The organism is Corynebacterium breve, from assembly GCF_030252165.1.
Classification (GTDB): domain Bacteria; phylum Actinomycetota; class Actinomycetes; order Mycobacteriales; family Mycobacteriaceae; genus Corynebacterium; species Corynebacterium breve.
This window is the reverse complement of sequence record NZ_CP126969.1, coordinates 2,295,258-2,410,600: the sequence shown is the minus strand read 5'-3', so window position 1 is coordinate 2,410,600 and position 115,343 is coordinate 2,295,258. Positions and strand designations below refer to the sequence as shown.

Annotated in this window: 92 protein-coding genes, 3 pseudogenes and 1 other annotated feature (2 of these 96 cut by a window edge); of the genes and pseudogenes, 39 read left to right on the top strand and 56 right to left on the bottom strand. The window is 58.4% G+C overall.

What is annotated here, in order from left to right; all coding sequences use genetic code 11:
* The 3 genes from recF to dnaA form a co-directional block, all read right to left on the bottom strand.
* Positions 1-12 carry the 5' end (the start) of a DNA replication/repair protein RecF gene (gene recF / locus QP027_RS11530; RefSeq protein WP_284824972.1) on the bottom strand. It extends 1,191 nt beyond the left edge of the window, so 12 of the gene's 1,203 nt are visible here — the first part of the coding sequence; the start codon lies at positions 10-12; the stop codon falls past the left edge of the window.
* Between the two features lie 57 nt (positions 13-69).
* Positions 70-1,260 (bottom strand): DNA polymerase III subunit beta, encoded by a 1,191-nt coding sequence (dnaN, locus tag QP027_RS11525; protein ID WP_284824970.1) that lies wholly within the window; start codon positions 1,258-1,260, stop codon positions 70-72.
* A gap of 578 nt (positions 1,261-1,838) precedes the next feature.
* Entirely contained in the window at positions 1,839-3,515 is a 1,677-nt protein-coding gene (gene dnaA, locus QP027_RS11520; RefSeq protein WP_432418594.1) for a chromosomal replication initiator protein DnaA, read from the bottom strand.
* A gap of 880 nt (positions 3,516-4,395) precedes the next feature.
* On the opposite strand from dnaA, the gene rpmH reads away from it, so the two are divergent.
* From rpmH to QP027_RS11475, 9 genes are all read left to right on the top strand, one after another.
* The gene (rpmH, locus tag QP027_RS11515; RefSeq protein ID WP_284824968.1) at positions 4,396-4,533 is read left to right on the top strand and encodes a 50S ribosomal protein L34; all 138 of its coding nucleotides are present in this window, start codon (positions 4,396-4,398) and stop codon (positions 4,531-4,533) included.
* Positions 4,534-4,887, top strand: a complete 354-nt coding sequence (gene rnpA, locus QP027_RS11510; RefSeq protein ID WP_284824966.1) for a ribonuclease P protein component — start codon at positions 4,534-4,536, stop codon at positions 4,885-4,887.
* A 5-nt stretch (positions 4,888-4,892) separates the two neighbouring features.
* Positions 4,893-5,174, top strand: coding sequence for a membrane protein insertion efficiency factor YidD (gene yidD, locus QP027_RS11505; protein ID WP_284824964.1), 282 nt, complete (start codon positions 4,893-4,895; stop codon positions 5,172-5,174).
* A 40-nt stretch (positions 5,175-5,214) separates the two neighbouring features.
* Positions 5,215-6,198, top strand: coding sequence for a membrane protein insertase YidC (gene yidC / locus QP027_RS11500; RefSeq protein WP_284824963.1), 984 nt, complete (start codon positions 5,215-5,217; stop codon positions 6,196-6,198).
* Positions 6,199-6,339: 141 nt separating this feature from the next.
* Positions 6,340-6,972 (top strand): 16S rRNA (guanine(527)-N(7))-methyltransferase RsmG, encoded by a 633-nt coding sequence (rsmG, locus tag QP027_RS11495; RefSeq protein ID WP_284824961.1) that lies wholly within the window; start codon positions 6,340-6,342, stop codon positions 6,970-6,972.
* A 105-nt stretch (positions 6,973-7,077) separates the two neighbouring features.
* Positions 7,078-8,061, top strand: a complete 984-nt coding sequence (locus QP027_RS11490) for a ParA family protein (protein ID WP_284827049.1) — start codon at positions 7,078-7,080, stop codon at positions 8,059-8,061.
* Entirely contained in the window at positions 8,062-9,144 is a 1,083-nt protein-coding gene (locus QP027_RS11485; RefSeq protein ID WP_284824959.1) for a ParB/RepB/Spo0J family partition protein, read from the top strand. It abuts the gene before it with no gap.
* Between the two features lie 18 nt (positions 9,145-9,162).
* A complete protein-coding gene (locus QP027_RS11480) occupies positions 9,163-9,810 on the top strand; it encodes a hypothetical protein (protein ID WP_284824958.1) in 648 nt (215 codons plus the stop codon).
* Positions 9,811-9,889: 79 nt separating this feature from the next.
* A complete protein-coding gene (locus QP027_RS11475; RefSeq protein WP_284824957.1) occupies positions 9,890-11,404 on the top strand; it encodes an RNA-binding domain-containing protein in 1,515 nt (504 codons plus the stop codon).
* 14 nt (positions 11,405-11,418) lie between these two features.
* Here the strand turns inward: QP027_RS11475 and QP027_RS11470 are convergent, their stop codons facing one another.
* From QP027_RS11470 to QP027_RS11440, 7 genes are all read right to left on the bottom strand, one after another.
* The gene (locus tag QP027_RS11470) at positions 11,419-12,600 is read right to left on the bottom strand and encodes an N-acetylmuramoyl-L-alanine amidase (protein ID WP_284824954.1); all 1,182 of its coding nucleotides are present in this window, start codon (positions 12,598-12,600) and stop codon (positions 11,419-11,421) included.
* Between the two features lie 109 nt (positions 12,601-12,709).
* Entirely contained in the window at positions 12,710-13,033 is a 324-nt protein-coding gene (gene trxA, locus QP027_RS11465; protein WP_284827047.1) for a thioredoxin, read from the bottom strand.
* A gap of 72 nt (positions 13,034-13,105) precedes the next feature.
* The gene (gene trxB, locus QP027_RS11460) at positions 13,106-14,032 is read right to left on the bottom strand and encodes a thioredoxin-disulfide reductase (RefSeq protein ID WP_284824952.1); all 927 of its coding nucleotides are present in this window, start codon (positions 14,030-14,032) and stop codon (positions 13,106-13,108) included.
* Positions 14,033-14,123: 91 nt separating this feature from the next.
* Positions 14,124-14,828 (bottom strand): sigma-70 family RNA polymerase sigma factor, encoded by a 705-nt coding sequence (locus QP027_RS11455; protein WP_349293168.1) that lies wholly within the window; start codon positions 14,826-14,828, stop codon positions 14,124-14,126.
* Between the two features lie 36 nt (positions 14,829-14,864).
* Positions 14,865-18,347 (bottom strand): lipid II flippase MurJ, encoded by a 3,483-nt coding sequence (locus QP027_RS11450; RefSeq protein ID WP_284824950.1) that lies wholly within the window; start codon positions 18,345-18,347, stop codon positions 14,865-14,867.
* A gap of 35 nt (positions 18,348-18,382) precedes the next feature.
* Entirely contained in the window at positions 18,383-20,989 is a 2,607-nt protein-coding gene (locus QP027_RS11445; RefSeq protein WP_284824949.1) for a hypothetical protein, read from the bottom strand.
* Positions 20,986-21,939, bottom strand: a complete 954-nt coding sequence (locus QP027_RS11440) for an NUDIX hydrolase (protein ID WP_284824948.1) — start codon at positions 21,937-21,939, stop codon at positions 20,986-20,988. The genes QP027_RS11445 and QP027_RS11440 overlap by 4 nt, the downstream gene beginning before the upstream one ends.
* Before the next feature lie 129 nt (positions 21,940-22,068).
* Between QP027_RS11440 and QP027_RS11435 the strand changes: the two genes are divergently transcribed.
* The 4 genes from QP027_RS11435 to QP027_RS11420 are packed head-to-tail and all read left to right on the top strand — an operon-like array spanning position 22,069 to position 25,173.
* On the top strand, positions 22,069-23,493 hold the full coding sequence (locus tag QP027_RS11435) for a CCA tRNA nucleotidyltransferase (RefSeq protein ID WP_284827044.1): 1,425 nt from the start codon (positions 22,069-22,071) through the stop codon (positions 23,491-23,493).
* Positions 23,486-24,094: a YqgE/AlgH family protein gene (locus tag QP027_RS11430; RefSeq protein ID WP_284824947.1), complete on the top strand. Its 609-nt coding sequence runs from the start codon at positions 23,486-23,488 to the stop codon at positions 24,092-24,094. Before QP027_RS11435 ends, QP027_RS11430 begins: the two co-directional genes overlap by 8 nt.
* Entirely contained in the window at positions 24,095-24,823 is a 729-nt protein-coding gene (locus QP027_RS11425) for an AzlC family ABC transporter permease (RefSeq protein ID WP_284824945.1), read from the top strand.
* Positions 24,820-25,173 (top strand): branched-chain amino acid transporter permease, encoded by a 354-nt coding sequence (locus tag QP027_RS11420; protein ID WP_284824943.1) that lies wholly within the window; start codon positions 24,820-24,822, stop codon positions 25,171-25,173. Before QP027_RS11425 ends, QP027_RS11420 begins: the two co-directional genes overlap by 4 nt.
* A gap of 19 nt (positions 25,174-25,192) precedes the next feature.
* Here the strand turns inward: QP027_RS11420 and QP027_RS11415 are convergent, their stop codons facing one another.
* Both QP027_RS11415 and QP027_RS11410 read right to left on the bottom strand, forming a co-directional pair.
* Positions 25,193-25,507, bottom strand: a complete 315-nt coding sequence (locus tag QP027_RS11415; RefSeq protein WP_284824941.1) for a hypothetical protein — start codon at positions 25,505-25,507, stop codon at positions 25,193-25,195.
* Positions 25,508-25,512: 5 nt separating this feature from the next.
* Positions 25,513-26,499 carry a bile acid:sodium symporter family protein gene (locus tag QP027_RS11410; protein WP_284824940.1) on the bottom strand — a complete coding sequence of 329 codons (987 nt, stop codon included), beginning with the start codon at positions 26,497-26,499 and terminating at the stop codon, positions 25,513-25,515.
* Between the two features lie 39 nt (positions 26,500-26,538).
* Here QP027_RS11410 and QP027_RS11405 point away from each other — a divergent pair, with 39 nt between their 5' ends.
* The gene (locus tag QP027_RS11405; protein ID WP_284824937.1) at positions 26,539-27,624 is read left to right on the top strand and encodes an NADH:flavin oxidoreductase/NADH oxidase; all 1,086 of its coding nucleotides are present in this window, start codon (positions 26,539-26,541) and stop codon (positions 27,622-27,624) included.
* Between the two features lie 119 nt (positions 27,625-27,743).
* On the opposite strand, the gene QP027_RS11400 is transcribed toward QP027_RS11405, so the two are convergent.
* The 13 genes and pseudogenes from QP027_RS11400 to QP027_RS11340 all read right to left on the bottom strand — a co-directional run bounded on the left by QP027_RS11400 (position 27,744) and on the right by QP027_RS11340 (position 40,737).
* Positions 27,744-28,088, bottom strand: a complete 345-nt coding sequence (locus QP027_RS11400; protein ID WP_284827042.1) for a Rieske (2Fe-2S) protein — start codon at positions 28,086-28,088, stop codon at positions 27,744-27,746.
* A 40-nt stretch (positions 28,089-28,128) separates the two neighbouring features.
* Positions 28,129-29,718: a hypothetical protein gene (locus tag QP027_RS11395; protein WP_284824935.1), complete on the bottom strand. Its 1,590-nt coding sequence runs from the start codon at positions 29,716-29,718 to the stop codon at positions 28,129-28,131.
* Positions 29,715-30,589: pseudogene (locus tag QP027_RS11390) on the bottom strand (ABC transporter ATP-binding protein). Before QP027_RS11390 ends, QP027_RS11395 begins: the two are co-directional and overlap by 4 nt.
* Positions 30,586-31,398, bottom strand: coding sequence for a MerR family transcriptional regulator (locus QP027_RS11385; protein WP_284824933.1), 813 nt, complete (start codon positions 31,396-31,398; stop codon positions 30,586-30,588). The pseudogene QP027_RS11390 and the gene QP027_RS11385 overlap by 4 nt, the downstream one beginning before the upstream one ends.
* A 52-nt stretch (positions 31,399-31,450) precedes the next feature.
* Entirely contained in the window at positions 31,451-31,990 is a 540-nt protein-coding gene (locus QP027_RS11380; RefSeq protein WP_284824931.1) for a hypothetical protein, read from the bottom strand.
* An 84-nt stretch (positions 31,991-32,074) separates the two neighbouring features.
* Positions 32,075-32,917 carry a tryptophan synthase subunit alpha gene (gene trpA, locus QP027_RS11375; RefSeq protein ID WP_284824929.1) on the bottom strand — a complete coding sequence of 281 codons (843 nt, stop codon included), beginning with the start codon at positions 32,915-32,917 and terminating at the stop codon, positions 32,075-32,077.
* A 3-nt stretch (positions 32,918-32,920) separates the two neighbouring features.
* Complete coding sequence (gene trpB, locus QP027_RS11370; protein ID WP_284824927.1) at positions 32,921-34,162, bottom strand: tryptophan synthase subunit beta; 1,242 nt, start codon at positions 34,160-34,162, stop codon at positions 32,921-32,923.
* 18 nt (positions 34,163-34,180) lie between these two features.
* A complete protein-coding gene (trpCF, locus tag QP027_RS11365; protein ID WP_284824925.1) occupies positions 34,181-35,602 on the bottom strand; it encodes a bifunctional indole-3-glycerol-phosphate synthase TrpC/phosphoribosylanthranilate isomerase TrpF in 1,422 nt (473 codons plus the stop codon).
* Positions 35,595-36,622, bottom strand: a pseudogene (trpD, locus tag QP027_RS11360) (anthranilate phosphoribosyltransferase). Before trpD ends, trpCF begins: the two are co-directional and overlap by 8 nt.
* Positions 36,623-36,627: 5 nt before the next feature.
* On the bottom strand, positions 36,628-37,263 hold the full coding sequence (locus QP027_RS11355) for an anthranilate synthase component II (RefSeq protein ID WP_284824923.1): 636 nt from the start codon (positions 37,261-37,263) through the stop codon (positions 36,628-36,630).
* Complete coding sequence (locus QP027_RS11350) at positions 37,260-38,825, bottom strand: anthranilate synthase component 1 (protein WP_284824921.1); 1,566 nt, start codon at positions 38,823-38,825, stop codon at positions 37,260-37,262. Before QP027_RS11350 ends, QP027_RS11355 begins: the two co-directional genes overlap by 4 nt.
* Positions 38,826-39,114: 289 nt before the next feature.
* Positions 39,115-39,573 carry an SdpI family protein gene (locus QP027_RS11345; protein WP_284824919.1) on the bottom strand — a complete coding sequence of 153 codons (459 nt, stop codon included), beginning with the start codon at positions 39,571-39,573 and terminating at the stop codon, positions 39,115-39,117.
* A 45-nt stretch (positions 39,574-39,618) separates the two neighbouring features.
* Entirely contained in the window at positions 39,619-40,737 is a 1,119-nt protein-coding gene (locus QP027_RS11340; RefSeq protein ID WP_284824917.1) for an ABC transporter ATP-binding protein, read from the bottom strand.
* A gap of 222 nt (positions 40,738-40,959) precedes the next feature.
* On the opposite strand from QP027_RS11340, the gene QP027_RS11335 reads away from it, so the two are divergent.
* The 3 genes from QP027_RS11335 (at position 40,960) to QP027_RS11325 (ending at position 44,904) form a co-directional block, all read left to right on the top strand.
* Complete coding sequence (locus tag QP027_RS11335; RefSeq protein ID WP_284824915.1) at positions 40,960-42,237, top strand: dicarboxylate/amino acid:cation symporter; 1,278 nt, start codon at positions 40,960-40,962, stop codon at positions 42,235-42,237.
* 371 nt (positions 42,238-42,608) lie between these two features.
* On the top strand, positions 42,609-44,510 hold the full coding sequence (locus QP027_RS11330; protein ID WP_284824913.1) for a purple acid phosphatase family protein: 1,902 nt from the start codon (positions 42,609-42,611) through the stop codon (positions 44,508-44,510).
* A 73-nt stretch (positions 44,511-44,583) separates the two neighbouring features.
* The gene (locus QP027_RS11325) at positions 44,584-44,904 is read left to right on the top strand and encodes a Rieske (2Fe-2S) protein (protein WP_284824911.1); all 321 of its coding nucleotides are present in this window, start codon (positions 44,584-44,586) and stop codon (positions 44,902-44,904) included.
* Here the strand turns inward: QP027_RS11325 and QP027_RS11320 are convergent.
* The 4 genes from QP027_RS11320 to QP027_RS11305 all read right to left on the bottom strand — a co-directional run bounded on the left by QP027_RS11320 (position 44,888) and on the right by QP027_RS11305 (position 49,341).
* Positions 44,888-45,676, bottom strand: a complete 789-nt coding sequence (locus QP027_RS11320) for a metallophosphoesterase family protein (RefSeq protein WP_284824909.1) — start codon at positions 45,674-45,676, stop codon at positions 44,888-44,890. The two genes, QP027_RS11325 and QP027_RS11320, sit on opposite strands and share 17 nt — an antisense overlap.
* Positions 45,677-45,835: 159 nt before the next feature.
* Positions 45,836-46,702, bottom strand: coding sequence for a MaoC family dehydratase (locus QP027_RS11315; RefSeq protein ID WP_284824907.1), 867 nt, complete (start codon positions 46,700-46,702; stop codon positions 45,836-45,838).
* A 6-nt stretch (positions 46,703-46,708) separates the two neighbouring features.
* On the bottom strand, positions 46,709-48,094 hold the full coding sequence (locus tag QP027_RS11310) for a 3-oxoacyl-ACP reductase (RefSeq protein ID WP_284824905.1): 1,386 nt from the start codon (positions 48,092-48,094) through the stop codon (positions 46,709-46,711).
* Complete coding sequence (locus tag QP027_RS11305; RefSeq protein WP_284824903.1) at positions 48,091-49,341, bottom strand: acetyl-CoA C-acetyltransferase; 1,251 nt, start codon at positions 49,339-49,341, stop codon at positions 48,091-48,093. Before QP027_RS11305 ends, QP027_RS11310 begins: the two co-directional genes overlap by 4 nt.
* A gap of 87 nt (positions 49,342-49,428) precedes the next feature.
* Here QP027_RS11305 and QP027_RS11300 point away from each other — a divergent pair, with 87 nt between their 5' ends.
* Positions 49,429-50,055, top strand: coding sequence for a TetR/AcrR family transcriptional regulator (locus QP027_RS11300; RefSeq protein WP_284824901.1), 627 nt, complete (start codon positions 49,429-49,431; stop codon positions 50,053-50,055).
* Positions 50,056-50,077: 22 nt separating this feature from the next.
* Positions 50,078-51,979, top strand: a complete 1,902-nt coding sequence (locus QP027_RS11295; RefSeq protein WP_284824899.1) for an acyl-CoA dehydrogenase family protein — start codon at positions 50,078-50,080, stop codon at positions 51,977-51,979.
* A 66-nt stretch (positions 51,980-52,045) separates the two neighbouring features.
* Here the strand turns inward: QP027_RS11295 and QP027_RS11290 are convergent, their stop codons facing one another.
* Positions 52,046-52,450, bottom strand: coding sequence for a YbaN family protein (locus QP027_RS11290; protein WP_284824897.1), 405 nt, complete (start codon positions 52,448-52,450; stop codon positions 52,046-52,048).
* Between the two features lie 74 nt (positions 52,451-52,524).
* Here QP027_RS11290 and QP027_RS11285 point away from each other — a divergent pair, with 74 nt between their 5' ends.
* The 3 genes from QP027_RS11285 to QP027_RS11275 all read left to right on the top strand — a co-directional run bounded on the left by QP027_RS11285 (position 52,525) and on the right by QP027_RS11275 (position 53,796).
* Entirely contained in the window at positions 52,525-52,869 is a 345-nt protein-coding gene (locus QP027_RS11285) for a hypothetical protein (RefSeq protein WP_284824895.1), read from the top strand.
* A 70-nt stretch (positions 52,870-52,939) separates the two neighbouring features.
* On the top strand, positions 52,940-53,140 hold the full coding sequence (locus tag QP027_RS11280) for a DUF4177 domain-containing protein (protein ID WP_284824893.1): 201 nt from the start codon (positions 52,940-52,942) through the stop codon (positions 53,138-53,140).
* A gap of 89 nt (positions 53,141-53,229) precedes the next feature.
* Positions 53,230-53,796 (top strand): hypothetical protein, encoded by a 567-nt coding sequence (locus QP027_RS11275; protein ID WP_284824891.1) that lies wholly within the window; start codon positions 53,230-53,232, stop codon positions 53,794-53,796.
* Between the two features lie 575 nt (positions 53,797-54,371).
* On the opposite strand, the gene QP027_RS11270 is transcribed toward QP027_RS11275, so the two are convergent.
* From QP027_RS11270 to QP027_RS11235, 8 genes are all read right to left on the bottom strand, one after another.
* Positions 54,372-54,575: a cold-shock protein gene (locus QP027_RS11270; RefSeq protein WP_284824890.1), complete on the bottom strand. Its 204-nt coding sequence runs from the start codon at positions 54,573-54,575 to the stop codon at positions 54,372-54,374.
* Positions 54,576-55,163: 588 nt separating this feature from the next.
* On the bottom strand, positions 55,164-57,212 hold the full coding sequence (locus QP027_RS11265; RefSeq protein WP_284824888.1) for a DEAD/DEAH box helicase: 2,049 nt from the start codon (positions 57,210-57,212) through the stop codon (positions 55,164-55,166).
* 48 nt (positions 57,213-57,260) lie between these two features.
* The gene (brxD, locus tag QP027_RS11260) at positions 57,261-58,544 is read right to left on the bottom strand and encodes a BREX system ATP-binding protein BrxD (protein ID WP_284824886.1); all 1,284 of its coding nucleotides are present in this window, start codon (positions 58,542-58,544) and stop codon (positions 57,261-57,263) included.
* On the bottom strand, positions 58,544-61,252 hold the full coding sequence (gene pglZ / locus QP027_RS11255) for a BREX-2 system phosphatase PglZ (protein WP_284824884.1): 2,709 nt from the start codon (positions 61,250-61,252) through the stop codon (positions 58,544-58,546). The genes brxD and pglZ overlap by 1 nt, the downstream gene beginning before the upstream one ends.
* Positions 61,253-61,255: 3 nt before the next feature.
* The gene (locus tag QP027_RS11250; protein WP_284824882.1) at positions 61,256-65,074 is read right to left on the bottom strand and encodes a DUF6079 family protein; all 3,819 of its coding nucleotides are present in this window, start codon (positions 65,072-65,074) and stop codon (positions 61,256-61,258) included.
* A gap of 2 nt (positions 65,075-65,076) precedes the next feature.
* Positions 65,077-68,664 carry a BREX-2 system adenine-specific DNA-methyltransferase PglX gene (gene pglX / locus QP027_RS11245; protein WP_284824880.1) on the bottom strand — a complete coding sequence of 1,196 codons (3,588 nt, stop codon included), beginning with the start codon at positions 68,662-68,664 and terminating at the stop codon, positions 65,077-65,079.
* 6 nt (positions 68,665-68,670) lie between these two features.
* Entirely contained in the window at positions 68,671-70,497 is a 1,827-nt protein-coding gene (locus QP027_RS11240) for a hypothetical protein (RefSeq protein WP_284824878.1), read from the bottom strand.
* Entirely contained in the window at positions 70,443-72,734 is a 2,292-nt protein-coding gene (locus QP027_RS11235; protein WP_284824876.1) for a protein kinase domain-containing protein, read from the bottom strand. Before QP027_RS11235 ends, QP027_RS11240 begins: the two co-directional genes overlap by 55 nt.
* A gap of 68 nt (positions 72,735-72,802) precedes the next feature.
* Between QP027_RS11235 and QP027_RS11230 the strand changes: the two genes are divergently transcribed.
* The 3 genes from QP027_RS11230 to QP027_RS11225 all read left to right on the top strand — a co-directional run bounded on the left by QP027_RS11230 (position 72,803) and on the right by QP027_RS11225 (position 74,141).
* Complete coding sequence (locus QP027_RS11230) at positions 72,803-73,000, top strand: hypothetical protein (protein ID WP_284824875.1); 198 nt, start codon at positions 72,803-72,805, stop codon at positions 72,998-73,000.
* Positions 73,001-73,339: 339 nt separating this feature from the next.
* Positions 73,340-73,621, top strand: coding sequence for a DDE-type integrase/transposase/recombinase (locus QP027_RS12370; RefSeq protein ID WP_432418634.1), 282 nt, complete (start codon positions 73,340-73,342; stop codon positions 73,619-73,621).
* 373 nt (positions 73,622-73,994) lie between these two features.
* Positions 73,995-74,141, top strand: a complete 147-nt coding sequence (locus QP027_RS11225; RefSeq protein ID WP_284824873.1) for a hypothetical protein — start codon at positions 73,995-73,997, stop codon at positions 74,139-74,141.
* A gap of 7 nt (positions 74,142-74,148) precedes the next feature.
* On the opposite strand, the gene QP027_RS11220 is transcribed toward QP027_RS11225, so the two are convergent.
* Positions 74,149-75,876: an ATP-binding protein gene (locus QP027_RS11220; RefSeq protein ID WP_284824872.1), complete on the bottom strand. Its 1,728-nt coding sequence runs from the start codon at positions 75,874-75,876 to the stop codon at positions 74,149-74,151.
* 153 nt (positions 75,877-76,029) lie between these two features.
* The gene (locus tag QP027_RS11215) at positions 76,030-76,233 is read right to left on the bottom strand and encodes a cold-shock protein (RefSeq protein ID WP_284824870.1); all 204 of its coding nucleotides are present in this window, start codon (positions 76,231-76,233) and stop codon (positions 76,030-76,032) included.
* A 459-nt stretch (positions 76,234-76,692) separates the two neighbouring features.
* Between QP027_RS11215 and QP027_RS11210 the strand changes: the two genes are divergently transcribed.
* The 3 genes and pseudogenes from QP027_RS11210 to leuS all read left to right on the top strand — a co-directional run bounded on the left by QP027_RS11210 (position 76,693) and on the right by leuS (position 81,452).
* Positions 76,693-77,957, top strand: a protein-coding gene (locus tag QP027_RS11210; protein ID WP_284824868.1) for an IS3 family transposase whose coding sequence is annotated in 2 segments (ribosomal slippage) — positions 76,693-76,984 and positions 76,984-77,957 — 1,266 coding nt in all. Because the reading frame shifts where the segments join, the coding sequence is not laid out codon by codon here.
* Positions 76,983-77,114, top strand: a sequence feature (AL1L pseudoknot). Its footprint overlaps the gene before it by 132 nt.
* Positions 77,958-78,244: 287 nt before the next feature.
* Positions 78,245-78,400 (top strand): annotated as a pseudogene (locus QP027_RS12320) (type IIL restriction-modification enzyme MmeI); the annotation flags it as partial.
* A gap of 208 nt (positions 78,401-78,608) precedes the next feature.
* The gene (leuS, locus tag QP027_RS11205; RefSeq protein ID WP_284824866.1) at positions 78,609-81,452 is read left to right on the top strand and encodes a leucine--tRNA ligase; all 2,844 of its coding nucleotides are present in this window, start codon (positions 78,609-78,611) and stop codon (positions 81,450-81,452) included.
* 37 nt (positions 81,453-81,489) lie between these two features.
* On the opposite strand, the gene QP027_RS11200 is transcribed toward leuS, so the two are convergent.
* The 3 genes from QP027_RS11200 to QP027_RS11190 all read right to left on the bottom strand — a co-directional run bounded on the left by QP027_RS11200 (position 81,490) and on the right by QP027_RS11190 (position 84,413).
* Positions 81,490-82,449, bottom strand: coding sequence for a trimeric intracellular cation channel family protein (locus QP027_RS11200; protein ID WP_284824864.1), 960 nt, complete (start codon positions 82,447-82,449; stop codon positions 81,490-81,492).
* Positions 82,450-82,769: 320 nt separating this feature from the next.
* Complete coding sequence (locus QP027_RS11195; protein WP_284824861.1) at positions 82,770-83,462, bottom strand: hypothetical protein; 693 nt, start codon at positions 83,460-83,462, stop codon at positions 82,770-82,772.
* Positions 83,463-83,465: 3 nt separating this feature from the next.
* Positions 83,466-84,413, bottom strand: coding sequence for an acrylyl-CoA reductase family protein (locus tag QP027_RS11190; RefSeq protein ID WP_284824860.1), 948 nt, complete (start codon positions 84,411-84,413; stop codon positions 83,466-83,468).
* A gap of 92 nt (positions 84,414-84,505) precedes the next feature.
* Here QP027_RS11190 and QP027_RS11185 point away from each other — a divergent pair, with 92 nt between their 5' ends.
* The 3 genes from QP027_RS11185 to QP027_RS11175 are packed head-to-tail and all read left to right on the top strand — an operon-like array spanning position 84,506 to position 85,747.
* On the top strand, positions 84,506-85,009 hold the full coding sequence (locus tag QP027_RS11185; RefSeq protein WP_284827041.1) for a VanZ family protein: 504 nt from the start codon (positions 84,506-84,508) through the stop codon (positions 85,007-85,009).
* Between the two features lie 52 nt (positions 85,010-85,061).
* A complete protein-coding gene (locus QP027_RS11180; RefSeq protein WP_284824858.1) occupies positions 85,062-85,427 on the top strand; it encodes a YidH family protein in 366 nt (121 codons plus the stop codon).
* Positions 85,424-85,747, top strand: coding sequence for a DUF202 domain-containing protein (locus tag QP027_RS11175; protein WP_284824856.1), 324 nt, complete (start codon positions 85,424-85,426; stop codon positions 85,745-85,747). The genes QP027_RS11180 and QP027_RS11175 overlap by 4 nt, the downstream gene beginning before the upstream one ends.
* On the opposite strand, the gene QP027_RS11170 is transcribed toward QP027_RS11175, so the two are convergent.
* Positions 85,721-87,016 (bottom strand): IS1096 element passenger TnpR family protein, encoded by a 1,296-nt coding sequence (locus QP027_RS11170; RefSeq protein ID WP_284824854.1) that lies wholly within the window; start codon positions 87,014-87,016, stop codon positions 85,721-85,723. The genes QP027_RS11175 and QP027_RS11170 overlap by 27 nt on opposite strands.
* A 157-nt stretch (positions 87,017-87,173) precedes the next feature.
* Here QP027_RS11170 and QP027_RS11165 point away from each other — a divergent pair, with 157 nt between their 5' ends.
* Complete coding sequence (locus QP027_RS11165; protein WP_284824853.1) at positions 87,174-88,682, top strand: gluconokinase; 1,509 nt, start codon at positions 87,174-87,176, stop codon at positions 88,680-88,682.
* Here QP027_RS11165 and QP027_RS11160 read toward each other — a convergent pair.
* Together QP027_RS11160 and QP027_RS11155 are read right to left on the bottom strand one after the other, a co-directional pair.
* A complete protein-coding gene (locus tag QP027_RS11160) occupies positions 88,679-90,145 on the bottom strand; it encodes a 3-oxoacid CoA-transferase (protein ID WP_284824851.1) in 1,467 nt (488 codons plus the stop codon). The genes QP027_RS11165 and QP027_RS11160 overlap by 4 nt on opposite strands.
* A 159-nt stretch (positions 90,146-90,304) precedes the next feature.
* On the bottom strand, positions 90,305-90,883 hold the full coding sequence (locus tag QP027_RS11155) for a TetR/AcrR family transcriptional regulator (protein ID WP_284824850.1): 579 nt from the start codon (positions 90,881-90,883) through the stop codon (positions 90,305-90,307).
* A 93-nt stretch (positions 90,884-90,976) separates the two neighbouring features.
* Here QP027_RS11155 and QP027_RS11150 point away from each other — a divergent pair, with 93 nt between their 5' ends.
* On the top strand, positions 90,977-92,155 hold the full coding sequence (locus QP027_RS11150; RefSeq protein WP_284824848.1) for an acyl-CoA dehydrogenase family protein: 1,179 nt from the start codon (positions 90,977-90,979) through the stop codon (positions 92,153-92,155).
* A gap of 125 nt (positions 92,156-92,280) precedes the next feature.
* On the opposite strand, the gene QP027_RS11145 is transcribed toward QP027_RS11150, so the two are convergent.
* Together QP027_RS11145 and QP027_RS11140 are read right to left on the bottom strand one after the other, a co-directional pair.
* Positions 92,281-94,476 (bottom strand): 3-hydroxyacyl-CoA dehydrogenase/enoyl-CoA hydratase family protein, encoded by a 2,196-nt coding sequence (locus tag QP027_RS11145; RefSeq protein WP_284824847.1) that lies wholly within the window; start codon positions 94,474-94,476, stop codon positions 92,281-92,283.
* Positions 94,477-94,484: 8 nt separating this feature from the next.
* On the bottom strand, positions 94,485-95,666 hold the full coding sequence (locus tag QP027_RS11140; RefSeq protein ID WP_284824845.1) for an acetyl-CoA C-acyltransferase: 1,182 nt from the start codon (positions 95,664-95,666) through the stop codon (positions 94,485-94,487).
* Between the two features lie 256 nt (positions 95,667-95,922).
* Here QP027_RS11140 and QP027_RS11135 point away from each other — a divergent pair, with 256 nt between their 5' ends.
* The 6 genes from QP027_RS11135 (at position 95,923) to QP027_RS11110 (ending at position 101,258) form a co-directional block, all read left to right on the top strand.
* Positions 95,923-97,368: a tryptophanase gene (locus tag QP027_RS11135; RefSeq protein WP_284824844.1), complete on the top strand. Its 1,446-nt coding sequence runs from the start codon at positions 95,923-95,925 to the stop codon at positions 97,366-97,368.
* Between the two features lie 99 nt (positions 97,369-97,467).
* Complete coding sequence (locus tag QP027_RS11130; protein ID WP_284824842.1) at positions 97,468-97,683, top strand: hypothetical protein; 216 nt, start codon at positions 97,468-97,470, stop codon at positions 97,681-97,683.
* Positions 97,684-98,406, top strand: coding sequence for a hypothetical protein (locus tag QP027_RS11125; protein WP_284824841.1), 723 nt, complete (start codon positions 97,684-97,686; stop codon positions 98,404-98,406). It begins immediately after the preceding gene.
* 51 nt (positions 98,407-98,457) lie between these two features.
* Positions 98,458-99,261: a 3-methyl-2-oxobutanoate hydroxymethyltransferase gene (gene panB, locus QP027_RS11120; RefSeq protein ID WP_284824840.1), complete on the top strand. Its 804-nt coding sequence runs from the start codon at positions 98,458-98,460 to the stop codon at positions 99,259-99,261.
* Between the two features lie 2 nt (positions 99,262-99,263).
* Complete coding sequence (gene panC, locus QP027_RS11115; RefSeq protein WP_284824838.1) at positions 99,264-100,118, top strand: pantoate--beta-alanine ligase; 855 nt, start codon at positions 99,264-99,266, stop codon at positions 100,116-100,118.
* Between the two features lie 72 nt (positions 100,119-100,190).
* The gene (locus QP027_RS11110; RefSeq protein WP_284824836.1) at positions 100,191-101,258 is read left to right on the top strand and encodes a soluble NSF attachment family protein; all 1,068 of its coding nucleotides are present in this window, start codon (positions 100,191-100,193) and stop codon (positions 101,256-101,258) included.
* On the opposite strand, the gene QP027_RS11105 is transcribed toward QP027_RS11110, so the two are convergent.
* From QP027_RS11105 to QP027_RS11070, 8 genes are all read right to left on the bottom strand, one after another.
* The gene (locus tag QP027_RS11105) at positions 101,251-101,733 is read right to left on the bottom strand and encodes a hypothetical protein (RefSeq protein ID WP_284824834.1); all 483 of its coding nucleotides are present in this window, start codon (positions 101,731-101,733) and stop codon (positions 101,251-101,253) included. The two genes, QP027_RS11110 and QP027_RS11105, sit on opposite strands and share 8 nt — an antisense overlap.
* 8 nt (positions 101,734-101,741) lie before the next feature.
* Positions 101,742-102,746: a hypothetical protein gene (locus QP027_RS11100; protein WP_284824832.1), complete on the bottom strand. Its 1,005-nt coding sequence runs from the start codon at positions 102,744-102,746 to the stop codon at positions 101,742-101,744.
* Positions 102,747-102,749: 3 nt separating this feature from the next.
* A complete protein-coding gene (locus QP027_RS11095) occupies positions 102,750-103,715 on the bottom strand; it encodes a hypothetical protein (RefSeq protein WP_284824830.1) in 966 nt (321 codons plus the stop codon).
* A 33-nt stretch (positions 103,716-103,748) separates the two neighbouring features.
* Positions 103,749-105,278: a GAP1-N2 domain-containing protein gene (locus tag QP027_RS11090; protein WP_284827039.1), complete on the bottom strand. Its 1,530-nt coding sequence runs from the start codon at positions 105,276-105,278 to the stop codon at positions 103,749-103,751.
* Entirely contained in the window at positions 105,278-107,440 is a 2,163-nt protein-coding gene (locus QP027_RS11085; protein WP_284824829.1) for a SaeA-related protein, read from the bottom strand. Before QP027_RS11085 ends, QP027_RS11090 begins: the two co-directional genes overlap by 1 nt.
* Before the next feature lie 17 nt (positions 107,441-107,457).
* Positions 107,458-110,208, bottom strand: a complete 2,751-nt coding sequence (locus tag QP027_RS11080; RefSeq protein ID WP_284824828.1) for a hypothetical protein — start codon at positions 110,206-110,208, stop codon at positions 107,458-107,460.
* On the bottom strand, positions 110,208-113,840 hold the full coding sequence (locus QP027_RS11075) for a tubulin-like doman-containing protein (RefSeq protein WP_284824826.1): 3,633 nt from the start codon (positions 113,838-113,840) through the stop codon (positions 110,208-110,210). Before QP027_RS11075 ends, QP027_RS11080 begins: the two co-directional genes overlap by 1 nt.
* A 64-nt stretch (positions 113,841-113,904) precedes the next feature.
* Positions 113,905-115,343 carry the 3' portion of a vWA domain-containing protein gene (locus QP027_RS11070; protein WP_284824825.1) on the bottom strand. The gene runs 1,222 nt beyond the window's last position, so 1,439 of the gene's 2,661 nt are visible here — the last part of the coding sequence; its start codon lies off the right edge, out of view; the stop codon is at positions 113,905-113,907.

Here is a 115,343-nt window from a genome sequence, read left to right as displayed (position 1 = left end):
TCGCAAATACACCGCACGTCACGCCCTTTCTCACACCTACTTTCTTGATCGATCTGGGAACATCCACCTTTAGCCTGGAAGGCGAACTGGCATCAAGAGATAAGTGAAATCGGTCGCTGGGGTTGGGAAACTTCCGTCGGCTTCTGCCTCAGGGATGTCCTCTGGCTCTGGGATCATGATGGCTGGGCGAGACGGCTCAGTGAAGCCGAAGACAACACGCTCGGTACGGATGACGCTGAGGCCGTCCTTGAGGTAGCCGGAGTTAAAAGCGATGGTGAGCTCGTCTGCACCGGTGAATGCGCATTGCAAAGTTTCGCTCGCTTCACCGGAATCTGCGCCGGAGGCATACAAAGTGACCTGTCCAGGTTGAAATTCCATCCGCAGCTGCGCGTTGCGGTCAGCGACCAGGCTGACGCGGCGGATTGCCTCGAGCAGCGGCGCGATCGGAACGGTAGCAATCGACGTATGGGTCTTCGGCAACAGCGGCTGGATGTTCGGGAAGTCAGCATCCAGCATGCGCGTCGTCGTCTCGCGGTTTGAAGAGTGCAGACCAAAAAGGCCTTCGCCGCCGACGTTATCGCCGGTACCTACAGCAATCTCGATCGGATCTTCGAGGTGAGAATCCAAGGTGCGGGCGTTGTCTTGCAAAGTCTTCGCCGGAATCAACAGGTTCGCAGTGACATCCGGCGACACCGGATCCCACTCAAGTGTGCGCAGTGCCAGGCGGAAGCGGTCCGTAGCTGCGAGCTGAACGTGAGAACCGCTCACTTCCATGTGCACGCCGGTCAGCATCGGCAGTGTGTCATCCTTACCCGCTGCGGAGGCCACCTGGGTGACAGCCGCGACAAAAAGCGATGGGCTAATCGTGCCGGTGACCTCAGGCAATGTTGGAAGTTGCGGGTAATCATCCAACGGCATCAAGGGAAGTTCGAAGCGAGCAGAGCCGCCTTGGAGCAGCAGTCGGGTTCCATCGACTACGGAAACTTCAACAGGCTTGGCTGGCATATTCGCCACGATGTCCGCCATGAGCTTGCCGGCTACAGCGATGCGACCTGGCTGATCAACTTCGGCAGCGATGCGGACTCGCGATGACACTTCGTAGTCAAAGCCTGCGAATTCCAAACCGTTGTCGTCGGCTGTAATCACGACCGCGCGAAGGATCGGCTGGGTGTTTTTTGTCGGCAAGGATCGGGCAACCCAGGCGACAGCGTCAGACAGATCGTCTTTGTGCACGCGAAATGACACGTTGTTGTCGTCCATAGTTGCTTTCTTGCTCCTTGCAATCTGAAACGGGCAGGTTCTCCTGGGCGTGGCAGGAATTCGGTTGCCCAGAAATAACAATTTACGTCGCTCACCACTCTATGCCGGAACAAGTCATTTTGTCATTTGCCCTTGCGTGTTGATCCGTTGGTCAGATCAGCTTGGCCGCGAAGTTTCCCCACATCCTTCTTCTACAAGGATTATTTATAGTAAAAGATTTGGTAACTACAATAGGTCCTGTGCAACTTGTGGATAGGGGTGCATCGTTCGAGGTTGCCACGGCAATTTAGGGTGTGATTTTGCTTGTGGATGAATTGTGGATAAATCGAGAGATCTGTGGATAACTTGGCACTTGCTTGATTCTTCCCCATTTTCTTCGCGAGTATCCACCGGTTCCTAACAGCCAAAACGTAGTTATCCACAGGATGAGCCCGCACGTGATCTAAGTAACTTTGTGACCAAATTCATTAAGTTACATAGACGTAATTACACAGGTGTGGATAAACCTGTGGAAGATGTGAATAACCCCCGCACACCACGAAGTGAGCAGGGGTTTTACGAAACTGAGCGAGCAGAAACTACACGCGACCGCGGTTCTTGATGTTTTGGGTCAACTCCTGGATTTCGTCGTAGGTGTCGCGCTTTTCGGTCATTTCTTTACGAATCTTGCGTTCTGCGTACATCACGGTGGTGTGGTCCTTCCCGCCGAATTCGTCGCCAATCTTGGGCAGTGACAAGTCGGTCAGCTCGCGGCACAAATACATCGCAATCTGGCGTGCGTGTGCTACAGCGCGGGTTTTTCCGGCGCCCGTCAGCGTATCGACGGAAATATCAAAGTAGTCCGCAGCCGCTTCCTTGATAGTCGCTGCGTTGATCTCGACCGCTCCCCCATCGGGAAGAATGTCACGCAAGGCGATTTGTGCGACATCGAGAGTGATCGGCTCGTTGATCAGGGATGAATACGCAGACACCCTAATAAGTGCGCCTTCAAGCTCGCGGATCGACGACTCGAATTGCGATGCGATCAGCTCTAATACTGCGTGATCTACCTGAGTTCCGTCGGCCGAAGCCTTCTTCATCAAAATTGCGATGCGAGTTTCAAGATCGGGCGGCTGGACGTCGGTAATAAGGCCACCCTCGAAGCGCGTGCGAAGGCGATCTTCCAGAGTTGTTAGCTGGCGCGGCGGTCGGTCGGACGACAAGATTATTTGTTTATTCGACTGGTGCAAGGAGTTGAACGTGTGGAAGAACTCTTCCTGGGTACCTTCTTTGCCTTCCAAGAACTGGATGTCATCGACCATCAAGATGTCGAGATTGCGGTAGCGACGCTTAAATGACTCCTGTCGGTCGTCTCGCACTGAGTTGATGTAATCGTTGGTGAATTCCTCACTGGAGACATATTTGATCCGAAGTCCAGGTTGGAGAACCTGCGCATAGTTTCCAGCGGCATGGAGAAGGTGAGTCTTACCAAGGCCGGATCCGCCCCAAATGAAGAGCGGATTGTAGGCGCGGGCAGGGTTTTCTGCGACTGCGACGGCGGCGCCATTGGCAAAACGATTAGAAGAGCCGATAACGAAGTTTTCAAAGGTGTACTTCGGATTCAGGCTCGCTTCGCGGTCGGGATCGTGTGCAGGTTTTTCGCGCGGAAGCCGTTGGCGTTCAACCACTGGGTGAGAAAAATCCTGCCGACGTGGTTCCTGCGTCTCAGCCTGCAGTTGAGCAAGTTCGTCGATGCCAATTGGGAAGGTCTGGCCTACCTCAGGTTGCACGGGGCGACTATAAGTGGCAGTCCAGTTTGATGGCGCGTTATACGCCTGGGTATCTGCGAACTGCTGCGTAACTTGAGGTGGTTGCGTCGGGAGTGGTGGAAACTGTGGGTCCAGTTGTGGATGATCCTCAACAGACTGTGGCTCTGCGGGTGCAGAATAAGTGTGATTTTGCTGAGGTTCTGGTGCTTGGGGAGTCTCAGGTGCACGCACAGAAACGGCAAGGGTGCAAGGGCGCCCAAGGTGGCGCGACAGCACCGAAGTGATGTGCGGGCCGATGTTGTTCTCAATAACAGATTTCGCCGCGGCATGGGGTGCATTTAGCACGACGTAACCGTCAACGATCATTACCGGCTGTACTAGCTGCAGGTATGCGCGTTCCTGGTGGGTAAACGTTGGGACGTCCGAATTCGGACGCTCAGATAGTTCGAGCAACTCGTCGACGACCATGCGCCACGTTGCTTCGACCTGGGTGTGTTGCTCTGCCACTGCTACCTCGTTGTCCGCCCTTTTTCATTTTCTGTGTGAATGCAAAGTTGTATTTATTTCTGGCTGAAAACCATAGGAAAATATCACCACTCCGACAGGTTCCCGGCCATAAATCTATACAGCTTGAAACGTGTTGTTCACTTGTAATTCACATCCCGTGTTGACCAATTTTGGCGGTCTACCACTGTTTTCACAATGTTGTCCACACCTGTGGATAACTTTACTGCACCAGTTCTCCACAGCCTAGTCGACGACCTGTGGATAACACTACCCCGCCCAAAAATACGCTTTGAGCTGGGTATTTCCGATCCTGAGAAACTAAGTCTCAACACTTGATTGAGCGTTATCCACAGTTTCGGTTTTCCACACGGTGTGGTTTGTGTGTCATTTCTTCATTGTTACTCGGTTGATGATCAAGGTGTCTAGGCGAAAGATCGCTCCCCCGTGAAATTAACTTTCCGCGTAATTAAATAAGGAAAGTCGACGTATATACTTCCGCAGTACACTCCGGCGATTTGCCCGCTGAACTGCACAAAAACACATCTTTGTAATTTCGGGGGTACCCGGATCTGGAAGTGAAAACCTTTAGCGTGTCGATTTGTCTACCGACCCCACACTCACGTAGCCTGGGATGGTCTATCACGCTCGTCTGCGCTCGTCGGAGACACAGCGTGTGTGGGAGCACTATCAGCACAGTCCACCGGGCCGCATCTAGCGAGTCAGTGCAGATAATGCATGCGACCGACGGAGAACCAGTTCGCTCTTCGAAACGCGCACCTCACGCTTAATTTTTCAATCCCGGACGGTCAAAAACCCGGGAGGTAGTTCGTCGTGTTCGGCGAGTTACCGCTGGCCGTCGCATAATTTCAAGGAGTTCACCGTGTCGAAGCGGACATTCCAGCCTAACAACCGTCGTCGTTCCCGTAAGCACGGCTTCCGCACCCGTATGCGTACTCGTGCAGGACGCGCTATCGTCTCCGCACGTCGCCGCAAGGGCCGTGCAAAAGTCACTGCTTAAGTGCTGCCCACAGCTCATAAGCTCGCATCGTCTGGTGATTTTCGCTGGACGATGAAAACTGGCACACGTGCCGGTAGCCGCACCCTCGTGGTGTATCACGCAGCCCGCACCGAACCCGTCATTACTGGCGGTCCTCGGTTCGGGCTGATTGTGTCTAAAGCCGTCGGCAATGCAGTGATTCGTCATCGCACCTCCCGCCGGCTTCGTCACCTGTGCATGGGACTCGTCGATAAGCTTGATCCTGCAACTGACATTGTCATTCGTGCGCTGCCTGGATCGGGCGTTGCTACAAGTGCAGAGCTTAACGACGACCTCACCGCCGCACTAGGCAAAGCGCAGCGGAAAACGAGGTAACACCGATGGGTGACTTTCACCACTACAACACAGAGGGCCAGGCGATCCCTGAGCCGCGAGGTGTTGGTTCCCAGGCTCTTGTTTACCTGGTGAGGCTGTACCAAAAGTACATCTCACCGCTTAAGATGTATTCGACTTGCCGTTTTGAGCCCACCTGTAGTGCGTATGCGCTGGAGTCGGTGTCTCGCCACGGCGCGTTGCGCGGTAGCCTTTTAGCCATTACGCGTCTTGCAAAATGTGGGCCGTGGCATCCGGGTGGGTTCGACCCCGTCCCGCGAAGCGAGTAATTGACCCCCACCCGACCAACTTGAGGAGTTACGACACCAAGTGCTGAACTTCATCTATTGGCCAATTTCGGCCGTGCTCTGGTTCTGGCACAAAATCTTTGGTTTTGTGTTCGGCGAAGGTGCAGGTATCACCTGGATCTTGGCCATCATGTTCCTGACGTTCACCATCCGTATCTTGCTGGTCAAGCCGACCGTGAACCAAATGCGTTCCGGCCGCAAGATGCAGGAACTCCAGCCGCAAATGCAGGAGATCCGGGCAAAATACAAAAACGACCAGGCCAAGATGGCCGAGGAGACCCAGAAGCTCTACAAAGAAGCCAAGATGAACCCGTTGGCCAGCTGTGTTGCGCCGCTGGTCCAGATGCCGGTGTTCTTCGGTCTCTTCCACGTTCTGCGTTCCTTCAACCGCACGGGTACGGGTGCCGGTCAGTTGGGCCTGACTGTTGAGCAGAACCGCAATACCGCCAACTACATCTTTAACCCGTCTGAGGTGCAGTCCTTCCTAGACGCAACCATCTTCGGGGTTCCGATCTCGGCATTCATTTCGATGCCGGCGGACATGATGGATGCGTACACCACGAACTTTGAACGGTGGCAGGTTGTCGCCGTTGCGGTGCCGCTGATTCTGACTATTGCCCTGTTCACGCACTTCAACGCTCGCCTGTCCTTGAGCCGGCAGAAGAAGCGTCGTGATTCCGGCAAGACCGCTGCTCCAACCGGCGACAACGCTGAGATGATGGAAATGCAGATGAACATGATGAACAAGATGATGCTCTGGTTCCTGCCAGGCATGATCCTGTTCACCGGCTTCCTGTGGCACATCGGTCTGCTGTTCTACATGTTTGCAAACAACATCTGGACCTTTGTGCAAAACGTCATCGTTTTCCGGAAGATGGACGAAGAGGAAGCGGCCGAAGAGGCGGCGAAGAAAGAAGCCAAGCGCACTACGGCTCCACAGGTGGGTTCGCGCAAGGTAGACAAGCGCACCAAGAAGCAGCGCAAGCAAGGCCAGCAAGGCAATTAAATGCCACGTTGAGAGCGCAGGTAAACCGCCTTCCCCGGCAAGTTTGTATCGGGGAAGGCGGTTTATTGTTTACTCAGTCACTTAGCTATTGTGGAAGAGAAGTAAATCCCCAGCCCTTCCCACGCTAAGGAGTACACAGCCGTGTCAGCTGAGTTTGAAATCGCCCCCGAGGTTGCAGCGAAAGTATTTGGCGATCGCCTCGACATTGCTCAGGCCTACCACGATTCATTGGCCACAACTGCCGCGGAGCGTGGTTTCATTGGTCCGAAGGAAGTTAGCCGACTTTGGAGCCGGCACATTCTAAACTGTGCAGTGATCTCTGAGGCTTTCGACGAGGGAATCACTATCGCTGATATCGGATCGGGAGCTGGCCTTCCGGGCGTTCCACTGGCGATCGCTCGTCCAGATTTGCAGATCACGCTCATCGAGCCGCTGCTGAAGCGCTCCGTGTACTTGGGTGAAATCAAGGACGAACTCGGCTTGGACAACGTCACCGTAATTCGTGGTCGGGCAGAGGACCAGTCGCGTGGCACGTTCGACGCCGTTACCTCGCGAGCGGTAGCTCCACTGGGCAAACTGGCCCGCTGGTCGCTGCCATTGGCCAACAAGGGTGGCGCGATGGTGGCGATGAAGGGCTCGTCGGTAAGTGAAGAACTGGAACGCGACCGCAACGACATCAAAAAGGCTGGGGGTGGCGAAGGTGAAATTTTCACCGTTGGGGCCGACCTTCTTGCAGAACCAACGACGTTGATTCGCATTCCTCGGGTGCGCTAAACACGTGTCGTGGCGACACACTAAGGTGGTAGAAGATTCCCTTTAATTTTGAAGGGGCAGGACGAGTGGAAACGAGGGCAAGCCACATCCATGGATGACAATAATCTGGATGAACAGCAGTGGGATGACACCCCAATTGCTGCCGCAGCCCGACGCGCGGCCCAGGTGTCCACGGGCTCGCTGTCGTTGCCTAAGCCCGACGCACCGCGCACAATTACTATCGCAAACCAAAAAGGTGGCGTGGGCAAGACGACAACGTCTGTGAATATGGCGGCGTCCCTGGCGTACCACGGCCTGAAGGTGTTGGTCATCGACCTAGATCCGCAGGGCAATGCGTCTACTGCGCTCGGTGTGGAGCATCGTACGGGAACTTTGTCGAGCTATGAAGTACTCATCGGCGAGGTCTCAGCGGCTGAAGCCGTGCAGCAATCGCCAGCAAACGAAAACCTATTCTGCATTCCGGCGACCATTGACCTGGCAGGTGCGGAGATCGAGCTGGTGAGCTTGGTGCGGCGTGAGTATCGCTTAGCGGATGCGTTGCACCAAGAGTTCTTGGAAGAAGCCGGCTTTGACTATGTGTTTGTTGATTGTCCTCCATCACTTGGCCTGTTGACGATCAATGCAATGACCGCGGTCAACGAAGTCATGATCCCGATCCAGTGCGAGTACTACGCCCTAGAGGGCGTGGGCCAGCTGCTAGGTAACATCACCATGATTCGCCAGCACCTGAACACGCAGCTGCATATTTCGGCGATCATCCTCACTATGTATGACGGACGAACCAAGCTGTCGCAGCAAGTTGTCGACGAGGTGAGTAACCAGTTTGGTGATGTGGTGTTAAACAACGTCATCCCGCGGTCGGTCAAGGTTTCCGAGGCGCCAGGTTTCGGGCAGACCGTGATCGATTATGACCCGGGCTCTCGGGGCGCTTTGGCGTATTTGGATGCGGCCAAGGAGCTGGCAACACGTGGGGATTACCAGCCGCACGAATCGACAGGGCCCATTGGCGTGAGCCCCGATATTGCGGCACAACTAAATGGCCCGGCTGACGAGGCCGATGCGGTTGATGAGGAGAGTGTGGAGGAATAAATGGCGAAGGAACCTACTCGAAAAGGTGGACTTGGACGCGGTCTCGCCGCGCTCATCCCATCGGGCGCTGACCAGCCAGGCGCGGCCAGCGGTCTTGGTGATGGCGCTGCCGATCTCATCCTGGGCGGCGAGAAGGGCGCTCGTGCAAAGCAGGTCAAGGGCGCGCCTACGATCCCTGGGGCCCCCATCGTATCCACGCCGAAGCCAGCAGCGACGCCACAGCCTTCTCGCGTTCCTGCAGATGCATCGCCTAAGCAGGACGAGGCCGTGACGTCGTTCGGAGCGACCTACCGCGAAATTCCGATTGACCAGATCGTTCCAAACCCCAAGCAGCCTCGTACCGTGTTTGGCGAGGAAGAACTTGCCGAGTTAGTTCACTCGATCCGCGAGTTTGGCCTGTTGCAGCCGATCGTTGTCAGGCCAGACGGCGACCGCTTCGAACTGATCATGGGTGAACGCCGCTGGCGCGCATCGTCCAAGGCAGGCTTAGCGACGATCCCTGCGATCGTGCGAGAGACTTCCGACAGTGACATGCTCCGCGATGCACTGTTGGAAAACATCCATCGCGTGCAGCTGAACCCGTTAGAAGAAGCCGCGGCATACCAGCAGCTCTTGGAAGAGTTCGACGTCACTCAGGAGGAGCTCGCCGAGCGACTGGGCCGCTCCCGCCCGGTAATTACAAACATGATCCGTCTTCTCAAGCTTCCTGTGAGCGTCCAGCGCCGCGTGGCAGTGGGTGTGCTCTCCGCAGGTCACGCCCGTGCGCTTCTGGGCATCAAGCTTGGCGACGAGGCCACCGAGATGCTTGCTGACCGCGTTGTAGCGGAGGGCCTCAGCGTCCGCGCGACGGAAGAGGCAGTCACTCTGCTGAATAAGAGCGGCGAGGTCCCAGAGAAAAAGCGTCGCGATCCGGCACCTCAACCAGAGTTTTTGTCACACGCGGCTGAGAAACTCGCCGATTCCTGGGACACCAAGGTGAGCGTCTCGATGGGTAGGCGCAAAGGCAAGATTGTCGTAGAATTCAGCGACAAAGATGATTTCGAACGCATCATGTCTTTGATTGAAGGAAACAACCAGAACTAAGGGTGGTCACTCGTGGCGATGGGCAAAGCGACGGTCTGTCCCGTTGACTATGACTCTATTCCACGAGTTCATCGCCTATGCGCCTCCTCGACTTTTTGGGAGCTTGACCCACTAGTCGAGGACTTTTCTGCTGTTCAACCGGAAGTGGATAAGGAAGCCTGGCTGACCACCCAGTGTTTTCATCAAGGTTTTTGCGGATTCAACATCGTGGAGCGTGGAACTGACCACCGTGCATTTGCCACTGTGTTGTTTTGCCCGGCGTTGGAGGCCCCCGGGGCTTTGCGCATGCCCACCGCGCCCGTTTCTTCGGACGCCTATCTACTCACCAGCGTGCACATCGATCCGGTGGCAGCGCACCGTGGGTGGGAAGCCGTGCTGCTCGATGCTTCGATTATGGCGTTGACAGAGCGGGGTGTCCCGGCGATCGAAGCCTTTGGGTTCCGGGCAGAGTCGGGAGATGCGGCGTCAGGCTATGTACAGGGGCTCGTCGATAAGGCAGCGAAGATCGGGCTGGCCGAGGCTGACACCCTAGAAGGTGCCGGATTTAAGGTGATTGAAGATCATCCGGTGATTCCGCGACTTCGATTGAAGCTACCGCCAGAGCACGGACTTCTTACAGCTCGAGAGATTGAACAGCTTTTGAGCGAAGTCCCCGCTAGAGTGTAAAACCATTCACGCGATTGTATTATTACCATTGATGTAATTTTGATTGAATAAACTCTAGCGAGGGAATACCGTATCCATCATGCACAGCGACGAAATCACACGCCTCATTTCCCAGGGTCAAGGCCTGAAAGTCGCGTTCGCTCGACGGACTTCCCCCGCTTATATCAACGAACGCGCAGTGATTGAAAGTCTCACCTGCCTTGCCAATGGAGAGGGCGGGACGTTATGCATCGGCGTCGACCAGGATGGAACTGTCAGCGGTTGCTATCCATTTCATTCGAACGAAACGGACCCTCACGCGCTTGAGTCGATGATCAAAAGGCACACCTCTCCCCCGCTGGCCTCACACGTTGATGTAGTTCAGATTGATGGCGAAGAGGTGGTTGCCATCACCGTGGAACCGTCCTTGACCCCGGTTGCCACCCGCTGGGGTGTGTACCGCGCGCGTCGATTGAATACCCAAGGCATCGCCGAGTGCCACGGCATGGACCCGACCTATTTGTTCACCCGCTACCGCGACGCCAATGGAATCGACTGGGCGCGCATCCCAGCCACCGGCGCAACGGAAGACGACCTCGACCCCGCCGCCTTCGACGCATGGCGGGAACTCATCGCCGCGAGTGATGGAGATCCAGTCCTGGCCGAGCTTTCCGACGATGACCTCGTCCGCGCGCTCGGTCTGCGCGACGACTCCATCGAGCCCATCACCCTGGGCGCAGTGCTGTTGTTCGGAACCCCAGATGCGATTGCACGCCACCTCCCCTACCACCGAATTGTCTTTGTCGAGGTGGGGACGATGCGCCGCACACTCCGCTCGTCGGCGGCGCTAGCTATCTTCCTCAACGACCTGCACAAACAGAGCGAAAAACTAGGGGTCCCTGTGAAGGAGCTGGTAGTCAATGCTGTCACACACCGCGACTACTTTCTCCCTCAGGCGATCTATGTATCCACCGACGACAAACGCACCAGCGTCACCAGCCCGGGTGGTTTCCCTCGTGGCGTCACCGGCGACAAGGCGTGTTCCTCCACGGCCACCTATGCTCCCCGCAGCCTCGTGCTCTCCACCGCGATCTCGCGTAGTGGCATCGCAACGGGCGCCGGTCTGGGACTGATGAAGGTCACCACCGAGCAACTCCAGGCGGGCCACCCCGCCCCGACTTTCCAGGGGACGCATGATCAGGCTGTGACAGTCACCGTTTCGCACACGCTTGTCGACGACCAGCTGCCCCATATCATCGCATCCAGTCCGGAGCCTCTGAGCTTGGACGCCTTGCACATTGTGCACTACTTCCACACGCACCCCGAGGCGAGCGATGAAGAGGCAGCCACCGCAACGCAACTGTCAGTGTCTGAAGTGCTGGCAGTGTGCCAAAGGTGGCCGGTGTTTCGTCGACAAGCAGCGGGCGTAGATGATTCGCCGGAGGCCCGAGTTGTCCAATTTATCGCTGGCCAGGGCGAGGCGACCAGCGGTGATGTCGCGACGGCGATGCAGGTCAGTCAGCAACGCGCGTATCGGCTGCTGAAAAAGCTGGTGGACCAGGGCAGGTTAGAAAAAACAGGGCAGACGAGAACCACGCGGTACCGTCTGCCCTGATCAGGCGCGCAAATTTAGGCCTGTTCTAGCTTAAGCAACTCGGCAAAGTTGTAGGTGCCGGTTGGTTGGTCGTCCTGGCCGAGCAGGTAGAGACGCTTGACAGATACGACGATGGCTTCTGCGATCGCGTCGCGCTGCTGAGGATCGGTGAGGATCTGCACGTCGTCAGGGTTGGTCACGTAACCCAAGACGACCTCGACCGACGGCATGCGGGTGAGGCGCAAAACGTCCCAGGTGCGGCCGTGGTTGTAGCAGTTGTTGAGGTCAGTGCGAGCGACGATCTCGCGCTGGATAAACCCAGAGAGAGTCTCGCCAGTCATCGAAGAAGCACCTGTTTCGGAACCGAAGTAGAAGGTGGCTACGCCGTTGGCCTTCTCGTTGTCGTAGCGGTCCAGGTGCAAGGAGATGACAGCGTCGGCGTCGAAAGCGTTGGCAATCTCGGCGCGATCCTTTGCGGAAGGGTTGTCCATGCGCGGGCGGGAGATGATCGTTTCCATTCCGGCGGCGATCATGCGACCCTCGATGCGGGTGGCTAGGTCCCAGAGGATGTCTTCCTCGGTGATTGCACCATAAGGTCCGTGGACAGTTTCGCCCTTTTCGTTTCCACCCAAGGCTGGGTCGATGACAACGCGCTTACCGGCGAGCATCGGACCGGCTTGGCGCACGTTTTCACGCTCGCGGATGGCTTGGGTTGAACCACCAGTGATGCGACGGCCCAAGAGGCTTAGCGCGCGTAGTGTATCGGGGCCACACACGCCGTCGTCCTGCAGACCGTAGTTGAGCTGGTAATTCTTTAGTGCTTCGTAGGTCTGCTGGCCGAAGTGACCGTCGACCTTGTGAGAGTAAAATCCGAGCTCTTGGAGCTGGCGCTGCAATTGGCTGACGTCATCGCCGACCAAGACTTGGTTCGGCTCGTAGGACAGCACACGTGCGCCGAGGGTGTATGAGGCCTCGCGCAGCTCACGTAGTGTTACATCATCGATCGAACCCGAAGGGACGATGCCACGAGATTGCTGAAATGCCTTGAGCACCTCGGACAGATCCTCGTCGAAATACTTTTCTTCGTTGGAGAAGCTACGGTTTTTCCAGTCTCCGACATCACCTGAAAATCCAGGGAGTAAACCGAGACGTGCCATCGTCGAGCGGACTTCGGCAACGCGTGCGCTGGAATCTCCAACGTGGAGAATTCGAGTCACAGTGCTCCTTTCCTGCGTAATGTCTGGTGTACTACGCGTAGGCGAAACTATTGGTTACTCAACGTTCCGATTTTCACCTTATCTTAAGGCTTGTCGTTCAGATTACCAGTTAAAGCTGCGCGCTAATCTTGTCTACGATTTCAGCCTTGGGTCGCAGGCCGACAAACTCATCGACCTTCTCGCCGTTTTTGAAGATTAATACGGTAGGAATCGACATGACCTGGAACATGGCTCCGAGGGCGCGCTCCTGGTCCACGTTGACCTTCGCGATGGTGACCTTGTCTCCCATCTCACCTGCGATTTCATCTAGTAGCGGCGTCAACTTCTTGCACGGCCCGCACCATTCGGCCCAGAAGTCAACGACGACAGGCTTGTCGGAATCGACCACGGTTGACTTGAAGGTTGCTTGGGTGACATCGATAGGATTGCTCATCATTTTTCCTCAAATTAGAAAGTTTTCATCTTGCCAACGGTTGCCAACAAGACACGACAACTCAGTGAATGTTTAGAGTGATTCCAAGTACTGTTCTGCATCCAAAGCGGCACGGCAGCCGGAGCCGGCTGCGGTGATCGCCTGCTGGTAATGATCATCTACCAAGTCGCCACACGCGAAGACACCAGGAAGGTTTGTACGGGTAGAAGGGTCTTGGACCTTCACGTAGCCAGCGTCGTTTGTTTCCACCTGACCTTCGAGGAATCCCGAGCGTGGGTCGTGGCCGATGGCGACGAACATTGCGGTGGCATCGAGCTCTGAGGTTTCGCCCGTTACGACGTTTTTCAGACGCAGTCCAGCGACCTTGCCCTCACCCTCGATCACCTCTTCGACCACAGTGTTGGTGATGATGTCGATCTTGTCGTTGTTCTTGACGCGATCCAGCATGATCTGGGAAGCACGGAACTCATCGCGGCGGTGAATCAGTGTGACCTTGGAGCCAAAGCGGCTGAGGAAGGTCGCCTCTTCCATCGCGGAGTCTCCACCGCCGACCACGGAAATGTGCTGCTCCTTGAAGAAGAAGCCGTCGCAGGTCGCGCAGGTGGAAACGCCACGGCCTGTGAGCTTTTCCTCGCCAGGGATGCCTAGGTGGCGCGGCGCCGCACCGGTGGCAAGGATGACGGAGCGTGCTTGGAGCTCTTCATCGCCGACCCAGACCTTCTTCACTTCGCCGGTGAGGTCAACGCGGTCTACCAGTTCGCCGCGCAGTTCTGCGCCAAACTTCTCCGCCTGTGCACGCATCGCCATCATCAGGTCGGGGCCCATGATGCCGTCTTCGAAACCCGGGAAGTTTTCAACGGTGGTGGTGTTCATCAATTCGCCACCGTATTCGTAGCCTTCGAACACCAGCGGATTCAGGTTCGCGCGGGCCGTGTATAGCGCTGCGGTATAACCGGCAGGACCGGAACCGACAACAATAACCTCGCGGATTTCAGACATAACGGAAAGACTCCTTGGATCAAGTGGAAAACGTCATGGCGTTTATCAGCGCCATTCTACTTCGTTGTTTCCAACGTTGACCTTCCAACATTCATTCCGTGTCCCGAATGTGACCCTTCAGCGCCGTCCGAGCGCGATTGCGGCGCGATTTCACTGTTCCGGGACGCACCCCCATCTCTTGTGCGGCTTTTTCAACGGTGAGGCCGGCGACGTCGAGAAGCAAGATGGCCCTGCGCTGGGTCTCCGGTAGGCGGCCGAGCACCTGGCGCAGCATGATTTGCCGCTCGACTGAGGCCGTGGGGTCATGAGCGAGGAGCGGATTGCTGTCGGGATTAACTTTGTCGGCATCATCCAAGCTCAAATAACTCATGCGGCGCTTGTGTTTGATGTAGTCGTGCCCGGAGTTCATCACCAGACGGTGTAGCCACGTGGAAAGGCTGGCTTCGTTGCGAAAGCCGTGGAGGTTGCGAGAGGCCTTAAACAGCGCATCTTGCAGGATGTCCTGGGCATCATGCTCGTTGTCCGCGTAGCGACGAGCCACGTAGGTCAGGCGCAGCCGATGCCGCTCTACGATTTCGTCGAAAGCTCGAGAGCTGCCTGCGTTGTAGGCGCGCACCAACTGCTTATCCGTGGCGCGCGCCAACACGTCATGCGTGGCCCCCAACTCTTGTGGTGCGGCGACCATATTTCCCCCGATTCTCGTGTTCCCCCGAACAACGATGATGAAATGATCACCTTCATTATTGGCTAACAATGCGAAAACCCACCGGTACCGCGTGCGTACTGTAATGGGCACGTCGGCATTGACCGGCGGGTGGGCAAGGACTAGCTGCTAGTTATCCAGCGGGATGCCGATGAGATTCACCTCTGAAATAGTCACCAGTGGTTCACGGTTGGCGGGCAGCTCGGAGATCCAGATCACCACGCCGTGGACCTCCGGATTGCCCTCAATTTCTAGGGTGTTGCGTGCGGTGCGCAGGGTGCCATCGCGAAGCAGATCGAGCTCCTCCAAAGGAGTAGTCTCAGCATCGGTTGGGCGATCATTGGGCAGGCCGTAGATTGCATAGCGTGCCCCGGGTGTCTCCGTGTTAATCGCAACGTGCTGCAGCTCGATCTGCTCTTGTGCAGTGACGACGACACCAATGCCCGGCTTGGTGCCCAGGCCGTTGGGGTACTCGTCGCTGGACCAGGAGGTATCCGGGTTGCCGTCGATCAGGTTGGCCACCTGGTCCGGATTGTCGGCTCCGGCGTCTTGGCCTGGAGCTTGCCAGACGCGAGACGAGGCCAGATCGACGATGATCGGCAGTGGCCTGCCCAGTGCCTCGCCCTCTTCGCCTTCGACAGCTTCGTGCGCCACCGGTGCCTCTGGGTCGCTCGCACCGACGACGCTGACTAGGTAGGTCGTCAGCGCGGCGATCAGGACGACGACGGCGATGGCCGCACCGACGATCGCAAGGAATCCCGGCGCGGAGTAGCCACGAGAGCCGAAGCCGGAGACGTGGTCTGGGTTCGGCGTCTCGTCGATGATCACCGGAATCGATTCGGTGTCCGGGCCGTGGCTGTCCGTGGCAGCCTCGTCGACAAGCGGAACGCCACCTGCAAGGATGTTGAGGTCGGCAGCTAATTCGCGGTACTGATCCGCCGTGGGGTTGGTGTTGTCGGGATTCTTCAGGTCGTCGGCAAGCGTGCGCGCCCGCTTGGCGATCTGCGGGAGTTCTTGGGCTCCTGCGTCGTCACCGGTAGCGGAGGTCAAAAGCTCCAGTGCCGATGCCAGCGACGACAGGTCTGTCTCACTGTTGGCGTTCGGCAAAACGGCCGGGAACGCCAGCATGACATTGCCCTCGGTGGACACGCGCAAGCGGTTTCGGTTGTCCAGGCCGAGCGAGATGCCACGGTCGAGGGCGCAGGCCATGACGTCGGAAAGCGGTGCGATGCCATTGGCCACGGCTTCTGGGTGGAGAGTTTCGCCGGATTCGGCGACGGCCTTGACAGACGAGCCTGGGATCCAGTCGGCAACGATCAGGCAGCCGGACCTGTAGGACAGCACGGAGATGTTTGGTGCGATCGCTGGGTGGTTCAAATCGCGCAGGACGCGGGTTTGGCGCGCGATCTGAGCCGACTTCCGCGCGGCCTCATCGGGCGTGACAGGTGCCATTGGCGCCTGGCCTTGCGTGTCGACGAACGTCAGAGCCACTTCCCTGCCCGTCGCGATTTCGCGGGCGTGCCAGAACTGGGCCCCGGCGACCGATCCGTGCTCGGCCAACAGACGGAACTTGCCGTCGGACACAGGAGCACCGGGCACTAGGCGCGGCCCGCGGACGACACCAGCAGACATTGGCGGTGGGATCGGTGACGAGTTAAAGGAATCGGCTAGGAGGAACTGCTGCGACATCGCGCGTGGGTCGGTTTCGCCGACCTCGATGGCCTTGTCCTCGTTCGGGCGGATGAAGCGTCCGAGACCCGGGATGCGGGAGAATACTCGACCCAGGTTTTGCACCTCAGGCAGTCCGGAGCGGGAGAGGACGATGCCGGTGACGATGAGGAAGATTACGCCTTCGATGGCCAGTTCCACGAGCAACCCGATGGAGTCGCGCATGCCCAGCGACGTTGCGATCGTGGTCGGTGCCAGCGGCGTCAGGCGCACGATGAAGCGACCGAGAAGGGCCACCGCGATACCGACGATGCCGGAGGCCAAGGCCCACAGCGTGGTGCGCAAGATCGTGTGGAACTGCAGGCTGCCGAGCTTGCGACGCAGCAAGAACGCGCCAATCATCGCACCGGCGACAAAGCCGAAACCGTTGGCGGCACCAAGGAGCACCACCACGTTTTGGGTCGATGACGCCACAAGCGGTGCTAACGACGAGAGCACGACCTTGGTTAGCGTGATGCCCGCGATGATGAATGTGGGGGTCCAGGCCTCTTCACGCGCGTAGAACACGCGCAAGTGCAGCATGACTAGCGCGTAAGGGATAAGCGTGAAGGCGGAGAAGCTAATGGTCAGACCCAGGATGCGTGACTCGGCACCGGTGAATGCGCCGTAGCCGAACAAGGCGTTGCCGATGTCTGGGCCCAGGGCTGTCATGAATACGATGATCGGGACCAGCGCGATAAAGGTCAGTTTGGTAGCCAGGGTGAGGTCTCGGACCACGGCCTTGTCGTCGCCGTCTGCGGCGTTGTGCGAAAGGCGTGGCATGATCGCCGTCAGCAGCGTCACGCCGATGATTCCATACGGTACCTGCAGCAGCTGCCAGTGCTGCTGGTAAATGGCGTAGGCGGATTCGTCGGCGGCGGTAGCGATGCGCGAGGTGATCACGTAGCCCAGCTGGGAGATCGCCACGTAGGCGATAATCGCCACGGCCATGCCACCGAATTCCTTCAAGCGATCGTCGATGCCCCACTGCGGGCGCAGATCGATTTTCAAGCGCTTGAGCGAAGGCAGCATGATCAAACACTGGACAACAACACCCAGGGTGGTGCCTAAGCCGAGCAAGAGGACGTGGGGGTCTGCAACTGACGACGGTGCCGCCGGGTTAAGCGACCCAGGCACCAAACGGTAGGTTGCCAAGACGGAAATCGAAATGACGTTGTTGGCCACCGGTGCCCACGCGCCTGGGCGGAACACTCCTTTGGTGTTGCAGATCGCCATGAACAAGGAGAACATGCCGTAGAAGAAGATCTGCGGAAGGAGCAGGTAGGCAAAAGACGTGGTTTGTACGGAGTTCGTCTTGGCGTCTTCCTCCATCATGATGCCCACGAGCCACGGTGCGGCCACCACTGCGATCACAGTGACACCCAGCATGAGCGTCAGCGTGAGCGTGAATAGCTGGCGGATGAACCGCGCGCCACGATCCGCGTCTTCCTTCTCCGCGCGCACGAGCACTGGCACCACGAGCGCTGTGAGGACGGAGCCGAGCACGATCTCGGTGATCATGTTCGGCAGCGTGTTCGCCAGGTTGAAGGCGGAGGCAATAGCGCCACCGAGCATCGAGGTGATCATCACCGTGCGGATGAAGCCGGTGATGCGCGACAGCAGCGTCGCAATCGCCATCGAACCCGTTGAGCGCACGACATCCTCGTTGGAGGCGACTTCGCTGGTCTCGGGCGGGGTGGGGACTTCGTCGACAAGCGTCGCACCGGAAGGACTGGTGGTCAGCATCGAGCGGTCTTCCACCGGCTCCGCAACCGGTGCGGGTGCCTTGCGCGGGACAGGTACGGGTGCCGGCGGCGTTGGTGTCACGATGCGGCGGCGTTGCCCCAGCGGGCGCTGAGGGTCCTGTGGTTGTGGGGTGTGGGAATCCACGAATCGTCCAATCATCAGGGGAAACTTGCAACTAATACGTGTGGCAATCCCTACCTGTCAGGTGGTCGGTCGAGCGCGTTGGAGCTCGGTGCCTGGGGCGAGTCATCGCGCATTGCTTCACGACGATTCCGCCCGCGCATTTTACCCGTGCGAAACAGCACCGCTAGAACGAGAAAGACGGCCAGCGCTCCGCCAACGACTAATGCGCCGACCTCGCCGGCTGCAGTTTGCACCGAAATGTTCACCGGATGCGAAATCGGCTGGCCATTTGGGGTGGCAAGGTAAAGCTTGAGATCGGTGCGTTCGCGATCGTCCGGCAGCGTGGCCGTCATCTGGATCGTGATGGAGCCGCGCGCAGGGATCCGCATCGTTTCCGGCGTGTGCAGCTCGGTACCATCAGGAGCTTCGTACAGGATCGTCGCATCCACCGGCAGCGGAAGGCCGTTTTCCGCAACGATCAGCAGAGGCGACGACGGCGAAGTCCGCGTGTACACGTTGCCCGGTGGGATGAGCGAGATGGCGGCGCGCAGCTCGTTGAGAGTATCGCGTGTGGAGTTGAGTACCTCGCTGGAATGGCTCGCGACGTCGTTGTAGGTGTCGGCGGAGCGTCGTCCGTTGAGCGAGAGTGCAGTGATTAGGTCGCGTCGCAGCGGAAGCGAGAACCCGTACCTAGTCAGTGCGATGGAGGGATCTGGGGCGAGCAGCGATGTCAGGTCATCGGCGTAGCGCGCTTGCTGGCCAGCACTGAGCACCTCCGAATCGGAAAACACAGTCGGATCCGAGAACGGCGTGCCCAGCTCGCCTGCAGTAGTTGCGGTCACGTCGGCGGGCAGCGTGATGTAATCGGCAAGTGACAACGGCTCGGCGGAGTTGTCGTCGAAAAGCGTGCCGACGACCGACAGGATCTCCTCTGCGGTGCCTGCCTCCCATGTGCTCGGCGGGTTGATCATGACCGGTTGTCCGGCGGTCTCGCCCGGCGCGGTGGTCGACTCCCCGACCGCGAGGCGCACAGCGCTTGCTGCGGTGATATCGCGGGCGGCGGTGGAATCTAGCGCATAGTCATATCGGAAACCCGGGTTGGAGTAGCCCGTGGTGATGGGATGATCGCCGGTGGCGGCCAGGGTGGATGCGAGTGAGTCTTGAAAAGTCACGGCCGTAAGGCCAGGTCCGATATTGGCAAAACGCTGCCCTTGCGTGTCGTCCGTCGGAGCTACTTGGCCCAGGGTGTTGGAGGACACAAGGATGTGGACCGGTTCGGCAGGCGTTGGCGCAGCCGCCATCTGTGGGCTTGGAGCCCCCGTACGTTCGAGATTGGTTTCCTGCGCTTTTTGCCCAGCCGTGGTGCCATTGGCGTTCGGTTCGACTCCTATTGGGTGTTGCTGCTCCCATGCGGCGGAGAGGCCACCCTTCGTGGTTGCGCCCGAGACAGATCGATCGGCCCAGCCCATCGCTGGGGCGGTGTCAGCGGTGACGTACCCGCTCGGAGGGATCACCACGTTGGACATTGATTCGGCGCCCAGAATTTGTTCCAGGGTGTACTGGCCTCGGCTGATCGATTCGCGCATCAACCAGGGCGCCCCAGTGCGCGCCACTCCATTGACATCGGCGTTCGACCACGGCAAAGCAACAGTGCAGCCGGATTGTGCGGCGCTTTGTACCTTCTCTAGCCATGCAGCAGCATCCTGCTCGCCCGATCCAGGGGCGGACTCGATGTCAGAATCGTTTTCTGTCCACGAGTCGCGCAGTCGCTGTGGCTTCCGCACCACGGATTCGCGGGCCTTTGCCACAGAGTAGCCCTTCGTCATCCGTTCGACGGTGTCAATGAGCGCCGGGTCCAGCGCCAAACACGTCGACTGGGTGATCGCCTCGCCGCTGGTGCCAGTGGTCGCGTCCAGGTAAGTGTCGATCAATTCGTCGAGGCGGCCGCCATCTTCGAGCTCACCGGCCAGCGATTCAGTCGACAACATCAGCGGCGGACGCTCCGGGGCTTCCCCTGTCTCGCCTGGCAGGATATCGGTCTGCGCGGTGATCGGATAGAGCATGGTCACTTGAGGTGCCTGCTGTTCGGCCGGCGCATCATTCTCCGCAGCAAGGTGGAAGCGCTCGGAGTCCAAGTGCTCGCCGTTGCTGCCCGCCAGCACAAACATCCACGGGTACACAGCCGGCGCTGGCATCGTGATCGCGCCGGGCTGGGTGACATCAGTAGGGACGGTCACCTCGACGTTGTAGGTCTCCCCTGCCTTAATCCGCTTGTCGACGACAACCTGGTCCCCCACCTCTGTGTATTCATGAGGTTCCGCCACCGCTGCGACGCGAGAGTCCGCCACAGATGCGGAGATCGGGCCACGACGTGGCGTAATGGTTAGTCCATCGACGTCTTTCTTGGAGTCGTTCTTGATCGCCAGGGTGGCCTTGAAGTCGTCGCCCTCGGTGATGGCGGAGGGGGCGTCGATAAGCGACACGGTGATTTTCTGCTGCCCATCGTCAGGGCGGATTGCCGTGTTGACCCACTGGTCGTGGATCGTCGGATTTGTCGGGTCGGTGGGAACCGGGAGCGCAGCGGCGGGAAACGAGGAAGCCCCAGCTAGACCGGCGATCGCAAGGCTGGCTGCAGCGACACGTCTCCACTGGCGTCGCAGCGGGGTCTGCCCGGTCACCGCGGGGTTGCCCTTCCGGCCTCGTGTTCCTTTCTGGCCAGTTCCGGCATGTGATCAAGCGCTTGGCGAGCCAACTTGCGCTCGTCGGCGTACGCCAGGTGCTCAATGAGCTCATCGACCGGAACCCATGTAACTTCGGTGACCTCTGGGTCTTCGTCGTTAAGCACTCCGTCTACGTAGCGCAAGAGGTTGTGATGCACGGTTTTGTGAATACGCACGTTATCGGACACAAACCAGTAATCGATCACGCCGAGGGAGTAGAAAGCCTCCCCGTAGATACCGGTTTCTTCCCAGACCTCGCGCTCTGCTGTTTGCCACTGATGCTCGCCCGGTTCCACGTGGCCCTTGGGCATCGACCAGAGGAGGCGGCCCCGACGGTCGAGGCGGCCGATCAATGCGACATAGATACGCGAGAGGTCCACCGAACCGTCCGCTGCGACGGCCTCGGCCATTCCGGAGACGACCAAACCGCCTGCGCTGGTCTCGTCGCGAGTTTCCATGCGAGAGCTGGCCTGCTGCTGGCGACGTTGCTGTGGGCTGTTCGCTGGGCGGCGATTCCGGTTGCTATTGCGCTGGCTGCCGCCACGTTTGCGGTTGGATTGAGCGGATTTTTGCCCTGACTTCTGTCCGGATTTTTGCGAGCTCTCAGTGCCTTGAGCCTGGGGTGCTGTTGCCCCGGCTGCTCCGGTGGACTTGCGCCGGCGGCGGCGCCGAGATCGCTTCTGGGTTCCCTCGCCCGATGCGGGCTTTCCCGAGTTCGGCTCCGCTGACTGCTTCTTGTTTTGGTTAGACTCCTGGTTTCCGCCCTGCGCATTGCCCTGATTTGAGGCAGGACGGCGCCCGCGACGGCGCTTCTTGCGCGGTCGCTGCGCTTGGTTATCGCCCGAGGTGGGACGATCGCCGCCAGAGCCCGATGTGCTTTGGGTCTGGGGCCGAGAGTTATCAGTCATCCTTACTGATCGTATCGGTATGTGAGACGTTTGTGGTATTTTGACGAGCTATTTGGCCCCCCAGGTAAGGTGAGAGCGGTGAGCATCAACTTTTTGAATCATGAGCAGTTCGTTGACATCGAGGCGCGCATGGCCCAGGCGAGCGCGTCGATCGATAGTCTCGGCGGTCTGCTGGAATCTTTGGTGCGCAAGTTTCACGACGAGGGCGAGTCCCTCTATTTGGTCGGTGGCCCTGTCCGCGACGCATTTCTTGGACGCCTTGGCAACGACCTCGACTTCACTACCTCCGCCCGACCCGACGTTGTCTACCGCATTCTTGAAGAATGGGGCGAAACCGTTTGGGATATGGGTATCGAGTTTGGCACGGTATCCACCGTGAAGGCCGGTCAACAGATCGAGATCACGACGTTTCGTGCGGACCTCTACGACGGCGTCACCCGCAACCCAGAGGTCACATTCGGCGACACCCTTGTAGGCGACCTCGTGCGACGCGATTTTGCATGCAATGCCATCGCAGTCGAGTTCTTGCTTATCGACGACCAACTGAGCACCACGCTCCACGACCCGGTCAATGGGCTAAAGGACCTTTTCAATGGTGTGCTGGACACTCCCCAATCCCCTGAGGTGAGCTTCCGCGACGATCCGCTGCGGATGCTACGGGCCGCGCGTTTTGTCTCCCAGTTGGGTTTCTCCGTGGCACCTCGCGTGCGCCAGGCCATGACGGATATGGCCGGCGAGATCCAGCGCATCACTGTCGAGCGCATCCAGGCCGAGTTGGACAAACTCATGCTTGGCGACGCCCCCTGGGATGGCATCGATCTGCTCGTCGAAACTGGCATCGCTGATTATGTTCTGCCGGAAGTCTCCGCACTGCGCATGACCGAGGACGAGCACATGCAGCACAAGGACGTCTACCGTCACTCGCTGACAGTGTTGAAGCAGGCCGTGGAGAAGGAAGACGAAGGCCCCGATTTGGTGCTGCGCTGGGCGGCGCTTCTGCACGACATCGGTAAGCCAGACACGCGCGCGAAGAAGGAAAGCGGCGGAGTTTCCTTCCACCACCATGAGGTGGTTGGCGCCAAGCTGGCTCGGAAGCGCTTGCGTGCCCTGAAGTACCCGAAGAGCACTACGCAAGACATCGGCCAGCTGGTGTACCTACATATGCGTTTCCACGGTTTCGGCGAGGGGCAATGGACGGATTCGGCTGTTCGTCGCTACGTAAATGATGCCGGTGAGTTGCTGCCGAAGTTGCACAAGCTCGTGCGCGCCGACTCCACCACGCGGAACCCGAAAAAGGCCGCGCGTCTACAACGCACCTACGACCACCTGGAAGATCGCATCGCTGAGATCGCCGAGAAGGAAGACTTGGCCAGCGTGCGCCCCGACCTAGACGGCAACGAGATCATGCAGATTCTAGATTTGAAGCCCGGGCCGGACGTAGGTCGCGCCTGGGGATTTATGAAGGAGTTGCGCCTGGAGCGTGGCCCCTTGGAACGCGATGAGGCGATCGCAGAGTTGCGCGCCTGGTGGGAAAGTGAGAATCGCCATGAGTGAGTACTTCTACGGTGACCGACTGTTTACGGCTCTGGAGCGCGAGGAGCCGGCCGCGGGCATGTTGCTTGTTGCTGCCCCTGGGATGTTCTCGCCGGAGTTCGCGCGCTCCATCGTGCTGATCGTTGAGCATAACGAGTCGTACACCTTCGGCGTGGTGCTTACGGAGCGCAGCGAGATCGCCGTATACAACGTGCTGCCCGAGTGGTTGCCCGCCGTGGCCAAACCGCAGGCGCTGTACGTCGGAGGTCCCGTAAGCCCGCAGTCGGTTGTCGGCGTGGGTGTGACCAAGCCCGACGTAATAATCGAGGAACACGAGCCGTTCACTCGCCTGGCCAACCGGCTAGTCCATGTAGATCTGCGGGTGCAGCCGCACGAGGTCACTGAGCTGCTCGACGGCATGCGCATGTTCGCCGGATATGCCGAGTGGGCACCGGGTCAGCTGCAGGATGAGATCGAACGGGGCGATTGGTACGTGGCCCCTGCCCTGCCGGGCGATGTGATCGCGCCGGGCAGTGCCGATCTGTGGGGAGATGTGATGCGGCGTCAGCCAATGCCTTTGCCGCTGTTCTCCACCTTTCCGGTATCAATCGAGGATAACTAAATGGGTGTTTCACGTGAAACATCGAACGAAATCAAGGCAGGCATCCATGAGACTTGGGCGGTCGGCCTCGGCCTGATCCCCCTCGGCCTCGCGTTCGGTCTGCTCATGACGCAGACCGGATTCGCTTGGTGGTGGACCCCCATCATCTCAATCCTCATTTTTGCGGGTTCAGCCGAATTCCTTTCGATCACCCTCATCATGCAAGGCGTCGGCCCCCTTTCGGCGGCCTTTACCGGGCTGATGGTCAACTTCCGCCACATCTTTTACGGGCTCACATTCCCCCGCCATACCATTAACTCCCGCCTGGGGCGTGCGTACTCTACCTACGGGCTTATCGACGAGGCCTATGCCATCGCGTCTGCGCGCGACCCCAAGGAGCCCATTACCGGTACACGCCTGCTGACAATCCAGATCTTTTGCCAGCTTCTCTGGGTGATCCCGGGAATTATCGGCGCATTGGCCGGCGAGGTGCTTCCGTCCGACCTCAAGGGCATGGATTTCGCGCTGACGGCTTTGTTCGTCGTCTTGGCGTGGGAGAGCTTTAAGAACAACAAGGACTACTCACTGCCAATTTTCGCAGCCGTGTTGACGGTTGTTGGCGGGCTGCTCTTCCCTAGTTCAATGCTGGTATTCGCGCTGACGGCATACTTTGTTCTGCTGATTATCCGCTACTTGTCGCCACGGTTGGATAGCGCATTGACCTGGCGCCGAGCGGAGGATGCAATATGATTCTCGCTTCAGCCGGTTTGCCCGAAGGTGTCACTGTAGGCGGCGTCTTCGCGGTCGTCTTGCCGATCGCGCTTGTGACGCTGCTTCTGCGCGCGTTCCCCTTCTGGTTCTTGAAACTACTTAAGGGAAGTCCGTTCGTCGGCCTACTCGGGTTGATGATGCCTGTGGGCGTCATGGTGGTGCTTGTAATCTACACGCTCTTTAGCCAAGTAGACGCCCCTGGTGGCCTGGTGGCCTCCCTGCTGGGCGTGGCTGTCACCTTGCTGCTCCATTGGTGGAAGCGCGATTCTGGACTGTCAATCCTGGGCGGCACAATTTTCTACATGATTCTTGTGAACTTAGTGTTCTAGTGTCTTGTACCCCGGCCGGCTAGAGCTCTGGGAATTTAGCCCTTGTCTCGGCCCACAATCCCTCGAACTCGTCGGCGGTGAGATGGACTGCCTCGATGCCCTCGAACTGGTCGTAGGTGTCTGGGTGAGGCACTTGCTCCAAAGGCTGGTTCGCTTGACCGACCAAGCGCCCTGCAGCAAATGCACCCATAATCGTTTCGTCTGGCGCGAGCTCAATCATCCGAATCAAGGTGCAGGATTGGGCGTTGAGTTCCACAAGCTCGGCGACGGTGATCAGTGTGCCGGCGCCCGGAACGGTCAGTGTGGTGCGAACATAATGTTTCACGTGAAACAACCTTTCTACGCGTGTGCAGCTTCCGCTGCTTCTGCTTCGCGTCCGTAGCGGGCAGCGAGCCAGGAGCAGATCATCAGCTGAACCTGGTGGTAAATCATCAGCGGCAGGATCAAAAGACCAAGGCTAGCCCCTCCGAAAATCACCGAGGCCATTGGGAGGCCAGTAGCCAGAGATTTCTTCGATCCACAGAACTCGATGGCGATGACATCCGCGCGCGGGAACCCAGCCTTGGCCGAGATAAACCGGGTAAGCCACAGCATGAACGCCACCAGCGCCGCCGAAAAGACGATGAGGAAAACGATCTCGCACACCTTCACCGAGGTCCACACGCCAGCTACCATGCCCGCCGAAAACGCCGAATACACCACCATGGTGATTGACCCACGGTCCACAAGCTTGGTCGCCTTGTGTGCCGCCGCCCCCGCCACCCACGGCACAATCTTGCGCGCGATCTGACCTAAGACAAATGGCAGCAACAGCAAAACAGCGATGTCGATGAACACCTGGGTATCCACACTCACGCCATCTCCGGCGCCCATCACGAGCATCACCAGAAGCGGGGTGAGAAATACTCCGGCCAAATTCGACACACTCGCCGCCACAATTGCCCCGGACACGTTGCCCCTAGCTATCGACGTAAACGCCACCGACGACTGCACCGTCGATGGCACAAGTGTCAGATACAAAATTCCTTGGTACAGCTCGTGCGAAATCACCGCGGTCAACGGATACAAAAGCAGCCCGACGATGGGATAGGCCACGAAGGTAAAGCCCAGGATTGTCAGGTGCAACTTCCAATTAGTCAACCCTCGCAGCGCTTCGGTCGTCGACAAGCGAGCGCCATAAAGGAAAAAGAGAAATGCGATAGCAATGTTGGTGGCAAGAGCAAACCATTCGGCGAATTGTCCACGTGCCGGAACGATGATGGCCACGATGACAGCCATGATAATGAGCACGATCAACGGATCGGGCTTTTTCAATCGGGAGAGCATGCAGCACAGTCTACGTTTTCGCATACTAGGGTGGAACCCATGACGACAATCAAACTTGCACAACCCATGACACTTCGGGAACTCACGGTGCGCAACCGCGCATGGGTACCGCCAATGTGTCAGTACCACGTCTTCGCGCAGGACGGCGTGCCGGAGGACTGGCACCTAGTCCACTACGGGGCGCTAGTCGCAGGGGGCTTCGGTCTGATTATCGCCGAGTCCACTGCCGTCGTGCCAGAGGGCCGCATCTCCCCGATGTGTACCGGTCTGTGGAACGACGAGCAGACCCAAGCATGGAAGCGCATCGTCGACTTTGTCCACTCCGAAGGCGGTGCCATGGGCGTGCAGCTGAACCATGCGGGACGCAAGGCATCCACTGTCCCACTGCGCCCGGGCTTGGGGCGTGGCACTGTTCCCGAGGACGAGGGAGGTTGGCAGACCGTTGCCCCCTCCCCGATTGCTGCGGATGGCCAAGACGTGCCCCGCGAGCTCACCCTCGAAGAGGTACAGGCGATCCCAGGACAGTTTGCCGCTGCGGCTCGCCGGGCAGTCGAGGCCGGCTTTGACACCGTGGAGCTCCACGCGGCGCACGGCTACCTGCTTCACCAGTTCCTCTCCCCTGTGACTAACAAGCGTGACGACGATTATGGCGGTGCATTCGAGGGTCGAACTCGTTTGCTGCTTGAGGTCGTTGATGCAGTGCGCGCGGAACTTCCCGCCGGCGTGCCTTTGTTGGTTCGCCTGTCGGCTACTGACTGGTTGCCTGAGGGCGAGGGTTGGGACGTGGAGCAGTCGGTGCGCTTGGCTGAGTTGCTGCTCGAGCGTGGTGTCGACCTGATGGACATCTCCACCGGTGGCAACGTGGCCGCGAAGATCCCGGTGGGGCCCGGATATCAGGTGCAGTTTGCCGACGCAGTGCGAAAGACCGGAATGCCGACCGCTGCGGTGGGCCTGATTACCGACGCGCCGCAGGCTGAGCAGGTGCTAGCCGACGGTGCGGCCGATGCGGTGTTGATCGGGCGCGCTGCGCTGCGCAATCCTGGTTGGGCGACCAACGCGCTGCACGAGTTGGGCGTGGATTCCGCTGATTTGCCGATGGCTGGGTCGTATTTCCGCGCCTGGTAGGTGTGGGTTTGGTCGAACCCGAATTGCAGATCCCGAACGCCCTGGATGGTGGCAAGGTGCTACCAGTTCTATCCAGGGCGTTCGGGGTTTGTCGTTCGGAATGTAGCGGGACGGCCGAGTTACTTCGCTGAAACGGTGTCGCCTTCTACGGTTGCTTCAGCCGGATACATCGGATCGCGAGCTGGGCCTTCTATCACCGAGCCGTCTACGATGCTGAACACCGAGTGGTGCGCTGGGCAGACCACGGTGTCGCCGTCGACCCCGGTGATCTTGCTGTGCTGGTGCGGGCAGTCCGAGGAGTAGGCCACGAATTCGCCTTCGGTTGGCTGGGCGATGATGAACTTGTCCAACACTACAGCGGATCCAACGGGGACTTCGGTCTTTGCTACTTCTTCGGACGGGGCCTCGCCGCAGGCAGCGAGGAAAGCACCGGCAAACGTGGTCGCGGTGCCGAGGAGGAACATTCGTCGTGAGCAAGTCATAGTCTAATTATGCCCCACTGAGCTAGCGGATTTCCCGACGTTGGGCACTAATCAGGCCCGCGATGTTGAGCACAAAGCCGATCGTCAACATCAGAGCCGGGATCCACCACTCGTCGGTACCGGGCGTCTGTGGGTGGCCTAAGGGCGAGAGATCGATGAGCCACTCCGGCAGCTGGAGGATTTCGCCCATTAGTGTGACAGCCGCCGAAAATGCCAGCGGCGCCCAGGCCCATTGGGTGCCAAGTGGAGCAATGCCTACGATGGCTACGGCGATGCCGGTTAACAACACCGCGGGGGCCAATAGCGACCAAGAGGCCTGAGCAAGAGACGTGTAGTCCTCTCCCAGAGTGGAGTCTTGGGTATATAGACCAAAGGCACCTGCGGAGTGCATTACCGCGACCATCACGACCAGCGATGCATTTGCTACCACGGCAGTTGCCCCAAGCGGTACCCAACGACGCAATCCGGTGGAGCGCTGGAGATCAGCCGTCCGGGTGAGTTCCTCTCGTCGATAAGCGGTCACCTGTTGGATGCCTGCCGCCGCGATCGTGATGGTGACCATTTGGCAGATGTAGGCGATGAATGCCTCGAACGCGTCGGTGCCGCCGAGGAGGTCGCGGAAGACTTCGCCGGTGGTGTCGTCGCCGCCGACGAGCTCTGCGATGTCACCCGAAAGGGCCAGCAGGATCGCAGACGTGATCGCGATGATGACAAGCCAGGCCACCAATCCCCCGCGGGTGAGTCGCCAACGCAGGTGCAAGGGTCCGTGAACGGGTTTCGAGCGCGGTGCCCTGTGCGGCAGCCGTGCGATGCCGGTTGCGTATTCGCGGTGACGTTCCAGGGCGCCCGTGATGAGCATCAGGCCAAGGCAGATCCCGGCGGCGATGGCTGCGTTGCCAAAGTTGTCGTCGGTAAAAGCGCTGATGAGTTCGCGCCAGCCGAGCGGGCTGAACCAGTTGAGCCAGGAAATATCCTGGGTGTCCGCAATAATTCGTATTCCATAGGAAATCGCAACCGTCATGAGGGCGGTTTTCCCGAGTGCCGCGCCGTCGCTGATGAAGCCCAATACTAGCTGGGCGAGGAGCATTGACCCCGTGATGGCCAGGAATTGGGTGAGGCCGAATGCGATGGAGCCTTTGGTGGTGATTTCGTCGATATGAGTTTGGAGCGCGATGAGGATGCCGGTGGAGCCGAGCCCGACGATGAACGCGGAAATGATCCCCGTGAGTGTGGCGGCTGCCCAGGGGGCCATGCGCGGTGTGCCTGTCGAGCGGATGAGTTCGGCGATGGCGGTGTATTCGCGTCGGCGGTGGATGTCCACGATCAGCAGCACAACCATGATGGAGCCGAGTAGCCCGACCCACATGGCAGCCTCCCACGTCGTCATTTGTCCGACCGTGCCCGGTTCTCTGATCAGACCGTAGATAGCCCGGGTGCCCGTGTTGTTCTGCATGCCTTGGACAACGCCTTGGCGCTCATCGAGAGTTGGATAGTAGTCGAAGTATGCAAGAGGGAAGACGAGCACAATAGCGAGCAACGGGACAATCCAGGCCAGAAGAAAGCCCCGCTTCAGCCGCAGGTTGAATGTGGTCAGGGTCCAAACCGATTTCATTGTGCTGCACCCTTTTCGTAGTGGCGCATAAAGATCTCCTCGAGGCTCGCAGGCTGTGTCGTAATGTCGGTAGCTCCTGCCGCCAACAGTTCGCGAAGCGTATCCGGCACCGCCTCCCTCTCCACCGTCAGCGTTGTCATCCCTTGCTTGTCGACGACCCCCCTCTCCCCGAATGTTTCACGTGAAACATTGGCGCTAACCGTATGGGACGACAGGTGACGTAATTGACGAATTGATCCGCTCTCACCACCTGTCCCAATTTAATCACTGTGACATAATCGCAAAGCTTCTCCACTTCACTCATGATGTGGCTCGACAAAAGTACCGAAACGCCGTTCGAATTCTCGCGCTCCACCTGTTCCACGAATACCGCTTCCATGAGTGGATCGAGTCCGGCAGTGGGCTCGTCGAGGATGAGTACCTCCGCACCAAACGACATTGCGGCGACAAGACTCACTTTGCGACGATTGCCCGTGGAGTAGTCCCGGGTCTTCTTCCTGGGGTCGAGATCGAACGCATCGATGAGTTCCGCTTCCCTCCTTTTGTCGGAGGGAATGCCACGTATTGACTCTAGGGCCCGCAGTGTCTCGAATCCAGTAAGCGTCGGCCACAGGGCAACATCGCCAGGAACATCCCCGATTCGCTTGAGAACTTCTGGGTGCTTCCGCGGGTCGTGGCCCAGAACCCGGACCTCGCCTCGAGAGGGGTGTAGCAATCCGAGCAGTGTCCTGATCGTCGTTGATTTACCTGACCCGTTCGGACCAAGAAATCCGTGAATGGTGCCCTGCTTCACGCTGAGATCGAACCCATCTAGCGCGGTGAAGGAACCAAACTTCTTCACAACATCGTTGACTTCAAGGACGGGATTCATGCTTCTGCCTTTTCCGATGTTTCACGTGAAACATCTTTAGTGGTGTGGGAGTCCATGTGCTCAAGAAAGCGCTGAATACACATGCGATGATGTGGGTGAGGAAACACCGAGAACAGCAATTTACTCAGCCCAGGTATGCGCAACATCCGCGCAACGGCCAGACTCCATTCAGTTGGTGACAGGCCCCAACTGTGATCAAATGTGTCGTGGTACCGCTCAAGGCCAGTTGAAATTAACGCTTCCGCTTCCGACTCAGATACCTGCGGGAGCTCGGCGAAAAGGGCATAGAGATCGGCTGTCGCTTCGAGCCGCGCTACTGACATGTTGGATAACCACCCTTCCAAAACCAAGCCCAAGCTCGGGATTCCGACGACGACTTCTGCTGCGCGGCGCTCCATGTCCACCAAAGGATGAATTGAATCATCAGTGCGGGCGTACACCTGACGATAGAATTCGTCGAGGCGCGGGCTCCGGTTGACACGAAACTCCGCGGGGTCGGTGTTTGCACGTATCGTTGCTAACCGCTGCTTCTGAAGCTGCAACTCCGTGATACGAGCGTCGATCTCCGCTTCGGCTGCTGCACACTGGGCTTCGAGGTTGCCGGATGATTCGTCGAGAATCTCTTTTATGGCGGTCAAAGCGATGCCGGACTCGGCGAGTGCACGGATTCTAACCAAGCGTACGGCGTGGTCGAGGTCGTAGTCGCGCACTCCCCGATTCGTCGGTACGGGCAGTAGCCCTATGTGGTGATAGTGGCGAATCGCCCAGACTGTGGTGCCCGTGAGATCCGCAAGTTCTTTGATTTTCATGGTCTCCACTTAACTCTGTGACGTAGCGTCACAGTCAAGCGTAGACCGAAAACTACTTCAAAGAATCGGCGAAGCTAGCTAGCACGCTCTTCCAATGAGTCTTCATCTCGTCGCGAGCGTCGTCGTCGGGAAGCTTGTCGTGCTGCGTGGCCAGCTTTGTCTTGGCGACACCTTTGGCGCTGCCATCATTGCACACCACGTTCACTCTCGTGCCATCGGAGAAGTTCGCCCGCCAGTACCGCCACTTCTCTGTGGCGCTTGACGACGACTCCCCTTGCAGCGGGGAAGGAAGAGCCTCAGGTGTGTCCGCCATGTAGGCCACAAACTTCTCGAAGACCTCGGTCCACTCCCCCGGGATCGTCTTCGATGCGTTGGCGTTGAAGTCGCCGGTGCAAGTCTGGCCGAGGGCTCGCCTTCCGATCTTGCGCTCGACCTCAACGGCGATGCTTTGCGCCCACCACGCGCTTGCCCCGTTTTCCTCGGCGATGCGTGCCATCTCTTTATGGGGAATGTCGGACAGCGATCCCTGCTGGCCGATGATCTCCATCCAGGCCTCAAGATTCTTCCCGGTGGCTTTCTCAAACTTGTCCATGACAGCAATTATGCCGGAACGTGAAAGGAGCCGATGTTTCACGTGAAACATCGGCTCTTATGGGATCATGTGGTCGTCGCCAAGCTAGCGTTTAGTCGCTGCCTTCATCGACTGCACATACTCGGTCAGTTCCGCCTTGAGGGCGTCCATGTCGGTGACGCGGCCAGGCTCTGGGTGGGAGCCCTCGACGTACTTGTTGACGATCTTGGTGATAGCCGAGCCGGTAATCGCACCCGTAGCGCCAGAGTCGAGCACCTCAGCCACGTGCTCGGGCGTGGAGATGCCAAAGCCGACCAAGACCGGTGCACCGCCGAGCGCTGCAGCCTCGGTGACGACGTCGGCAAGCCCGAGTGGCTCGGCGACGGTTTCAGTACCAGTTACACCGTCGCGGGACACCGCGTAAATGTATCCCTTGGAATGAGCAGCGACACCCGCCAGCGTCTCTTTGGACGCCTGCGCAGGAGCAATGAAGATCGGGTTCACACCATGCTTCTCAGCTGCGTCGGTGAACAGCTTAGATTCCCGGACAGGAACATCTGGGAGCAGGATTGAATCGGCACCAGCTTCGTGGAACTCTTTGTAGAAGCTATCCACGCCGCGCACGTAAGGCACGTTGGAGTAGATCAACATCCCAATTGGAAGGTCCGGGTACTTCTCGCGCAAGACGCGGACCTGGTCGATCGCCTTATCCACGGTGGCGCCACCATCGAGCGCGCGGGTGTGAGAGATCTGAATCGTCGGACCGTCGGCGATTGGGTCTGTAAACGGAACACCGAGCTCGACTGCGTCAGCGCCCGCATCGACAACAGCAGAGACGATCTCGATAGCCTCCTCCGGGCTTGGATCGGAGAGCATGATGAACGGAACGAAGGCTCCCTCGCCCTTTTCCTTGAGCTCGACGAAAGCCCTATCGTAACGATTTGTCATGGCTTAGTCCTCCTTTAGGACGTAGTCAGGGTTGTCCTCCAAGGTCCGGCGGACGTGGTCTACGTCCTTGTCGCCACGGCCGGACAGGGAAACGAGGATCTTGATGTCCTCGCCATTCGCCTCGGCCTCTGCGGCGCGCTTCAGCGCATATGCAAAGGCGTGGGAGGACTCGAGGGCTGGGATGATGCCTTCACGACGAGACAACATCTGGAATGCCTCCAAAGCCTCCTGGTCGGTAACTGGAACGTACTGTGCACGGCCGGTCTGCGCCAGGTGCGCATGCTGCGGGCCTACGGCCGGGTAATCCAACCCAGCGGAGATGGAGTAGGATTCCTCGATCTGACCGTCGGCGTTGCGCATGAGGTAGGACTTGGTGCCATGAAGGATGCCGACGTGGCCCGCCGCAATCGCCGCGCCGTGCTTGCCGGAATTCATGCCCTCGCCCCCTGGCTCGGTACCGACAAGTTCCACGCCTTCGTCATCGATGAACTCGGCGAACATGCCAATCGCGTTCGATCCGCCACCCACGGCGGCGACGACGACATCCGGGAGGCCGCCGGTGCGCTCGAGCATTTGCGCCTTCGCCTCTTCGGAGATCACGCGGTGGAACTCGCGCACGATGGTCGGGAATGGGTGTGGGCCCGCCGCGGTACCAAGCAAGTAGTGGGTGTCGTGGAAGGTGGCGCTCCAGTCGCGCAGCGCTTCGTTCACTGCGTCCTTCAAGGTGCCGGCTCCGGAGTCGACTCCGACTACCTTGGCACCCATTAGCTCCATGCGGTAGACGTTTGGCTGCTGACGCGCCATGTCTTTCTTGCCCATGTAGATGACGCACTCCATGTCCAGAAGCGCGCAGACAAGGGCGGTTGCGGTGCCGTGCTGGCCCGCGCCGGTTTCCGCGATGATGCGGTGCTTGCCCATCTTCTTTGCCAGCAGGGCTTGGCCGATCACCTGGTTGGTCTTGTGAGCACCGCCGTGAACCAGATCTTCGCGCTTGAGAAAGATTCGCGCGTGCTTCTTGCCGTCGGGGAGGTTGAGGCACTCGGTTAGCGGGGTCGGGCGACCGAGGTAGTCGCGCAGGATGGCGCGGTACTCAGTCATGAACTCTTCATCATTCCACGCATCGACGAAGGCCTGCTCCAGCTGATCGAGCGCAGGGATAAGGGACTCGGGGACGAACTGTCCGCCAAATTCACCGAAATAGGCGGGGAGAATGGTGCTGCCGCCGTCACGAGATAGATCGGTCATGTGTGACATCCTTGCAAGTTAGTAAGAGAAAGTGCGAATAGTAGAGAATGCTTCACGGATCGCTCCGGCATCTTTGCGACCTGCCCACACCCCTGCTGCTGTTGGGTACTCCAGGCCGGAGTTGAGATCAACGCCTGCGCAGCCGACGCTCAGTGCTTCCGAAAGATTATCAGTGTTCAAGCCTCCTGCGAGCAGAGCGTGCTGTTTCACAGATTCAGGGACGGTGGCCCAGTCAAACTGGGTGCCCGATCCGCCAGCGTTGGCGTCGAGCACGAGGCGATCGGTGTCGTCGATAAGCGCTTCCGCGACTGCCGCCCCGTCGGATTCCGTCATGGACACCGCGCGCCAGACTTTGACGTCCTCCCCTACCTCGGAGCGGACCTGTGCGATCAGGGCGCGCTCGGAGTCGATGGAACCCTGATAGGGTGCATGGATCTGGACTGCCCCGATACCCGGCTGAACAAGCTCAGCCCAGCCCGTGGTGCGGCGAGAGACGGCAACGTAGGACAAGCCGGGTTCGCTTGCGATGATTTTGGCGGATGTTTCACGTGAAACATTGCGCGGGCTCGCCTCCTCGAATACGAGGCCGCCGAAAACCGCACCGGAGGCTTTGGCGACCTGAGCTGCCGAAGGCTCGGTAAGCCCGCACACTTTGTTCGGGCCGTAGACCAGCTCGCGCGCAGCACGATCGATGTCGGGCTGACTGGTCAACTGTGAGCCGACGAGGAATGCGTTGGAATGCCCACCGAGGCGACGGACGGTCTCCGAGTCGCGTATACCCGACTCAGAGACGACGACAGCTTCATCGGGCAACAAGGCAGCAAGCCGCGCCGAACGATCCAAGTCAATCGACAGATCATGCAGATTGCGGTGGTTGATACCGTAGATCTTGGCACCTAGAGCGATCGCACGAGCGACCTCTTCCTCGTCGATCACCTCGGTCAAAACGTCCATGCCAAAACGCGCGGCTTCGTCGGCAAGCGCGGTGTACTGATCGTCGTCAAGCACGCTGAGCATCAGCAAAACCGCGTCGGCGCCGAAATAACGCGCGGCGTGGATCTGCACCGGATCGATGATGAAGTCCTTGCACAGCACCGGCAGGTGGGTCTCCGAGGCGACGGTCGCGAGGTGGTTGTAGTCTCCCCCGAACCGATCCGGCTCGCACAAGACAGAAATCCCGGCGGCGTAGCGCGAATAGATCCGTGCGATGGCACCTGGCTCGTAGTGTTCGCGGATCATGCCGAGCGAAGGCGACGACGATTTGCACTCCATGATGAAGTTGTTCGCGCCCTTGCCGCCCCGCGCGAGAGAATCGTACAGGGAGCGCTCGGACTGCGGAAGCTTGTCGACGACAACGTGGCCGATACGCGCCCCAATTTCGTCAATGTGACTTTTTCGACCTTGGACGATCCCCTCTAGAACCGTGGGTAGTTTAGACACCGTAGTTCGCCTCCTCGTGCTTGTGCAACCATGCCTTCACGGTACCGTCCGCCAACATTCCGAGCGCCTTGTCTACGCCGTCCTTGATGGACTCGCTGATACCAGCGAGGTAGAACATCGCGCCACCAGATGCCGCAACGGCATCGCGGTGCGCCGCTGGTCCCTCCCCGCGAACGTCGCGCGCATCGCCGCCGCGTTTTCTTCACCATTGCCTCCGCGAAGGTCCTCAAGGGTGTGGGTGCTCAGGCCGAGCTCCTCTGGCGTGATGGTGTAGTGGCTAATCTCGCCCCGAGCGTCTAGCTCCCACACCAGGGACGGGCCGTGCACGGCGATCTCATCAGTGCCAGAGCCATGGACTACGAGCGCGCGGGTGCGACCAAGTTCGCGCATGGTCTCGATAATGATCTGGCCCTGATCTGGGTTGGCAATGCCCATGAGCTGGAACTCCGGGTGCGCAGGCGATAGAAGCGGACCCATCGTGTTGAACAAGGTGGAGACACCCAGCGCCTTGCGCACTGGCTGCACAAAAGCCACTGCCGGGTTGTAAGCCGGGGCAAATAGGAACGTGAAGTTGGAGGCCTCGAACTGGCGCACGGCGCGGTCTGGGTCCAGATCGAGCGGGATGTTCAGGTTTTCCAGCACGTCCGCCGACCCAGATTTGGACGAAACTGATCGGTTGCCGTGCTTGACCATCTTCACGCCACCTGCGGACGCCAGAAGTGACGCTGCAGTGGTGATGTTGATGGTGTTGGCACCGTCGCCGCCAGTACCAGCGGTGTCCATGAGGCCCTCGCCGGTGATGGGGAAAGGACGCCCCGCGTTGAGGAACGCCTTGGCAGCACCGGCAACATCAGCGAAAGTTTCGCCGCGAGTGCGCACCGTAGCCAGTAATGCGGCGATGTGGACGTCGTCGTAATCACCGATGGTCAAAGGAGTGAAGGCCTCGATGGCCTCCTCCAAGGTTGGGTTTTGGTTGTCTAGGAATCGCTTCAGAATTTCGAGGGAATTGTCGCTTGCCACTTGGGTTAGCCTTTCTTAAGTACGTTCAATAGTTGGTCAACACAACGGTTGAGGATTACAGGTCCTTGGGGGGTCAATACCGACTCGGGGTGAAACTGCAGGCCAATGGCGTTTCCATCAGTAGTTTCGGCGGCCATGACCACGGGGCCGATCTCCGATTCGATGGTCGCGAGCGAACGCATGCCCGCAGGAACGTCAGTGGCGCCGAGCGAGTGATACCGCGCCACAGGGACCGCTCGTCCGACGATCTCCGGGGTTTCCGGTCCCGTGTCCACTGCCAAGTCGGCGAAGACGGGGTGGGAAACGCCGTCGTCGGTAAGCATCATGGCCTCTGAAGTGCCGTGCACGGGTCCGCAGGGGCGCACCTTCCCACCGAAATGCTCGATCAGTGCCTGGAATCCGAGACAGATGCCCAGAATCGGGATGCGACGCTGAATTGCCGTGGCGATCAGATCCATCATGCACCCTGAGTCGCGCGGGTAACCGGGGCCCGGCGAGAGGATGATCAGCGAAGGATCGGCGGCCAGCACAGTCTCCACCGAAACGCTGTTGCGGAAGACTGTGTAGTCGTAGCCGTGAAGCGCATCGACAAGGTTATAAACAAAGGAATCCTGGTTATCCAGCAATACGATGCGGCTCATCGGACTACCTCCAGCTGTGCGTCGGCGGCCAAGGCGAGCGCATGCAGCACGGCGTAGGCCTTATGTAGGGTTTCGTCTGCCTCGGATTGCGGGTTGGAGTCGCGGACAACGCCCGCACCTGCCTGCACCGCCGCTACGCCATTAGCGACGAACGCCGAGCGGATAATGATGCAGTTGTCCATATCGCCGTTGCCCCGCAGGTAGCCCACAGCTCCGCCGTAGGAACCGCGACGGTGCTTCTCCACCCCGCGCAGGAGTGCGGTCGCACGCAGCTTCGGCGCGCCCGTGAGCGTGCCCATATTCATGCAGGCGCGGTAGGCGTCGAGGGCATCGAGGTCGTCGGCAAGCGTGGCCGTGACACGTGAAACAAGGTGCATGACCCGCGAGTAGCGATCCACCTGCAGCAGGTCCTCGACTTTGCGTGTGCCAGGCACGGCCACGCGGGCCATGTCGTTGCGTGCAAGGTCTACCAGCATGGTGTGCTCGGCGATCTCTTTGGCGTCGGTGCGCAGCTCCAGCTCCATACGGATATCGAGCTCATCATTGACCGTGCCGTCGGCGTTCAGGCCACGCGGGCGCGTGCCCGCGATCGGGTACAGCTGCACCTGCCTGCTTTCCGACGAGAACTTGAGGTTCGATTCCGGCGAGGCACCGAAAAGCTCATACGGCTTGCCCGCACGGTCGAGACCACGCACGTAGAACATGTACGGCGACGGGTTGGTCTCACGCAGGTGGCGGTAGGCGGCAAACGCATCGAGGCATTCCGCAGTAAAGGTGCGCGCCGGGACCACTTGGTAGATGTCGCCGTTGTAGATGTTGCCCTTTAGCGCCTCAACCTGCGCGCGGAATTCCGCATCGGGGATATCCGCGGTGACAGTCAGTACCGAGGACGGATTCTCGGTGGTCTCGTATGCGTGCTCATCGTCCGGTTGGGCGGCATCGATACGGGCGGCGTAGTCGTCGACAAGCTCGGAGAGGCCGAGGGACCCGGTGGCATCGACGGCGCTCAAGTGCGCGGTCTGGGTCTGGTGGTCGATGGTGAGCACGACCTCGGCTAGCACAAACTGGTAGTCGGGGTAGCTATTGGCGGATTCTGCAACCTCCGGGAGCGTTTCGAACGTCTCCAAGTAATCGAAAGCCATGCCTCCGCCCAGCATCGGCAGCTCGGCATCTTGATAACCGGCGTCGCGCGTCAATTTGCGCAAAACCTCGGCGGAGCTGGTCGCGGTGAGCCGTTCGCGCTCATCGGCGGCGTCGGAATCAGGAAAGGTATAGGTGCGGGGCGCGGTGCGGAAGTCGGCCAACTGCTCGTCCAGGCGTGCGGCGAAAATTTCGCCTGACGCGGTCAGCGGCTCCACAGTGACGGTCGGGCCGTTGCACGTCACGCGTAACGACGAAACGATGATCGCAACGGACTGCAAACCCGAACGGGTCGTGATATCTGCGGACTCCAGCAACACGGAATCGGTTGCTTGCGTCCCGCCGATATGGGCGAACAGGTTGGAGGCGTTGGCGTGATAGCGCACGTCGCGGCGGTACACGGTGGGCGTGAAGTTAGCCATGGTCTCCTCCCCTAGCAAAAGGTGTGGTCATCAGCACTCTCGATTTCTTGTGCGCGTCTTCGCGTTCTTGGCTTCGAGGGTATTTGCTGGGAAGTGCCAGTAAAAAAGACCCGCGTCGCTTCGAATTCGAAGCCGGCGGGTCCGGTTATTTTTGGTAGATCAATCAGGTGGCCCGCCTACGCGCGCCACCACCACTGCATTCCCTTAAGCGGGGAGTGAGAAATCTTGATCACGGAACAAACAATAAGTCTAGTTGTCCGTATGCGCAAGCCTTGCAGTGATATTTATTCTATTTTTCGGAGGATTGGTCGTTGTCGTCCGCCTTGGAAGCGGCCTTGCGCAGGGCTCCCAGATCCACCTGCGGGGCGGGTTCTTGCTGTTCGGGCTGGTTTTCAGCCGCAGAGCGCGCCTTGTCGATCAGAATCGCAGCGCGTGCACCAAAGTTTCCACCCACGGAGAGGAAAACGATCGCCAAAATCACCGCGAGGGCGGGCGCGATCCACACCCAGCCGGACGCGATGAACGCAAACGCAGCCCCAAACAAGAGCGCCACTGCGGAGAACAGCCAGAACGGGCCCACGACCTTGTGGGCCTGGTTCCACGTGGACTTATCCTTGCGCACTTCAGGTATGCGCAGTCCGATGACATTATTGCCTGGAAGCTTGCCCGCGGTGGCCATGATGGCCGGGATAAGCAAGCCGATGCCGAGCACGATCAAGATGATGCCGACGATGAGATTAGCGGTCATACCTGCTCATCCTAATGCCGGTGCTGCTCAGCCCACGAACCGGCTTCAGCCGAGTCGCTCGCCCGTCGCCGGAGAGAACGTATGCAGCCCGCCCTCGCGCACGCGAACATGGACGACCTCGCCTGCTGCCGGCGCAAGGTGTGGTTCCGCGCGCAGCACGATCTGGGAGGCGACTTGGTTCTCCCCGACACCGCGCCACTGCGCTCCCGCAAGGTGGCCGTACAGATAGGAATCAGAGCCGAGTTCCTCCACGAAGTCGATCTCCACTGGGATCGTATGCTCCTCTGTCTCTCCCACCAGCTCAATCGACTCCGGCCGGAACCCGATGATGATCTCGCCTTGGTCTTCGGGGGTGAGTTGTTGAGCGGCCGAATCGTCGATAAGCACCGAAGCGGGCCCTAGCTTGGCGACGACACCGTCGACGTCGAAGCGCCCTAGGTTCATTGCGGGCGAGCCGATGAACCCAGCGACGAAGACGTTGTTCGGGTGGTTATAAAGCTCGCGCGGGCTGCCGACCTGCTGCAATACACCGAAGTTAAGCACCGCGATGCGGTCGCCCATCGTAAGGGCCTCGGTTTGGTCGTGCGTGACATACAAGGTGGTCACGCCCATCTCGCGTTGCAGGTGAGCGATTTGGGTACGGGTTTGGACGCGGAGTTTTGCGTCGAGGTTGGAAAGTGGCTCGTCCATGAGGAACACCTGCGGGCGGCGGACGATGGCGCGGCCCATGGCGACGCGCTGGCGTTGACCACCTGAGAGGGCCTTGGGCTTGCGGTCGAGGTACTCGGTGAGATCGAGGGTGCGGGCGGCTTCTTCGACGCGCTCGTTGATCTCGGCCTTATCCATGCCGGCGAGTTTCAGGGCGAATCCCATGTTGTCGCGCACCGACATGTGTGGGTAGAGCGCGTAGTTCTGGAACACCATGGCGATGTCGCGTTCTTTTGGTTCCGCGCGGGTGACATCCTTGTCTCCGATGAGGATGCGGCCTTCGTTGGTCTCTTCGAGTCCCGCGAGCATGCGCAGTGCTGTGGACTTGCCGGAGCCGGAAGGTCCGACAAGCACCAAGAACTCTCCGTCTGCGATCTCCAAGTTGAGTTTGTCCACGCTTGGTGAATCTGCGCCCGGGTAGATGCGGGTGGCGTTGTCAAAAGTAACGCTAGTCATTATGTGTTCCTCCATCGGCAGGTACGTGCCGAACGATCCGTAGTGGGGATGATTGTGCAACCACGCTAACACTTCTCGTGGGGGGCTGCGGGTGACTTATTCCACATGAGTTATGCCACTGACGGTTAGGTCAAATGGGTAGTTGTGGGCGAAAATGAACAAGTTGGGCGTTTCGAAGCCCATGAAAGTTCCTGTCTCCCGTACCCGTGAAAGCATTTTCCAATGAACTTCAAAGTCATCGCGAACTCGCTGCTTTTCAAAGTAGTGCTTGCGATCATTCTCGGTATCGTGTGCAGCCTCTTTTTCCCAGTGTGGCTCGCGCGCGTATTCGTAACCTTTAACGGCCTCTTCGGCAACTTCTTGGGCTTTTTCGTCCCAGTGCTGATCTTCGCCCTGATCACCCCGGCGATCGCTGGCTTGGGCCGCGGCGCCGGCAAATGGCTCGGCATCACCACCGGTGTGGCTTACGGCTCTACTATCATTTCCGGCCTGATCGCCTACGGCCTGTCCGTGGCGCTCTACCCTTCCATGCTTGCTGGACAAGAGCTCATGACCAACGTTGACGATATTGACGAAGGCGCCCTGGCACCGTACTTCAACGTGGAAATCGCTCCACCGTTTGAAGTGATGACCGCTCTTGTCCTTGCATTCTGCGTGGGCCTAGCGATGACCGTGGTCAAGTCCAATACTCTCTACGCTGCATCCCGCGATCTTGAGCGCGTCATCATGAAGGTCATCGAAGTCTTCGTGATCCCGCTGCTGCCGATCTTCATCTTCGGTATCTTCCTCAACCTTGGCATGAACGACAACCTTGGTTCCGTCATGATGGCGTTTGGCAAGGTGCTTGTGCTGGCTGTTGTCATGACGCTGGTCTACCTGCTGATTCAGTACATTATCGCAGGAGCAATCGCTGGAAAGAATCCATTCGTCGCGCTGAAGAACATGTCTCCTGCCTACTTCACCGCCCTGGGAACTTCTTCCTCCGCAGCGACGATTCCAGTCACGCTACGCTCCGCGAAGCGCAACGGTGTCGACGATAATGTCGCAGGTTTTGTAATCCCACTGTGTGCGACGATCCACCTCGCTGGCTCCATGATGAAGCTGACGCTGTACGCGTTCGCCATCATCTTCATGACCAACATGGATGTGTCTGTCGGCCTGGCTATCGGCTTCATCCTAATGCTGGGCATCACCATGATCGCGGCACCTGGTGTCCCAGGTGGTGCCGTTATGGCTGCTACTGGTCTACTTGCTTCCATGCTTGGTTTCGACGAGAGCATGGTCGCACTGATGATCGCAGCGTACATCGTCATCGACTCCTTCGGTACCGCAGCGAACGTCACCGGCGACGGCGCGATCGCAATGATCATCAACAAGTTCGCCGCTGGGCAGATCGACGCAGTTCGCGACGAAGATATGAGCGACGATTTGATGTACTCCACCAAGTCGGATTCGATCGACCAGTCCCGTAGCTCGATGGGATCTACTGCTGTCGAATAAACGCTCATGTTTCACGTGAAACATTGAAAGTTCACGTCGCTTGAACCGCTTCCCGTTACTGGGGAGCGGTTTTTCGTCTGAGCGATTCCACGTCGTTTTGCTGCTTAGTCCTGCAGGAAAGCTGTCAAAAAATCCTGTTGAGGCGCACGGTGGCGCTTCCGCTTTTGCGGGCGCGCATTGGAGTAGGTACAAGGCGCGGTGCCCATTACCTGGCCAGATAATGCTCAACTCGTCAAGGTGGGACATGTCTGGTTGGCCAAGAGTTCATGTTGTGTGGACAACAGGTTTACCGAAAATTAGGAGTTTCATGTGAATGTGAAGAATGTATCTTGCACATACATCAAGCTTTACTGATTCAAAAGGAAACTCTCGTGTCTAATTGGTCTAAGAAAACCAAGATGATCGCGGCATTAACTGCATCCGCGCTCATGTTTACCGGCCTTCAAGCACCGTCCCATGCGGACACCAGCGTGCAGGCGCAAAGCTCCATGTCCAGCAGCTCCGATCTCTTCGGATCTTCCACTTGGGGTTCCAGCTGGGACGCTACGCCGGAAACAACTAGTCCTGAAGTACCGGCTGAAGAAATTGATCCTGTCTACGGCGAAAAGAACGGCATGGACCTGATCGAACTGCAGGACACCAAGCCTGAGGTCGCTCCGGTACCTGTAAACAACCAGCCGAACCGAATCGCGATGAACCTTCCAGAGGACCCGACTACCGCGATGTCCTTCAACTGGTTCACAACCGACGCTATCGCGGACTCCGTCGTTCTGGTTTCCACGAACGAAAACATGTCCGGCGCAGTTGAGTTCACAGCGGAGACCACAGAGATCGTTTCTGAATACGCTGAGCGCGACGCAGACGGTTACTACATTTACGCTGACGTGACGAAAGACGAAAAGGGCAATTTCATCGTCGACGAAAACGGTGAGCCAGAAGAAGTTCTCGGGTACTTCACTGATGAACAAATCACCCGTGAGAACTCCCAGTGGACCGCACAGGGCAGCGGCCTGGCATACCTCGGTCTGCAGGAGGTTGTCGAGCATTCGCACAAGGTAACTGCGGACGGCCTAGAAGCGGACACTCAATACTACTTCCAGCTGGGCTCCCCCACAGAGGGTCTCTCTGAAGTCGGCTCTTTCCGCACCGCAAGCGAAGAGGCTGATGGTGTTCAGTTCATCCACTACACCGACACACAGAACGCCTACTGGAACGCCAACGTTAACAACGAAGCAGCGTACGGCGCGGACACTTTGGAAAAGGCTCTTGAAGTTGCGCCAGAGGCAGACTTCGCCGTGCACACCGGTGACTTCGTCGAGATCGCTCAGGTTGAAGACGAGTGGGTGGACAACTTGGATATGTCTCGCGAATCGAACATGAACTTGCCACACGCTTATACGCCGGGTAACCACGATGAGTACGGATTGCGTTACACCAACGAGCTTGATCTCACAGCGTTTAATGACCACACCAACGTTCCTGTCACCAACGACAAGATCAATGGCGGTTCTTACTACTCGTTCGACCACTCTGGTGCTCACTTCGTTGTTCTGAACACCAACGACAATAAGAAGTCCGAGGACAACCCAGATGGTGGCGCCATCGGTACTGAGCAAATGGAGTGGGCCAAGCAGGACATTGCAGAGGCTCGCGAAAACGGTGCCGACTGGATTGTTCTCGCGTACCACAAGCCTGTGTACTCCGCTTCATACCATGCTTTGCAGGACTCGGACGTGCAGGTAACTCGCGAGGAGTTCGTCAAGATCGCTGACGAACTTGGCGTCGATGTTGTGCTTCAGGGCCATGATCATAACCTGACCCGTACTAAGTCTCTTGTCTACACCCCGCACAACTTCTCTTACGGCGAAGTTGAGGAGACTGAGAAGACGATCATCGATGGGGTTGAGTACCACGTGAACCCAGAGGGTGTCACCTACGTCATCCCGAACACCTCGGGCACCAAGACCTACGACGCGATCTACCAGAAGGGGGCGGATCACGTGGCTAAGGTTCGACCACGTTTGAACTGGATGACACCGGAAAACATCAACCACTGGAACAGCCTGTTCGATATTGCTGAGCAGCCAGAGAAGTCCCCGAAGTTCGAGCATAAGCACGACAACTACCGCCAGTCTGAGCAGCAAACCTTCGCGGTCTACACAGTTGACGAAGATACTTTCAAGATCGAGTTCTACATGGTTGAAGGTGATCTGCACGGTGGCGAAGAGCGCACCGTCACTCTTCGCGACGCTTACGGCATCGCAAAGCAGTAAGAATTCCAAACATATGCACTAGGGCTGGGAGGTTTCCCAGCCCTGCAGCCTTTTCTGGACTAAAGTCAGGGCCATGATCTTTGCTGCCAAGGTAAATGACATCGAATCCGGCCGTGCCGTAAAAGTCGCAGGCACCGCAGGCGACATCGCAGTATTTCGCGACACCACAGGCGACTTCTTTGCCGTCGACGACAAGTGCGCTCATCTTGGCGCGTCACTTTCCCAAGGCACCTGCGCCGATGGAGTCGTCGAGTGCTGGCTCCACCACGGTCTGTACTCCCTCTCCACCGGTGAGCGGGTTAAGTACCCCGCCTCAGGGTTCCTGCACACCTACGACATCGAAGTGCGCGACGACGAAATCTGGGTCAACCCCGAACCTAATCAACCCGCATAACAGGAAAAGGCCACGGCCGCTTCGGCCCCGGCGGATGCTTCTCAAACGGGTACCCGAGCGACACATCAACGTGGCTTACCCCATCCACCCTGGTCTCCAGCGGAATGTGCAAATGTCCGTGGATCACCATCCGCGCGTGGTACTTCACCGCCCAATCCCTGGTCAACTCGGTGCCACACCAGAGCGCGATGTCCGGTTCCCACAGTCTGTGCGTCGGCTCAACCACCAACGGCCAGTGGTTCACCAGCACGGTTTCCCCTTTGACCGCATTGAGGCGATCCACCGAGTATTCAACTCTTTCCGCACACCACCTCTCGATGTCAACATAAGGCGCGATCGCAAATTCGTCGTCAAGCACTACCGTGGCCTGCGCCACCGCCTGTTTTGCCGTAAGCCCCAGCGGGCGGAACGAGTAGTCGTAGAGCGTAAACAGTGGGCAGATCGTGGTGTTACCGAAAACCGGGAACGGATCCTCGGGCGTGACCACCCCAATCGCGCGTAGCGCCCCAACCAGCGCCCGGTACCGCGCCTTGCCATTTATGCGCTCTGACCTGCGGTTAAACAGCTCGTGATTGCCGGGCACCCAGATCACTTTGGCAAACCGCCGCGTGAGAGGTTCCAGTGCGCGCGTGACATCGGGGATACGCTCGGCGACGTCGCCGGCCACAATCAGCCAGTCCCCAGGGTCTTGTGGCATGAGCTTATCGACGATCGCCTGGTTCTCCGGGAACGTCACATGCAGATCGCTCGTGGCCCACAAGGTGCGCGTCATAGTTGGCTAGTCTAGTTCAACCTCGGTGGCTGGCGCTCACGGCTGAGGCCGCCTCTCCGCGAAGGCGAATCCCACAAGGCGAATCGGAAAAGGCGAAGTTCGCCAATTCGCCCTGTAGGCGCGGGCCGACACCGCTGCAACGGCACAGACGACCAACACTTACACCGGTCGGCCCATCTCGCGCTCCGACAGCGGGCGGATATGCCCAGCTAAGTGCATCTTTCCATCATCGCTCACAACGCCGTACCGCTCACCATCGCGGAGAAAGTGCACCGTAGAAGGCAGCGCAACCGGCTTGGAGAACTGCACGCGCGTCTCGTAGGCATCGGGTAAGTGGTCCTCCTGCGCGGCGAGCGCCCAGGCGTGGGTCCACATGCCGTGGGCGATGGCAGATTTGAACCCGAACATCTTCGCCGAGGCCGCCGAGAGGTGGATTGGGTTGTAGTCGCCGGATACTTTGGCGTACTTGCGTCCCAAATCGGCCCCAAGCTGGCGAGAACTAGCAGCCTCCACTACGGGGAGCTCCTCCTGCTCGACTTTATGTGGTTGACCAGGCACTTCATATCCAGGAATGAGGTAATCGGAACGGCCGGCCCACACCAGTTCCTTGTCCACCATGATGGTTCCGTTCATGGTCACAATGGTGCCCCTCCGATGCGGGTACAGCTGCCCTACCTGCACACACAGGAACAACTCTTCGTCGATACGCACGGGGCGGAACTGACGCATCTGGTTGGCCACGTGCACTGTGCCCAGGATGGGAAACGGCCAGTCGCGGCCACCCATGATTTCGGTTTGCAGCGGGAAGGTTTGCACATGCAGCCATGTCGACGGCACAAACTCGCTTCGCGAGAAGCCGCAGATGTCCTGGTAGGTGGCGAGCTTCGCCAAATCCTGCTGGAAGTCTGTCGTGATGGCACCCTCTACGGGCGCCCCCGACCAAGCAGGTTTGCGGCTGGCGGTTGGTCGCAGAGCCGTGGCGAAAAACTTCGCCTGACCCGCTATCTTCTTCAACTTGCTAGACATAGCATCCTACTTCCCCACCAGGTTTTGTCCGCACACCCGGATGGTTTGTCCGGTGACACCACCCGAAGCCGGTCGCGCAAGGTACGCGATGGTTTCGGCGACGTCGACAGGGCGGCCACCCTGGCTCAGGCTATTGACGCGTCGGAAGATCTCGCGGTTGATGTATGGGATCTCGGCGGTCATGTCAGTCTCGATGAATCCGGGCGCGACAGCGTTGGCCGTGATCCCGTGACCCGCGAGTTCGTCGGCAAGCGATTCGGTGTAGCCGATCACACCTGCTTTACTCGCGGCGTAGTTGGTTTGTCCTTTGTTTCCGGCAATTCCGCTTGTCGACGACACGCCGATGATTCGGCCCCCGCCGTTAAACCCGCCGGCAAGATCGCCTGTCAGAAGATCCTCGTTGATGGCCATTTCGGCCTTGAGGTTGATGTCGATGACTTGCTTCCACATCACTTCATCCAGGTTGGCGAGCATTTTGTCGCGGGTGATGCCTGCATTGTGGATGATGGCCCACAGGTTGGCGCCGTCGCCGTGGACGGACCGGATATGTTTGGTGATCGTCGCCGCGGCACCCGGAGACGTGATGTCCAGTTGGAGCGCGGATCCACCGATCTCCACGGCGACCCGCGCCAACGACTCCCCTGCCGCGGGCAGGTCAACGACGACAACCGTCGCGCCGTCGTGGGCGAAGGTACGCGCGATGGCCTCCCCGATCCCGCGGGCGGCGCCGGTGACGACGACCACGCGATCCTCGAAAGGCCGGGACTCATCGGCAATGTCAACCGCCGCAGGCCCGACGACCCACGTCTGACCGGAGACAAACGCGGAGCGTCCGCTGATCAGGAAGTTCATGGTGGAAGCCAGATCGACAGGCGCAACATCCGGGCGAACACGGATGAGATTGGCTGTGGAGCCAGCGCGGAGTTCCTTGGCTACGGTTCGCATGAGCCCATCGAGAGCCTCAGCGACGGCGCGCGCCTCATGATCCACAGCATCCGCCGGGTGTGGGCCAACAAGGATGACGCGGCCGGATTTCTCCAAGTCACGCATGCCGGGACGCAGCACGGCGCGGATCTTTTCCAGGTCGTCGAGGCGGGTCATATCGGTGGCATCGATGACGATCGCGCCGGGGTTGTTGTCATAAGAAATGACTCGTTGCTTGCCCTTGTCGTCGACGGTGCGGGTGGAGGGATCGTCGAGAAGCGGGGCGATGCCGGATAGACCGACGTGTTGGAGTGTGCGCTGCGCAAGTGTCGACGAGCCGGCGGCGAGCACGATCTTGCCGGCGGGCAGGACATCGCCGCGACGTAGTTTCGGTGGTTCTTTGAGTCCCAGCTGCTTGGTGGCTAGGCGGCCGGGGCCCGAGGTCAGGATGGATTCGAGGATGTTCATGATACTGCCTCCAAGATTGCGACGACTCCCTGCCCACCTGCGGCACAGATCGACACCATGCCGCGGGTGCCTGGGCCTTTTTCGTGCAGGCGCTTGGCCAGGCTTGCGACGATACGTGCACCGGTGGCGGCGAACGGGTGACCTGCGGCGAGCGACGAGCCGTCGGGGTTGATGCGTTCAGTTGGGATGGTGATGCCTTGCGCTTCGAGGGCCTTCAGGTGACTTAAGACTGTGCCGGCGAAGGCCTCGTGGAACTCGAAGATCTCAAAGTCCTGCGGGGTCAGTCCGTTGCGTTCGAGCAGCTCAGGGATGGCGTAGGCCGGTGCCATGAGCAGGCCGTCGGTGCGCGGATTACCTTCGACGAAGTCAACCGCTGCGACCTGCGCGTCGACGAAGCGAGCCAGTGGCTGCCAGCCACGGGCGCGGGCGGTGTCCTCTTCGGCGAGAAGAACCGTGGCAGCGCCGTCGGTCAGTGCGGTCGAGTTACCGGCGGTCATGGTGTTGCCGAAGACTGGTTTGAGGCTGGCGAGCTTCTCCAGAGTTGTTTCCGGGCGAAGAACGTTATCCCTGGTCAAGCCATTGAAAGGGGTGACTAGGTCGTCGAAGAAGCCACTGTCCCAGGCTTTGGCTAGGCGCTGATGGCTGTTGTACGCGACCTCGTCCTGGGCCTCGCGGCTAATGCCCCACGCCTCGGTGGTGACGGCCTGCGAGGCACCCATGGACTTGCCGGTGCGTGGCTCGCCCGACGAAGGCGGGCTAGGCACCAGGTGTTGCGGGCGGAGCTTAGCCAGCGCCTTGAATTTGCCCTGCGTGGTGCGTTCGCGGCTGAGCTGCAGCAGCACCTTGCGCAGCCCTTCGGACACGGCGATGGGGGCGTCGGAGGTGGAGTCCACTCCCCCGGCGATTGCGGTGGTGGCCTGGCCGAGGCGGATCTTGTTTGAAAGGTAGATCACTGCCTCCAAGCTGGTTGCGCAGGCTTGGGTCAGGTCGACGGCTGGGGTGTGAGGGTCAAGCGCGGTGCCTAGGACGGATTCGCGGGTGAGGTTGAAGTCTTTAGAATGCTTCATCACCGCGCCGGCTGCGACTTCGTCGATTTTTTCGCCGGCGAGTCCGTAGCGTGCAACAAGTCCGTCAAGTGCGGCTGTGAGCAGTTGCTGGGTCGACGCAGCGGCGTATGCGGTCCCGGACTTAGCGAAGGGGGTTCGGTTTCCCCCAACGATCACGGGGTTCCTTAGGGTGTCTGACATGGTGTTTCCTTTTCGCAATGAGGGTTTACATAAGGTTTATGTGATCTAGACTACACTATACCGAAAGTTTCTGATACCCTGAGTTTCATGAAAAGTACCGCAGCCCACAAAGATGGTCGCTCCACTCGCTGGGAAAAACACCGCAAAGCGAAGAAGGAGCAGCTCCTTACGGATACCGTGCGCGCCATTCGCAAGTACGGCGCCGGCGTGCGCATGGAAGAAATCGCTGAGGTAGCGGGCACATCCAAGGCCGTCTACTACCGGCATTTCACCGATCGCGCCGGGTTATGGTCCGGTGTTGTCGCCCGCACGGTCAACTACATCTACCGCAACCTGCCACTGGAGCCGAGCCCGGGCACACCACTTCCCCAGCTGGTTACCGACCTCGCCGACACGTACCTGACCTTGGTCGATCGCGATCCCGAGATCTACGCCTTTGTCACCACCACTCCCGATGCCGCCATCGCTACTGCGGACAGCGACCCGGTGGTCACCTTGACGGCACAGATCGCCGAACGGCTCGCACAACTTTTGGAACAGCACGGTTTCGACGACAGTGCCGACATCACAGCTCAAGCCATCGTCGGCGCGATCTGGGCGACTACTGATCGATGGATCGTTACCGGACGCAGAAAACCCAAGGAGGACATCATTTCCACGCTGAACGAGATTTTCACCCCATACCTGTCCCAACACTCTCAACGGAAAACTTAGAACCACGAACAAGGAGACCACCATGTCTATGCACGGACCAGCCCTGCGCAACGCCCTCGACGGCGAGTACCACCAGATCAAGCAACACTTCCGCACGGCATTGACCCCGGATATCGTTGTCCGCCCCCACGATCAAACGATGGCGGAAGCTCGCCAGTGGGCGCTCGATAGCCTGTACAAGCTTTCCGAAATTGGCTACAGCAAGGTAGGCATCCCAGAAGGCTTTGGCGACGACCAACCATTGTCCTACTCCATCGCCGCCTTTGAGGTACTCGCAATGGGCGACCTCTCCCTCACCGTGAAAAGTGGCGTGCAACAGGGCCTGTTCGGCGGTGCCATCATGAATCTAGGTAACGACGAACAGAAACAGAAGTGGATGCCCGGTGTGCTCAACATGGAGGTCCCCGGCTGCTACGGCATGACCGAGCTAGGACGTGGCTCCGATGTACAGAGTCTAGAAACCACGATCACCTACATCCCCGACGCAGACGAGTTCGAAATCCACACCCCCAACGAGGATGCCCGCAAGGCATATATCGGCAACGCCGCCGAGCACGGCCAGTTGGCTGCGATCTTCGGCAAACTCATGGTCGGCGGCGAAGACCACGGTGTGCACTGCATCATCGTGCCCATTCGCGACGAGTCCGGCAACGCACTCGCTGGCGTCACTCTGGGCGATCACGGCTTGAAGGGCGGCTTGCTGGGCGTGGATAACGGAACAATCGCCTTTGATCACGTGCGTGTTCCGCGCGGAAACTTGCTGAACCGCTATGGCACAGTTGACGACGACGGCAACTACCACTCCCCGATTGAGCACCCCGGCAAGCGTTTCTACACCACCTTGTCCACCTTGGTCCGCGGTCGCATTTCCGTCGGCGGAGCAGCATCGTCCGCGGCACGACGAGGACTTACCATTGCCGCACGCCACGCATTGAGTCGAACTCAATTCTCTAAAACCACCGGCGAACCAGTGACCATCATGGAGTACCAGGCGCACCAAAAGAAGCTCATGCCGGCGCTTGCCCAGGCCTACGCCTTCGGATTTGCCCAAAACCGTCTCACCAGGCACTTCCAGGAAGTCCGCGACGGTGCCGACGAGAAAACCACCCGCGAGCTCGAGTCCCGCGCCGCCGGACTCAAGGCCGTGCAAACCCGCTGGGCCAACGACACCCTGCAGATGTGTCGCGAAGCCTGCGGCGGATATGGTTACATGTCCGAAAACGGTCTGACCACATTGCGTGGGGATGCCGACGTCTTCGCCACCTTCGAAGGCGACAACACCGTGCTTTTCCAATTGGTCGGTCGCGCGCTGCTCGCCGAGTTTCAATCGAGCTGGAAAGACTTAGATATGTTGGAAGCTGCACGCCGTTCTGCATCACTCGTCGGCAATCGCCTCATTGAACGTACCACCGCCCCGTCCACCATCGATCGCCTGATCACGCTGGCACAACGCAAAAAGGGCGACGAGGTACTGCTTGCTCGCGGCTGGCAGGTGGAAATGCTGGAGTTTCGTGAAAAACGCATCGTCGAAGCTCTAGGCATGCGCATGCGTGACGTGCTGAAACTGCCTAAAGAGGAACAATTCGAAGGCTTCAACGCATGCCAGAACCACTTGATCGCCGCAGCGAAGGCGCACATGGACCGCATCGTCCTCGAGGCGTTCATCGACGGCATCAGCGAAACCCCCGAAGGCCCCGCCCGCGACCTGTTGATCAAGCTTTGCGACCTCTACGCGCTCACCACCATCCGCGGGCACCGCGCATGGTTCCTGGAGCGCGGCCAGTTCGATGGCGCCCGCTCCCGCACGCTCACCGCCATCGTGGAGCGATTGAGCAAGGAGCTCACCGACAACGTCGAGGACATCGTCGAAGGCCTGGGTGTTCCCGAGGAGTGGCTGAACTCGAAGATCGCCGAGCGCCCATAGCTATCCGCTTATCGACGACCACCTGGGCTGGTCTATCCCCCGGGGTCAACTGTCTCCAGGAATGGTTCACCTCAGCGCGTCATCCTCCACGGCACCCACCACTACCGGAGTCTTCTGTGGCCGCGGTGCCAGGGTGACAATGTGAATCGTGACCCCCACGGCGATAAGCGGCAGGATGATCCACGTGATGGTCTTCCCGATCAGCCACGCCGAAACCAGAATGCCCACCCACAGCAATGCCAGCGTGCGCACTTTGTGCCCCAGAGTCATGGTGCCGTTGTAGTAGTTGGCGATGTACGTACCGAACACACGATGGTTCACCAGATATGTGTGAAGCCGCGTGGAGCTGCGGGCAAAGCAATAGGTACTCAGCAGCAGAAACGGCGTGGTCGGCAGGATCGGCAACACAATCCCCAATGCGCCGAGGGCCAGCGAGAGGATGCCCACGGCAATCAGGAACGGTCGCAACATACCCGCCACTATACAACTAAAGTTTGAGCCAACGCCGGTCGCAGCCTTAGCGCCGGACGATTATCGTAGGGGCCATGACCAAGCCCTATGAAGTGGACTACGCCTGGCTAGCAACTGACGCTCCGGGTAATGACGGCTCATCGGCCACAGTGCGCATGACCGTCACTGGAGATAGCGCGCGCCAAGGCGTGATGACCTGGTTCGACGATCTCCCGATGGATGATCTCCGCGTACGCGGCCGCGACGGATGGATGGTCAAAGAAATCCAGTGGAATGAAACCAAGGTCATCGTCGACATCACCTCGGGCGGTCAGCACGTTGCCGACGGGATCGCCGCCGGTACAACCGAGGCCTTTGAAATTCTCGAGCCCCTTGGGCTAGATCTCACCTGGGAGCAGCTCCCCCGCGACTCGATCTAGGGCTTACTGAACGCGACTCAATAGATTTCGCAGCCAGTCCGAACCAACGCCGCGAGGTATCCTGGGATGCATGGACAATCACCCAGAATACAAAGTCGTCGAAGTGCGCGAGGGCCTAGTCGGCGACAAAATCAACGCGAAAAAACTGGAAAAGATCCTCAACGATCACGCCAAGGACGGCTGGAAGTACAAATCAATGACCTCCGCCAGTGTCAAAGGGCGGATTGGACCAGGCGGAACCGACGGGCTTATCATCGTCTTTGAAAAATAATTGCTTATCGACGAGTCTCGGGACACCAACTCGACTAGATTATAGGTTGACGCGTTAAGTAGTAAATATTTTCCTGTAGAAAGCTTGTCATGAAACGTCTGCTGTCCCTCGCTACGGCCGTACTTCTTTCAGCGGGGCTGTATGCGTGTACGCCTGCAAAGTCGTTTCATATCCAGCCTGAGCTGACGACACCGAGCACCACGTCCTCTGCACCCACGATCGCCGAAAAGCTGTACAAGAAGGGCGACCTCATCGAGGTGCCCTGTTCTGAGACGGATGACAACACATGCATGACGGTTCGGCTTGTCGATATTGATCCCAATGCGCGATGCGTGACTCCGGACGGTATAGCAGCGCCCCGGTTCGTCTCTTTGCACTTGAATGCCACGATGCCCCAGTCCGCAGACTCGACATTCGTCTCCCCTTTTGATTCGAACCCTTGGATGGAGTCAACTGCAGGACAACTTGGGCCGGCGGTTGAATCGATTGATTGCCAGGGCGGGGAAAACATTGTTCAACTCATGAAAGAGTTTCCTGGAAAGTCCGTCGAAGGCCACGCGTTCATTGCCGTCCCGGTGAATTCCGATGCTGTCTTGTTCAGAATCAGCACAAACGAGTACGTCAAGATTGACATTTCTGCTCCTGCGGACAAATGAAGCACCGAACAATTCGTCCATCTGAGGGATCCTTATCTGTTGCGACGGTGCCTTGGTTTTCCAGGGGGAAGAAACTGTTGCGGACGAACGCCCATCGCATAGAGCGCGGCAACGGTTGGGAAGCCCGTTTTGTGGTCGACGACGTTTGTCCGAACTAGAAGCTCGTCATGATCCCTGGTTGTGTGCGTTGACTAACTAGGTACAGTTCTTCCTGTTCACCGAGCTTGTAGTCCCCTTCTCCGGACCGAGTCAAGGCCGGGCCAAATTCTCCAACACGAAACGGGCGTAAGTCTGAGGGCTGCGGGGGAATGACACATGCAACCGCATCTTTCCCATTAATGGACTCGATTTCTACTGCTCCGAGTTGAACTGCACGATGGATTCGCTCGCGAGCTTTTGCAGCTGCTCCCGCGGCGAGTCCTGGAAGTACATTGCAATGTATATTGCACTGCAATGAATTGAAACGAAAATGCAATGTACTTTGAAATGTATCTTGCGAGTAGTCGCCTTCGCTGTCGAACGAAAAGACCGCCACACCAAATGGTGTAGCGGTTAGTTCTTGGTAGCGGGTTAGCTTAGATAGCTAGGACCTGCTGTGCCTGTGGGCCCTTGGCGCTTTCGCCGATCTCGAATTCGACCTGCTGGCCTTCTTTCAGGTTGCGGTAACCGCCACCCTGGATTTCGGAGAAGTGAACGAACACGTCTTCGGTTCCGTCGTTAGGAGCGATGAAGCCGAAGCCCTTGTCGCCGTTGAACCATTTCACAGTACCCTGTGTCATAAAAATACCTTTGTTTCTTTGAGGTGTTACTACGAGCAGAAGCATGATTAACTTCTACTGCGAGTCGTTTGAACTCCACGACTTTCAAAAACCTCTGCAACAGTGTGCTTAAAGCTTTTCAAACCGGAGCCCGCGTAAAAATTACCTGCGAGCGAATAAACCAATAAACACTGTGCAATAAAACCGCGACTGATGACCAGTGTGTCACAGATCTGGTGGTTTGGCTAGTGGCGGAGAGAAATCTGCGTAGAAACCGCAGGCTAAACTTCCTTTTACGGCGAGGAAAAGCACACTAAGGGTGATCATTGCACTTTAAAGCAATGCGTTTAAATCCGAGGATGACTTTTCCGTTAGTGCCTGGGGTAGATGTTGGTTTCACGGTTGGCACCGAGTCCCTCGGCGTGAGAGGTAGTGAGACACTTCTGCGTACTCCTAGACTTCAGACTGCGTTTGTCATGAGGTATGGGTATGGAATGGTTGGGCATTGTGCCATTGAACATGTTGAAGTGTCCTGGGGTTTGTTCCTAGGCATTTGCCTTGATTTCTATTACTTCTTGCTGTGAACCCAACTCGTCCCGACAATAGGACCTACTCCGTGACCAACCGGCGCCCCATTGTATGCGCCGCCCATGACATCGGCAACGCCGCGGAGAATTTCAACCCTCGCAGAGCATCAATACTGACCGATGGCAAGGGCCGCTCAGGAACGGGGATCTTTTCCCACTCCGAAACCCGCGCCTGCGCCTCAGCAGGCTGGACACCAGGTAGCAAACGTACCGACGCGTGATTCACCCGCTGCGAAGGATCTGCAAGCTGCGGGCCCAGCCCAGCACCAAAGGCTGCGATATAGGCACTGTTGTTCGCCCCTCCTGCCCAGGTGAACCATTCGAAGCCTTCGTCGGTTTCGACAAACACTGGTCCGGTCTCTGAAACTGTAGGACGGAAGTAGGCTCGTACGGAGGCTAGCGCCTCGGTTGCTCTTCCGGTTAGTGTGACCCCGTCTGGAACAACGCCTAACACGACGGATCTCATTCCTTGCGCGACTGCTTCACCGAAAGTTGGGCCGAGGAAGCCCCATTTTGCAATTCCTTTTTGTTCCGCAGGCTCGACATAGACGCGGCGGCGGCGCCAGTCGATGTTGTTGACCAGCCAATTACGTCCAGCCAGCGCTAGGACTAGAACGGCATTGTCCTCGGTGGCAGCTAAAATCCGATCTTCCACTGTCCCGATTTCCCTGCGCCCTTCATACACTGTGAAGATAGGGCTCGTCGAGAAGGCCGACAACAGTTCCATGAAATGCCGCCTGCCAAAGTTTGCCTCCGCGTTCTCTCCAATAAAGGCGTACGGGCCATCGACCTCCAGGAAACCCTCGTTGACCAAATAGTCCAAGATCTGGTCTGCATCCATTTCGAGGGAGACCTCGGACATCAGCGGTGTTGAGGCCCACAGAGTAGGCCAGTCATTCCTAATTATTGCCCCTCGATGTAGAGCTGCTGCGAGAAACTGCTGCACAGCCAAATGACGAGGCGCGGGTGGCGGGGTCACCGGCTCGACATAACCAGTTGACCATGCTGAGAGCATTCCAAGTGTTGCCAGTAGCTCGTCATCATCGGTAGCAATGAACAAGCAGTTACGGGTTGACCCAGAGCGGCGACCGGTGCGGCCCAGTCGTTGGAGGAAGGACGAAACGGTGCGCGGGGTCCCGATTTGAATGACTCTGTCGAGGTCGCCAACGTCAATACCAAGTTCGAGGGTTGAGGTGGCCACGATGAAGCAGTTGCGCGCTTCGGCAAAGGCTTGTTCGGAGCGTTTCCTTTCGCCGGCGCTTAACGACGAATGTGATAAGAATACAGTTTGTTTCTTTTCGCGGAGAGCTGCAGCAAGCTCCTCTGCTCGGCGGCGCGAATCGACGAAAACGAGTCTCTTCTCGCCCGCGTGGAGCAGCGACAACAGCTTTGCCACTTTGTTGAGGTCCTCGACGTAGTCAACGATGAGGTCAGCGGGGGCTGGCGTGCCTCCGATCGTCATGCCGGGAGCTATCACTGAGCCCACCCTGTTGGTGTGGCCGCCTTGCAACCAGTCCAGAAGGGTCTCGGGGTTTCCGACGGTTGCGGACATGCCGATGCGCTGCAGGGGCCTACCAACAGACGCTTCCAAGCGAGACAAGACGGCTGAGAGGTGCCAGCCTCGATCGTCGCCGGCGAAGGCATGGACCTCGTCGATGATCACAGCGTTTAGTCCGTGAAAGAGTTCGCTGTCGTCAACCCCGCGAGACACCATCATGGATTCCAGCGATTCTGGAGTAGTGAGAAGGATGTCGGGTCGTTCACGCACAATCCGTTTACGTTCGGACTGTCCGATATCGCCATGCCAGACGGCCACGCTGCGCCCAAGCCACGCTGCGTATTTTGAAAGGCGGGGGGCCAGGTTGTTTAGCAGGGCTTTCAAAGGGCACACGTAGATCACTGAGACTCCAGTCCACTCCTCTTGAGCCATACGAGTGAGAATAGGAAATGATGCTGCCTCAGTCTTTCCTCCTGCGGTCGGTGCCAGCAAAATAGCGTCCTCACCTGCGATGAGGGGTTCGACGGTGGCTTCTTGCAGAGGTCTCAGCCCTGGCCAACCCAGCGTGGACACGATGTGATGTTGGAGTACAGGGTGGAGGGAGTAGTAGCCAGCCATTGTCTAAAGCTCGATCTCGTCTGGGTCCACCTTGGGCACAACGCTTCCTTGAGCTGCAGCGCGCTCCGCATCTGAGAGGCTACCTTCAGGGATGGTGAAGGTGTAGTCTCGGCGCGGATCGAAATCTGGGTGTAGGTCAACCCGGTCCATAACGTCAATGAGGGTGCGGAGAAACTGGCGTGGCGCGATTCCTACGTGCCCACCCAACTCCCCAGCAACCATCGAGGCGAGATCGCCGACAAGGACATCGTCGACAACTTCGGCTACGCGGCTCGAATCTTCTGCATAGAGGTTGCGTACCCGGAATCCAACTTCCTTCAGCCGGTCCAAGTTGAAGGATCGAAGCCGAATTTGGGGCAGTCGAGGGTTATCCCAGCGTGGATTTCCACTGAAGTCAACACTGATTCGGGAATCTAACGGCGGCAGCCGTTTAATGCCCTCATTGCCCTCGAAGAATCCGGTTGTCCCTGTGATCAGAAGGTACATTCCGGGATACTGCCCACTATCGAGTTCGTCAATCCATTGGCGAAGGGCATTGAGTGCCTTTTCCCGGGTGTCGGAGCGCATCCGTTGGAGAGTCTCCACCTCGTCAAGCACAAGGATCAAGCCTTTGTGTCCGGAGCCACGCAGAACTTCAAGTAAGCCGCGGAAAAACCCCATTGCGGTGAAGTGGTCCAGCTCGGATTTCACGCCTGCCTTGCGTTTGATCGATGCCGCTACGGTGCGTTGTCCACCCAACCAGGCAGCCAATCCGTCTGCAGTAACCACATCATCTTCCTCAACCGCAGTGCGGTACCCTCGCAATGCTAAGGGGAACACTGGCGCAGCGGTCGCTACCGCATCTAATCGATCTTCCATCAGGTTTTCGGCATTCGCGCCAGATTCAGCTGCATCCATTTCGACCTGGTAGAGCCAGGCATCCAGCACGTTGCGGAAGGCCTGCCGAGGAAACGATGACGTCCTGAGTTCTTCTGTCGCTCGCCGGTACACCGTTTCTAGTTTGTGTAGCGGGGTTTCTAACTCGGAGATTTGAATCTCAGCGACCGCAAAACCGCGGCCTAACGCCAGCTGCTCAATCCACCGGGACGCGAAGGTTTTACCGGAGCCGTACTCGCCGCGGATGGCCTTAAACACGGCCCCACCGGCCTCAACACGTCCGAGCTCATCCTGGATGGTGTCTTCAAGGTGGTTTAGACCAACAGCCAGCTGATCAAGGCCTTCAGAGGGCACGGTTCCTCGTCGTAAAGCGTCGATGATGGCCGAGCGGCGGGCAGGGGAGAGCGACATTAGTTCCACTCTTTGATGCCAAACTGTTCGCATAACAGCTTAGCGTTGAGAACAATGTCATTGCCGTCGATGTACAAGACCTCTACGCCGTCCATGTTAACAACCTGTTGCAACTTGGATAAAGTGCCGCGGGCGATGACGTTCTTCATGCCGAAACGCTCGCGGAATGTGGCAACTGGCATGCGCCCGACGTGATCAGCAATGGCGAAAAGCATCTCACCGGCCTTATCGGGAGTGACACCAGAAACACTTTGAGTTCGCGCGCGGAAGTATTTGTCTTTAATAAGTGAGCGTGCCCACGGTGTAATCGGCCCATTCGCAGTACCAAAATCAAGGGCTTGCTGATTAGCGGGGACACTCTTACTGGCCGTATTCTGCGTCGGCGCAGGAGACGTAGTCGTGCCAGTGCGCGAGTCAGAAAGTATTGATCCTGGCTCTGGAATAGCCCACCACACAGGCACCTCAAGGTCATAGGAGACGGTGTGGTCTTCCAGTGCGTCGGAACGCGTGAGTAGCACGATGGGGACTACCAGCTCCTCCAGAGCAAGGCCACCGTGATAGCCCGCCTTTTTGGAGGTGTAGCGCACATCTTCATCGACGCCGAGGATGGCTTCGCCACCGGGGGCTAGGACGCGATTTCCACGAACAAACACCTCTCCCTCATTCGCTGTGTCACCGGTGGTGTCGCGCCAGCGGGCGGACTTCACGCTGCTTTCCACATTGGTCAGGTCGGCAGTGTGCCGCTCAACGATGTGGCCGTGGTCTGACACTAGTACTACTTCACGGCCTGCCTCAGCAGCCTCGTGCAGCAACGATGTGAGCCGGAATATCGAATCGATGGTCCAGATGCGAGACATGGGCTTGTCCTTGTCAAGGGCGTCGTCAATTGTGTTGAGTACCACTCCGACTAAGGGACGCTCGGATACATCTCGTACCGCTTCAACCACAGTGTCAAATGCCCCATCTACAGCGTCCTTATGGAAAAGCTCCGCACGCTGTGCACGGACCTCACTTCGCACGTTTGCGGAAAACCACGCTGTAAAGTTCTTCTTCTCATCGTGTTGGGTGCCAGCCACCAGAGCACCGGAGAGCAGACTGGTACGGGAAAACGTAGTCACCGTCGGCAACGTGGCCACGGCGGTGCGTAGCGCGCCACTATCTGGGTGAGCTACCTGCCACAGCCGCTGTTGGGTGATGTGCGAAACGATATCGTTGGCCGCCGCAGCGTTCATACCATCGAGAACGACGACCAACACCGGCCGCGACGCAGTGACCAGTGGCTTTACTATGGCTCCGAGTACGTCTTCTACACCCAAGACACCACCTGGGATGGGTGCCGTTGCGACTGCCGTGGACAGCGTCGCGGCCGCCTGGCGGTTCAGCGTTGCGCGCTGCTCCCGGCCATCTTCGGCGATTGCCCTCGTCACGTCGGTCAGCGCAGGGCGATTGCCACCGTCCCACGCGTGATTGACTGCCGAATCGAACCAGCTAAGCTCATCGCGGTAGCTCTCGAGGTAACCGGCCACGTCCCGCGGTTGTTCGCCAAAGCCACGCTTGGCATGGATCAGCAACCGCAGTGCAGCTTCGCTGGCTTGGCGGTCCCGGTCATCCAAGGTGGCGTTAACATGCCGCGTGAGCTGCTGATACCGGCTCAGCACCGAATCCATACCCTGGCCTATACGGGCATCATCGAGGCCGGAAGCCACGTAATCCGCCAGCAACCGATATGCGCCTGGGCACATTGTTGAACCGATGAGTATCCGAGGATTGTCAAAAGCACCTTCAGTCGTCGCTGTTCTCTCTGCTTCCGTTACGGCACGTTGCGCTGCGACATTGTGGCGGGCGAGCTTGGATGCTACGTCACACGCCGCGTCTGCCCACCTTTCCAAATCTTTTGTGGCGGGTGTACTGGTCAAGCCAACTAGGTGGCGGAAGTTCACGGCGTCCGATTGTTCCGCAACGCCGAACTGCCCGGCACGCACTACCATTTCCGCGATCAGCCCGAATTCTACGAGTCGTGAAGGGCCCTGCTGGGTAAGCAGTGTGGCCACCAGCGTTGCAGCATCACCTAAGTCACGCTGAAGCTGCGACATCGCAGCCTCGCGCACCGCTTCGCTTAAGGTATGCGCAGCGTATGCCCACACCGCTGACGCGCCATCAGTGAGGCTCCATGACAATATGTCACGGATGCTCGTAGGATACGCGCCACCTATCAGAGAGCGGATGATCTGCCGGTTGACGTGTTGGTGATCCAGCAGTCCGGCACCTGCGGCCTCCACTGGAGGTGCGCTTTCCCTGGTGAGAAAGGTAATTATCCCTTGAATATCGCGTGTATCCTCAACGATTCCACGTCGTTGGCGGGTTGCACTGAAAAGCTGTCGCAGACGAGAGGATCCATCCACCCGAATAATGTTGCGACGGGTTAAGGCATCGGCGACATCAAGCGGTACTTGATCATCACGCAAGGGCGTAACGACGATCGATGCGTAGTTCTGTTCACGCTTTTCAGCGAAATCTTTCACGAAGTAGCGCAGTGCTAAAGGAGTTGCAGCGTACCGAACATGCACGGTTTTACTCTCGGGACCGAGCTGCTCCCCAACCCCTGGGTCCTCGCTGGAGTGAACCAACACCAGCGGGTGAGTATGGCCTTTCCCGATGAAGTCCTGGGCGATTTTCCTCAGATCGCCTGCAGAGATGGTGGCGTTCATGGTTTAGTCCCCCAGCCACTCCACAATGATGCGGTACTTTCCTGTCCGCTTTCCTAATTCATTCTTGACCTGAGTCAGGGCATCGTCGATGCCGGTGGCACCCTCAGACGGGAACACACGGCGGTTTGAGTCCTCCACAACGAAATCCTGCTTCGGCCCCGGGCCTGGCGGCGGAGTTTCAACCGGGTCTGGATTTGGACGTGCATTCACATGTCCCCGGATCCACTCGTCCAGTCCAGCTTTGAACTTACGCACCGTAGTGGCAATTGGGACAGCCATCTCATGCTGCCCAACACCGAGAGCCAGCGCCGCAATGATCTGCTGTGCCGTCTCATCCTTGTCCCGTGCTCCGAGCAGCATGCTGAATTGGGATGCTAACATGCCCTGCAGCAACTCGCCAACCTGCTCACGCACTTCGCTCACACTGGTCAGCGCCATCATTGTTTCTTGGCGGGTTGCGCCCCAGTTGCTTTCTCCCTGTTCTTTGACTGTGCCGAGCACTTCTACCATCCCCAGGGCGTTGAGCCGTTGGTTGTGTAGTGCAGAGAGTAAGTCATTGAGTTTGTCATTCAAGGCCACACGGTTCGACGACCCACCCGCCTGCATCTTGATAGTAAGCTGGTTCAGTTCAACCGCCAATCCTTGGATGGGACCACGATACTCCTCGACAAACTCGTTCACCTTCTCCAGGAAGGTGGCCAAGTTAGCGCCCGTACGGTGCTTCGGGTGATCCTTTCCAGAGAGCAATGCAAACATCTCTAGCGCGTTGTCCCACTGCTGCTGATCCGGCAGCTTCACCGGGCGCAGCTCCACAGACTTCTTAATCTCGCCGATTGAAGGTGGGTGCGGCATCTGGATGTCAGACTGGTACCAAGACCGGTTCTTCAGCGCAGCCCATGCGCCTACGAAAAAATTAATCACGTCATTGGTGAGGCCACGGTTCAGGCTTAGTTTGCGGATGGCCTCTTGAATCGGTTGGACACCCAGGTCACCGTCAACATTGAACCCGTCGGTGCGCAGTGCCTGGTCGATGTCCGACAACACGCTTTGCGCTGTATCCGCGGTGAAGATCACGTGTGTCTCATACACATCGGCTAAATGCAGTGGGTTCAAGATGGCACGGACGATACGCCGGTCCTCACGTGGGATCTCCACACGACCATCTGGGCTTATCACGGCTTCGCGCAGTAGGTTCAAGACTTTGTTGAAGTCACTTGTCCTGATCACCGTGTTTACATCGAACTTCGGGTGGTCCGGGTAGCGCTGTTCGAAGGCCTTCTCTATAAGTCGGTTCACGGCCTCGTGCATATCGGAACCAATCGGCTTGCTCACCGTTATGGCGGGGTCGAGGCTCTTCACTGGCTCTTGATCCACCCCGAAGTCCGCTCCAGCACTAACCCCGTAGGCGACACGGATCTGCCTGCCCAACTCTTCGGAGAGATTATGTTTGTAATCCTTCAGGGTAGATTCCACTGCTTGGACCTGATCTTGGGGAATACGCTGAGTGTTGTCTCTAAGGCCGGTCGGAGTAGTCACGTATTCTGCAATGACCAAGTCACCGAGTTTGCGCATCTGCTGGCTGTCAAAGAACTGTGGCAACCAGGCTACGGTGAAGCGGTCACGGCTGCCGTCAGCAATGAGGGCATCGATTCGGCGGTGGTCTTCGGCAACGGTGTGGCCCTCCTGATCGAACGGATAATCCACCACGATGCGCAAAGCGTCATAACCACTGGGCCGGAAGGAATCGTCCGGCATGTCCTTGGGGTCACGCACGTTGCCGAAGATGACTTCGACGTTCCGGGATGTACCCCGCCAGGTAAACGGACGCAGATAGGCTTGGTCCATGCCCTGGCTGGTACCGCTTACGCCGAATGCCTCCATCAAGTCAGTACGGATGCGCTCCTTGCGCTTTGCCGGGGTGTCGTGGGAGCGCGCTGAGTCCAGTACTTCCTTCCACGGCACGTCGTTGAGGACCAGGCTAATCTGAGGGTCGTTGGAACCCTTCTCCACCTGGATTTCTGGCAGGTCGGTGGCCCAACGCTGCACTGTTTGCAGGACTTGGCCTACAGTGTCAGACTCGAATAGCGTGGCCATCGTGCCATGATTCAGGTTGGCTAGCCGGCGCGCGGTGAGGTTTTTCAGAGACGCCACTTGGGGTGCTAGGGCGGAAAGCACCAGGGTCTTACCCAATCGGATATCAGCCAACGTGGAGCGATCTAACTCCTCGTCCGTTGTCTTCGGGTCTAAGTTGTGGTTGGCCAGGATGGTTGGCCGCATGCGCGTGTTCCAAAACTCACGGCCCTCGGCGAAACGCTGGGAAGCGGAGTCGTTTGTACTGTCTGAACCCGTGACAAGGAAGTTGAAAGCATCTCCCACGGGAATCACGTTGCCGATTGTTCCTGTGCTGCGCTTGGCGATGAGCAGGTTTTCCATAACCTTGAGCGCCGTTCTCTCACGCTGCATTACGGAGGACAGGTTGATAAGCGTATCGACGAGCGCTGGTGAGAACGGGTAGGTCAGCTTGAACTGCTCCATTGTGGAGGCAGATTCTTCAACACCGAGGTTCTCTCCGTTGAGCAACACCTGGATCACGTCTGGCTTCAATTGCAAGTCAGAAAAGGCAGTATCGAGTTGCTGTTCTGCCAGTGCGTTCTTGGGTTCTAAGAGTCGCTTGTGGGCGATTTCTGGGAGGTTACTGTTGCCCAGGTGAATCTTGTTGAATCGACCTTCTTGGTGGGCGAACGCTTGCTTGCGCATGGACTGATCGGAACCTGCGGCCTCAGTCGTTGCAGCCCACGCAGCCAGGTTTTTCTGGCGGGCAATAAATGAAACTAGTGGGATCTGAAGCTTTCCGGCCTCGCTTTCCACGAACAGCGTAAGCTTCTGCGATTCATCCAAGAATTGTTCGGATGATGGCGTCATAAACATCAGCCACAGGATCAGCTCATCGAGGTACAACACAACCGCGTCATAGCCCAAACCAGCCGCGTGGTCTGTGATCCGCTTCAAGCCCTCAGCCAGAGGAACCCAGTTGGAGCCACTCGAGTGAGAGGTGAACAACGTAGCACTCAAGGCGGTCGAGAGTTCTTGGCGTTTCGCAAGGTCATCAGTACGCACAGCAGCCTCGAAGGAAACAGCATCCCATTTCCCTGCGCCACCAACAGCTCCCCCGGTTACTCGATTAGCGAAGCTCCCAATGTCAAAGCCACCCGTGGCCCCTGCATCATCCCCAACCGATACACTAGAGTCATCCCGGTTCAGCGCTGCAAAGAACGCCGCATCCCCCATTGTCTCCCGCAGGTTCTGTGCGTCACGGAACAGCTCGGCATCGGAATGCAAAGCAGGTAGCGCCACACCGGGGTGAAACTTTTCCATCTGTTTGATGTAGGACCCGAAGACGGTGCCCTCAATCGTCGTTGACCCCAAAAAGTGGAACGTGAGCTGAAGGTAGTTCTTCTTTACAAGGTCCTCGTTGCTCACGATGAGGTCTTGCAGTTCCCGGACGGCCCGTGCCTCTGGGTAATTGGCCAGGATGGCGTACAGGACTGCCATGAAGTGGGACTTACCAGAGCCGAAGGAGCCGTCCAGGTAGGTGCCCTGGTTGTTGCCGGTGTCCAGCGCGTTGCGCACATACCCGAGTGCCTGCTTCAAGTTGGCTGCGATGGAATCTGTGACCACGTACGTGTCCAGAGTCTGCTGGATCCGTTCCGGTGCGACGGATTGGGACAACTTGAGAACGAAGGTGTCGCCTTGCGTTTCGGGAATAGTGAAGACTTCTTCGAACTTGGGCGCGGAGTTGCTGCCGGGAAGCGTGAAAGCCATCGTTACTTCTCCTTCTCCTTCTTCTTTGTCGCGCGTCGGCGGGTCTTCTGGTCTGGCACGTATTGGTGCAGATCTTCCACAGCGATGCCGCACCTGTCCGCACCACCGTGGAGCAGTTTGGTCAGGTAGTCACCCATGCGCTCGCCCATATCCGGATCGATGTCATTATGCCATTGCATGATCCAGGGTAGTTCCTGCTGCAGCCCGTTCAGGATGCCTCCCAGTACCTCAACTGGAGCGTCTTCTTCCAACCGGTCATCAAACAGCAGGTAGATTGCTAGGCCTTGTTGGAGGTGGTTCCAGCCTGCCCAGCCGATCATGAGCGTCGGGTCATCAGCAGGTGAGGTGCCCGGGTACGCAATAAACCTCTCCTTGGGCACGTCCAGTTTGCCGCGGTGCGCCCATACGTCCGGATACATGTCTGCCGATCTGTAGTTCGGCGGTACCTCCACGTCCTCGCTTGCGCGGGTGCCTGCGTCTTCTTCGCGTTGTTGCTGCCAGGTGCGCTCCCATGCAGCACGCTTGCGCAGGCCACCCTTTTTGTAACGGTGCTCCTTCAGGTAGGGAACCGCTTGGCCTTTCAGCAGGTCGGTGAGCATCTGCAGCGTGGTTGCGTCGCGCTTGCTGTGCCACAGGCGCAGCACGTCCACGAATCCTTGGAAGTCCACTCGCCCTTCCACTTGCCCGGCAAGCTCACCGATGGTGCGTGGGCGCGGCATTCCGTCGGTACGGAACCACAGTGCTGGGGTTTCCAATTTGTCCAGGAGCCAGTCACGCAGCGCTGCGGTGACTTTCTCGTCCCAGGTATCTGATGCCCAGCGGCGTTTGTATTCGGGGCGTTCCAGCAGGTCGATAAACTTGTCGCTTTCCATAAGTTCCAGACGCTTGACGACGACCTCCTGATACCCCTCGTCCCAACTGCGAGGCACCTCTGTGATGGGTGCCGAGTGATGGCGCTCAAACCACGCAGTCTCTTTTTCCCCATCGCTTGCTTCGATGTTGCGAGCGAGCCGGATCTCAAAGGCCCGCTGGCCCAGCGCGATCCCATCTACGTTACCGACTGGCATTGCCAGGTTTTCTTCGGTGAGGCCGTAGAGGTGGTAGACAGCCCAGTCGAGTTCTTCCTGTTCAGCGATCATGAGATGACGGATCCGTGTGTACTCCTCATGCGCCTTATTGATCAGCTCCTGCGCTGGGGCCTCCTTCTGGAACAGGTTATCAGGCTCCCAGGAGTCTAACTCCTGTGCCAGCGTATCGATGCGCCGTGCACGCTCGGTCACGTTGCCATCAGGCAGGGGGAACCGCTTCAGCGTGGTTCCCGTGAACTCGAAGAATTCGTCAAAAAGCTCATGACGAGACTCCTGATTTACACCGCCGATTCCTTTTCCATGGCTGTTTTGTTTCAACCAGAACGCAGCCACCGACGAATTCAGCACCCCAAGCAGCTCTAGGTGGTCGTCCTCCGTCGCATGCTCGGGCAACTTGATCACCGGTGCCGACTGTTTAAACACCTTTCCGCCACGATCGAGAACGAAATGGTTGTGTGTGGCCACGAAGGCGAATGCGATTCCCAGATTCGTTACGAACCGTTTCCTATAGAACTCCGCGAGATCGATCCAGCGCATCCGCCGCTCTTCAGGGGTTTGACCAAAAAGTCTTCGCGAACGCAACACTGGTCGCCAAGTCCAAAGGTCCTGTTTGAGATTGGGATCAGGTTCGACATCCATCGCAGTTCGAAGATCATACGGAAAAACGGTGCAACTGTCGGATTGAAGCCTATAATCTCGTACACCTTGGCCAATTACCAACGGAATGTGCTGGTCCAACCTACTCGTTTTAAAAGAGAAGCGCGGTCGATAAAAATAAGCATCGGCACCACTGGAAACCGTCCTGCCGATCTCGTTAGTCAGGTCTCCAATCTCTGACTTTCGTGCAACATCGATAGAGTGCGAGAGTTCGGGTGCAGCGCCACCTTCAAGGCTCCACGGGTGTTGCAGAGCGAAGGAGGAAGGCAGATCCTTCACGGAGAGGAAACGGTTTTCAAACCCAGGCTTATCGATCGCCTGCACAATGGATTGCCACACCTGCCCCTGCTCAGAGTCTTCGGGAACGCCTGGTTCGCCTTCGATGCCGAGAACACCGCGGATGGTTTCGGTAGTCTGTTTGATATTGCGCCCAACCAAAATCACTGTCGGGGTCCCATGGCCTGGGATATATGCACCTGAGGAATCAATGATTTCACGGAGCTCGACCTCGTCGAAGAAACGTTCCATGAGTGGTTTTCCGAACTCACGCTGCATAAACGAGTTAGACGTAATTTGGCCGACCCAACCCAGGGCGCTACTTGCGTCCTCGCCTTTGGCTAGGCGGAAAAACTTCACCATAAACGGCACGGTCAGTGCATAAGTGCCTTTGCAATATTGCTTGTAGCGGCTGCGGATGCGTTGGTTCTGTTTAGGGTCCTTTGGCGTGATGTACGGCGGGTTGCCGATGACTACGTCGTATTTTTCGGAGCGCAGTATCTCGTTTAGAGCCGCAGGATCCTCAGTGGAGTAGGCGAATGGAGCAATACCCAACGCACCAGAATCGCCGTCGAGGGGGAAGTTGCCACCATCGTCAGAGCCAAACAGCAACGAATCACCCGTCAAGATGGTGAACGGGATGTCCATTTTCTCTGGGATGTAGGTCTCTTGGAGGGCCTGAATATACTGAACCACAAGGCGGAACTTGGTGATCGCCACGGCGAACGGGTTGATGTCCACACCGTGGATGGCGCGCATCGCCTTCTTGGCGTGGACGCGACGTTCACCCGCCGGTTCTAGATCACGCCACGCCTGAAAGAGTCGCTTGAAAGCACCGATTAGGAAGTGGCCGGAGCCACAGGTGGGGTCGATGAGCTTAAAGCCCTCAAGGGGGCGGTCCTGCAACGCGGGGGTCAGGGTACGGTCCAGGATGAACTCTTCGACAAATTCCGGGGTTTGGCGCAGTGCATATTTCTTGCGCGCAAACTCCGACAGGTTCTCGTAGAGATCGCCGAGGTAACGGGTGTCCAAGTGTTCGTCGTTAAGCGAAATGACCTTGCCTTGTGCACCTACTGTACGCCAAAACTCAACAAGCACCTTGGTGCCGTCCTCGCTGGGCGCGTAGATGCGGTAGGCGGCGTGCTCGTCAACAAGCCCAGCTGTGGCATCCACCTTGCCAAGCTCCGCGAAGCACGCCTCCAGATAACCGCGATAGGACAACTCCGGGTGGGCGCGGTAAAGCTGCTGCTCGTAGAAACGAGCGGCGTCGCGCAACTCATCGGTGTAGCCAGACAGGAACACCCGACCAGGGCCGAAAAGCTCATTGTCCTCAATGAAACGAACAAACACCGAAGTAACTACCCAGCCCACAGCGGCATGGGTTAGTTGCTCATCCTCCCAGTCCTCAAAGGACACGCCAACGCGCTCGGCCTTCTGAGCCTTGGCGAAGTCGCCGCGGAACATGGCCATGTCCTCGGCAGAAGCGTGGAGCGTGGTGCGCATGTCGTCGACAAGCGTGGCGACGACCGGCTTGAGATGAGTGGTGAGATCGGATGCTGCAACAACCATGGCTACCTATGCTTTCACTAACTGATTGGTGCTGGACAAAGAAATACTGTGGCCCTCAATCTCCAGGCCATGGGCCGAGGAATGCGCCTCCTCCGGGATAACCACCCAGATCGCCGACCTGTTGTGGTTGGCAGTGATATCCATATAGCGCTCCAAGAGATCCTGGTTGCCGTAAGACACAAGAATGGAAATATCAGTGAGAATGACAGCCGGGGCAGTCGTGTCTAGTGCCTCATCGAGAACTTCCTGGGACCACTGGCGCAAGATCGCATGCATCTGTTGCGCATGCTGCGGAGTGTCAGCGGCAAGCACGTTAATCAGCTCCTGTTCACTCGACGCCACCTGGTCCAACTTATTGAACACAGCGCGTGTGACATCAACGTGTGGGACATCGAACTCCTTTACGAGTTCCTCAACGATTGCGCTGGTGGAGTGGAGGTTGGTAGCCACAAAACGGAACTGGCGCTCCGGGATGGTCGCTTTCAGCATCGCAATAAGATCGCTGTAACCCTCCGCCTGGATTTGCGCCAACGTTGCAGAGGTAGGCACGCGCGTCTCAACATATGTAACAGTGTCTTGCTTTGGCAAGATGTATTCGGAACGCTGTCCGTCGTAAACCATCAGCGGGCTCTGGGTCTGGACTAGGGTGTCCAGCTCAGGGTGCTTGGGTAGTTCCGTGAGCTCCGCCTGCGGGAAGCGAGTGTTGATCAGATCCTTCAGGTCCTTACGGCTGATGCGCTCGGCCGTGCGCGGGAATACGGCGGCTACAAGCTGGGCGGCTGTCATATCCGTGGCGTACACATCGCCAGTAGGTGTAAGGGCCACCTTATTCAGCGCGGTGGTGGCCAGCTCTGGAAGCATGCTCAGCTTGAACGGGATGGCACTGGGCTGGATGTGTAGAGAGGATGCCGTGGCTTTAGTGAGCAGGTTTGTTAGCTGCGAGGCTGGGATAATGCCACTGGGTGCCTGCGCGAGTGCGTGCTTCACAGAGTGGGCCAAGTCATGGTGCAGGGTGCCAAAACCGGGAGGATTGGCCAGCGCGATAAGCGTCTGTGTAATACCGCGGCGTAGCGAGACAAACTGACGCTGCTGGCCCGGATCCTGTTCCTTCTCCAGAGAGAGTTGAACTAGGCGGATAACACCGAGAAGGGTACGGGTCTGATGGTCGGCTACATCGTCTGGGAAAAGCTTGCTGACTGCCGGGGCAAGCTCAGCTGGCGTAGCGATGCCACCATTGCCCTTAATCTCATCCTTAAGTGTCTCGCGAACCTGCTCATACACGGTTGCGAGTTCGTTGGTGGATGCCCACAGCTGTGGGATCTCCTGGGTGATCTGCGGGATTCTGCCAGGGGTGACGTTTAGTGATTTAGCATACTGCGCATTGGGCGCGAACGGATCCGCAGGGGCACTGTCCACCACGCCAAGGACGCGGGAGACAAACTTACGCTGGGAGCTGTCTTTCTTTCCTGCGTGCGCGCGCAACTCGTCGACCAGGTGAGCCAGCCCAGTAATCGGTGCCTGGTTATCCGGTGTAGGGATGACCGTGGGCTCGGAAGGAACCGACGACGTGGATGGCTTCTGAGGGCTTGTTGTGGTTCGTTCTTCGAGCTTCTGAACTGCACGGAGATCCGCCAAGAGCTGCTTCGCAGAATCCGCTCTTGTGGCCTTATCTTTGGCGAGGTTCTTCCGAAAGAACTCGCCCAATGCCTTCGCTTGGTTAGGCCTGCCCGGGAACAAGTCTTGGAACGCGGTATCGGCGAGCAAAATTTGGCCGTCGGTCAGAGCTGGCAAAGTGTCATCGTCCGAGTACACAGGGAATTCACGCGTAGCCAACTGGTACAACACCACCGTGACGGCGTAGCGCTCCGCATAGCTATCAAACCGAGGCCGCTGCGCGCCCAAAAAGGGTCCCGGTACTGAGCTGTACCGGCCTCAATAGCTGTAAGCGGATCCTTAGACAAAGAGAAATCAAAAAGGGACAGACGCATCTCACTAGGTTTTCCAACGACACCCAGATTAGATGGCTTAATATCCCGGTGGAAGACACCCGTTTCCTCTAGCGCAACGAGGATCTCCACCAGTTGGAGACCGAGCATCCAAAACTGCTGCCCCATCGGCATGGACGACCCGAGAACGTCGGCAAGCGTACGGCTGCCGCACACGCTCAGCAACAAACCGTAGCGGCCATGCTGCAATTTCAGTGGACCCTCAATGAGCTGGACAAAGCGTTGCGGATTGACTGATTTAGGAAGCTTCTCATGGATCTCCTGGATGGTGGCCGCCTCCCCGTCCAGGCGCCCATGTTTGTCTTCATCAAGAGCAACCTTGAGAACCCGCTGGTCAGCGTCAATGTCCTGCAGGTCAGTAACCAGGAGTCCACGAGCTGTGGAACCGGCTCCCAGAACCTCATCCACCCGAAATCTGTCATTTATCTTTGCATTCAGGGCAGGGTTGGCAGGATCGGCCACGTCTGAAACTCGCTCATCCGTGACTTCCTGCAAACGCTGAATGAACGCGCGCACCGGGTTCGGCTCATCATGGGCAGAGTTAGGTTTACGCACCGCCTTTGCACGCTGCGAGGGCTGCGCGGCCGTAATTCCCCGGACCAAGTGGCGGAACTCTGGTTCGACCTCACTGCCGGTCTCTCCTAAATCTAAACCACCGGTGATGCGCAGTTTCTCAATGAGTGCGAGGCGGTTGTGAGCCGGCATCGTGCCGTTGGCAATGATGAAGTATGCCAAAGCTCCGATAGAGAACAAATCCCCTAACCGCTTGTCACTGCCCTCCGGGTAATACTCCGGCGGGAAGAACATGTCATACATATCGTCGACAAGCTGGGACCGATGCGGTGTAATAGTCAACCCCGCAGTCTGGGTGCCCTCCCGCTCGATCTGGCCGGCGGCCGTCCACCCTGTCACACGCGAGACCACGCGGCCCTCGGCCAACGCTTTCCGATCTACCAGTACCGAATTAGGCCCCAAGTTCCGGTGGCTCAGATTATTCTGATGCGCGTAATCTACTGCCTCCGCAATTTGCTGAATCAACTGTACTTGCTGCTCGGCCGTAAAACTCACACCGGGCAAAAGCCGATCTAACGGCTCAAACTGGCCGGTGCCACGGGGGAACACCATCACAATCATGTTCCCCTGGTTGAAAAAGTTATCGGGCGAATCGATCCGGTCATGACGCAGTTCACGCAAACGTTGAAATTCACGTTTTTGCAGGTTGTACTCATATTTGAAGCTAGCCTCTTGCGTATCCGGGTTGAGAGTGATCACGCGCAAGAGGGCCTTCAGGTTGTCGTCGTCACGCCTGTGAGCGGAGTAGAAGCGGACTGAATCGTATTCGTCCTCTACCTCGTCGAGGACCCAGTCACCAAGATGCTTATTTTTGCGGGAGAACCCGGCAATGCGGTCCATTGCCTGCGCAAGGATGATCTTGCTCTGATCCTCAATAATCTCGCGGCGAGAATCAGTTGGTGCAGTAGTGATGCACGAACCGATGCCCTGAAGACGTGGATCCTGAATGGGTGAGTGAGAATCAGTGTCTAGACCATAAACGTTCTGTAGACCAATGTCTGACACTCCGGAAACGTTGACCCGAGGATTCGTCAGAAACACAACACCCTGTATCCACGGCACGCGCTGCTCAACGCGCGAAACGTCAATCCCCACCTCTTTAGCAGCCTTGACCACAGCTGCAATCTCATTCTTGAAACGGGAGACTAGGACACGTGCCTTCGACTGCGTCGTCTTCACCGGATGGCGCTGCGAGTACGGGAGGCCAGTGCGCGGATGGACCTCCAGCTGGTGATCATTGCCCGTAATCACACCAGACCAGTCTTTCAACTCCACAACATAGATCCCTGCGCGACCGATGACCAGCGCGTCAACCTCATAATCCTGGCCGTCGTTGCCAGTGAACTGGAAATTGGTCCACACCCTGTATGGTTCTGCATCCGGTACGGCTCGCGCCAAGGCTTTCAGGCCACGTTTTTCGTGGTCGAATTGGCTAGGGGAGACAGCATTCCACCGTTCAGACCGCTCTTCCACGCACTTTGCCCTTTCCACCTATCCAAGACTAGATACCTCAACGTATACCTAAGCTGTCCTACATCGTAACCTCCAACACTTGGCTCGTGTTGCAAGTGACTTGGGTTCCTAGTATTTTTCACCGACTGACGATGGACGGAAAAGTCGCCAGCCCCGTTGCCGCGACGGAAAGTGAACGCACGCCTGCTGAAGGGCTCTCCGATGCCGAGCGTATCCGCATGCTGGAACGCGAGAATGCCAAGCTACGGGAAGAGCGAGAGAAACTGTGCAATGCGGCTCAGTAGTTCGCGGAAGAGACGAGCTGGTGAACCGCTTTCAGTTCGTTGATGACCACCAAGGCCTCTACGAGGTCAAGCAGTTAGGTGAGGTCCTCACGATCAATCGTTCCTCCTATTGCAAGTGGAAATCAGCTGCTCTTGCCCGCAGACGATGCGTTATTGAGAACGGGGTATGGGGAGCAATAATCACAGTGGCCATCAACTCGGATCCGACCAGCGACAAGCGCCTCAATCACACGCACACAGCCAGGCTGATGCACCAGTTGGCTTTGTTCGGCTACACCAACAAACGCCGCTTAAAGACCACCCACCGGGTCCGCGAAACGAGCTGGGAGGTTTCCGGACCTGTTCAAACGCCGTTTCACCGCGGAGAAACCGAACACGGGCTACGTCGGCGACATCACCTACCTACTGATTGCGGACGGGTCGAATATATACCCGGCTACGGTCATCGACTGTTTCTCGCGGCAGATGACTGGTTTTGCAATCGCAGAGCATATGCGCACGGAGTTGGTTGGCAAGGCACTCATGATGGCCCACAGGGGCCAAGGTGGGGTCGACGGGGCGATTTTCCATTCGGATTACGGCAGTGTCTATACCTCTGATCGGTACCGGAGACTGTGTTAACGCCTCGGTGTTACCCGATCAATGGGAGTAATCGGCACAAGCGCAGATAACGCGCTGGCGGAGTTGTTTAACGCCGTGCTGAAATGGGAATTCCGTCAAGACGGGCTTGTTTTCGAGTGTCGCCGAGACGTGTTCCGCTGGTCTAGAAGGTCCACCACAAGGCGCTTGCTCTCGTGGGGTGGTTATCGCTGTCCGAATGCCTTCGAGACCGCTGAAGCAGCAACACTCAATAACGCATCTTGATTAAAGCCCAGTGTCCACTTTCCGGGGTTCGGGCCCATTTGTCGTAAAGTAGCGACGATCGCGGCCAGTGCATTGATATTTGCAGGCAGGGGAGCATGAGATCACTAGCCCGAAAATCGTCGCGATACCCATGGATTCCGGCAACCTGACCTGCGATATCTCCGTCCGCGAGATGAGGTGCTCCTCCCCGAACAATGCCACATTCTTCGAAGCTGACCGCGCTGTTTGGGATGAGTACGCCCCAACGCTGACGTCCTGGTTCGACTGGCGGGCTTAGCCCAGGGTCATTCCCCCGCTGTGTTCGATGCCAGGAAATAGCGCACGATTCTTCCGTCTGCAGGGTCCTTGTCCGTAGCAACGCTCCCCTGGTCTTCCAAGTGCCTTAGGACGCGGTAGGTTTGGGCGTCGGTAAGCCCTGTGTCTGCAATCAGCTGCTTCCTGCTGACGGGGGTTGCCCTGCTGCGGAGAGCTGTTAAGACGATGTCTGCAGGCGACCTATTGGGAGTAGGGAGCGTATCAAAAGCGAATGAAGGTTGAACTGGATCTGTCTGCAACTCATACGCGGTGCTACGCCCTGCGCCGGTTTTCCGGACGAGACCGAAGTGGACGAGCTGCTGTAGCTCGTCGCGTGCTTGGACCGAATCCATGGGGAACTCTGAGCGATATGCAGCGTTTGTGATTTCATTGCCCTTCTTCATCGCGATCAACGCGTGTTTTTGGGCGACCGTAAAGTGCTCGCCACCAGGAAGACTGCTGATCCAGGAAAGAGCGTCGGTGTCGAGCATCGTAGAAGACGACAAGAGTGCGCGGAACTTAATCACCTCGTCTTTGAAGAATGGTTCAGGCAAGAAAGCTTCCCGCAAAACGCGCCTTACCTCAGGAATGCCGGTAGCGTGTCCCTCAATGACGCGTCTGCCACTAGGCGTGGTGATGGCAGAACACATTCGATAGAGGATTGCGTTTCGCGCGCGAGGACTTGTCTTCCCGAGCTCTTGTTCAGTCAAACCCCACAATCCTCCGGGATTTTCGACAATTAGCTTCGCGGGCAACTTCACCACCATAGGGAAGCTCCCGAAACTTGCGGGTGACAAGTCGCGATGCACCAGCGCATTTGCGACGACCTCACGAACCGCTACAGCCGGCAGCTCCGGTGCATTAAAGCCATGACCTTGATGAAAAGCGATCCCGTGCATCAGGTGTTTGTGGACCCAATCAGTGACTGCGTCCAAGAGGTCAGGAACCGGACCCGAGAACTCGGTCTTATCTGTAAGGCGTAGCGCAGAGGATTGCCCCGCATCGGGACGAGCGTGGGCCTTCACCGTTAGGTGCGGCAGAAACTGTTGCGGATGAATCCCCATCGCATAGATAGCGGCGACGGTAGGAAAACCAGTTTCGTGGTCAATAACGTTGGTGCGAATCAAAAGTTCTTCTCGATCCATCGAACGAAGCCGATGCGATTCATTTAGTTGTGCTTCCAGGTACTGATCGAGGAGTTCCGGAACCAAGTCCCTTTGCACAGAGGCACCTTCTACGGGGGCACGATCATGGATCGGCTGTGCGCGCTGGCTCACAAGATACAGTTCTTCTTGTTCGCTGAGCTTGTAATCGCCATCGCCAGAACGCGTAAATGCAGGGCCGTGAATTCCCACTCGAAACGGCCGCAGGTCTGATGGTTGCGGGGGCACTACGCAAGCGACGATTTCCTTGCCGCCTATTGACGCAATGTCTACAGCGCCAAGCTGAACTGGCGGGTGGATTCTCTCGCGAGCTTTCGCCGCCACTCCTGCGGCGATCACCTTGGCATCCGACACCCCAACCAGCTGAAACTCTCCATCGACTTCTGCCAAGCCAAAAACGATGATCCCGCCCTCGGGCATGTTGGCGAACGCGCTTAGCGTCTCGTCGGTGGTATCCGGTAGCCCTCTGCGGGCATCCTTGGCTTCAACATTCCAGGTATCTGTGCGAGCTTCGATGAGCAGTTCCACCAGTTCAGGTATGTCGTCAATGCGCATGGGGAAAGTATATTGCAATGTATATTGCAGTGCAATGAATCAAAATGGAAATGCAATATACTTTTCGAGTGCTGGGGGACCAGGGGGTCGTCGCAAAGCAAAAGACCGTCACACCACTTGGTGTAACGGTCTTTTAGAGGCTTGAGGTGCGGCTTAGATAGCGCGAACCTGCTGTGCCTGTGGGCCCTTGGCGCCTTCGCCAACCTCAAATTCGACCTGCTGGCCTTCTTCCAGGTTGCGGTAGCCGCCACCCTGGATTTCCGAGAAGTGAACGAAGAGATCTTCAGAGCCATCGCTAGGAGCGATGAAGCCGAAGCCCTTGTCGCCGTTGAACCATTTCACAGTTCCCTGTGCCATATTAATACCTATTTTTCTTGAGGTGATGCTACGAGCGAAAGCATGATTCACTAACGCTGCGAGTCGTTTGAACTCCACGACTTTCAAAAACCTCTGCAACAGTGTGCTTCAAGCTTTTTCAACCGGGGCTCGCGTTAACATTTCCTGCGAGCGTATAAACACTGTGCATTAAAACCGCGACTGATGACTACTATGCCACGGATCGGACGAATCGGGGTAACGGGAGCGCCGTGGGGCTGATGAGACCCCGTGACCCAACAGCTGAAGATAGAACTTCTGAACGCGAGTCTTGGCAGTCAATCCAGGTTGTTTTCGATCAATATCTGGGCGAGCATTCCACCCAGCATGCAATCGTGAGTAGGGAGCTTGACCATCAAAAGGGTCCTAATGGCTAACGAGCGCAACTGAGGCGGCCTGGGTTGGTCGGAGACTAGATTTTACCCTAGGAGGACGATCAGCATGGCACGACCCAGCAAGTACGACACCGCCACCCAACAACGCGCGGTACGCATGTACTTCGAACGTCTCGAAGACGGCGACATCTCCAAAGCAGCCGCCCGCCGAGAAATCGGCGAACTACTCGGCGTAAAGGAATCCACCCTGCGCAACTGGGTCCGAAAACAAGAACAACAGGAACAAGCACCCCAGCCCGGCTCCCTGTCCTACGAGCAGCTCCACGCCGCCTACGAGGAGCAGGCCAAGGAAGTCGCCAAACTGCGACGAGCCAATGACATCCTCAAGACGGCGTCAGCTTTTTTCGCCCAGGCGGAGCTCGACCGCAAACTTCGGTAGTCGTGGATTTCATCCGCACCTACCGGAACCGCTTCGGGGTCTGGCCAATCTGCGAGACCTTGACTGCCCACGGCATCGCGATTGCCCCGAGCACCTTCTACGCCCACCAGTCCCGCGGCTTCGGCCCCACCGGAGCCGAACTCGACGAAGCGTACGCCGCCCACCGCATCTACCGACTGTGGGAGGACAACCGCAAGGTCTATGGCCGGCGCAAGCTCTGGAAAGCAGCCATCCGTGACGGCATGCTTATTGGTCGTGACCAGGTGGAACGACTGATGAAGATCACCGGTATTCGTGGTGTGTCCCGCGGGATGCACCGCAAGAAGACGACCGTGGCCAATCCTGCGCACCGCCGGCACCCAGACCTGGTGGACCGTCGGTGGACCTACCCCTGGCATCCGGATCAGTGGTGGATCGCGGACTTCACCTACGCCTGGACCAGGGAGGGCTTTTGTTACGTCGCCTTCATCGTCGACGCCTACTCGCGGCAGGTCCTCGGCTGGGTGGTCACCACCGTCATGGACACCAGGATGGTGCTCATAGCCCTGGAACACGCGTTGTTCAGCCGCAAACGCACCCGCATGGATTTCACCGCCACCGGCATCGTTCACCATTCGGACGCTGGGGCGCAATACACCTCGCTGGCGTTCACCGACGCGCTGGCAGACGCCGGACTCCAGGGCTCGATCGGCTCGGTCGGTGATGCTCTGGACAACGCGATGATGGAGTCGACGATCGGGCTGTACAAGACTGAGCTCATCGACGTCGATCCCGCACGCACATGGAGGGATGCCCGGGAGGTCGAAACGGAAACGGCCTCGTGGGTCTACTGGTACAATCACCAGCGTCTGCACTCGTCGATCGGTGACGTTCCCCCGATCGAATACGAGCAGGACTACGAGGACATCAACACCGCACGAAAAGCCCAGTAAGGCTTTTACCCGTAGTCTCCACAAAACTCAGGCCGATTCATTGAGCCTGGCGACAGTTTGTTTGAGCCGGAATTCGTAGAACGGTTCTTCCTTTAGGAGCCGAACCATCAGACTAGGAATTCGATCACTGTGCTTCTTTAGCCATTCGAGGACGGCTTCTTCTGTGTCCTTCTTCCCGTACTCGAACTTGGTGACCTCATAGGGCAGAAGATCATCGATGTAGGTAAAAAGTACTCGAAGCCCGCGCGCTTCACCCCGAACGCCCGCTTGCGGACCACTACAACCCATTAGCCATGGCCCCAGTGCTTTTGAAGGCCCACGATGACTTTGACCGAGATGTTGATATAGCGATGGGCGCGACGAACAAACTCACAACTGAGCGACAACGGCAGGAAATCCTATTTGCAAGCTACTCACGAATGAGCGAGAGCATCGATAAGTAGATTGTGTCAGTAATAGATCACGGACAGATATGCGTAGAACTGGTGGCTCCGCCGTTTAAACTGAAATGGCGTTAACGTGTAGTCATCTTTGGTATTTCGCACTGCAGTCGTAGGGATCCTCGTCGCTAAGCATCCAATCACCTCAAACATCCAAACCCACCCCACCACAAAGCGCACCCCCGCAACCTCCCTACTACACTGTTTAACCATGACTAACGCGCAAGAGGGACCTGCTTACCGTTACACGGCGGAGCTTGCAAATATCATCGAGAACAAGTGGCAGAAGTACTGGGCGGACGAGGGTACATTTAACGCCCCGAACCCGGTCGGCGATCTTGCCACTGATGGCGAACTGCCGAAGGAAAAGCTCAACGTCCAGGACATGTTCCCGTATCCGTCGGGCGCTGGCCTGCACGTGGGCCACCCGCTGGGCTATATCGCCACGGATGTTTACGCGCGCTACAACCGCATGCTCGGCAAGAATGTCCTGCACACGCTGGGGTATGACGCATTCGGCTTGCCAGCCGAGCAGTACGCGATCCAAACGGGCACGCACCCGCGCGAGACGACGATGAAGAATATCGAAAATATGCGTCGTCAGCTGGGATCCCTCGGCCTGGGCCACGATATGCGTCGCTCCGTCGACACCACCGATCCGGAGTTTTACAAGTGGACCCAGTGGATCTTCCTACAGATCTTCAATTCCTGGTTCGACGAAGAGCAGCAAAAGGCTCGCCCAATCGCCGAGCTGATTAGCGATCTCGAAGCAGGCAACCGCAAGACCAAAGACGGCCGCGACTACGCCACCCTTACCCCTGAGGAGCAGCGCAAAGCAGTCGACGAATACCGCCTCGTCTACCTCTCCGAGTCCATGGTCAACTGGTGTCCTGGCCTGGGCACGGTGCTTGCGAACGAGGAAGTCACCGCCGATGGTCGCTCCGAGCGCGGCAACTTCCCTGTCTTCCGCAAGCGCCTGCGCCAGTGGATGATGCGCATTACCGCTTACTCCGATCGCCTTCTCGACGATCTAGACCTGCTGGATTGGCCAGACAAGGTCAAGGCAATGCAGCGTAACTGGATCGGTCGCTCCCGTGGTGCTGAGGTCATCTTTTCCGCTGTTTCTCGTGATAGCGAGGAACGAGCTATCACCGTGTTCACTACCCGCCCCGATACCCTCTTCGGCGCAACCTATGTGGTTCTGGCTCCGGAACATGAGCTCGTCGATGAGCTCACTGCGGACCAGTTCCCTGCCGACACCGACGACCGCTGGACCTACGGCGCGCAGACCCCAGCCGAGGCGGTCGCCGCGTACAAGCGTGACATCGCTGCGAAGTCCGACCTGGAGCGCCAGGAAAACAAGGAAAAGACCGGCGTCTTCCTGGGCACTTACGCCACTAACCCAGTCTCCGGCGAGGAAGTCCCTGTATTCATCGCGGACTACGTGCTCACCGGCTACGGCACGGGCGCGATTATGTCGGTGCCTGCTCACGACGAGCGCGACTACGAGTTCGCCACCGTCTTCGGCCTGCCCATCGTGCCGGTGCTCGAAGGCGGCAACATCGACGAAGCGGCCTTTACCGAGGACGGCCCGCACATCAACTCCGCAAACGACAAGGGCCTGGACATCAACGGCCTGAACAAGCAGGACGGCATCGAGGCCACCATTGAGTGGCTCGTTGCGCACAACAAGGGTGTTGCCCGCATTCAGTACAAGCTGCGCGATTGGCTCTTTGCCCGCCAGCGCTACTGGGGCGAGCCGTTCCCAATTGTTTATGACGAGGACGGCAACGCTCACCCACTGCCAGAAGACATGCTGCCGGTTGTCCTACCAGAGGTTGAGGACTACAAGCCTGTGTCCTTCGATCCCGATGACATTGATTCTGAGCCTTCCCCACCATTGGCAAAGGCAACTGATTGGGTGAACGTCACCCTTGACCTTGGCGATGGCCCGCGCGAGTACACCCGCGACACCAACGTCATGCCACAGTGGGCGGGTTCATCTTGGTACCAGCTGCGCTACATCGACCCAACCAACAACGACGAGTTCTGCAATATCGAGAACGAGCGTTACTGGACCGGCCCGCAGTCCGAGAATGACCCTGGTGGCGTGGATCTCTACGTTGGCGGCGTGGAGCACGCAGTGTTGCACCTGCTGTACACCCGCTTCTGGCACAAGGTGCTCTACGACTTGGGTCATGTGACCTCCAAGGAGCCGTACCGTCGCCTGTTTAACCAGGGCTACATCCAGGCTTACGCCTACACCGACTCCCGCGGCGTTTACGTCCCGGCAGCCGAAATCGAGGAGAAGGACGGCAAGTTCTTCTACCAGGGCGAAGAGGTCAACCAAGAGTACGGCAAGATGGGCAAGTCCCTGAAGAACTCCGTCTCCCCTGACGAGATCAGCGACGAATTCGGCGCCGACACCCTGCGCGTCTACGAGATGTCGATGGGCCCGCTGGACACCTCCCGCCCATGGGCAACCAAGGACGTTGTCGGCGCGCACCGCTTCCTGCAGCGTCTGTGGCGCCTTGTCATCGACGAAGACACCAGCGAGGTCCTCGCCTCCGATGAGCCACTCACCGATGAGGACAACAAGCAGCTCCACCGCACCATCGCGGGTGTGCGCGACGATTACGAGCACCTCCGGGATAACACGGTCGTCGCAAAGCTCATCGAATACGTCAACTACCTGACCAAGACCTACCCTGGTCCGGTCCCAGTTGGCGCCGTCGTGCCGCTGGTGCAGATGGTCTCCCCTCTCGCGCCGCATATCGCCGAGGAACTTTGGTTCCGTCTCGGCGGCGAAGACACCATCACCTTCGAGCCATTCCCTGATTACGACGAGAAGTGGCTTGTCGACGACTCCATCGAGGTCCCCGTCCAAATCAACGGCAAGGTCAAGGCGCGTATCAACGTGCCAACCGATGCGTCGAAGGAAGAGATCGAAAAGATCGCGCTTGCCGACGACAAAGTGGTCGAGCTGACCACCGGCAAGAACATCGTCAAGACGATCGTTGTCCCAGGCCGCATGGTCAACCTGGTGGTCAAGTAAAAGCAGAAAGCGCCCTCCGTGTGGAGGGCGCTTTTCCTTATGCTCGCCCGCGTCTGAGCTTCAAGGTCTCGCGATTGTTTCGTTGATCCGGGGCATCCATGTATGCCTTGTACGGCGCATCGAGGAACTCTTCCCTGCTGGTGTCGTCGCTGACTTCCTCTCGGACCTGCTTCTCCGTGAGGGTCTCGTCGGCCACGTCCTCTTGGGCATCTTCCTGCGACTCTGCGGCGGACTTCTCCATCTGCTTGTGTCGCCACTTGCGCAGCCACTTCGGCTCCACCTCGCGAGCAACCTCTCTACCGGCCTCCTCCACAGGGCTTAGCGCCTGGCGCAGCTGGCTGCCAATGGAGTTTAGCGGCGCGAAATCCTGGCGCGCCGGAATGTACCAGCCCATCCAATACGACAGCATCGCCAAAACAAACGCCAAGATCGGGGACAACACCATGCCAACCGGCTCTCGGTCAGCTTCGAAGAAGGCGATCATAGCCACCGACGCGATCGTCGCCGGAATCACGTACATCTGCTGAGACGTAAACAGCGCCGGAATCTTGCCAATGCAAATGTCTCGCAGCATGCCGCCACCCAACGCAGTGAGCACCCCCATGAACACACACGAGATCCATGGGAGTCCATAATTCAGCGCCTTGGTCGTGCCGGTGACCGCCCAGACTCCTAAGACCACCATGTCCATGTGGAAGCTGGTGAGGTCCCACAGCCAGCCGCGCAACAGCGTGAGCCACGCAATCAGCGCCCCAGCCAGCGCCAACAGCAGATACTCCTGGCTTCTCATCGCAGCGACAGTGCCTTGGCCAATCAGCATGTCGCGGAGCATGCCACCACCTAGCGACGAAACTAGGGCCATGATGAAGAAGCCGATGATGTCGAGGTTGTACCTCCTAGCAACCGTTCCGCCAACGATCGCCGCCAAGAAGACGCCAATAAGTTCAAGGGAGTGGTAGATGTTCTGGATGAGTGGATCTACGTCATCAATGTTCACTCACGCGAGCGTAAACAATAATTGACAAGTTTTCCATTATGAGACTGTGTTGGGCTGGCTGTCGCTGGCCACTCCGCACGGCCGCTGCCTAGTGGCCCCGGCCGCTGCGCCGCTGCGCCGCTGCGCCCCTCCGCCGCTGGCCCCTCCGCCGCTGGCCCCTGTCGCCCACCGGCCGCAAACTGACCTTTACAGACTGACCTTTACCAAGTGGAGCAAAGTGGGCCACTCGGTAAAGGCCGTTTTGCAAAGGTCAGTTTGCGGTGGAATGACGGAAAGCCCAGGACGCCAAGCACACCCAGCACGCCCAGGACCGCCACATCCTAGAACTGCGACAGTGCGTGACCGACGATGGTCTTTCCCACCGACGTAAGTGAGGTCGCGCCTGGCACAAACGCGTTGTGCTGCACTAAACCAAGGAGGTCGCGTACGTCACGGTTCAGCTGAGTGGCGTGGGTGGGGGCGGCATCGGTGGTGTCGAGAATCAACGAGCGGTAGGCCTCGTCGAACTGGGCTGTGCTGGTGCCCAATAGGGTCGCGGCCTGCGACGTGCCAACCAGCGCGCACAGCGATTCGATGGTGGCTTCCATGTGCTCGGTGCTGTTGAAGGTCAACGGCATCGCGGAGCAGATTACATCAAACAGCTCGGCAGGATTCCGTCGCGCGGACTCGCCTGAAGAAGTCAGTATCAGTTCAGAGCCCTGTAATTCCATCAAGCCAGTAGAGTGAAGCAACTCAACCAGTGATGGAATGGCCTCGGCGAAATCGCGAACGAAGGTCCACATGGCTGGGTGGGAGGCGGGGTCGTCGATAAGCATGCCTTGCGACGCAACTCCATTCAGCACCGGGCCTAACACCGAGGAAAGCTGCTCAACGGCGGCGGATCGTGAGGGCTCCGGCACTACGGCATAGGAGTCCAGGGATGCAGCGGCGATCAGGGGAGCCAGGCGAGGGAAGCCAGCGGCGAGCTGGTCGAGGGGCGACATGGCCAGCATGTCGTCGCGTTCAGTGGTCATGAATTAGAGTTCTACCACGGTGCGACCCTTGTGCGTACCGGCTAGCAAACTCTCGCCCACCTTGATGGCGCCTTCGAGGTCAACGGTGGTGGTCAGACTGCGTAGGGCGTCCAGATCGAGGGAATCGGAGAGCAACGCCCAAGCGTCCGAGCGCAGTTCGTATGGTGCATCGACGGAGTTGATGCCGACTAGGTTCACACCGCGCAGGATGAATGGGAGGACGCTGGCTGGCAGGTCGGCACCCGCAGCCATGCCACACGCCGTCACTGTGCCGCCCCAGCTGACCTGCGCCAACGCGTTCGCCAGCGGAACGGAGCCAACAGTGTCCACGACGCCGCCGAACCGCGCTTTTTGTAGCGGGCGACCAGGTTCGGCGAGTTCGGCTCGGTCGATGACGTCAGCGGCGCCGAGTTCGCGCAGGTAGTCGCCGTGCTCGTCGACACGCCCAGTGGCAGCGACCACGCGGTAGCCTTTCGCGGCAAGCAGCTGCACGGCGATGGAGCCTACTCCCCCGGTCGGCCCGGTGACCAGGACGTCGCCTTCGACGGCGCCCAGGCCGAGGACGGACAGCGCTGCGGTAAAACCAGCGGTGCCAATGGCAGCCGCGGTCCACGCATCGAAGCGTTCGGGTACCGGGGTGATCATGGAGTCGTCGATACGCATTTGTGGGGTGTACCCACCATGGCGACGCTCCCCGATTCCGTGGCCGTTGACGGTGACCAAAGTGCCAGGTAAGAGCGTTGGTGATTCGACGACAAGGCCGACGGCGTCAATGCCGGGCACCAGTGGCAGCGAGCGGACAACTCCGCGATCGCCGGCCAATGCCATTCCGTCTTTGAAGTTGACCGAGGAGTGCGAGAGGTCGATAAGCGTGTTGCCCTCGCCTGCGAACTCGTCGGTCGTTGGGGTGATGGTTGGACCGTTTTCGGTAACTAACAGGGTGGAAGTCATAACTCCACGATAGGTGAATTTGCGTAGATCCAACCGCAGGCCAGCGACCTTTCAGAACTTGCCCAGGCAATGTGACTAGAGTGATTGAAGTGATGGAATCGCAGCAATCGCAGAGACTGCCCCGCATCGCCACCGCACTCACCGCGGTGGCGATCCTCTGCTTCACCATGCTCAAAGCGCATGTCTCCCTCCCCGGCGTATGGCGTGCCGAATCCTATCAGCACCGCGAGCTGCGACCCTATCCCCTGCAGGAATTCATCGATCCCATCGTGTGGTGGGCGCCGCTGCTCAACGTCATCGGCAACACCGCTCTCTTCATCCCGGTCGGCTTCCTAGCCGTCACGCTTGCCTCGCCCCGTCGCCCACTTTTCACCGCGGCCACCACGGGTTTCGTCGCGAGCCTTGCGATCGAAATCGCCCAGTACGCGCTGGCCGTGGGCTATTCAGACATCGACGATCTCATCTTTAATACCCTCGGTGCCCTCATCGGTGGCCTCGCCGCGACCCGCCTGCACAACCCCAAAGCCTTCATCTGGCTGATCATCGTCGCTGCCACAGCCACCATCGCGCCGTTTGTCTACGCACTTTTTGCTTAACGACGACCACCCGACCCAGCACAGCGCCAGATCAGGGCTAAACTTGAGCACCATGAGTGATCATAGAAGCCCGCTCGCCCGAGCGTTCTTCCCCGACGGCGACGAACCCGACCCGCGCTTCACCCTGGCGAACGAACGCACCTTCCTCGCTTGGACGCGCACGTCGCTGGCCTTTCTCGCCGGTGGCATCGCGCTCGAAGCCTTCGAGATTCCGTCCATCGAGCCGGCTTTGCGCCACACCGCCGCGTTGATCATCATCATCTTGGGCATGTTCGTGGCCCTCGGCTCCGCGGTTCGCTGGGTACGTGTTGAACGCGCGCTTCGCCATGGAAGGCCCCTGCCGGTTCCAGCGATCGCACCCATACTCGGAGTGGGAATCGTCGGCGGTTCGTTAGTCATGATCGGCAGCCTTCTGTGACGATCCCCGTCTCCGACCCTGGTCTACAGCCGGAACGCACGAGTCTCTCCTGGCAACGCACGGCGCTGGCCATGCTTGTGTGTTCGGCTACCCTCCTGCGCTGGTCAGGGCACTATCCCGGGGTCGTGTTCGGTGCGATCGGGCTGCTTGCCGTGCTCTCCCTTGTTATCACTGTGACCCAGCGAAAGCGGTATGCCCGAGAAGCCCAGGGACTCGCTGAAGAAGTGGTTCCGCCCAACGTCAACGCGGTGCTTGCCATGACCATTGCGATGACCACGCTCGGTGCGATCGGGTTATACCTCGTCAGCGTGACGCTCTAGCAGCTGCGCCAAAAACCGCTGGCCAGCGCCTGTCATGGCATGCCCGTTGGTCGGCTGCAAAACGCCAAGCCCCACAAATACATCGGTGGCGTGCTCGGGATTTTCCAGCGTCATCAGCGACGAACAAGGGGTTCGCGTGCCAGTCGTGCCGGCGAGCCAGATCAAGACCCGCGGCCATTCGGCATCGTCGAAAGCTCGGGGCAGTTCATTGGCCAAGTGGGATACGAGGGCGGGGGAGTCGTCGACAAGCACTTGGCCCAAAGGGGAGAGGCGGACCTGTTGTGCCTGCTCCTGGATCAATCCGGCCGAGGTTAACACCCGGCGCAGTGCATGCAACGGACCCACGGCGGACTCGCGGGGTTGCTCAGTGCTGTTCGCAGGGTCCATCGCGATGCCCATCTCGTCGGCGATCAAGCGCACGTCGTGGGGGCGAAGTTGGCCGCTCTCGGTCAGGGACAGGCCCTCGGCGGCGTAGTCCAGCAGCACGGTGATGTTATGCTCCATCGGATCCGGGCCATCGTCCTCGATGAGGTTCTCTGAGAAGAACTCTGCGATGGCAGCGACTAGTGTCGGGTTGTGCTCTGGATTTGGGTCCAAGGAGAGGATTTGCTGCAGGTCGGGACGGCTTTCGAGGAAGCGATCGAACTCGTCGGCAAGCAATGGGGCGCGGGGGTCATCTGGCACACGTGAGGCGGCGTCGATCTGCATCTCCTCGGCGATGTAGGCGATGCGCTCGGAGATCGTGATGTGATCGGCGTGGGTCAGGCGCTGGAGGATGCGCTCGGGGCTCATGACCGGCAGGAAGCTAAGTAGCAGGGGGGCGACCTCCATGTCCGGCACCAGTCCGGCGGTGAGGCGGCGGGCTTCGTGGTGGAAGCGGGTCATCATGGTGGGGCCACCGCAGGCTTCGACCACGTCGGGGCCTTGGGCGTCGACAAGCAATGGGGTAGGCCCATCAATTTCGGAATGTCCCAGTGGCTCAATCGCCATATTCCAGTTCGCGGCGGAATCGTACACGTAGGTGGTGCGGCCGATCTCTGCGACACTAACGGTGCGCTCGTTCAGCTCGCCGGCACTGGGTGTCGGAGCGTAGACGTGGCGGGTTGGGCCCGTGGCGTCCATATACATATGTGTGGCCATACCCGAAAAACCAAAGGCGGCCTCGATGACATTCGAAAGTTCCCCTAGATCAGTCGAGTCGTCCACATTAATCAACCGCGACATTTCAGGCTTGGAGCCCTCCACGGTAATCAGCAACGAAACGATCATGGGACTAGGTTACGACCAAAACATTGAACGCGCGCGTCAAGTTTCGTGGATGGTGAATTTGCGCCGTTTTGCCGAAGCGCGTAAATCGGTATTCTCGCTGTAATAGGCTGGAAAACAAGTTAGGTAATCCCAATTAAACCGGAAAGGGAGCGGGACCATGACGGACGACAAGCCAAAGAAGATCCCCACCATGTCCATTCATCTCGGAGAATCCTCGGGGCCGTACGTGCTCGCCTTGGACGTCGGCTCCACCGCCTCGCGAGGCGGCCTATACGATGTCACCGGCTGCCCAGTCAAGGGCTCCAAGCAGCGCATTTCACACGAATTCACCACCGCCCAAGACGGCACCAGCGAGATCGATCCCGACCAAGTTGCCGAGGAATGCCGTGAAATCGTCAGCGCGATCGTCGACTTCGCCGCCGAGAACGCCCTCCAGATCAAGGGCGTGTGCTTCGATTCCTTCGCCTCCTCATTCTTGCTTGTCGACGACTCCGGCGCCGCTCTCACCTCCTGCGCCACCTACGCCGACTCGCGTTGTGCCCCGTATGTCGCCGAGGTGGAATCGCTCATCGACCCAGATGCCTACCACCAGCGCACCGGCGTACGCGTGCACACCTCCTACCAGCCCGCGCGATTCCTCTGGGCGCAGTCCGATTTCCCCGAGAAGTGGGATGCCGCTGCCAAAGTCATGACGATCGGGGAGTACGTCTACCTCAAGCTGGCCGACATCGAAGGCCTAGCCGTCTCTACCGGAGCGTGGTGCGGCATCGTCAACGCCCACACCGGCGAGCTCGACGGGGAAGTGTTGGAAGCCTGCAACGTCCCCGAATCCATGATCGCCCCGCTGCACTTTCCCGACGAGCCCGCCTACCCGGCCCAAACCGAGTGGGAAGCGCTCAATGGCGTTCCGTGGTTTCACGGCATCCCGGATGGGTGGCCGTCCAATGTCGGCCCTGGCGCCATCGACCCGACCACCATCGCAGTGGCCGCCGCGACATCGGGGGCGATGCGCGTGATCCTGCCCGAGGCTCCTGAGACGATTCCATCCGGCCTGTGGTGCTACCGCGTGGCCCGCGACCAGGTGATTCTGGGGGGAGCTCTCAACGACGTTGGCCGCGCTGTTTCCTGGCTAGAGCGCGTCGTGACACCAGTGGACTCTGGCGAATTAGCCGAAGTCCTCGCCGGTGCCACCTCCGAGCATGCCCCAGTGGTCCTGCCGTTTTTCTCCGGCGAACGCGCCACCGGGTGGGCCGCCGATGCCAAGGCCTCGCTCGTGGGCATTACCGACGACACCACCCCGCTCGACTTGTGGCGTGGCCTAATCGAAGGTCTCGCCGTGTCCTACGAGCGGGTCTACGAACAGCTCGATCTCGCGGGCGCCCAACCAGAGCGCATCATTGCCTCAGGCCGAGTGACCACCGATCACCCTCAGTGGCTCAACGTGTTGGCAGATGCGCTGGGCTGCGAGGTGATTCCGCTGGCGATGAAGCGTGCCACCCTGCGCGGCACCGCGTTAATCACGCTCGATGTCATCGCGCCGGGAATCCAGCGCGCGACTCCGCCATTCGGTGAACCGATGACCCCCAACCCGGCACACGCGGACTATTTCGACCGGCTGCGCACGCGTTTCGACGAGCTCTACAGCGAACTCGTTGCCGCAAACTAACCGAGGCGTACGGTGTAGTCGGCCTCGGTGTTTGCGGCCACGTCTTCCTCAGTCACGTTCGGTGCCAGCTCGGTGCGCACCAGCCCGGACTCTTTCACCTGGAAAACGCCGAGGGTGGTGATGATGGTCTGCACGACTCCCTTCGCCGTCAGCGGGAACGTGCACTCCTTGAGAACGCGCGACTCACCCTTTTCGGCAGTCGTATGTTCCAGCACAGCAATGACGCGGCGCGCTCCCTTCACCAGGTCCATCGCGCCGCCCATGCCCCGCATCTTCTGCCCCGGCACCGCCCAGTTGGCAATATCACCGTTTTGCGAGACCTCCAGCGCTCCCAGCACCGCAGTATCGATGTGGCCGCCGCGGATCATCGCAAAGCTTGTCGACGAATCAAACACCGATCCGCCCGGCAAAATCGTGACAAGCTCCTTGCCTGCGTTGATGGTATCGGGATCGATTTCATCCTCGTACGGGTAAGGCCCAGTCTTGAGGATGCCGTTTTCGGATTGCAGAGTGATATGCACGTCTTCCGGTAGGAAGTTTGCCGTGGCGGTCGGGATGCCGATACCGAGGTTGACGTATTCGCCCTCGTGGAGTTCTTTCGCCGCTCGGGCGGCCAGCTGCATGCGGGTCCAACCCTTGTCCAGCTTCCCCTTGTCCACAGGCTTGGCATCTTCCACGCCACGTTCGCGCACGGTGCGAAATACGATGACTTTCTCTTCCGCCTGTTCTGGGGTCAGCTGCAAAACGCGATCGACGAAGATACCTGGGACATCGATCTCTTCTGGGGTGAGCGAGCCGGCGGGGACCACATGTTCCGCCTCGGCCACGGTGACTTGGCCACAGCCTGCTGCGTCTGCATTGAAGTTTCCGCCCGTCGCGCGGAAGACAAGGTTTCCCTCGGTGTCCGCCTTCCATGCGCGCACCAGGACGAAATCTGCGGCGAAGGACTCCTCCAACATGTAGCGTTCGGTCTTGCCGTAGCGGGTGAACTTGTGGATCTCTACTGGTTCGGAGCGCTTGATCACCTCGCCGATTTCGTCGTAAAGCTGGGGGAGACCACCGTCGGAGCGAGCAGTGTCTACTCCCGATGCGGTGAAAAAGGCTGGGATGCCCGCGCGACCGGCGCGCATTTTCTCGGCGAGGGTGCCCTGGGGGATCAGGTCGATCTCAATTTCTCCAGAGAACATTTTGGACTGCAGGATCTGGTTGTGGCCGATGTAGAAGCCGCCGAATTTGCGTAGTTTGTTCGCCTCGATCAGAGTTGCGATGCCAATGGTGCCAGTCCCGATGTCGAAGCCAGGGTTGTTGGAGTAGACAGTCAAGTCCGTGAGATCGCTGTCGCGGATTGCGCGAATCAGCGTCAAAGGGGAGCCAACGGCGCCGAAGCCACCCATGACGATCGTGTCGCCGTCCTTCATTCCTTCGAGGGCTACTGCGGTGTCGGTGACTACTTTATTGACCATGAAAGTTGCGTCCTTGTGCTTGGCGTGCGTGAAGCATGACTACGAATCGCGGTTCGTTCCAATCAGGCTAACGCCGGCCAAATGTGATGCCAAGCACATTTAATTAATTCTCGTAATCTGGGCCACTTGATGGCGCAGAAGGGCCCCTCTGACCTGAGGCTATGAAGTGACCCCGAGTTGATGGAGCGCAAACTCCGCGTACATATCGCCGAGCATCTCCGGGGTGTACTTGCCACCTTCCGCGTACCAGATCGACACTCCCGTTCCCATGTCGATGAGCGCCCAGCAGGCTACCTTGACGTCGGTTGCGTGGAAAATTCCTGCCGCTGTGCCCTCGTTCACGATCGACATCCAGCGCGCCACATAATCCCGGCGCAGCTGCTTGACCACGTTCGATGCCGGTTCCTCCAGGTTTCCAATCTGCGTGTTTACTACCCGTGCGTGCTGCGCGCGAGTCGTGTGAAAAAGCACGTGTGTCTTCATGGCGGTGGCCAATTTGTCCTGCGGTGCAGTCACTCCGGCTAATGAACGTGCGTTCGCGCGCAGCATTTCTTCCATGCCGGAGATGGCCACTTCGGCTAGGAGCTCCTGTTTAGACCCGAAGTGGTTATACAGGCTCGACGCTCGCATTCCCACGGCTTCGGCGATGTCGCCCATCCCTGTTCCGTGATATCCAAGCTGGTCAAATAGGGTAAGTGCGGCTGCGGCGATCTGCTCACGGCGTTGGATGTTGGCCATCGTTCTAAAACCTTTCTCGGTTAGTCCCTTGACAAGGGGTGAGATGCCCATCACAATAACGACTAATAGCCATTCGTTCAGGGAGGAAAGCCCATGTCTCACAATCCATTCAACAATACAATTGACTTCTTCGGTACTTTTGACGACATCACCGCAGAAGATCGCGCTGCCTGGGCGCGCGCGCACAGCTTCCGCGATGTATGTCTGCCAGTAATCAACGAGTACTGGGACAAGGGTGAATACCCGACCGACCTTGTTGCAGAACTTGCAAAGCGCGACGTGCTCACCGACGGCCTCGACGTTCCTGGCCACGACAAGATGTCCGCCGTTGGCTCCGGCCTGGTCATCGCAGAACTCGCACGCACCGACGCTTCCATGGCAACCGCTGCGGCCGTCCAAGCCGGTCTGGCAATGCGCTCCATCGATTTCCTCGGCTCCCAGGAGCAGAAGGACAAGTACCTTGGCCCCATGGCAAAGGGCGAGCTGTTCGGCGCATTCGGTCTCACCGAGCCGGATCACGGTTCTGACTCCATCGCCTTGGAGACCACCGCAGTGCGCGATGGCGACGAGTGGGTCATCAACGGCGAGAAGAAGTGGATCGGCAACGGCGCAGCAGGCGGCATCACCGTGGTCTTCGCACGGATGGAAAACGGCGAGGTTTCCGCGTTCGTCGTCCCGCAGGAAACTCCTGGCTACGAAGCTACCGTGATCCGCGGCAAGCTCGCACTCCGCGCGATCCACCAGGCGCACATCGTGCTGAAGGACTGCCGCATCCCTGCAGAGAACCAGCTCGAAGGCGCACAGTCCTTCAAGGATGTTGCACGCGTCCTCACCGCAACCCGCACCGGCGTTGCCTGGCTCGCACTGGGCTCCGCGATGGCGTGCTACGAGATCGCAGCTGACTACGCTCAAAAGCGCGTCCAGTTCGGGCGCGAGCTGGCGAAGTCGCAGATCATCCAGCAGCGCCTGACCAACATGGCGGTGGACCTTAACCAGATGATGCTCATGTGCCGTCGCGCAGCAGCTCTCGACGAGGCGGGTACCCTCACCGGCGAGACCGCATCGATGACCAAGCTGCACAACACCCGTGCGGCTCGTCGAATCGCAGCAGAAGCTCGCGACATGCTCGGAGGAGTAGGCATCCTCTTGGAAAACCACGTTGCACGCCATTTCGCTGACGTTGAAGCGATGCACACCTACGAGGGCACCGACACCGTTCAGTCGCTCATCATCGGCCGTAAGATCACCGGCTTCTCTGCGTACAACAAGTAGTACAACAAGTAACGCTGAGCTAGCTCAATGCCCGTTGCCACCCGGCAGCGGGCATTAACTGATGCCGAAAACAGGCACGCAAAAACGGCCTAGCCACGAAGGGCTAGGCCGTTTCCGGCATAAAACTAGTTGCGCAGTGGCTTACGGGTCTTAGCCATGTGAGCCGTGCGCTCAACGTTGGCTGGCCAGCTTAGTACTGGGGCAACGAAGTCAACCTCACGCTCGCAGAACTCGTCGAAAGGCAGCTCGGTGATGCCCTCTTCAGTGGTGTACTGCTCCGCCAGACGAGCAACGATTGCATGATCGTTTTCCGTAGTGCCCTCGATCGGCCAACCTGCATCCAGCGGGGTACCGCCGGTGTAGAGCGACAGAACGGTATTAGGACGCGGTTCGTAGCCATCTGCCATCTTCTCTGCCTCTTCGATCGCGCGGGCAAGCACGTGGTCTGCGGAGAAGATGATGACGTCCTCGTCGCGCACGGCTGCAACGTCGCGCGCCATGAAGGCGTTTGGTGCAGGCTCTGCCTTTGCGACGAAGTCAAAGGCGCGCTGGTGGAAGTCAGCGTGGCCAGCGAGCTTGTTGCGCTCCAGCATTGCGACAGTGCCGGTCCAGCCTGGGTAAAGACCAACGTTGCGCTCAGGGAAGCCGATCTGTGCGTCCGCGTGAACGACGATCCGGTCGCACGCGGTGAGTAGCTCGCCACCGCCGCCAAGGGCCACACCGCGGACAGCGCCAACAATAGGGACAGGTGCGTTGCGAAGCTCACGCATGGTCACCGAGCCGTCGGTGATGAGCTTCTCGATTGCCTCGGTGTCACCAGATGCAGCCGCAGCCGCCATGGATGGCAGGTCGGCGCCGGCGCTGAATGCGCGTGGCTCGTCGTTGCCGATGACTAGGGCCTTGATGTCGTTGTGGCCGGCGGAGGCAACAGCTTCGCGCAGGAACGCCAGAGCGTCGGAGGAAAGCGAGTTGAGCGGGGTGTGCAGATCGAGGATGCCCACGCCGTTGTCCAGGACGTGGAGTGCGCCACCAGCGGTTTCGAGGACTGTGCGAGCACCGTCGCGGCGCAGGCTGGACAGGGTCACAACGCCTTCGCGCAGCGGGTGCTCGATGATCTGGCCCTGGGTGTCTACGACCTTGCCTTCCTCAGGGTAGAAGCCCTGGGTAGCGGCGGTGACCAAAGCTGGAGCATTGTCGCCGTAGGCTTCGATCAGCCAATCGTGGCCCACCTCGTCGGCAAGCTCGAAGATGCCCTTCTTCCAGCCGAAACCGAGCTTGAGGCCTTCGTCGATCAGGCTGACGTTGTCGGAGATTTGCGGAGCGATCTCACAGCAGTACGCGAGGGTGTTCAGGAAAACCTGCTTGGCAAAGCGTCCGCCAGGGGTGTCGGTGTTCATGACATCGCGAGGGTGCTTGTGGGAAAGCGCCTCGTCTTCCGGGGTCTTTCGTGGGCGGTAGGAGTAATCGTCGGTGATTACCTCGTCGCGGCCGCGGTAGAAGCCGCCGTCGCCGGTACGCCCAGTTAAGCCGCGCTCAACAAGGCCTTGAATGAACTCGTCGGAGCCAATCGCGTAGTCCTGCAGCTTGTCGTCTGCGGGCAGCGTCTTTTCCAGGCTGCCCCAGATTGGGCCGACCAGCTGCAGACCGATGTAGTCCATCAAGCCGAAGATGCCGGTACGGGGGATACCGAACGGGCGACCGAAGGCGGCGTCGGCAAGCTCGTAGCTGATGTTGTGCTCACGAGCGGCCTCGACGCCGGTTGCCATCCAGTAACAGCCGACACGATTGGCGATGAAACCGGCGGTGTCACGGCACTGCAGGGCGATCTTGCCCAGCTGCTGTTCGATAACGGTTTGGAGTGCGTGAGCGGTGTCGTCGTTGGTTGCAACGATCTCGACAAGGCGCATGACCTTTGGTGGGTTGAAGAAGTGGGTGATGGCAAAGCGCTCTGGGTTCTTCACACCCTGAACCAGCTGCTGCAGTGGCAGGGTAGAGGTGTTGGAGGTCAGGTAAGCGCCATCCTTCAGGTGTGGCTCAACTGCCTGGTAGAGGGAGTGCTTGGCTTCGAGGTTCTCGAAGATTGCCTCGATGACCCAGTCGCAGTCAGCGACCAACGCGATGTCTTCGGTGGTGCTTGCTGGGGTGACGCGTGCAATATGATCTGCGTGGTAAAAGCCGCGGCGCTTTGCCTGCAGGTCGATACCGCGCTGGGCACCTTCTTTGTCCATGTCGAACAAGATGACATCAAAACCCGCGGATGCGAGTAGTGCTGCGATGCCAGATCCCATGGAGCCGGCGCCAATAACTGCTGCTTTCTGCATTGTTTCTCCTAGGCTGCTTCGTTGTGGTTTGGGTTCTCGATGATGATGGCAATGCCCTGGCCGCCACCAATACACATGGTGACCAGGCCGTAGCGCAGGTTCTCGCGCTTGAGGGCGTACAGGATACGGGTGGTCAGGATCGCGCCGGTTGCGGATACTGGGTGGCCGTACGCGATTGCGCCACCGAATCGGTTGGTCTTTTCTGGGTCGAAGCCAAGAGCGTCGGACACTGCGAGTGCCTGCGCGGCGAATGCCTCGTTGGACTCGATGATGTCGATGTCCTCCATGGTCAGGCCAGCCTTGGCCAGTGCCTTTGGCACAGCTTCGACTGGGCCGATGCCCATGCGGGTTGGGTCGACGCCCGCGATGCCCCAGCTGACCAGGCGGCCGATGGACTGCAGGCCACGCTTGTTCATTTCCTCTTCGGTGGTCATGACGAGCGCTGCCGCGCCATCGTTGATGCCGGATGCGTTGCCCGGGGTGACGGTGCCGTCGGCTTGGAATGCCGGGCGCAGGGTGGCCAGCTGCTCAGGGGTGGTTTCGCGGATGTGTTCGTCGACAGCGAAGGAGCCTTTCTTGGTCTCCATTGGGGTGATTTCTTCGTCGTTAAGCCCAGCGTCACGTGCGGCTGCCGCGCGGCGCTGGCTTTCTGCAGCGAACTCGTCTTGGCGCTCGCGGCTGATGTTGTAGTCGGATGCGACGTTCTCAGCGGTCACGCCCATGTGGCCGGTGCCAAACGGGCAGCTCAGCGCGCCGGTGAGCCAGTCGTAGAGCTTGCCCTCGCCCATGCGCAGGCCGAAGCGTGCGCCCTTGACGGTGTATGGAGCGTTGGACATGGATTCGACGCCGCCGGCGAGAGCCACGGTCGCGTCTCCGTCCTGAAGCTGCTGAGCTGCGGAGACGATGGCTTGGACGCCGGAGCCGCAGAGGCGGTTCACGCCGAAGGCGATCGAGGAGTCCTTCATGCCGGAGCCGATTGCGATCTTGCGGGAGATGTACGCGTCGGATGGCTCGACAGGCAAAACGTTGGCGAAGACGGAAGAATCGATGTCTTCAGCGGGTACGGCCGAACGGTCAATAGCAGCCTTTGCTGCGGTCACTCCCAGATCGGTGAGCGAGAAAGATGCAAGTGAACCGCCGAACTTACCCACTGGGAGTCGAGCTGCGGACAGAAAGTGAATGTTTGTCATGGTGTGATGCGCCTCCATATACGAATGGTCATTAGCTTTTGTTGTAGCGTACGTCACATCGGTTCTTCGCGCAATGACATTTTCTTGCGGGTGTGCCCTATTCCTTGCGGTCTTGCCTCCACACATGCTTGTCGACGAGCCTGCGGGCGTTCGCCGCGGCCCCGTCACGCAAAAGCGCTGACCATTGTGCCCGCACTCACGGGGTACATGCGATGATGGATAGGTTGAATTCACCCCGCCGTCAAGGAGCAATTTCATGTCTAAGGTGTCGTTTTACCGTGGCCAACAGCTGCCGCTGGAGATGCACAAAGTCCGCATTATCCAAAAGCTCACTCTCTTGCCCATCGAAGAGCGCTTGGAGGCAATGAAGACCGCCGGATACAACACCTTCCTCCTGGAGAACAAGGACGTATTCCTTGACATGCTCACCGACTCGGGCGTCAACGCCATGAGCCAGAACCAGCAGGCGGCAATGCTGATGGCCGACGACGCGTATGCGGGTTCGGCGACGTACACCCGCCTGCACGACAAGCTCAAAGACATCTTCGGCATGGACTACTTCCTGCCAGCTCACCAGGGCCGCGCCTGTGAAAACATCATCGCCGAGGTCCTTGTCGGCGATGGGCAGATCGTCCCGATGAACTACCACTTCACTACCACCAAGCAGCACATCACCTACCGTGGCGGCGAGGTCATCGAGCTGATTGAAGAGGCGGGCTTGGAAGTTACCTCGTCGGAGAAGTTCAAAGGCAACATCGACATTGCTGCGCTGCGTGAGACCGTGGGCAAGGATCCGGCGAATGTCGCATTCGTGCGCATGGAGGCCGGTACCAACCTGATCGGTGGCCAGCCGTTTAGCCTGAAGAATCTGCAGGAGGCCTACGCAGTCTGTCAGGAATTCGAGGTGCCGATGGTCCTCGATGCGTCGCTGCTGGCTGATAACCTGCACTTTATTAAGGTGCGCGAGGACGAGTACGCCGATGCGTCGATTCGCGAAATCACCGCCGAGATCGCCCGCAACTGTGACATCTTGTACTTCTCCGCCCGCAAGCTCGGCTTCGGGCGTGGTGGCGGCATCTGCATTCGCGACGAAGAAATGTACAAGCGCATGCGCGGCTTTGTCCCGATGTTCGAGGGCTTCTTAACCTACGGTGGCATGTCCGTCCGCGAGATGGAGGCGATCACCATCGGCCTGGAAGAAACCATGGACGAGGACATGATCAACCAAGGCCCGCAGTTTATCGAGTACATGGTTGAGGAGATGGATCGTCGCAACATCCCCGTGATCACCCCGGCTGGGGGCCTCGGTGCGCACATCAACGCGATGAAATTCTGCGACCACATCCCGCAGGAAGAGTACCCCGCCGGTGCACTGGCGGCAGCGCTCTACATCGCCTCCGGTGTGCGCGGCATGGAGCGTGGCACCATGAGCGAGCAGCGCGACGACAACGGCGTGGAGCCGCTCGCGGACATGGAACTCGTCCGCCTCGCGATGCCTCGTCGCGTGTTCACCTTGTCCCAGGTCAACTACGCAATTGACCGCATCGACTGGCTCTACCAAAACCGTGAAATGATTGGCGGGCTCGAGTGGGCTGAGGAGCCAGAGATCCTCCGCTTCTTCTACGGGCGCTTGGTGCCGAAGGGCGATTGGGCTGAGAAGCTCGTCGCTAAGTTCCGTGAGGACTTCGAGGACTCGCTGTAGAACGTGCGTTCTACAGGTGGAGGGTTGCGGCTTCCTAAGTCGGTTCTGCCATTATGATTAAAGACAAATAGAACGAGGAATACAGAAAGGAGCCCCACAATGAAATTCAAAGTGCAGAGTTACTCAAACGCGGAACTGGAGGATCGACGTCGTCAGTTGACCGAGGATCTAGTTAGTTCTGAGTACGCCGCAATTGAGGGAGCTCCGCTGACCCTGCGTGATATTCGAGATCTTGCATCGCTCGGCTTGCTCTCAGAAGCAGAGCGAAAGATTTACGATGAGCTGCGCCGCGTCGAACTCCTCTTGGGAGAGTAATTGACACCTAACTTGGTTGAACAGGCGGAGGAATTCTTCGAAGAAACCTGGGACGTGCTCGCAAGAGTACTGCCTTTAGACAAAGACCAAGTTGAACCCTCTATTGAGCACAATAAAGACAGTGGGTTAGTTGTTGCTGAGGTCGAACTGCCGTTGGCCTACAACGGTCCAGCAGTTGAAGATAATGAGCCGTTGCCGGAATTCAGCGATCTTTTTAGGGTCGTTATCCGGTACGTGATGTGCTTCGACCGCAGCAACACATATTTAACCGTTAGCAGGTCCAAATATGAATTACGCGTGCATACTTCTCCAGGCATTCGATTTGAATTCGAACGGGACAACGCCAGTGCGCCAACGGCACACATTCATTACTCCGGTAACGGTGGTTTGCTTAGCCCAATCATCATGCGCAACTTTAGTCATACGAAAGACGCCCGAAAGAAAGGCGATATACAACGATTGCATCTTCCAGTTGGCGGCCGAAGGTTCCGGCCCTCGCTTGAAGACTTCCTCTACTTTGTCATCAAAGAATGTGGGTTTCGAGGTCGATCTGGCTGGGAGAACTTTCTTCTAGAACGCCGCGAAAAGTGGCTAGACCTTCAGCTCAAAGCAGCTGTACGAGACAATCCAGAAATCGCAGCGGAAGAATTAAAGCGACTAGGCTTTGAGGTGTGCGTTCCGAAAGGCGTGGATTTGATCAAGAAGAGAGTCCGAGGTTGGTAAACGGGTGGCTTCGCTGAAGGGGCCTGTGCCAACAGCCTATAATCGTGATGCATGAAACGGCTTCGTACCCGCTATTTTGCACAAGTCAAGGCAGAGGGCCGCAAGTTTACGGCCCTGACCAGCTATGACACGATGTCTGCCCGGCTTTTCGACGAAGCAGGCATCGACCTACTCCTCGTCGGCGACTCCGCTGCAAACGTCGTCCACGGCCACGAAACTACCCTGCCGATCACCCTCGATGAGATGATCTCCATGGCGTCAGCGGTGGTGCGTTCCACCCGGCGCGCCTTTGTGGTCGTCGATTTGCCTTTTGGTTCCTACGAGGAATCTCCCGCCCAGGCGCTGGCGGCTTCGGTGCGTGTCATGAAAGAATCCGGTGCCCAAGCGATCAAGATCGAGGGCGGAGTCGAGATGGCTGACACCATTCGCACCATCGTCGCCGCCGGTATCCCTGTCTGTGCGCACGTTGGGTTTACCCCACAATCAGAGCACGCACTGGGTGGCTACGTTGTTCAAGGTAGGGGAGACGCTGCCGACGAATTACGCAAAGACGCCCAAGCCGTCGCGGACGCAGGAGCCTTTGCCGTCGTTATCGAGATGGTGCCCGCCACCATCGCCACCGAAGTCACCAAGCAGCTCACCATTCCAGTCATCGGCATCGGCGCAGGCAACGGCACCGATGGGCAGATACTCGTGTGGACCGATGCCTTCGGCATGAACCCCGGCGGTCGCATGCCTCGTTTCGTGCGCCAGTACGCTAACCTCGGCGAACAACTACTCCAGGCCGCACAGGCTTACCGCGCGGATGTCGAATCCGGCGCCTTCCCCAATTCCGACGAATCCTTCGAGGACTAAACATGCAGGTAGTTACCACCCCCGCCCAACTCCACGCGGCCCTTGCGTCGCAGCCAGGAATCGTCGGCCTCGTCCCCACCATGGGCGCGTTGCATGACGGCCACGGCACCCTCATCGATCAGGCGCAGAAGGAAAGCGAAGTCGTTGTTGTCTCCACCTTCGTCAACCCATTGCAGTTCACCAACCTCGGCGACTGCGATGATTACCGCCTCTACCCGCGCGATCTCGCGGCCGACGAGGAGTTCTGCCGCCAACACCACGTAGACATCCTCTTCGCGCCCACGGTGGAAGACATGTACCCAGACACCACCCCCATGATCTGGGTCCGCACCGGCCGCATGGGAGAAATCCTCGAAGGGGCATCCCGCCCAGGACACTTCGATGGGGTCGCAACGGTCGTCGCAAAGCTCTTCAACATGGTGCATCCGTACCGCGCCTACTTCGGCCAGAAGGACGCGCAGCAGGCGGCGATCATCCGTCGCATGGTCAAAGACCTCAACATGCCGGTGCAGATCACCACGGTTCCGATCGCCCGCACCCCCGAAGGCCTCGCGCAATCCTCTCGCAACCAGCGGCTTTCCGACGAAGGCCGCACCCACGCCCTCGCCCTCTCCCAAGCGCTCAACACCCTGCGCAAGAACGCGAAGAGCGGCAAACCCATCGGGTTGTCGGCGGTCCGCGAAGAACTCGCCGCCGCGCCGGGCATCACATTGGATTACCTCACGGTGGTCACCCCGACTTCTCTCGCTGAGCTTGACGACGATACCCTCGTCGTTTCCCTCGAAGAGCCGGCGTTGGCGTTGGTCGCGGCGGAGGTTGAAGGTGTTCGTCTGATCGACAATATGATCCTGGCCTAGACTGGGCTTTACAAAACCGTCTGGAAAACCAGGCGGATTTGCTGAGCCAACGGAGGTAACCCCTTGCAGTACGTGTTCAGTCGCCGTACCGACGAAAATGTCGCACGCCTGCTCGCTACGGTCGATCAAAGCATCAAAGATCCGCGTGTTCTCGCTGGTGAAGCGATTCAGAACAACCACCCGTCAGATCTGGTGACAGCGCTGGTGTGGTCTTGCTTCGACGCGTATCGCAACGGTGAATTGGAACTGCTCAAAGCGAGGACCTCTCGTGCCTACGCATTGGCATCCACAGTGAGGGATAATGCCCGAGTCAGTCTGTTTTCGACGGCGTTGGATAGTATCGTCGAAACGGTTGCGTACGTGGATCCCGCGATCGCCGAATTTTCTTGGGAGATCGCCAAAAAAGTAGCCCAGCACGCGAAATTGGGCGATTGGCCACAGGATTTTTGGGCAACGGTGACGGCGGCGGCGCAAAAGAGTCTCCGCGAAGGAAACGAAGTAAGTCTCCTCAACGCCGCTGATACGATCAAGCGAACCATTCCAGTTCGGGATTCGGAGTTGGGAAACTACCTCGCCTTCTCTTGGACCGAAGCTGAAGCCAGCCTCCGCGTGCACAAAAACACTGCCGTGGCTGAGCAAGTATTGGAGTGGGTGCTGAGCGAACACCTAGATTTTCCGGCAAAGCTCCCACCTGCGATGACCAGCGTGGTGTATCGCAAACTCGTTGAGCTGAAATTACCGGCTGAAATTTTTGAAAATATTGGTATCGCCCGCCCAGGACTTCTCTACGAAGAGGCAGCCCGCTACCTCAAACCACATAAGCGAACGGATGCAGCAGCGGCATACATTCATGCCGGTGAGCTGTATCAAGTGGCGGGGGAATCCGACCGGGCTATCGATGCATTTTTCTCCGGCTGCATCATCTACAAAAACATTGACTTGGTCAGCGAGAATGTTGCGGGAGCCTTCTCTAAGGCGATTGCGTTGTTGACAGATCAGCTGATCTACCTGGGACGGCGCATGGAAGCTGGCGAAGTCCTGAATGACGCGCTTGTGCATTTTTCGCGCAGTGGTATTCCGAACTATTCGGAGCAGGGCTGGTACCAGGCGCTCGTCGATAAGCAACGGGCGATTACTTAAAGCCGAACCAGCCGCGGTTACGTGGCAACCAGATGAACACGCTGCCGAGCACACCAAGTAGCGATGCGATCCACATTTCGCCAATGATGATCATGAGTACGCCGATCGCGGTGTACACCGTAAGGAGCCAACGTGCCCAGAACTGCGCTTTCAATGCGAAGACGATCGCGAGAAGCAAACCGATCAGTAGCAGGGAAAACAGGATCACTGGGAACCACAAGAAAGCATTGGAGTCTTCGGGGGCGGTGTCGATGAACCGCCATACCAGCCAAGCAGACCAGCCGAGGGCTCCAAGGTAGCCGGTCGCGCCACACCACATCGGCCACGGTGCATGGAGGGGATTGGTGTCACGCATGGACATTGAGTGGTGATCAATAGATTGCGTGTTGCCGTATTCGTAGCCGGTGGGGCGTTGAGTAAAACCGGGCTGAGTGTTGTTTTGCGGCGAATAGTTGCTTGGAGGCTGGAAAGTCATGGAAACCTCTACTGGCTCGGGAATACGTAACGAGGGGACAGCAGCCAACGAATCGGATCAAGGACGCGGTAGGGCGCGATGCCGAGACGGGACACTCGTTCGCCTTGTGTGGATTCTCCTAAGGCGGAGACGGCAAAGAAGTGGTAACTGTCGGGCTCAGCTTCGCGGTATTGACTGATGATCTGGTGGTACAAGTTGTCGGCCTTAATGTACTGCAGAAGGCTACGAACTTCCTGGTTGAGAACGAAGGCGTCGGTCCAATCGAATCCGATGCCGGTGTCTCGTCGGAAAGCGGCGCCAACGTTGCCCATGATGAGCTTCCAATCGCCTTGATCGAGTTCCTCGAGTTTTTGCAAGGTGTCGAACTTGCTCACGGCGATGGCGAGTTTCGGGCGAGCAGGGCCGAGAAGCGTCATCAGATTGGCAAAGACAGTCTCGGGGTCGCCTCCCGTGGCCGCCTCGTCAGTGATAAATCCGTGCAGAAAGTTGCTCACGGATGGCACGCGGAGCGGGTCGAAGAGGAAAACAACTAAATCGGCGTGTTGGAAGAAGTTCAGATAAGAGGTATCAGTTTGTAGATTCTCTAGGTCTTCGCCAGCCACATCGCGAATGACAAGGTAATTGGTGCGTAGGACACCCTCCGGATCGAGCCATTCGCCGAGGGAGAAAATGAACGGATCGCTCTGGTATGCGTCGAGGTTTGCGCCGGACGGCGTGGTGTCCATGTGCTTCATTTCCTCGAAGAGCGGCACTTCGTAGTTGTCGTGGTACCGATCCGCGGTGGACTGGTCCACAGGTAGAACTGATCTATCGTGCTCATTGGCCAGCAGTTCCAGCTGTTTTACTAACACTGCGATGTACAGGCTCTTTCCAGACGAGCGCGCCCCGGCCATGGCCACGCAGTGCGCCACGCCTTCGGCCCAGTTTTCCGGCAGCTTGCGCCCATCGGCGGAGTGAGTCGCGCCAGGTTCGAGGATCTGAAACGAATATGGATCCCTCACTACATGCGACATGCGTTACCTCTTTCGGGACTCGTGGTTGTTGATCGTGTGCGCAATTGCTTCGCACATTGGCAGGACTAGTTGCTGGTTGCCACTCTTCAATCCACTGATGAGGGCCTCGTCGAGAGCGACGACCGCAGCGGTGTTGACAATATGCGGGGCGATCACCGCACGTTCAGCCTCCGGGTTGGACCCGGTAACCAAGCACACCGACGGGCCTTCCGCTTTCATCATCACAGCGCGGGGGTTTGATGTTGCGGTCACAAGCAGGGTGTCTGGCTTGCCGGCATGGAGAACGTCCTCATTTCCCACCGCAGCGGAACGCTGCTCCAAAGCGCGCTGCAAAACAACGATGCCGGAGTTCTTGTCCAGGGGCCTCCCGTTGAAGGTGACCGGTGGGGAACCCAGCGCGGAAGATACGCCCCCGATGAGGTCCATGATGCCGCTGAGCTGCTCGTCGGTAATCGAACGCGCGGTCGATGCTGTCGCATCCGCTACTAGCTCGATGCCGGTAATTCCGTGGTCGGCAGGAAGCAAATCCCGCAGGGCGGTCAGTACTGTCATCGCTTCACTATTGAGGTGTTGCGCTGCATCAACCCCGCGTGCAGTTACAACGAGATCAGGTGACTCGCCGGTGATCTTCGCTAACAGGGCTTCAGTGAGACCGTCGACGCGTGCAATCGGGAACTCAAAGTGTGTGTTAGTGGCTGCATCGGAGGTTTGCGTGGTCATCGCAAGCGAGACGGAGGTTCCCGAGGGAAAATCGTCGCGACCAATCGGTTTCACGCTTATCGACGCACCACGTGGGCAAGCTGTGACTAGCTTTCGAGTGTTGCCTGCGGTATTCGCGGAGATATTCTCGCCGGAAATGACGAGCTCCATCTCTACGTCGCTGCCACCGCGTGAGTGAACTTGCACATTGAGCAGCTGAAACCACGGCACGGGGTGGGATTGCCCGTTGTCCAGAATGATGTTTGGCATGGGTGCTTTCTCCTAGATCTTTCCTGCGCGGGCTTATAAGTTGACCGGGCCGGGGTGACCCGGACGGTTGCCGGGAACTTGGCTTGACAAAGGGTTGCGATGTGTTGCCCGAGGCTCGCTTGATGCTGGGAGGCGGCGGCGCATGACTTCGGCAGCGATGTCGTCGAGAAGCGCTTTTAGTTCGCTGTTGTCGTACTTGCGCCACGCGCGCTGAGGCGCGGCACCTTCGTCGATGATGCGATCAGCCACGGCGTTGCGCAGCTCAGTAATCTCGTCGGCATCGAGTTCGCCGAACGGCCACCACGGAAGCTCGTAGACTGCGCCGACGATCATTGCGGTACACACCGCGGTCCGTGTTTCCATTTCTAGCCGAGGGTGGTTGATCGCGCCATAGAGGTAAGCGAGAACGCGGTCGCGGTTGATGTCTCCGCCACCGAGGGTGAGCGCCTGTTCCCATTCGGCGGTCGATGCGTCCTGGATGAACTGGTAGTCGGCTTGGCCTAACTCGAACTGCATGCGACGTTCTGGTTTAACTGGGATTTCTTCGATGTCCTCAGGGGTCGACGATGCGGTAAACGGGTTGTATCCGTCGAGGCCGGATTGACTCTCCGAGTCGTGGCGCCTGAGCATACCGCTGACGTCGCTGGTGTGGGAGGCGGGGTTGGTCCCCGGAAAGCCGGTGAAGTCAGTGAAGTCAGGGAGCACTGTGTCTGCCTGAGCGTTCTCGTCCGGCAGATCCGGTACGTGCGGTGGGGCGTCGGCGGTGTTAATCAGGGTCACTGGAGCACCCTCAAAGCTAAATCTGCTCAGCAGCGTCAGGTCGCGAACGGGAACCATCACGAAAGACGCGCCCGCGCGCAGAGAAATTTCCAGGGTGTTGGGGCGCTCAAAAGTAGTGAATCCGAAGGCGCTGCCGAGCGTGCGTGAAATCGCCGCGGCCCACAGGTTGAGCTCTGACAGGGGCGCACCCACAACCACCTTCGTGAACGCATCGGCGGTCTTCACCGTGTGAACGATCCACTTTAACGTGTCTCTACGGTTGTGCGGTGTAGGGCCGATGTGGCCAAAATGGCCAGTAATTGCTTCGTGGTCTTGGTCGAGGAATGCATCGATGATTGAACCATCGGCAAGCGGTCCGTTCTGCGTCGGGGCACCGTGAGGGATTCGCGCGTCGGCGGTTTCCGTCGGTCCGTAGGGGGCCGGGATCGCGGGGGAGTAGAACCAATTCACCGGGTCGTCGCTGGTCTCAGCGATGGCCAAGTAGGAATACGTATTCGCTCCACGTCCGGTGGCATCGTTGCCACGATTAACAGATGCCACGAAGATGCGTTGCTGCGGGTTGAGTGGTGAGTCCAACCATGCGTATCGACGAGTGCGTCGCGTCAGTTCCTTGCTATCAGGGTAGGTACCCAATTTCACCCCGTCATCGATCTTCGTAGGGATCAAGCTCTGCAAGGTTTTGATCGCCTGGTCATCCAGGGACCCATATCGTTCACCTACGCCCCAGCCACCGGCACGATTCCTACCGGGGGCGAAAGACGCGAAGCTAAAAGCACCGTTCATCATTGACCTCGATTGACATGGATATAGAGAGGATTGCCGGTCTCCAAAACCACCTGGCGAGCACGGCCCTCGTCGGCTTCATTTTCAACTACAAAGAGACGGAAGAATCCCGTCGGCGGGAAAGTGCTTTCGATCATCCAGCTGGAATTTTCCGGAGTGCTGTTCGGCTCGCCGGGGGGAAGATATTGTGGCTGGATCACCTGGTCAAATGTTTGGCCCCCTCGCGCAGCTACGCGCAGTGGCTGACCGTCTCCAGGGAAGAGCGGGAATCTCTTCTGGTTGTGAACGAGGCGGAACTCTGGCGGGTTGCGGTCTTCAAAGCCGATGCGCCAAATGTAAAGGTGCCACGTGCCGTTCCTGTAGGTGATGAAGTAGGAGTAGCGCTTCAGACCCGGATATGAGATCACCCGAGGGTTCTGGGCTCTGGTGACCTTGCCCTCGTAAATTGCAGTCGGGGTGAACTTGATATCTTTCTCACCAGTGTGCGTCAGCTTGAGGCGTACCCCACCCTGGCGTTGATAATCCTCACGCATCAATTGCTGTGGTCCTTGCCCGTCGCGCTCGATGGTGACAAATGCGGCCCCTTGTGGCCAGTCAAAAGTAATCAACTGGCTATTCACGCGTTCGATGAGGCGGTGCTGCGTGATATCCTCGACGCGTTGCAGCACTGCTGGCTTGGTCGCCCATGCGGAGTCACCGATGATGTTCACCAGGGTGATGTACACCTCGTGGTACTCGGGCCACTTCAGATTCTGAATGACCGTCTCCCGAGGAGTGGTTACTTCCTCAAAAGTTTTGGTACCGGATTTAATCGCTTCATCGGCATCGATCCACCGCTTATCCACCATCTGCAAATGCAGTTCAGGTCCTGGAGGAGTGGCGGAGAGGCATGTCATTACCTTGCCGTTGGACGGGGCCTCCCAGACCAGCAGGATTTCGTCCTGGTTCTCGCCGGTGATTTCGTACGTGATCAACTTGACCTGTTCGACTTCTGCGCGTGTTTGGATCTTCACGACCGGTGAACCGATTTCTTCGCGGACGGTTGTCCCGCGGAACTCCACCTTCCCGAAAATCTGAAACTCAATCGGATGGCCAGGATCTTTGATGTCGTAGACGAAGCCCTGTCGATCGATTCCGGAACTTAGCGCGTTCTCCGGATTGATCAATGGCTTGTGACGGTTTTCCGGCTTAGCGTAAATGGTGACACCGGTGTGTCCATCCAAAAGCTCCCAGGAGCCTTGGATGGTGCCTGCGGATTCCGTGATCTGAACGTTTTCCGGAGGGAACACGACGACTTGTTCACCGACTAGAACCGGTTGAGACATCAACACCCCGGTGAGGCCGCTAGCGAGAGGAGCACTGTGCGCCCATACCGCATAATGTCGCATTGCGGATTCTCCGAGGTTCTTGTCTCGAAAAGCGCGTCCTTGCGTTACGACGAGCTGTTCGCCGGATTCTGGACTCAGCGGATGCATCTCATAGTCGGAGGCGATGACGCGGAAAAGAGTGTAGTTCTCTTGGGGAAAACTCTTCTTTGGCCATGTCAGGAGCACTGTTCCCCGATGGGAACTGTCGGCCGGTGTTGCAACAGATTCACTGACTTCGCTGGTGTCTGCCTCGATCTGGGGCAGCTCCCGTTCAGCAGTCAGGCCAGAGGTGTCGTTGAGCTCAGGTTGCGAAAAGGTGTATCCCACAAAATCAGAGGCGTTGAGGCTCACGAAGTCGTCCTCGTTGATCGTCATCGACTTCAACTGCTGCTCACGCAGCTTGCGGATCTCCTCCTGGATGTCGAATGGAGTCGCCGAGACAGGATTTTCTGCCGGATTAGTTGCATCAAACGGCGAAGCTTCTGAAGCGGGTGCGTCGAAAGGGTTCTTCGCGTGCAGAGTTGAGTGTTGTTCTTGTCCCTGCGAGGCATTGATTGGCTCGTCAGCAACGTCGACGAACTCCGCGTCCATGATCATCGCATTGCCGTTCTCTGGTTGTGCGAATGAAGTCTGCTCGCCGGCCAGAATCTTGGCGACGATTGGCGCAAGGTGCCCGTACGCTTCACCGAGCGAATATCGCACCGATTCCTCGTCGACGTGCTCTTGCAGAGCAATGCTGCCGAGCAGCTCGACGGGAACTTGAGCGAGTTCCTGCATCAAATCGTTGGTGGGCATGTTGTTCCTTCAAACAGTTAGAAGATGGTTCCGGGATCGTGGAACGTGATGTCGGTAGGGTGATCGAGTTTCGTCGGCGTCGTAAAGCTAGCCTCGTTAGCCAGGTTGGACAAGTGGGTAAATCCGCCGAACTGTACGAGTATTGCGGATTTTGATAGTCCGTTTCCTTGTTCGCCTGCGCGGAGGGATTGGTCCTGCATGGAGACCGCCGGGTCAACCGTGGTGGCCCCGCTACTCGCTCCGATGCCTGCGATTGTCTGCGACGCGAACAGTCCGGCGTCGACTTTAGACTCAGTAAGCGGTGCGAGGAACTCCTGCTGCGAGATGTTCTTCTGCATGCCGTCGTCGAAGACAATGACTTGGTTGAGCTTTGAGCTAAGCAGTTCGGAGATATTTGGATTGAGCAGCGCTTTAGTCCACTCCTCACCGGAGAAGTCGTATCCGTCCAGAGCATCTGACGTGGCGACTTGTGAGAGTCGGTCCAGGTTTGAATGCGAGTTCGCGCCAGGTTGGCCGTAGAGGTCATTGACGTTGATCGCGGCGATCCCCTGAGAACGTTTGAGTGCTTCGATTGCCGAATTGATGGTGCGGTCGAACGCGTCGCCTGCCCAATCGCGGTTGTAGATTTCGTTGCGGAGGCGGAACGTGAGCTGTTGGATGTCTTCTTCGCTGAGCTTTGCTTCGCCGAACTGGGTGGTGCGTGGCATACCGTCCGTTGGATTGGCGACCCGAACTTTTTGAGTCACGTTGTTGCCCAATGGGCGGGAAATTGCCCGTCCAGCTAACTTTGACCAGGCCAAGAACTGCTGATATGCACCGGTGAGACGGTTGATGTCTTGTAAAGCCGCGTTGCGATTTGTCAGTGCCACTTCTTGCTTTTCGACGAGTTCCTCGTGACGCGCTTGGTCGGTTGCGATGCCACGTCTACCGCGCGCGAAGACGAAAGTCTGTGTTCCTAACGTCAATATGGTAGCGACGAATACGCCGAAGACGGTCCACTTCCAGTCGATGGTCGGCTGCGAATTGTAGAACTTGATGGAGTCGACGTAGTGAGCGATGCCGCAGTACAGCAAGATGATCATCACGACCGCCCAGATTGCAGTGAAGATGTGCAATCGCTTTGTTAGGCGTGCATTCTCTTCCGCATAGTCGCGCTGGCGCAACTGATCGAGTTCTTGCGTGGTCTTGTGCAGGTCGATGGTCGCTTCGCGGCCACGGTGCTGCGCCTCATAGACGAGATTGGTCAAACGCTGTCCGGTTTGCCAGGCGTAGGAGCGCGCATACTTATTGCGCCATTCGTTAAAGTTGCTGCGGAGGCGCTGAATCGTCGGATCGGATGACTGCCCGGAAACAAACTCTAGGTCCTGCGCATAGTTTTCGGCCGTGAACGAGTCGAATGGCAGGATCGTCGCGTTTTCTTCTGTCATTGCAACTGCATCTTCGAGCAGCGGGTGGAATCCTTCGAAGGATTCGTCGACATCTGGGACTGACAGCCACCCTTCCGGGACGATCATCGGATTGTTCTGGCTATCACGAGGGGCAGCTAGTTTGCCACCGAGTCTGTCGGTGCCGTCGACAAGAGTGAGAGCCATTGATTGATATCCATTCCACATGTCGCTGAGCGCAGGTGGCGGATCGACGCTGAGACCTTCTTGCTTGCTGATCTCGTTGGCTGTAGCTGCGGCGCGTGATGCTTCGCGAGAAAACTCGGAGAGTGATCGATTCTGGCCTTGACCTTGGTAGGAACCGAGAACGATTTCCACGCCGGATGTGTCGCCGTACAAGTTTCGCTGCACGGCTTGGGCGACTCCACGGTGCAGGGTGGCTGAAGCTGCAGCCTTCCAGTCTTGCGGGGTGCCAATCAAAGAGCGGAAAAACTTCTTCGAAAAGTCGGACAGCGCCGCCCACGCGCTGGTCTGTGTTGCCTCGCGGCCCTTCACCTGCGCTGGTGCAGTGATTAATGAGTCGTAGTAATTTCCGATCAGCAGGTCGGAAACCTGCGGAAGTACTTCGTCCGGGCGTTGCAGCACCATGATCTGGCGGCCGTCGATGGTTTGTGGACGTGGCAGGTCCTGGGAAATATCGATTGCGCGACTACGCAGCTCAGCCTCCGCGGTTGACGCGTTGATGTTGCGGTAAAAGGCGCGTGCCAAACGGAAGGAGTACTCATCGCCGGTAGCGATGGCATGGCCACGATCGTCGATAAGTGCGCTGGATTTCTCCGTGATCCACAAGCCACACATCGTGGCGATTGTGGGCGCGGCAACTTCGGCTGCGCCGACTGGGTCGTCGGAACGCACGACGGGAGACATTGCCGAACCTGGGGCGGCGGAGTCTTCGGCGGCGATAGCTACGGATGAAAACGACATCAGTGGCACAGGTTGCACATGATTCAGTGGCTGACGTGGCACGAGGACGCGAACGCGTTGTAGTTGACGCGGCAAGCGTGAGTTCAGTGTACTGATCCACTCATTAACGGCGCTAACATCAAGGCGATCGGAGCCGTCATCAAGCGGGTCGATGAGGACCGCCAGCATCGTCTGCGACAAGTGGGTCGCGGTTTGCAAGACATCGTCAAGTGGCAGGTAACGTACGGTTTCCTCGCTTGTCGACGAGACGAAGCGGATCGGTGCACCCGCCGTTGACTGTGCCAAGTCGATCCACGCGAATGGCCTGGTTACTCCCACCGCGGCTAGGTCAGTGAGGCGGGTGCGAATCTCGTCGGAAAGCGAGCCTGAACCCAAAAATATCGTGAACGGAACGGACACTAGAACAGGCCTCCATCACCGAAGACCTGCGGACGAGGAGTCTCGGGCGCAGCGATTTCGGTGTCGTTGTGCGGGCCAGGGACGGTTGGGTTCAACGCCATGTTTTTCGCCATTTCTAGGTGTTGGAGTAGCTCCGGAATCATAACGGCGACGTCTGGGGCAAGGTCACGGTACAACGGCATCTGCGCTGCAAGGGAACGTGATGTGACTTCGGCGAAAGGCTTATCCTCTCGGCGCTGGCCAGGCAGTGTGTGGGCACTATCCGGAATGAACTGGCTTGCATTGCGGCGCGAGTTTTCCAGGGCCTCTTTCACCGCTTGGTAACGCTCTTCAATCGATGTGCCGCTTGGTTGCTGACCTGGACGTTCGCCAGTGGCGAGGTAATCCGCCAAGCGATTTGCTGCCGGGTGATTGATGCCACGGCCGACAGGGGTCTTCTTGACAGGGTTGTCGTCGTAAAGGCTACGCAGCAAGTGGTACGGGCGCAACGAACCACCAACCGCGCCTTCAGCGGACACAGTCTGCACGGTTGCGTATGCGACGAGAGAGGATTCGATGACTGCTGGCATCCAGTCGAGCATGCTCTGCATTGCCGCTGGAGGAGTGAGCATTGGGTTCGGGAAATCAACCCAAGCTTGGGCCCTGTCGTCGTATACGTGGGCGGTCGCGTTGTGTTGGCCCTGGTTAGCAACGTAGATGCGGCCGGTGATTGCGCCAATTATCCATCCCGCGACCATTGCTTGGCGCTCATCGTTGGACATAGGGAGGCTGCCTGCCAGTGGACGAGTACGGCGTAGCTTCCAGAAACCTTCAGGGTTGTTGCGTTTGTTATTCCAATCCTCCCCGATTGGGTCAATGAGCGAGCTGTAAACGATCGGGGAGTAGTTCGGGTAGGAACCGAACACGTCGATCTGTTGCACGTTTGCCTTTTGCGCTAGTGCTTTATCAAAGGCCTGGGTAGTTTGGCTTGTCAGATCAGGTCGAGACTCCAAAATCTGGGCCAATTCGTCAGCGGCGTTAGTGTCCTTGAACGGAATCTCGGAGAAGGAGAAGTGGAACTCGACCTCTGTGCCATGCACCGCGCGAAGCGTGTGTGGATCGACTGCAGCCAGAGGACGCGCCTGGTCCAACGCCTCACGGAATGCGGAGCGCAAACGGCTGACGCGCGCGTCCTTTTCGATCTCGTTCGCTTGATCATCCAGCAAGTAGGTGCGGAGATCCATGGAAATGAAACGCGAGAAGTGGTAGTTCGGGCGGTTGATCCAGCTTCGAGCACGATCGAGCAACTGATCTGGACGCAACTTGATATCGAAAATCGCTGGACGAGGTTCACGCGGATCCGCGAGAGAGTTGCTGCTTTTCGGGCGACGGGTCAACTGTGGGCTGACCCAGGACACACGGTTGCTATCAGGTGAGATCTCGGTGAGGGCTGGAGCGAGAGTGTTCTGCGGCGCGAGATCGTAACCCTCGGTGATCCACTCGCCAAGAATTACCGCGCGAGCGGCGCGACGTGCTGCCTGCTCGTGATCACGGACTTCCTTGTCATTGGCTTGGACCGTATCCAACAGATGCGAGTTGAAGTCTTCAAGGAAGCGATCAACTTCGGTGATCAGAATCTCGTTGTGGGAACCGCGGAAACGATCGTTCACACGCTGATCGCTTTCACGCGGCCACGCGACGGGTTCGTCCGTGGCGACGTCCGCAAGGTTGAGCGTGGCGGCCTGCACGTTGTCATCGCGCTGCAGTACCTCCAGGGAGTCATTCAAAGCAGTATGCAGGCGCTTTAGCACGTTGTGAGAAAAATCCTCTAGCGCTGGCTGCAGGATGCTCGCGACGGCGACGCGGAAGTGTAGCCCCAGTTGTGGACCGTACAGACCGGTAATGTTGTCTAGGATCTGGCCGGATTGCTTGACGGTGCCAGAGCCACTGAGCTCACCCATTTGCTGTTCGAATCCAGCAGGAGGAGCTAACAGGGAAGCTCCGGCGCGCTCAGCAAGGAAGCTCTTGAGGGACTGCACGACACGGTTGGAAATAGCGTCGCGCAGACGCTCAACAAGCGCGATAGTGAATGGCAGACCGTTCTCTGCGAGCTGCTTCTCTGCCATGGCAACAGTGTTGTTAGCGATCACGTTGGCGTAGGCGTAGGCCGCGTCGTACGCCGCGTCTGCCAGCGGGGCTTGAAGGCTGCGAGCCACACCCGGGTCTGCCAGGCGACCGCGAATCACAGGTACCCAATCACGCCCGCGCTGACCGTCGCCTTCTGGAAGAGAAGCACGCAGATCACTCTGCGCCTGCATCGTTGCGGCCGCCTCCGGCGCATTAAATACCTGCTTGAGCCAGTGATCAATCTCCGCGTTGTTCGGTTGAGCCGAGAGGAAGGACGTGGAAAGGTATAGATTCTCGTTGGCCAGTGGGGCTGTCTTCTCATCGAGCTTCTTTCGGAGCTGTTCCTCGCCAGTAGCAGGAGAAGTTGGGTCGAGATGAGCGGTGAGCAAACGATCGAACGCAATACGCGCCAATCGCTGCGCCGAATACTCCGCGTAACGATCGCGTCCCATCGACAACTGGGCGTAACCCCACGTGCCCCAAGGCAGTGCATCCCACGACAGCTTTTCCTCATCCGCCCAACCCAACAAGGCACGATTTGCTGCCGGACTGCCAGTGTTGCCGAAGAAGTAGGATTTGAAGGAACCAGACGCCTTTTCCGAGCTCACCAGCGCGGCAAGCGAACGGCCCATCCCGCGGTAAATCGTGGACGGTTGGCCATCGCCAAAGAGCGTGCCCATGGCACCCATGCGTGCGCCGATTGGCAGGATACGAGCGAAGGTGCTTCCTCCGCCGGTGCCGCTAATGCCCATCGCATTGAATAGTTCGCGGTCCGAGGCGTGTGCTGCGCCGGTTTGCGTTGCGAAAGCTTCGCCGAAAACTGCCAGCGAGTTCGGCCATGCGCCGGTCATCTGCGACTTGTTGATCTGCTCAAAAATCTCTGGTGTGTACATAAACACCGCGGTATTGCCCGCGGACACGGTTGGCAGCGTGGAGAGAACACGGCAGACATCCAAGAACATTGACGCGCCAGCGCCGCCAGCCATCGATGACACCACGAGCACAATCGGTGCAGTGTTAGAAGTGTCCTGGTGGGTACCGGTAACACGGTAAACAAACTCGTCGAGTTCGCCCGCGCCACTGTTCATCACCGACACCGCATCTTCCAGTTCGCTCCGAAGACGACCCAGAGCAGGAATTGTCAGCATTCGACCAAGGCCGCGGTACTGGCCGGCACCGTCAGAAATCGGGGTGGTGATTGTGCTCGGGTGGCGTGCAGCCCATGTAGCGATCTCACCGAGTGCGGCGGATTTCGCTAAGTCAGCAGACACTGATGCGTCGAACTCGTTGTAGGAAGCCGTCGTTCCGATACCGACATAGCGTCCGCCAGCAGAACGCACGTTAGGCAATCCTGTCGACGAAGATTCCGGCTCGATAGGAACGTCGAGAGCCACGAATTGCCACGCCTGTGGCAAGCGATTCTTTTCCCAACCCTGCCGCTTCAGCGTTGCTTTGAGCTGGTCCATCATGTACTCCAGCGTCTTCGCACCAGAACCGCCACAACCTACCACGAGGAACTTCTGCATTACTTACCTGCTCTTCTTTCTTCTTTGGATAACTAAATCTTGGTGACGAATACAACGGATCCGACTACTGCGGAGGGGTGAAAGGATTTCCGCCCGGCCGAGGCTGGCCAGGGTTTTTGTTGGGATTTTGGCGGAACGGGGTATTCGGGGTATTCGGACTAGGGAACTGCTGGCCGAATGGAGAATTGGCCTGCCATTGACCTTCATTATGAGGTGTTGGTTCCGTTGGCGCAGGTGTACGCGGGGAGCTCTCCCCGGTTGCACCTGTTTCCCCGGAGCTGCCTGGTGCAGAGACGTTTGTTCCGGCTGCCTTCTGCGCTTGTTCCGTCACCCGCTGTAAACGCTCGACCCCCTTGGTCGCGATCGTCGCCGCGGTGTCGGCGACCTTCTTGTGGTCGGCGCGTTCGTCGAGAGCAACCACTACTGTGCCCTGATCAGGGTTGAATTGATCGGCGATCACAAACCAGTGGTTGTGCAGCGCAAGAGGCAGTTCCGCGTAGGTCCCCTGTTGACGGCCTTCGTCCGAGACTGAGAAGTTGGAGGATGACACGGCCTTTGCAGTGGTGAATGGGTTGGCACCGTAGCGGACGCGAACTTCGTAGCCGTCGAGCATGACGGAGGTCGAACTCGCCTGGGTACGTACTGTGTCACGCATGATTTCGTCGTACGACATGGTGAAACGACCGCCGGTGTCGCGACGCACCAACTGACCTGCCTCTAGCGCAACTGGCAAGGAACGTGCCCTGATACCTGGGCGCGTCGGAATACGTCCCGTGAAGAACTTAATGCCGTAGAGCAGGCCGAGCGGAATAGCCAGCGCCAAAATGAGGGCGATGACCAAGGCTAAGGAGAACGCCGAGCCGGAGACAGGGGCGCGCATTGAGCCGGTAATCGTCACCGGAACTTCAGCCTGAGCGTTGTCTTCGCTGGACACCAAATGGGCGGTGATTGGCAGTGAGACCGGGCCATCGGCAAGCTTCGGGGCAGTCAGCGTTAGCGTGATCTCGCCGGTTTCGCCTTCGCCCAGGCTAAGTGCGTTGTCTTGGGAACTATGGGAACTGGTGATGCTCACCGGCTCGGCACCTTCAGGCAAGAGCGCGGTAGCGTCGGTGGCTTCGGAGTCCTCCACCCATACCGAACCCGGACCGGATACTGGCAATGTGATCGTGCTGGACTCGGATTCGATCGCCGTCTGAATCTGTGGGCTGACGCGTGGCATGTTCACCGGGGTGACGGTCAGGCGCGATTCGTAGTAGATCGGGCTGAGTTGTGTGCCCGGGACAGAGCCTGCCGCTGCGGTAGTGATCGTCGATTCCAGTTGCAGGGTGCCTGTGGTGACGGTTTCGATAGATTCCAGGGATACGGTAGCGGAGCCATCCGTGATGGAAGTGGATCCTAATTCGTAGGAGGTACCGTCGTTGGCAAGTAAAGTAGCCTTGAGGTCGGCGGTGCCATCAAGTTTTGCGGGAGAGCCGTCGCTGCGCAGCAAATTTACGTTCAACG

Bases quoted from the DNA above. Each gene is read 5' to 3' on its own strand.
- dnaN (WP_284824970.1), bottom strand. From the start codon at position 1,260: ATGGACGACAACAACGTGTCATTTCGCGTGCACAAAGACGATCTGTCT.
- yidD (WP_284824964.1), top strand. From the start codon at position 4,893: ATGGGTGACTTTCACCACTACAACACAGAGGGCCAGGCGATCCCTGAG.
- QP027_RS11485 (WP_284824959.1), top strand. From the start codon at position 8,062: ATGGCGAAGGAACCTACTCGAAAAGGTGGACTTGGACGCGGTCTCGCC.
- QP027_RS11480 (WP_284824958.1), top strand. From the start codon at position 9,163: ATGGGCAAAGCGACGGTCTGTCCCGTTGACTATGACTCTATTCCACGA.
- QP027_RS11475 (WP_284824957.1), top strand. From the start codon at position 9,890: ATGCACAGCGACGAAATCACACGCCTCATTTCCCAGGGTCAAGGCCTG.
- trxA (WP_284827047.1), bottom strand. From the start codon at position 13,033: ATGAGCAATCCTATCGATGTCACCCAAGCAACCTTCAAGTCAACCGTG.
- trxB (WP_284824952.1), bottom strand. From the start codon at position 14,032: ATGTCTGAAATCCGCGAGGTTATTGTTGTCGGTTCCGGTCCTGCCGGT.
- QP027_RS11450 (WP_284824950.1), bottom strand. From the start codon at position 18,347: ATGATTGGACGATTCGTGGATTCCCACACCCCACAACCACAGGACCCT.
- QP027_RS11440 (WP_284824948.1), bottom strand. From the start codon at position 21,939: ATGACTGATAACTCTCGGCCCCAGACCCAAAGCACATCGGGCTCTGGC.
- QP027_RS11435 (WP_284827044.1), top strand. From the start codon at position 22,069: ATGGCCCAGGCGAGCGCGTCGATCGATAGTCTCGGCGGTCTGCTGGAA.
- QP027_RS11430 (WP_284824947.1), top strand. From the start codon at position 23,486: ATGAGTGAGTACTTCTACGGTGACCGACTGTTTACGGCTCTGGAGCGC.
- QP027_RS11425 (WP_284824945.1), top strand. From the start codon at position 24,095: ATGGGTGTTTCACGTGAAACATCGAACGAAATCAAGGCAGGCATCCAT.
- QP027_RS11420 (WP_284824943.1), top strand. From the start codon at position 24,820: ATGATTCTCGCTTCAGCCGGTTTGCCCGAAGGTGTCACTGTAGGCGGC.
- QP027_RS11410 (WP_284824940.1), bottom strand. From the start codon at position 26,499: ATGCTCTCCCGATTGAAAAAGCCCGATCCGTTGATCGTGCTCATTATC.
- QP027_RS11405 (WP_284824937.1), top strand. From the start codon at position 26,539: ATGACGACAATCAAACTTGCACAACCCATGACACTTCGGGAACTCACG.
- QP027_RS11400 (WP_284827042.1), bottom strand. From the start codon at position 28,088: ATGTTCCTCCTCGGCACCGCGACCACGTTTGCCGGTGCTTTCCTCGCT.
- QP027_RS11395 (WP_284824935.1), bottom strand. From the start codon at position 29,718: ATGAAATCGGTTTGGACCCTGACCACATTCAACCTGCGGCTGAAGCGG.
- QP027_RS11385 (WP_284824933.1), bottom strand. From the start codon at position 31,398: ATGAAAATCAAAGAACTTGCGGATCTCACGGGCACCACAGTCTGGGCG.
- QP027_RS11380 (WP_284824931.1), bottom strand. From the start codon at position 31,990: ATGGACAAGTTTGAGAAAGCCACCGGGAAGAATCTTGAGGCCTGGATG.
- trpA (WP_284824929.1), bottom strand. From the start codon at position 32,917: ATGACAAATCGTTACGATAGGGCTTTCGTCGAGCTCAAGGAAAAGGGC.
- trpB (WP_284824927.1), bottom strand. From the start codon at position 34,162: ATGACCGATCTATCTCGTGACGGCGGCAGCACCATTCTCCCCGCCTAT.
- QP027_RS11355 (WP_284824923.1), bottom strand. From the start codon at position 37,263: ATGAGCCGCATCGTATTGCTGGATAACCAGGATTCCTTTGTTTATAAC.
- QP027_RS11350 (WP_284824921.1), bottom strand. From the start codon at position 38,825: ATGGCTAACTTCACGCCCACCGTGTACCGCCGCGACGTGCGCTATCAC.
- QP027_RS11345 (WP_284824919.1), bottom strand. From the start codon at position 39,573: ATGACCGCTAATCTCATCGTCGGCATCATCTTGATCGTGCTCGGCATC.
- QP027_RS11340 (WP_284824917.1), bottom strand. From the start codon at position 40,737: ATGACTAGCGTTACTTTTGACAACGCCACCCGCATCTACCCGGGCGCA.
- QP027_RS11335 (WP_284824915.1), top strand. From the start codon at position 40,960: ATGAACTTCAAAGTCATCGCGAACTCGCTGCTTTTCAAAGTAGTGCTT.
- QP027_RS11325 (WP_284824911.1), top strand. From the start codon at position 44,584: ATGATCTTTGCTGCCAAGGTAAATGACATCGAATCCGGCCGTGCCGTA.
- QP027_RS11320 (WP_284824909.1), bottom strand. From the start codon at position 45,676: ATGACGCGCACCTTGTGGGCCACGAGCGATCTGCATGTGACGTTCCCG.
- QP027_RS11315 (WP_284824907.1), bottom strand. From the start codon at position 46,702: ATGTCTAGCAAGTTGAAGAAGATAGCGGGTCAGGCGAAGTTTTTCGCC.
- QP027_RS11310 (WP_284824905.1), bottom strand. From the start codon at position 48,094: ATGAACATCCTCGAATCCATCCTGACCTCGGGCCCCGGCCGCCTAGCC.
- QP027_RS11305 (WP_284824903.1), bottom strand. From the start codon at position 49,341: ATGTCAGACACCCTAAGGAACCCCGTGATCGTTGGGGGAAACCGAACC.
- QP027_RS11300 (WP_284824901.1), top strand. From the start codon at position 49,429: ATGAAAAGTACCGCAGCCCACAAAGATGGTCGCTCCACTCGCTGGGAA.
- QP027_RS11295 (WP_284824899.1), top strand. From the start codon at position 50,078: ATGTCTATGCACGGACCAGCCCTGCGCAACGCCCTCGACGGCGAGTAC.
- QP027_RS11290 (WP_284824897.1), bottom strand. From the start codon at position 52,450: ATGTTGCGACCGTTCCTGATTGCCGTGGGCATCCTCTCGCTGGCCCTC.
- QP027_RS11285 (WP_284824895.1), top strand. From the start codon at position 52,525: ATGACCAAGCCCTATGAAGTGGACTACGCCTGGCTAGCAACTGACGCT.
- QP027_RS11280 (WP_284824893.1), top strand. From the start codon at position 52,940: ATGGACAATCACCCAGAATACAAAGTCGTCGAAGTGCGCGAGGGCCTA.
- QP027_RS11275 (WP_284824891.1), top strand. From the start codon at position 53,230: ATGAAACGTCTGCTGTCCCTCGCTACGGCCGTACTTCTTTCAGCGGGG.
- QP027_RS11270 (WP_284824890.1), bottom strand. From the start codon at position 54,575: ATGACACAGGGTACTGTGAAATGGTTCAACGGCGACAAGGGCTTCGGC.
- brxD (WP_284824886.1), bottom strand. From the start codon at position 58,544: ATGTCGCTCTCCCCTGCCCGCCGCTCGGCCATCATCGACGCTTTACGA.
- pglZ (WP_284824884.1), bottom strand. From the start codon at position 61,252: ATGAACGCCACCATCTCTGCAGGCGATCTGAGGAAAATCGCCCAGGAC.
- QP027_RS11250 (WP_284824882.1), bottom strand. From the start codon at position 65,074: ATGGCTTTCACGCTTCCCGGCAGCAACTCCGCGCCCAAGTTCGAAGAA.
- pglX (WP_284824880.1), bottom strand. From the start codon at position 68,664: ATGGTTGTTGCAGCATCCGATCTCACCACTCATCTCAAGCCGGTCGTC.
- QP027_RS11225 (WP_284824873.1), top strand. From the start codon at position 73,995: ATGGATTCCGGCAACCTGACCTGCGATATCTCCGTCCGCGAGATGAGG.
- QP027_RS11220 (WP_284824872.1), bottom strand. From the start codon at position 75,876: ATGCGCATTGACGACATACCTGAACTGGTGGAACTGCTCATCGAAGCT.
- QP027_RS11215 (WP_284824870.1), bottom strand. From the start codon at position 76,233: ATGGCACAGGGAACTGTGAAATGGTTCAACGGCGACAAGGGCTTCGGC.
- leuS (WP_284824866.1), top strand. From the start codon at position 78,609: ATGACTAACGCGCAAGAGGGACCTGCTTACCGTTACACGGCGGAGCTT.
- QP027_RS11195 (WP_284824861.1), bottom strand. From the start codon at position 83,462: ATGACCACTGAACGCGACGACATGCTGGCCATGTCGCCCCTCGACCAG.
- QP027_RS11190 (WP_284824860.1), bottom strand. From the start codon at position 84,413: ATGACTTCCACCCTGTTAGTTACCGAAAACGGTCCAACCATCACCCCA.
- QP027_RS11185 (WP_284827041.1), top strand. From the start codon at position 84,506: ATGGAATCGCAGCAATCGCAGAGACTGCCCCGCATCGCCACCGCACTC.
- QP027_RS11180 (WP_284824858.1), top strand. From the start codon at position 85,062: ATGAGTGATCATAGAAGCCCGCTCGCCCGAGCGTTCTTCCCCGACGGC.
- QP027_RS11170 (WP_284824854.1), bottom strand. From the start codon at position 87,016: ATGATCGTTTCGTTGCTGATTACCGTGGAGGGCTCCAAGCCTGAAATG.
- QP027_RS11165 (WP_284824853.1), top strand. From the start codon at position 87,174: ATGACGGACGACAAGCCAAAGAAGATCCCCACCATGTCCATTCATCTC.
- QP027_RS11160 (WP_284824851.1), bottom strand. From the start codon at position 90,145: ATGGTCAATAAAGTAGTCACCGACACCGCAGTAGCCCTCGAAGGAATG.
- QP027_RS11155 (WP_284824850.1), bottom strand. From the start codon at position 90,883: ATGGCCAACATCCAACGCCGTGAGCAGATCGCCGCAGCCGCACTTACC.
- QP027_RS11150 (WP_284824848.1), top strand. From the start codon at position 90,977: ATGTCTCACAATCCATTCAACAATACAATTGACTTCTTCGGTACTTTT.
- QP027_RS11145 (WP_284824847.1), bottom strand. From the start codon at position 94,476: ATGCAGAAAGCAGCAGTTATTGGCGCCGGCTCCATGGGATCTGGCATC.
- QP027_RS11140 (WP_284824845.1), bottom strand. From the start codon at position 95,666: ATGACAAACATTCACTTTCTGTCCGCAGCTCGACTCCCAGTGGGTAAG.
- QP027_RS11135 (WP_284824844.1), top strand. From the start codon at position 95,923: ATGTCTAAGGTGTCGTTTTACCGTGGCCAACAGCTGCCGCTGGAGATG.
- QP027_RS11130 (WP_284824842.1), top strand. From the start codon at position 97,468: ATGAAATTCAAAGTGCAGAGTTACTCAAACGCGGAACTGGAGGATCGA.
- panB (WP_284824840.1), top strand. From the start codon at position 98,458: ATGAAACGGCTTCGTACCCGCTATTTTGCACAAGTCAAGGCAGAGGGC.
- panC (WP_284824838.1), top strand. From the start codon at position 99,264: ATGCAGGTAGTTACCACCCCCGCCCAACTCCACGCGGCCCTTGCGTCG.
- QP027_RS11105 (WP_284824834.1), bottom strand. From the start codon at position 101,733: ATGACTTTCCAGCCTCCAAGCAACTATTCGCCGCAAAACAACACTCAG.
- QP027_RS11100 (WP_284824832.1), bottom strand. From the start codon at position 102,746: ATGTCGCATGTAGTGAGGGATCCATATTCGTTTCAGATCCTCGAACCT.
- QP027_RS11095 (WP_284824830.1), bottom strand. From the start codon at position 103,715: ATGCCAAACATCATTCTGGACAACGGGCAATCCCACCCCGTGCCGTGG.
- QP027_RS11090 (WP_284827039.1), bottom strand. From the start codon at position 105,278: ATGAACGGTGCTTTTAGCTTCGCGTCTTTCGCCCCCGGTAGGAATCGT.
- QP027_RS11085 (WP_284824829.1), bottom strand. From the start codon at position 107,440: ATGCCCACCAACGATTTGATGCAGGAACTCGCTCAAGTTCCCGTCGAG.
- QP027_RS11075 (WP_284824826.1), bottom strand. From the start codon at position 113,840: ATGCAGAAGTTCCTCGTGGTAGGTTGTGGCGGTTCTGGTGCGAAGACG.